Annotated in this window: 99 protein-coding genes and 13 pseudogenes (1 of these 112 only partly in view); 41 read left to right on the forward strand and 71 right to left on the reverse strand. The window is 70.3% G+C overall.

What is annotated here, in order from left to right:
• Positions 1 to 104 precede the first annotated feature (104 nt).
• Positions 105 to 410: pseudogene (locus ACZ7IB_RS09800) on the forward strand (winged helix-turn-helix domain-containing protein); the annotation flags it as partial.
• On the forward strand, positions 407 to 1,627 hold the full coding sequence (locus ACZ7IB_RS09805; protein WP_470910868.1) for a sensor histidine kinase: 1,221 nt from the start codon (positions 407 to 409) through the stop codon (positions 1,625 to 1,627). The pseudogene ACZ7IB_RS09800 and the gene ACZ7IB_RS09805, both read left to right, overlap by 4 nt.
• Here ACZ7IB_RS09805 and ACZ7IB_RS09810 read toward each other — a convergent pair.
• On the reverse strand, positions 1,561 to 3,381 hold the full coding sequence (locus ACZ7IB_RS09810; protein WP_470910870.1) for a VWA domain-containing protein: 1,821 nt from the start codon (positions 3,379 to 3,381) through the stop codon (positions 1,561 to 1,563). The genes ACZ7IB_RS09805 and ACZ7IB_RS09810 overlap by 67 nt on opposite strands.
• Before the next feature lie 511 nt (positions 3,382 to 3,892).
• Between ACZ7IB_RS09810 and ACZ7IB_RS09815 the strand changes: the two genes are divergently transcribed.
• Positions 3,893 to 4,294 (forward strand): RNA-binding S4 domain-containing protein, encoded by a 402-nt coding sequence (locus ACZ7IB_RS09815; RefSeq protein WP_470910872.1) that lies wholly within the window; start codon positions 3,893 to 3,895, stop codon positions 4,292 to 4,294.
• A 151-nt stretch (positions 4,295 to 4,445) separates the two neighbouring features.
• On the opposite strand, the gene ACZ7IB_RS09820 is transcribed toward ACZ7IB_RS09815, so the two are convergent.
• From ACZ7IB_RS09820 to ACZ7IB_RS09835, 4 genes are all read right to left on the reverse strand, one after another.
• Complete coding sequence (locus tag ACZ7IB_RS09820) at positions 4,446 to 6,404, reverse strand: FUSC family protein (RefSeq protein ID WP_470910874.1); 1,959 nt, start codon at positions 6,402 to 6,404, stop codon at positions 4,446 to 4,448.
• Between the two features lie 22 nt (positions 6,405 to 6,426).
• Entirely contained in the window at positions 6,427 to 6,678 is a 252-nt protein-coding gene (locus ACZ7IB_RS09825; RefSeq protein ID WP_470910876.1) for a DUF2630 family protein, read from the reverse strand.
• A 36-nt stretch (positions 6,679 to 6,714) separates the two neighbouring features.
• The gene (locus tag ACZ7IB_RS09830) at positions 6,715 to 7,662 is read right to left on the reverse strand and encodes an NADP-dependent oxidoreductase (RefSeq protein ID WP_470910878.1); all 948 of its coding nucleotides are present in this window, start codon (positions 7,660 to 7,662) and stop codon (positions 6,715 to 6,717) included.
• 89 nt (positions 7,663 to 7,751) lie between these two features.
• On the reverse strand, positions 7,752 to 8,648 hold the full coding sequence (locus ACZ7IB_RS09835; RefSeq protein WP_470910879.1) for a hypothetical protein: 897 nt from the start codon (positions 8,646 to 8,648) through the stop codon (positions 7,752 to 7,754).
• A 119-nt stretch (positions 8,649 to 8,767) separates the two neighbouring features.
• Here ACZ7IB_RS09835 and ACZ7IB_RS09840 point away from each other — a divergent pair, with 119 nt between their 5' ends.
• A complete protein-coding gene (locus ACZ7IB_RS09840; RefSeq protein ID WP_470910881.1) occupies positions 8,768 to 9,178 on the forward strand; it encodes a hypothetical protein in 411 nt (136 codons plus the stop codon).
• 203 nt (positions 9,179 to 9,381) lie between these two features.
• Here the strand turns inward: ACZ7IB_RS09840 and ACZ7IB_RS09845 are convergent, their stop codons facing one another.
• The 3 genes from ACZ7IB_RS09845 to ACZ7IB_RS09855 form a co-directional block, all read right to left on the reverse strand.
• A complete protein-coding gene (locus ACZ7IB_RS09845) occupies positions 9,382 to 9,804 on the reverse strand; it encodes a universal stress protein (protein WP_327274239.1) in 423 nt (140 codons plus the stop codon).
• A 119-nt stretch (positions 9,805 to 9,923) separates the two neighbouring features.
• Positions 9,924 to 10,577 (reverse strand): FMN reductase, encoded by a 654-nt coding sequence (locus ACZ7IB_RS09850; RefSeq protein WP_470911184.1) that lies wholly within the window; start codon positions 10,575 to 10,577, stop codon positions 9,924 to 9,926.
• A gap of 23 nt (positions 10,578 to 10,600) precedes the next feature.
• A complete protein-coding gene (locus ACZ7IB_RS09855) occupies positions 10,601 to 11,689 on the reverse strand; it encodes an LLM class flavin-dependent oxidoreductase (protein ID WP_470910884.1) in 1,089 nt (362 codons plus the stop codon).
• 157 nt (positions 11,690 to 11,846) lie between these two features.
• On the opposite strand from ACZ7IB_RS09855, the gene ACZ7IB_RS09860 reads away from it, so the two are divergent.
• The 4 genes from ACZ7IB_RS09860 to ACZ7IB_RS09875 all read left to right on the forward strand — a co-directional run bounded on the left by ACZ7IB_RS09860 (position 11,847) and on the right by ACZ7IB_RS09875 (position 15,280).
• The gene (locus ACZ7IB_RS09860; RefSeq protein ID WP_256260242.1) at positions 11,847 to 11,987 is read left to right on the forward strand and encodes a DUF6126 family protein; all 141 of its coding nucleotides are present in this window, start codon (positions 11,847 to 11,849) and stop codon (positions 11,985 to 11,987) included.
• Positions 11,988 to 12,006: 19 nt separating this feature from the next.
• Entirely contained in the window at positions 12,007 to 13,560 is a 1,554-nt protein-coding gene (locus ACZ7IB_RS09865) for a hypothetical protein (protein ID WP_470910886.1), read from the forward strand.
• A 114-nt stretch (positions 13,561 to 13,674) separates the two neighbouring features.
• Positions 13,675 to 14,085: a VOC family protein gene (locus ACZ7IB_RS09870; RefSeq protein WP_470910889.1), complete on the forward strand. Its 411-nt coding sequence runs from the start codon at positions 13,675 to 13,677 to the stop codon at positions 14,083 to 14,085.
• Positions 14,086 to 14,140: 55 nt separating this feature from the next.
• Positions 14,141 to 15,280, forward strand: coding sequence for a Fic family protein (locus tag ACZ7IB_RS09875; RefSeq protein WP_470910891.1), 1,140 nt, complete (start codon positions 14,141 to 14,143; stop codon positions 15,278 to 15,280).
• A gap of 71 nt (positions 15,281 to 15,351) precedes the next feature.
• Here ACZ7IB_RS09875 and ACZ7IB_RS09880 read toward each other — a convergent pair whose 3' ends face one another.
• On the reverse strand, positions 15,352 to 16,779 hold the full coding sequence (locus ACZ7IB_RS09880; RefSeq protein WP_470910893.1) for an FtsW/RodA/SpoVE family cell cycle protein: 1,428 nt from the start codon (positions 16,777 to 16,779) through the stop codon (positions 15,352 to 15,354).
• A gap of 205 nt (positions 16,780 to 16,984) precedes the next feature.
• On the opposite strand from ACZ7IB_RS09880, the gene ACZ7IB_RS09885 reads away from it, so the two are divergent.
• From ACZ7IB_RS09885 to ACZ7IB_RS09895, 3 genes are all read left to right on the forward strand, one after another.
• Entirely contained in the window at positions 16,985 to 17,170 is a 186-nt protein-coding gene (locus tag ACZ7IB_RS09885; protein ID WP_405686425.1) for a hypothetical protein, read from the forward strand.
• Between the two features lie 72 nt (positions 17,171 to 17,242).
• The gene (locus tag ACZ7IB_RS09890) at positions 17,243 to 17,977 is read left to right on the forward strand and encodes a DUF6461 domain-containing protein (RefSeq protein ID WP_470910897.1); all 735 of its coding nucleotides are present in this window, start codon (positions 17,243 to 17,245) and stop codon (positions 17,975 to 17,977) included.
• A 386-nt stretch (positions 17,978 to 18,363) separates the two neighbouring features.
• On the forward strand, positions 18,364 to 18,774 hold the full coding sequence (locus ACZ7IB_RS09895) for a VOC family protein (RefSeq protein ID WP_470910900.1): 411 nt from the start codon (positions 18,364 to 18,366) through the stop codon (positions 18,772 to 18,774).
• 51 nt (positions 18,775 to 18,825) lie between these two features.
• Here ACZ7IB_RS09895 and ACZ7IB_RS09900 read toward each other — a convergent pair whose 3' ends face one another.
• Together ACZ7IB_RS09900 and ACZ7IB_RS09905 are read right to left on the reverse strand one after the other, a co-directional pair.
• Positions 18,826 to 19,035 carry a DUF397 domain-containing protein gene (locus ACZ7IB_RS09900; protein ID WP_470910902.1) on the reverse strand — a complete coding sequence of 70 codons (210 nt, stop codon included), beginning with the start codon at positions 19,033 to 19,035 and terminating at the stop codon, positions 18,826 to 18,828.
• A 15-nt stretch (positions 19,036 to 19,050) separates the two neighbouring features.
• Entirely contained in the window at positions 19,051 to 19,914 is an 864-nt protein-coding gene (locus tag ACZ7IB_RS09905) for a helix-turn-helix domain-containing protein (RefSeq protein WP_470910904.1), read from the reverse strand.
• Between the two features lie 551 nt (positions 19,915 to 20,465).
• Here ACZ7IB_RS09905 and ACZ7IB_RS09910 point away from each other — a divergent pair.
• Positions 20,466 to 20,852, forward strand: a complete 387-nt coding sequence (locus ACZ7IB_RS09910) for an ATP-binding protein (protein WP_470910908.1) — start codon at positions 20,466 to 20,468, stop codon at positions 20,850 to 20,852.
• A gap of 177 nt (positions 20,853 to 21,029) precedes the next feature.
• The gene (gene trpS / locus ACZ7IB_RS09915; protein WP_470910910.1) at positions 21,030 to 22,082 is read left to right on the forward strand and encodes a tryptophan--tRNA ligase; all 1,053 of its coding nucleotides are present in this window, start codon (positions 21,030 to 21,032) and stop codon (positions 22,080 to 22,082) included.
• Between the two features lie 10 nt (positions 22,083 to 22,092).
• Here trpS and ACZ7IB_RS09920 read toward each other — a convergent pair.
• The 5 genes and pseudogenes from ACZ7IB_RS09920 to ACZ7IB_RS09940 form a co-directional block, all read right to left on the reverse strand.
• A pseudogene (locus ACZ7IB_RS09920) lies at positions 22,093 to 22,223 on the reverse strand (DNA polymerase III); the annotation flags it as partial.
• Between the two features lie 97 nt (positions 22,224 to 22,320).
• On the reverse strand, positions 22,321 to 24,318 hold the full coding sequence (locus ACZ7IB_RS09925) for an NAD-binding protein (RefSeq protein WP_470910912.1): 1,998 nt from the start codon (positions 24,316 to 24,318) through the stop codon (positions 22,321 to 22,323).
• Between the two features lie 30 nt (positions 24,319 to 24,348).
• A complete protein-coding gene (locus tag ACZ7IB_RS09930) occupies positions 24,349 to 29,319 on the reverse strand; it encodes a DNA repair ATPase (protein WP_470910914.1) in 4,971 nt (1,656 codons plus the stop codon).
• Positions 29,320 to 29,479: 160 nt separating this feature from the next.
• A complete protein-coding gene (locus tag ACZ7IB_RS09935) occupies positions 29,480 to 31,594 on the reverse strand; it encodes a flotillin family protein (RefSeq protein WP_470910917.1) in 2,115 nt (704 codons plus the stop codon).
• A gap of 114 nt (positions 31,595 to 31,708) precedes the next feature.
• Positions 31,709 to 32,380 (reverse strand): hypothetical protein, encoded by a 672-nt coding sequence (locus ACZ7IB_RS09940; RefSeq protein WP_470910918.1) that lies wholly within the window; start codon positions 32,378 to 32,380, stop codon positions 31,709 to 31,711.
• A 260-nt stretch (positions 32,381 to 32,640) separates the two neighbouring features.
• On the opposite strand from ACZ7IB_RS09940, the gene ACZ7IB_RS09945 reads away from it, so the two are divergent.
• A complete protein-coding gene (locus ACZ7IB_RS09945) occupies positions 32,641 to 33,711 on the forward strand; it encodes a PucR family transcriptional regulator (protein ID WP_470910920.1) in 1,071 nt (356 codons plus the stop codon).
• A gap of 84 nt (positions 33,712 to 33,795) precedes the next feature.
• Here the strand turns inward: ACZ7IB_RS09945 and ACZ7IB_RS09950 are convergent, their stop codons facing one another.
• Positions 33,796 to 34,185 carry an SAV_915 family protein gene (locus ACZ7IB_RS09950; protein WP_470910921.1) on the reverse strand — a complete coding sequence of 130 codons (390 nt, stop codon included), beginning with the start codon at positions 34,183 to 34,185 and terminating at the stop codon, positions 33,796 to 33,798.
• Positions 34,186 to 34,472: 287 nt separating this feature from the next.
• Positions 34,473 to 34,928 (reverse strand): tellurite resistance TerB family protein, encoded by a 456-nt coding sequence (locus tag ACZ7IB_RS09955; protein ID WP_383959408.1) that lies wholly within the window; start codon positions 34,926 to 34,928, stop codon positions 34,473 to 34,475.
• A 163-nt stretch (positions 34,929 to 35,091) separates the two neighbouring features.
• On the opposite strand from ACZ7IB_RS09955, the gene ACZ7IB_RS09960 reads away from it, so the two are divergent.
• From ACZ7IB_RS09960 to ACZ7IB_RS09970, 3 genes are all read left to right on the forward strand, one after another.
• Positions 35,092 to 35,589 (forward strand): BlaI/MecI/CopY family transcriptional regulator, encoded by a 498-nt coding sequence (locus ACZ7IB_RS09960; protein WP_470910922.1) that lies wholly within the window; start codon positions 35,092 to 35,094, stop codon positions 35,587 to 35,589.
• 7 nt (positions 35,590 to 35,596) lie between these two features.
• The gene (locus ACZ7IB_RS09965; protein ID WP_470910925.1) at positions 35,597 to 36,553 is read left to right on the forward strand and encodes a M56 family metallopeptidase; all 957 of its coding nucleotides are present in this window, start codon (positions 35,597 to 35,599) and stop codon (positions 36,551 to 36,553) included.
• Between the two features lie 147 nt (positions 36,554 to 36,700).
• Entirely contained in the window at positions 36,701 to 37,255 is a 555-nt protein-coding gene (locus ACZ7IB_RS09970; RefSeq protein ID WP_470910927.1) for a MarR family winged helix-turn-helix transcriptional regulator, read from the forward strand.
• 50 nt (positions 37,256 to 37,305) lie between these two features.
• Here ACZ7IB_RS09970 and ACZ7IB_RS09975 read toward each other — a convergent pair whose 3' ends face one another.
• Entirely contained in the window at positions 37,306 to 38,553 is a 1,248-nt protein-coding gene (locus ACZ7IB_RS09975; protein ID WP_470910928.1) for a cation:proton antiporter, read from the reverse strand.
• Between the two features lie 2 nt (positions 38,554 to 38,555).
• Positions 38,556 to 39,026: a cation:proton antiporter regulatory subunit gene (locus ACZ7IB_RS09980; protein WP_114245401.1), complete on the reverse strand. Its 471-nt coding sequence runs from the start codon at positions 39,024 to 39,026 to the stop codon at positions 38,556 to 38,558.
• A gap of 194 nt (positions 39,027 to 39,220) precedes the next feature.
• On the opposite strand from ACZ7IB_RS09980, the gene ACZ7IB_RS09985 reads away from it, so the two are divergent.
• Positions 39,221 to 39,616 carry a nitroreductase/quinone reductase family protein gene (locus tag ACZ7IB_RS09985; protein WP_470910932.1) on the forward strand — a complete coding sequence of 132 codons (396 nt, stop codon included), beginning with the start codon at positions 39,221 to 39,223 and terminating at the stop codon, positions 39,614 to 39,616.
• Between the two features lie 78 nt (positions 39,617 to 39,694).
• Here ACZ7IB_RS09985 and ACZ7IB_RS09990 read toward each other — a convergent pair whose 3' ends face one another.
• The 3 genes from ACZ7IB_RS09990 to ACZ7IB_RS10000 form a co-directional block, all read right to left on the reverse strand.
• Positions 39,695 to 41,140, reverse strand: coding sequence for a flotillin family protein (locus ACZ7IB_RS09990; RefSeq protein WP_470910935.1), 1,446 nt, complete (start codon positions 41,138 to 41,140; stop codon positions 39,695 to 39,697).
• A gap of 71 nt (positions 41,141 to 41,211) precedes the next feature.
• Entirely contained in the window at positions 41,212 to 41,721 is a 510-nt protein-coding gene (locus tag ACZ7IB_RS09995; protein WP_470910936.1) for a hypothetical protein, read from the reverse strand.
• Positions 41,722 to 41,827: 106 nt separating this feature from the next.
• The gene (locus ACZ7IB_RS10000) at positions 41,828 to 42,313 is read right to left on the reverse strand and encodes a peroxiredoxin family protein (protein ID WP_470910937.1); all 486 of its coding nucleotides are present in this window, start codon (positions 42,311 to 42,313) and stop codon (positions 41,828 to 41,830) included.
• A gap of 97 nt (positions 42,314 to 42,410) precedes the next feature.
• Between ACZ7IB_RS10000 and ACZ7IB_RS10005 the strand changes: the two genes are divergently transcribed.
• Positions 42,411 to 43,253 (forward strand): alpha/beta hydrolase, encoded by an 843-nt coding sequence (locus ACZ7IB_RS10005; protein ID WP_470910938.1) that lies wholly within the window; start codon positions 42,411 to 42,413, stop codon positions 43,251 to 43,253.
• Here the strand turns inward: ACZ7IB_RS10005 and ACZ7IB_RS10010 are convergent.
• Positions 43,159 to 43,590, reverse strand: a pseudogene (locus ACZ7IB_RS10010) (GNAT family N-acetyltransferase); the annotation flags it as partial. The gene ACZ7IB_RS10005 and the pseudogene ACZ7IB_RS10010 overlap by 95 nt on opposite strands.
• Positions 43,591 to 43,676: 86 nt before the next feature.
• On the opposite strand from ACZ7IB_RS10010, the gene ACZ7IB_RS10015 reads away from it, so the two are divergent.
• Positions 43,677 to 43,949: a DUF1876 domain-containing protein gene (locus tag ACZ7IB_RS10015; protein ID WP_470910940.1), complete on the forward strand. Its 273-nt coding sequence runs from the start codon at positions 43,677 to 43,679 to the stop codon at positions 43,947 to 43,949.
• Positions 43,950 to 43,987: 38 nt separating this feature from the next.
• On the opposite strand, the pseudogene ACZ7IB_RS10020 reads toward ACZ7IB_RS10015, so the two are convergent.
• Positions 43,988 to 44,188: pseudogene (locus ACZ7IB_RS10020) on the reverse strand (TetR/AcrR family transcriptional regulator C-terminal domain-containing protein); the annotation flags it as partial.
• A gap of 475 nt (positions 44,189 to 44,663) precedes the next feature.
• On the opposite strand from ACZ7IB_RS10020, the gene ACZ7IB_RS10025 reads away from it, so the two are divergent.
• The gene (locus ACZ7IB_RS10025) at positions 44,664 to 46,370 is read left to right on the forward strand and encodes a SpoIIE family protein phosphatase (RefSeq protein WP_470910942.1); all 1,707 of its coding nucleotides are present in this window, start codon (positions 44,664 to 44,666) and stop codon (positions 46,368 to 46,370) included.
• Positions 46,371 to 46,399: 29 nt separating this feature from the next.
• Here the strand turns inward: ACZ7IB_RS10025 and ACZ7IB_RS10030 are convergent, their stop codons facing one another.
• The 5 genes and pseudogenes from ACZ7IB_RS10030 to ACZ7IB_RS10050 all read right to left on the reverse strand — a co-directional run bounded on the left by ACZ7IB_RS10030 (position 46,400) and on the right by ACZ7IB_RS10050 (position 49,356).
• Complete coding sequence (locus ACZ7IB_RS10030; RefSeq protein ID WP_470910945.1) at positions 46,400 to 47,248, reverse strand: GNAT family N-acetyltransferase; 849 nt, start codon at positions 47,246 to 47,248, stop codon at positions 46,400 to 46,402.
• A gap of 115 nt (positions 47,249 to 47,363) precedes the next feature.
• Positions 47,364 to 47,969 (reverse strand): hypothetical protein, encoded by a 606-nt coding sequence (locus tag ACZ7IB_RS10035; protein ID WP_470910946.1) that lies wholly within the window; start codon positions 47,967 to 47,969, stop codon positions 47,364 to 47,366.
• A pseudogene (locus tag ACZ7IB_RS10040) lies at positions 47,966 to 48,475 on the reverse strand (DUF6545 domain-containing protein); the annotation flags it as partial. The gene ACZ7IB_RS10035 and the pseudogene ACZ7IB_RS10040, both read right to left, overlap by 4 nt.
• A gap of 29 nt (positions 48,476 to 48,504) precedes the next feature.
• Positions 48,505 to 48,891, reverse strand: a pseudogene (locus tag ACZ7IB_RS10045) (toxin); the annotation flags it as partial.
• Positions 48,892 to 48,897: 6 nt separating this feature from the next.
• Entirely contained in the window at positions 48,898 to 49,356 is a 459-nt protein-coding gene (locus ACZ7IB_RS10050; RefSeq protein ID WP_470910948.1) for a hypothetical protein, read from the reverse strand.
• A gap of 593 nt (positions 49,357 to 49,949) precedes the next feature.
• On the opposite strand from ACZ7IB_RS10050, the gene ACZ7IB_RS10055 reads away from it, so the two are divergent.
• The 3 genes from ACZ7IB_RS10055 (at position 49,950) to ACZ7IB_RS10065 (ending at position 52,645) form a co-directional block, all read left to right on the forward strand.
• Entirely contained in the window at positions 49,950 to 50,297 is a 348-nt protein-coding gene (locus tag ACZ7IB_RS10055) for a MerR family transcriptional regulator (RefSeq protein ID WP_470910951.1), read from the forward strand.
• 361 nt (positions 50,298 to 50,658) lie between these two features.
• Complete coding sequence (locus tag ACZ7IB_RS10060; RefSeq protein ID WP_073727988.1) at positions 50,659 to 50,862, forward strand: cold-shock protein; 204 nt, start codon at positions 50,659 to 50,661, stop codon at positions 50,860 to 50,862.
• Positions 50,863 to 51,082: 220 nt separating this feature from the next.
• Positions 51,083 to 52,645, forward strand: a complete 1,563-nt coding sequence (locus tag ACZ7IB_RS10065) for a DEAD/DEAH box helicase (RefSeq protein WP_470910953.1) — start codon at positions 51,083 to 51,085, stop codon at positions 52,643 to 52,645.
• Positions 52,646 to 52,718: 73 nt separating this feature from the next.
• On the opposite strand, the gene ACZ7IB_RS10070 is transcribed toward ACZ7IB_RS10065, so the two are convergent.
• The 5 genes from ACZ7IB_RS10070 to crcB (ACZ7IB_RS10090) all read right to left on the reverse strand — a co-directional run bounded on the left by ACZ7IB_RS10070 (position 52,719) and on the right by crcB (ACZ7IB_RS10090) (position 57,092).
• Positions 52,719 to 54,617, reverse strand: a complete 1,899-nt coding sequence (locus ACZ7IB_RS10070; RefSeq protein WP_470910955.1) for a LamG-like jellyroll fold domain-containing protein — start codon at positions 54,615 to 54,617, stop codon at positions 52,719 to 52,721.
• A gap of 190 nt (positions 54,618 to 54,807) precedes the next feature.
• Positions 54,808 to 55,572, reverse strand: a complete 765-nt coding sequence (locus ACZ7IB_RS10075; protein ID WP_470910957.1) for an SDR family oxidoreductase — start codon at positions 55,570 to 55,572, stop codon at positions 54,808 to 54,810.
• A 385-nt stretch (positions 55,573 to 55,957) separates the two neighbouring features.
• A complete protein-coding gene (gene crcB, locus ACZ7IB_RS10080; protein ID WP_470910959.1) occupies positions 55,958 to 56,332 on the reverse strand; it encodes a fluoride efflux transporter CrcB in 375 nt (124 codons plus the stop codon).
• Positions 56,329 to 56,685 carry a DUF190 domain-containing protein gene (locus ACZ7IB_RS10085; RefSeq protein ID WP_470910962.1) on the reverse strand — a complete coding sequence of 119 codons (357 nt, stop codon included), beginning with the start codon at positions 56,683 to 56,685 and terminating at the stop codon, positions 56,329 to 56,331. Before ACZ7IB_RS10085 ends, crcB (ACZ7IB_RS10080) begins: the two co-directional genes overlap by 4 nt.
• The gene (crcB, locus tag ACZ7IB_RS10090) at positions 56,682 to 57,092 is read right to left on the reverse strand and encodes a fluoride efflux transporter CrcB (RefSeq protein WP_470910963.1); all 411 of its coding nucleotides are present in this window, start codon (positions 57,090 to 57,092) and stop codon (positions 56,682 to 56,684) included. Before crcB (ACZ7IB_RS10090) ends, ACZ7IB_RS10085 begins: the two co-directional genes overlap by 4 nt.
• A 413-nt stretch (positions 57,093 to 57,505) precedes the next feature.
• Here crcB (ACZ7IB_RS10090) and ACZ7IB_RS10095 point away from each other — a divergent pair, with 413 nt between their 5' ends.
• Both ACZ7IB_RS10095 and ACZ7IB_RS10100 read left to right on the forward strand, forming a co-directional pair.
• Positions 57,506 to 58,249: a polyprenol monophosphomannose synthase gene (locus tag ACZ7IB_RS10095; RefSeq protein WP_470910966.1), complete on the forward strand. Its 744-nt coding sequence runs from the start codon at positions 57,506 to 57,508 to the stop codon at positions 58,247 to 58,249.
• Positions 58,250 to 58,339: 90 nt separating this feature from the next.
• Entirely contained in the window at positions 58,340 to 59,863 is a 1,524-nt protein-coding gene (locus ACZ7IB_RS10100; protein ID WP_470910969.1) for an alpha/beta hydrolase, read from the forward strand.
• Between the two features lie 140 nt (positions 59,864 to 60,003).
• Here the strand turns inward: ACZ7IB_RS10100 and ACZ7IB_RS10105 are convergent.
• Positions 60,004 to 60,630, reverse strand: a pseudogene (locus ACZ7IB_RS10105) (phosphoribosyltransferase); the annotation flags it as partial.
• 119 nt (positions 60,631 to 60,749) lie between these two features.
• Between ACZ7IB_RS10105 and ACZ7IB_RS10110 the strand changes: the two are divergent.
• On the forward strand, positions 60,750 to 61,571 hold the full coding sequence (locus ACZ7IB_RS10110; RefSeq protein WP_470910972.1) for an HAD-IIA family hydrolase: 822 nt from the start codon (positions 60,750 to 60,752) through the stop codon (positions 61,569 to 61,571).
• Here ACZ7IB_RS10110 and ACZ7IB_RS10115 read toward each other — a convergent pair.
• The 5 genes and pseudogenes from ACZ7IB_RS10115 to ACZ7IB_RS10135 form a co-directional block, all read right to left on the reverse strand.
• Positions 61,459 to 62,034 (reverse strand): hypothetical protein, encoded by a 576-nt coding sequence (locus ACZ7IB_RS10115; protein ID WP_470910975.1) that lies wholly within the window; start codon positions 62,032 to 62,034, stop codon positions 61,459 to 61,461. The two genes, ACZ7IB_RS10110 and ACZ7IB_RS10115, sit on opposite strands and share 113 nt — an antisense overlap.
• A gap of 70 nt (positions 62,035 to 62,104) precedes the next feature.
• A complete protein-coding gene (locus ACZ7IB_RS10120) occupies positions 62,105 to 62,902 on the reverse strand; it encodes a VOC family protein (protein ID WP_470910977.1) in 798 nt (265 codons plus the stop codon).
• A gap of 377 nt (positions 62,903 to 63,279) precedes the next feature.
• Positions 63,280 to 63,453: pseudogene (locus ACZ7IB_RS10125) on the reverse strand (MMPL family transporter); the annotation flags it as partial.
• Positions 63,454 to 63,488: 35 nt separating this feature from the next.
• On the reverse strand, positions 63,489 to 64,028 hold the full coding sequence (locus tag ACZ7IB_RS10130; RefSeq protein ID WP_470910979.1) for a CAP domain-containing protein: 540 nt from the start codon (positions 64,026 to 64,028) through the stop codon (positions 63,489 to 63,491).
• 431 nt (positions 64,029 to 64,459) lie between these two features.
• Entirely contained in the window at positions 64,460 to 65,083 is a 624-nt protein-coding gene (locus tag ACZ7IB_RS10135) for a CAP domain-containing protein (protein WP_470910983.1), read from the reverse strand.
• A gap of 626 nt (positions 65,084 to 65,709) precedes the next feature.
• Between ACZ7IB_RS10135 and ACZ7IB_RS10140 the strand changes: the two genes are divergently transcribed.
• A complete protein-coding gene (locus ACZ7IB_RS10140) occupies positions 65,710 to 65,859 on the forward strand; it encodes a hypothetical protein (RefSeq protein ID WP_470910985.1) in 150 nt (49 codons plus the stop codon).
• Positions 65,860 to 65,880: 21 nt separating this feature from the next.
• Here ACZ7IB_RS10140 and ACZ7IB_RS10145 read toward each other — a convergent pair whose 3' ends face one another.
• The 7 genes from ACZ7IB_RS10145 to ACZ7IB_RS10175 form a co-directional block, all read right to left on the reverse strand.
• The gene (locus ACZ7IB_RS10145; protein WP_470910987.1) at positions 65,881 to 66,690 is read right to left on the reverse strand and encodes an enoyl-CoA hydratase/isomerase family protein; all 810 of its coding nucleotides are present in this window, start codon (positions 66,688 to 66,690) and stop codon (positions 65,881 to 65,883) included.
• Positions 66,687 to 67,817, reverse strand: a complete 1,131-nt coding sequence (locus ACZ7IB_RS10150) for a cytochrome P450 (RefSeq protein WP_470911186.1) — start codon at positions 67,815 to 67,817, stop codon at positions 66,687 to 66,689. Before ACZ7IB_RS10150 ends, ACZ7IB_RS10145 begins: the two co-directional genes overlap by 4 nt.
• Positions 67,818 to 68,146: 329 nt before the next feature.
• The gene (locus ACZ7IB_RS10155; RefSeq protein WP_470910990.1) at positions 68,147 to 69,535 is read right to left on the reverse strand and encodes a cytochrome P450; all 1,389 of its coding nucleotides are present in this window, start codon (positions 69,533 to 69,535) and stop codon (positions 68,147 to 68,149) included.
• A gap of 94 nt (positions 69,536 to 69,629) precedes the next feature.
• A complete protein-coding gene (locus ACZ7IB_RS10160) occupies positions 69,630 to 70,220 on the reverse strand; it encodes a GTP-binding protein (RefSeq protein ID WP_470910992.1) in 591 nt (196 codons plus the stop codon).
• Complete coding sequence (locus tag ACZ7IB_RS10165; protein ID WP_470910993.1) at positions 70,195 to 70,569, reverse strand: DUF742 domain-containing protein; 375 nt, start codon at positions 70,567 to 70,569, stop codon at positions 70,195 to 70,197. The genes ACZ7IB_RS10160 and ACZ7IB_RS10165 overlap by 26 nt, the downstream gene beginning before the upstream one ends.
• Positions 70,566 to 70,973, reverse strand: a complete 408-nt coding sequence (locus ACZ7IB_RS10170) for a roadblock/LC7 domain-containing protein (protein ID WP_401996448.1) — start codon at positions 70,971 to 70,973, stop codon at positions 70,566 to 70,568. Before ACZ7IB_RS10170 ends, ACZ7IB_RS10165 begins: the two co-directional genes overlap by 4 nt.
• Positions 70,970 to 72,202: an ATP-binding protein gene (locus ACZ7IB_RS10175; protein ID WP_470910997.1), complete on the reverse strand. Its 1,233-nt coding sequence runs from the start codon at positions 72,200 to 72,202 to the stop codon at positions 70,970 to 70,972. Before ACZ7IB_RS10175 ends, ACZ7IB_RS10170 begins: the two co-directional genes overlap by 4 nt.
• 679 nt (positions 72,203 to 72,881) lie before the next feature.
• On the opposite strand from ACZ7IB_RS10175, the gene ACZ7IB_RS10180 reads away from it, so the two are divergent.
• The 6 genes from ACZ7IB_RS10180 (at position 72,882) to ACZ7IB_RS10205 (ending at position 77,815) form a co-directional block, all read left to right on the forward strand.
• Positions 72,882 to 73,196 (forward strand): hypothetical protein, encoded by a 315-nt coding sequence (locus ACZ7IB_RS10180; protein WP_470910999.1) that lies wholly within the window; start codon positions 72,882 to 72,884, stop codon positions 73,194 to 73,196.
• A 483-nt stretch (positions 73,197 to 73,679) separates the two neighbouring features.
• On the forward strand, positions 73,680 to 73,886 hold the full coding sequence (locus ACZ7IB_RS10185; RefSeq protein WP_266360070.1) for a hypothetical protein: 207 nt from the start codon (positions 73,680 to 73,682) through the stop codon (positions 73,884 to 73,886).
• 223 nt (positions 73,887 to 74,109) lie between these two features.
• Entirely contained in the window at positions 74,110 to 74,979 is an 870-nt protein-coding gene (locus ACZ7IB_RS10190; RefSeq protein WP_470911002.1) for a JmjC domain-containing protein, read from the forward strand.
• 35 nt (positions 74,980 to 75,014) lie between these two features.
• Positions 75,015 to 75,893 (forward strand): JmjC domain-containing protein, encoded by an 879-nt coding sequence (locus ACZ7IB_RS10195; protein ID WP_470911004.1) that lies wholly within the window; start codon positions 75,015 to 75,017, stop codon positions 75,891 to 75,893.
• A 236-nt stretch (positions 75,894 to 76,129) separates the two neighbouring features.
• On the forward strand, positions 76,130 to 77,191 hold the full coding sequence (locus ACZ7IB_RS10200) for a helix-turn-helix transcriptional regulator (RefSeq protein ID WP_470911006.1): 1,062 nt from the start codon (positions 76,130 to 76,132) through the stop codon (positions 77,189 to 77,191).
• Positions 77,192 to 77,353: 162 nt separating this feature from the next.
• Positions 77,354 to 77,815, forward strand: a complete 462-nt coding sequence (locus ACZ7IB_RS10205) for a hypothetical protein (RefSeq protein ID WP_470911008.1) — start codon at positions 77,354 to 77,356, stop codon at positions 77,813 to 77,815.
• Positions 77,816 to 77,852: 37 nt separating this feature from the next.
• Here ACZ7IB_RS10205 and ACZ7IB_RS10210 read toward each other — a convergent pair whose 3' ends face one another.
• The 3 genes from ACZ7IB_RS10210 to ACZ7IB_RS10220 form a co-directional block, all read right to left on the reverse strand.
• Complete coding sequence (locus ACZ7IB_RS10210; RefSeq protein ID WP_470911011.1) at positions 77,853 to 78,083, reverse strand: hypothetical protein; 231 nt, start codon at positions 78,081 to 78,083, stop codon at positions 77,853 to 77,855.
• A 203-nt stretch (positions 78,084 to 78,286) separates the two neighbouring features.
• Entirely contained in the window at positions 78,287 to 78,514 is a 228-nt protein-coding gene (locus ACZ7IB_RS10215) for a response regulator transcription factor (protein WP_470911014.1), read from the reverse strand.
• A 258-nt stretch (positions 78,515 to 78,772) separates the two neighbouring features.
• A complete protein-coding gene (locus tag ACZ7IB_RS10220; RefSeq protein WP_470911017.1) occupies positions 78,773 to 79,018 on the reverse strand; it encodes a hypothetical protein in 246 nt (81 codons plus the stop codon).
• Between the two features lie 253 nt (positions 79,019 to 79,271).
• On the opposite strand from ACZ7IB_RS10220, the gene ACZ7IB_RS10225 reads away from it, so the two are divergent.
• Entirely contained in the window at positions 79,272 to 80,726 is a 1,455-nt protein-coding gene (locus tag ACZ7IB_RS10225; protein ID WP_470911021.1) for an eCIS core domain-containing protein, read from the forward strand.
• Between the two features lie 628 nt (positions 80,727 to 81,354).
• Here ACZ7IB_RS10225 and ACZ7IB_RS10230 read toward each other — a convergent pair.
• The 4 genes and pseudogenes from ACZ7IB_RS10230 to ACZ7IB_RS10245 all read right to left on the reverse strand — a co-directional run.
• Positions 81,355 to 84,306, reverse strand: a complete 2,952-nt coding sequence (locus tag ACZ7IB_RS10230) for a S1 family peptidase (protein WP_470911024.1) — start codon at positions 84,304 to 84,306, stop codon at positions 81,355 to 81,357.
• 10 nt (positions 84,307 to 84,316) lie between these two features.
• Positions 84,317 to 84,628, reverse strand: coding sequence for a trypco2 family protein (locus ACZ7IB_RS10235; RefSeq protein ID WP_470911187.1), 312 nt, complete (start codon positions 84,626 to 84,628; stop codon positions 84,317 to 84,319).
• A 150-nt stretch (positions 84,629 to 84,778) separates the two neighbouring features.
• On the reverse strand, positions 84,779 to 85,177 hold the full coding sequence (locus tag ACZ7IB_RS10240; RefSeq protein ID WP_470911027.1) for a nuclear transport factor 2 family protein: 399 nt from the start codon (positions 85,175 to 85,177) through the stop codon (positions 84,779 to 84,781).
• Between the two features lie 126 nt (positions 85,178 to 85,303).
• Positions 85,304 to 85,567, reverse strand: a pseudogene (locus ACZ7IB_RS10245) (SDR family oxidoreductase); the annotation flags it as partial.
• 395 nt (positions 85,568 to 85,962) lie between these two features.
• Here ACZ7IB_RS10245 and ACZ7IB_RS10250 point away from each other — a divergent pair.
• The 3 genes and pseudogenes from ACZ7IB_RS10250 to ACZ7IB_RS10260 all read left to right on the forward strand — a co-directional run bounded on the left by ACZ7IB_RS10250 (position 85,963) and on the right by ACZ7IB_RS10260 (position 89,651).
• A pseudogene (locus tag ACZ7IB_RS10250) lies at positions 85,963 to 86,700 on the forward strand (transposase).
• A 112-nt stretch (positions 86,701 to 86,812) separates the two neighbouring features.
• Entirely contained in the window at positions 86,813 to 88,084 is a 1,272-nt protein-coding gene (locus ACZ7IB_RS10255) for an LAETG motif-containing sortase-dependent surface protein (RefSeq protein ID WP_470911030.1), read from the forward strand.
• A 967-nt stretch (positions 88,085 to 89,051) separates the two neighbouring features.
• The gene (locus ACZ7IB_RS10260; protein ID WP_470911033.1) at positions 89,052 to 89,651 is read left to right on the forward strand and encodes a hypothetical protein; all 600 of its coding nucleotides are present in this window, start codon (positions 89,052 to 89,054) and stop codon (positions 89,649 to 89,651) included.
• Positions 89,652 to 89,738: 87 nt separating this feature from the next.
• On the opposite strand, the pseudogene ACZ7IB_RS10265 reads toward ACZ7IB_RS10260, so the two are convergent.
• Positions 89,739 to 90,089 (reverse strand): annotated as a pseudogene (locus tag ACZ7IB_RS10265) (IS1380 family transposase); the annotation flags it as partial.
• Positions 90,090 to 90,236: 147 nt separating this feature from the next.
• On the opposite strand from ACZ7IB_RS10265, the gene ACZ7IB_RS10270 reads away from it, so the two are divergent.
• Positions 90,237 to 91,019: a polysaccharide deacetylase family protein gene (locus ACZ7IB_RS10270; RefSeq protein ID WP_470911036.1), complete on the forward strand. Its 783-nt coding sequence runs from the start codon at positions 90,237 to 90,239 to the stop codon at positions 91,017 to 91,019.
• A gap of 264 nt (positions 91,020 to 91,283) precedes the next feature.
• Positions 91,284 to 91,454, forward strand: a pseudogene (locus ACZ7IB_RS10275) (peptide deformylase); the annotation flags it as partial.
• A gap of 96 nt (positions 91,455 to 91,550) precedes the next feature.
• Here ACZ7IB_RS10275 and ACZ7IB_RS10280 read toward each other — a convergent pair.
• The 12 genes from ACZ7IB_RS10280 to ACZ7IB_RS10335 all read right to left on the reverse strand — a co-directional run bounded on the left by ACZ7IB_RS10280 (position 91,551) and on the right by ACZ7IB_RS10335 (position 106,949).
• Entirely contained in the window at positions 91,551 to 92,222 is a 672-nt protein-coding gene (locus ACZ7IB_RS10280) for a response regulator transcription factor (RefSeq protein WP_470911038.1), read from the reverse strand.
• Positions 92,223 to 92,224: 2 nt separating this feature from the next.
• Positions 92,225 to 93,442: a sensor histidine kinase gene (locus ACZ7IB_RS10285; protein WP_470911042.1), complete on the reverse strand. Its 1,218-nt coding sequence runs from the start codon at positions 93,440 to 93,442 to the stop codon at positions 92,225 to 92,227.
• Positions 93,443 to 93,694: 252 nt separating this feature from the next.
• On the reverse strand, positions 93,695 to 95,119 hold the full coding sequence (locus ACZ7IB_RS10290; protein WP_470911044.1) for an NAD(P)-binding protein: 1,425 nt from the start codon (positions 95,117 to 95,119) through the stop codon (positions 93,695 to 93,697).
• Positions 95,120 to 95,505: 386 nt separating this feature from the next.
• Positions 95,506 to 96,348, reverse strand: a complete 843-nt coding sequence (locus ACZ7IB_RS10295) for a DUF3159 domain-containing protein (protein ID WP_470911046.1) — start codon at positions 96,346 to 96,348, stop codon at positions 95,506 to 95,508.
• A 484-nt stretch (positions 96,349 to 96,832) separates the two neighbouring features.
• A complete protein-coding gene (locus ACZ7IB_RS10300) occupies positions 96,833 to 97,129 on the reverse strand; it encodes a hypothetical protein (protein WP_470911047.1) in 297 nt (98 codons plus the stop codon).
• Positions 97,130 to 97,486: 357 nt separating this feature from the next.
• Positions 97,487 to 97,858, reverse strand: a complete 372-nt coding sequence (locus ACZ7IB_RS10305) for a DUF6193 family natural product biosynthesis protein (RefSeq protein WP_470911050.1) — start codon at positions 97,856 to 97,858, stop codon at positions 97,487 to 97,489.
• Between the two features lie 8 nt (positions 97,859 to 97,866).
• Positions 97,867 to 102,654: an RHS repeat-associated core domain-containing protein gene (locus ACZ7IB_RS10310; RefSeq protein WP_470911053.1), complete on the reverse strand. Its 4,788-nt coding sequence runs from the start codon at positions 102,652 to 102,654 to the stop codon at positions 97,867 to 97,869.
• 417 nt (positions 102,655 to 103,071) lie between these two features.
• The gene (locus ACZ7IB_RS10315; protein WP_470911055.1) at positions 103,072 to 103,419 is read right to left on the reverse strand and encodes a transcriptional regulator; all 348 of its coding nucleotides are present in this window, start codon (positions 103,417 to 103,419) and stop codon (positions 103,072 to 103,074) included.
• 544 nt (positions 103,420 to 103,963) lie between these two features.
• Positions 103,964 to 104,383 (reverse strand): VOC family protein, encoded by a 420-nt coding sequence (locus ACZ7IB_RS10320; RefSeq protein ID WP_470911057.1) that lies wholly within the window; start codon positions 104,381 to 104,383, stop codon positions 103,964 to 103,966.
• Positions 104,380 to 104,901: a cupin domain-containing protein gene (locus ACZ7IB_RS10325; protein WP_189276857.1), complete on the reverse strand. Its 522-nt coding sequence runs from the start codon at positions 104,899 to 104,901 to the stop codon at positions 104,380 to 104,382. Before ACZ7IB_RS10325 ends, ACZ7IB_RS10320 begins: the two co-directional genes overlap by 4 nt.
• Positions 104,902 to 104,978: 77 nt before the next feature.
• Positions 104,979 to 106,220 carry an MFS transporter gene (locus ACZ7IB_RS10330; protein ID WP_470911060.1) on the reverse strand — a complete coding sequence of 414 codons (1,242 nt, stop codon included), beginning with the start codon at positions 106,218 to 106,220 and terminating at the stop codon, positions 104,979 to 104,981.
• Positions 106,221 to 106,355: 135 nt separating this feature from the next.
• Positions 106,356 to 106,949, reverse strand: coding sequence for a malonic semialdehyde reductase (locus ACZ7IB_RS10335; RefSeq protein ID WP_393693622.1), 594 nt, complete (start codon positions 106,947 to 106,949; stop codon positions 106,356 to 106,358).
• Between the two features lie 115 nt (positions 106,950 to 107,064).
• On the opposite strand from ACZ7IB_RS10335, the gene ACZ7IB_RS10340 reads away from it, so the two are divergent.
• Complete coding sequence (locus tag ACZ7IB_RS10340) at positions 107,065 to 107,571, forward strand: MarR family winged helix-turn-helix transcriptional regulator (RefSeq protein WP_470911064.1); 507 nt, start codon at positions 107,065 to 107,067, stop codon at positions 107,569 to 107,571.
• 500 nt (positions 107,572 to 108,071) lie between these two features.
• Here ACZ7IB_RS10340 and ACZ7IB_RS10345 read toward each other — a convergent pair whose 3' ends face one another.
• From ACZ7IB_RS10345 to ACZ7IB_RS10355, 3 genes and pseudogenes are all read right to left on the reverse strand, one after another.
• The gene (locus tag ACZ7IB_RS10345) at positions 108,072 to 109,310 is read right to left on the reverse strand and encodes an FAD-dependent monooxygenase (protein WP_470911066.1); all 1,239 of its coding nucleotides are present in this window, start codon (positions 109,308 to 109,310) and stop codon (positions 108,072 to 108,074) included.
• Positions 109,311 to 109,369: 59 nt separating this feature from the next.
• Positions 109,370 to 112,360, reverse strand: a complete 2,991-nt coding sequence (locus ACZ7IB_RS10350) for a BTAD domain-containing putative transcriptional regulator (protein ID WP_470911068.1) — start codon at positions 112,358 to 112,360, stop codon at positions 109,370 to 109,372.
• Between the two features lie 13 nt (positions 112,361 to 112,373).
• Positions 112,374 to 112,763, reverse strand: a pseudogene (locus ACZ7IB_RS10355) (hypothetical protein); its annotated part runs 13 nt beyond the window's last position; the annotation flags it as partial.

Below are 112,763 nucleotides of genomic sequence, written 5' to 3' on the forward strand. Positions count from 1 at the left end.
TTTCGGGGGAGAAAGGGGTCAGGTTTCTCGATCTCGGCGCAGGCGACTGTTGGGAAAATCTGTTAGGTTTCCCGGGGTGGGTGTGGGGGGGGGGGGCGCTGCGGCGGCGCACCCCCCGCCCCGTACCGCCGCAGCTGGAGCGGCACGGCATCCGGCTCGACACCGTACGGCGCACCGCTTCCCGGGAGGGGCGGGAGCTGGACCTCTCGCCGAAGGAGTTCTCGGTGCTGCAACTGCTGCTGGAGGCCGACGGCGGGACCGTCAGCGCCGAGGAGCTGCTGGAGCGGGCCTGGGACGCCAACGCCGATCCGTTCACCGGCGCCGTCCGCGTCTGCATGAGCAAACTGCGCGGGAAGCTCGGGGACCCGGCCCTGATCCGTACGGTGCAGGGTGTGGGGTACGCCCTGTGAAGCGTCTGTCGCGCGTTCCGCACGTCCAGCACTCCACGATCCGGACGAGGATCGCGCTCGTGTACGGCGGGGTGTTCCTGGTGCTCGGGACGGCGCTGCTCGTCACCGTCAACCTCGCCGTCGGCGCGGGTACGGACTCCCAGGCGCGTGACATCGCCCGCACGGCCGTGGTCGTCCAGCCCGGATACGCGGTGAACGGCCCTCTCATCACCCGGCGCAGCCTCGGGCCGCCCACCGTCTACGACCTCACCGACCACGTCAGCGACGCGGCCGGTCATCAGCTGCTCGTGTGGTCCGCGGCCTCGCTGCTCGTCATGACGGCCTGCGCGGTCGGCGTGGGGTGGTGGACCGCGGGGCGGGTCCTGCGCCCCGTCCACGCCATGACCGCGAAGGCGCGCCGGCTCTCCGAGCACACCCTGCACGAACGGATCGCGTCCAGCGGCCCCGACGACGAACTGAAGGAGCTCGGCGACACGCTCGACGCGCTGCTGGCCCGGCTGGAGAAGGCGTTCGACAGCCAGCGGCGTTTCATCGCCAACGCCTCGCACGAGCTGCGGACACCGCTCGCCACCCAGCGGACCGCGATCCAGATCGGCCTCGACGATCCGTCCCAGGAGGATCTCGTACGGACCCGGCAGACGCTCCTGGACAACAACCGGCGCAGCGAGCGGCTCATCGAGGGGCTGCTGGTCCTGGCGCGCAGCGAGCGCGGGCTCGCCGCGGGCGAGCGGGAAGCGGTGGACCTTGCCCAGGTGGTGGCGGAGGAGGTGGCCCGGCACCCGGGAGTGAAGGTCGATGCCGGGCCCTGTGCGGTACGGGGGAACCGGCTGCTGCTCGCCCAGCTGGTGGCGAATCTGCTGGCCAACGCCGTCACGTACAACGTGCCCGACGGGACGGTGGAGGTGTCCCTGGTGACGGCGGGCGACGGGGTGCTGCTGGAGGTGCGCAACACCGGGCCGGTGGTGGACGCGGCGGACATCCCCGGGCTGTTCGAGCCGTTCCGGCGGGGCGAGGGCAAGGACCGGATGGGGCGCGGGTCGGGGCTCGGTCTCTCGATCGTTCGTTCTATCGCTGTGGCGCACGGCGGTACGGTCACGGCGGTGCCGGGCCCCGAGGGCGGGCTCGCCGTGACCGTACGCCTGCCGGTGGATCAGTTCTCGGCCGCAGCTTCGCGGGCCGTGATCCAGGCGGGGAGGGCGGCGAGGACCTCGCGGTAGAACGTGGTGTCCGCGACCTCGCGGGGGGCGGGGCCCGCGTGGAAGAACCCGGCGTTCGGGATGTCCAGCTTCCGCAGGAAGTCGAAGCCCTTCGCGTCCTCGTCGCCGAACGCGACGAACTGGAAGAACAGCGGCAGCCGTGCCGCCTCGGCCAGCGCCTGCTTGGCGGGCTGCTTGGCGTCCGGAGGGCCGTCCGTCTGGAAGATCACCAGGGCGGGGCCGGTGGCCTCCGACTTCTCGTAGTGCGCGACGACCTCTTCGACGGCGCGGTGGTAGTTCGTACGGCCGAGGCGGCCCAGGCCCGCGTTCAGCTCGTCGATCCGGCCCTCGTGCGAGGTGAGGTCGACCGTGCCGGTGCCGTCGATGTCGGTCGAGAAGAAGACGACGGGGACGGTGGCGTTCTCGTCCAGGTGGGCGGCGAGGGCCAGGGTGCGGTCGCCCAGGTGCTGGGCGCTGCCGTCCTTGTAGAACGGCCGCATGGAGCCGGAGCGGTCGAGGACCAGGTAGACGGTGGCGCGCAGCCCGGTCAGCCCGTGCGCCTCCAGCCCGGCCTGGGCGGCCTTGTACGAGTCGACGAGCCCGGGCGCGTGGGACTTGACCTGGGCGAGGGGGAGGGCGGGCTCGGCAGCCGGGGTTGCTTCGGGGGCCGTGTCGGCCGGGGTTTCGGCCTTCGGCTCGACCTCGGCGGGGGCTTCGACCTCGGCCTCGACTGCAGTGGACGTGGTCTCCGGCTCGACCTCGGCGGGGGCCTCGGCGGCGACGGGCTCGGGCTCCGGCTCGACCTTGGTGGCGGGTGCGGCCACCGGCTCCGGCTCGGCCTCGGCGGCGACGGGCTCCAGCTCGGCGGGGGCTTCGGCCTCGACGGCAGTGGACGCGGCCTCCGGCTCGACCTCGGTGGGGGCCTCGGCCCCGGCGGCGACGGGCTCGGGCTCCGGCTCGACCTTGGCGGGGGGTGCGGCCACCGGCTCCGGCTCGGCCTCGACCTCAACGGGCTCCGGCTCGGCCTCGGCGGCGACGGGCTCCGGCTCGGTCTCGACCTCAACCGGCTCCGGCTCGGTCTCGGCGGCGACGGGCTCCGGCTCGGTCTCGGCGGTGGGTGCAACCTCCGGCTCGGTGGGGGCCTCGACCTCAACGGGCTCCAGCTCGGCGGCGGGTGCGGCCACCGGCTCCGGCTCGGCCTCGGCGGTGACCGGTTCAGGCTCGGTCTCGGCGGTGGGTGCAACCTCCGGCTCGGTGGGGGCCTCGGGCTGCGGCTCGGCGGGAGCCTCTGCCTCGGCGGCAGTAGGCGCGGCCTCCGGCTCGACCTCGGCAGCGGGTGCAGCCTCCGGCTCCGGCTCCGCAGCCACCGGCTCGACCTCGACCTCGTCGGGCTTCGCAGCCACCGGCTCCGCAGACTCGGCCTCCGGCTCCGGCTCCGCCGGCTTCGGTTTCGGCTTCGGGGCCGAGCCCTGTGCCGGGACCGTGGCGATGGACGCCTTGTCGAAGGCCGCCGCCACCAGGTCCGATGCCAGACCGCTGTCGCCGGTGGCAGACCGGTGAGAGGTGGGGGCCGGTACCGAGGCCTTGGTGGCCGAGGCGGTTTCGCGCACCGAGGCGGTCTCCGCAGCCGACTCGTCCACCGTTACCGTGACCGGCTCCGACTCCGCGGGTGCGGTGCGTTCGGTCTGGGGCGGGACCGTGGCCGTCGGCGCCGGCGCGTCCTGCTCCGCGCGGTCGCGGCCGAACACCTTGCGCAGCAAGCTCCGAATGCCCATGGGCGAGGCCTTTCGCGTGAGTTGGGTGCGATAAATGTCCGACCTGCGGGATTCATCCCTGGCCAGGGCGGATACGTAAGGTTAGCGGCCGGATCCGGCCGTTCGGCGGTGCGGCCCGCCCGTGGGACAACTGAGCCGCAACCGATCCCTGACCGAGTCCTGTGCGCATGCCGTGCGGGCCTGATGTGCGTCGTTCAAATGTGCCTATCCGGTCCCGAGTTGCCTTGTCAGCGTGTGCGGCCGGTGCGTCTGACAAATAGCCAGACGCACCGTTGTCTGTTTTATCCGCATGCGTTATCAAGAAGGGCCCTCACATGGGAAAACGATCCCGCAGAAGACGTCTTGCGGCCTGTGCCGTGGCGGCGGGCGCGATGTTTTCCGGAAATGCGGAGCGTGCAAACGTGAGGTGTACAGCTACAACATGGCCGAGGTGATCAGCGACTTCGGCTGATCCGCATGACCTGACCCGCATGACCTGACCTGACGCGCGTGCCGCACTAGAGTCGGTTGCATGGTTTCCGGTGAGGCGCCGCAGGCGGAGGGAAGCGTTCGGGTCGACGTCTGGATCTGGTCGGTCCGGCTGACGAAGACCCGCTCGCAGGCCGCTGCCGCCTGCCGCGCGGGACATGTGAAGGTCGCCGGCGAGCGCGCCAAGCCCGCCCAGGTGTTGCACGTCGGCGACGAGGTACGGCTCCGGCACGCGGGCCGGGACCGGATCGTCGTCGTGTCGAAGATCGTGAAGAAGCGGGTCGGCCCTCCGGTGGCGGCGGATTGCTTCATCGACAACAGCCCGCCCCCGCCGCCGCGCGAGGTGGCGATCCAGGTTCCGGTGCGGGACCGGGGCGCGGGGCGGCCGACGAAGCGGGACCGGCGGGAGATGGAGCGGTTGCGGGGGGCCGGGCCCACGGGGTGACGTGGTGACCGGGGCCGTCCGGTGGCCGTTCTGTCCTCGAGCGCCGGACGGGCTGATAAGGATTGCCCTCAACCGCCGGACGGGCTTGATGGTGCGCCCCGGACGGGCCCGACTTGATCGTGCACCCCGGACGGGCCTGCGGAGAGCGCGGCTACGGCTGAGGTGAGGCGATCGCCCTCGCCGCAGCCACCTCCTGGCGCAGCGGAGCCAGCACCCCCTCCTCGTCGCCCGGCAGTTCGGCGCGTACGCCGACCAGGGTCTCGCTCGCACGTATCCCGTCCGCCAGTTCCCGTAGTTGCCGCTGGATCTCGGCCACCTCCGCGGCGGGCGGTTCCGGTGCTCCGTGGTTGACGCGGACCCGGGCCGCCGTCGTCGCGTCCACGATGCGTTCGACCGCGACGACCAGCGGCCACCACGCGGCGGCGCGGGTGCCGACCGGGGGCGGTTCTGTCAGGGCGCGCTGGAATTCGGAACGTATGACGGACAGATCGCGGTAGATACGGCGCCGGGCCCGCACCCGTTCCGCGCGGTCACCGGAGCCGCCCGGCTCGAACGCGTCCGCCACATAGCCGGCGATGTCCGTCACCGCGTCCGCGAGCCGGTGGCCGACCCGGACGTGCCAGCTCTCCGGCCACAGCAGATAGCCCGCCACCAGCACGATGGCGCAGCCGATCAGGCTGTCCAGGAAGCGCGGCCAGACCAACTGGACGCCCTGGTGGTTCAGCAGGTCGGACAGGAGCAGGATGACCGGGGTGATGGCCGCGGTCTGGAACGCGTACCCCTTCGCCGTGAGCGCCGGGATCAGGGCGGCGAGCACCACCATCACCGGCACGTCCCACCAGCCGATGGGCACCTCGGCGAGCACCGGTGCGGCGATCACGAGACCGGCTGTCGTGCCCACCGAGCGCAGGACGGCCCGCGAGAACACCGACCCGAAGTCCGGCTTCAGGACGAACGTGACGGTCAGCGCGACCCAGTAGGAGCGCTCCACCTGGACCAGCGAGGTCAGCGCCTGGGCCAGGCCGATACAGAGGGCGAGGCGCAGCCCGTACCGCCACGAGGGCCCGGACAGCAGCACATCGCGCGTCGTCCGCCGGATCCGTACTCCGAGCGCGGCGGGGCGTCCGAGCCGGTCGTCCACGTTGTACGGATCGGGGTCGGCCTTGTGCACGACGGCCGCCGCGTGCCGCAGCGCGCTGTCCAACGCCCGGGTGGCGGGTGAGTCCGGGGAGGGCAGGCCGGGTCTGGCGCCTCCGGTGCGGCCCTCCTCGACGGCAGCGGCCAGTTCACGTACCGCCGCCGGGATCTCGTCCGGGAGCGGGCGCCGCCGGACATGTACCGCGGGCGCCGCCTCGACGAGCGGGATGACGACATTGAGCTGGGCGAGCAGCCGCACCCCGGCGTTGCTGCGGCCGTGGTAGCGGGCCCGGCGGGCCAGGATCAGGTCGTACGAGGTGTTGAGGGACTGGGTGACGGCCTGCCGCTGCTCCTCGTACGCATCGGTGCCTGCGGCGGCGAGCATGTCGGCGACCGCGAGGTAGGTGCCCGCGACCGCGACCCGTTCCGGCAGTTTCCGGCGCAGCGGCCACGCCAGCAGCGACATGGTGAGGACGAACAGACCGCCGACCGTCAGCAGCAGCGGCGCCACCCACCAGGGGTTCGGCATCGGGAGCCCGGCGCCGACCACCGCGTTGAGCAGGAGCAGCAGCCCGGACACGGAGGCGACGGCGCCGATCGTCGACATCATTCCGGAGACCAGAGCGACGAGGGTCAGCGCGGCGACGGCCGCCCAGCCGGTCCCGAACACCAGCGTGCCGAGCATGATGCCGAGCGCGCCGAAGAGCTGCGGTACGGCGATGTTGAGGATACGCATCCGGTACGCGTCGGCGGTGTCGCCGACGACGCCGGAGAGCGCACCCATGGAGACGAGTGCGCCGTACGCGGACCGGTCCAGCGCGAAGCCGACGGCGAGCGGTGCGGCCAGGGCGACGGAGGCGCGGACGACCGCGGCCCAGGGGATGGGGGTGGATGACTGGGGGCGAAGTCCGCTCAGAAGCCAGGGCGGTGGTGCGGCGCGCCTGCGTCCGGATTCCGTCTCCGTGTCGGTCAACGCGTCCCCCTGTGTCGTGCGTTCAGCCCCAGTAGCCCTCGACCTCGTCGGCCGGCCGGACCTCCGCCCCGGACGGGTCCTCGCCGAACTCACTGAGGGCGCGGCGCCGGCGCGACAGGTCCCAGCACTGGCCGAGCCGGACCTCCACCGTACGCAGGCGGGACTTCTCTTCCTCGGTGAGGCCCATGTTCTGGGTGGAGCGGTTGCGCAGGTCCCGTTCCTCGGAGATGAGTCCGCCGATGTTGTCGATGATGTCGCGTTCCTGGTCGTCCATGGCGCCTCCTTCGGGTCCCGTGCGCGGGGCGTGGAATCAGAGCACGATGACCGTCTTGCCGCGTGCGCCGCCCGTCCGGTTCCGGTCGAGGGCCTGCGGGGCCTTCTCCAGCGGGAGTTCGATGTCGATGGGCACGCGCAGTACGCCCTCGGCGGCTCCCTCGGCCAGGACGTCGAGCAGGACCGGGGTGGGTTCGAGCCGGAAGTCGATGCCGGTCACGTCCGCGGGGAGGGCGGCTTCGGCGGCGACGCCCCGCGTGGTGAGGGCGATCCCGCCGCCGCGTACCAGCGCGGCACGGGCGGCGAAGGCGTCCGGGGTGGTGGAGACCAGGTCGACGAGTGCGTCGACGCCGTCCGGGCAGGTCTCCCGTACCGCCGCTTCGAGGGGGCGGTCCGTGGTGTCGATCGTGACGGTGGCGCCCAGGGCCGCCATCCGCTTGCGTTCGTCGCCGCGCACGGCCGCCAGCACACGTACGTCGCGGGCCGACGCGAGCTGGGTCAGATAACTGCCGACGCCCCCCGCCGCCCCGATGACCAGCAGGCTCTCGTGGCCGCGGAGCACGGCGATCTCCAGGATCTCGGCGGCCGTCATCCCGGCGGACGGCAGCGCCGCCGCGGTCCGGAGGGGGAGGCCGTCCGGGACGAGGGTGATGGCGGAGTCCTGCGGTACGGACACGTAGTCGCAGTAGGTACCGGCTCCGGACGCGGGCCCGGCCACCCGGCCGAAGACCTGGTCGCCGACCCGGAAACGGTTCCCGCCGCTGCCGATCATGTCCACCCGGCCGGCGAAGTCCACGCCGACGACCAGTGGGAACACACGCGGGGCGAGTCCGTCGTCCAGGGAGCCCTGTGCGGCCTGCCAGTCGCACGGGTTGAGTGCGGCGTACTCGATCCTGACCCGTACCTCACCGGCTTTCGGCTCGGGCTTGGGCATCTCGACCAGTGCGGGGTCGGCCCGGAATGCGCTGACGGCTATGGCTCGCATGTGGAAGACCTCTCAGTCGTCCCCGATCCGACAGTCACGAGAACCACTCTTCCCCGGCCCGCCCGCCGCCGCACGTCGAACCAGGTCCGCTACGGACGCTGCCCGCCGGCGTGCACCTTGCGCGCCGCCCACAGCCGTCCGAGCACCGCGCACAGCGCCACCGCCAGCCCCGTGGCGAACACGATCCACACGGTCGTGCGCAGCGAGCTCGTCAGCGCGTCGTACACCGCCGCCACACTGCCCGTCTCGCCGTCCGGCACCTCGGACAGCACCCGGTCGCGGGCGACCGCGATCACCGCGCGCAGCACGAGTGCCCCCAGCGCGAAACCGGACCCGGCCACCGCCGTGGCCGAGAGCGCGGCGAGCGCGGAGCGCCCGCGCCCCGGTCCGCCGCGCACCCAGGCCACGACCACGGTCAGGACGGCGAACACGACCGTGCCCACGGCGGGCCAGATGCTGCCGGCCCGCAGCCACCGGAAGGTCTGGCGCAGCTGGTCGGCCCGGTCGGCGGAGACGATCGTGATGTCGGTGTGCTGGACCGGGATCTGGTCGGCGAACGGCACCCCGTTCGCTTCCAGGTTCTGTTTGACCTGCTCGGTCACGGGCGCCAGATCGATGGTCACGGCCTCGCCGGTGTTGCCGTTCAGCGCGGCGGTGACGGCCTTGTGGGCGGTGCGGTTGGCGGCGTTCCACACGGCCTGAAAGGCGTCGGTGGTGGTGAAGGACATCACCGCCTCGTGCAGGAAGTCCCGCACGGTGCTCTGGAGCGGCCCGGCGTCGATCTGCGTCATCGTCGCGTCGGTGATGAGGTTGCCGACAGTGCTCCGCACCTCGGGGTCGGAGGCGAGCGGGGCCACCGCGGCGACGTAACGGTCCGTGTTGTCGATCTCCAGATCCACCCAGGCGGAGAATGCGCTCAGCGGGACGAGCACGGCGAGCAGCACCAGCACCACCACCGCCCAAGCCGCCGAGAGATACGTCCGCACCTCTCCAGGGAATCCCGTACGGGAGCGGCGCGCCCCGGGTCCTACGCCATCCGAGTTGCCGGGCGGCGCAGCCGGGTGTGCTCTGGAGGGAAAAGGGGCGACGGAAGGAGTTCTCCGCCATGGCGACTCATGCAGCGATGCCGACCCGTGGACGGGCCGGGGCCGGGTCAAGTGAACGTCGGCACAGCGCGCGCGCCTGGGCCATACCCGTCACGCTGGGCGCGGCGTACGGCCTCTACGCCTCGTTCATCCTCCGCAACAACGGCGCGAGCGGCGGCCGGCAGTTCTGGTACGGCCTGATCGGTGCGGTGGTGCTCGCCGTTCTCTGTTTCGGGCTGGGCCGGATCCAGCACACCATGATCCCCCTGGCGCGGGCGGTGGTGTACGGCGCGCTGACAGCCGCGGCGATCGGCCTGCTGGTCGGGCTGACCGATTCGAGCGTGCTGCGGTCCTCGGCGCTGGGACTTGCGGTCGGCCTCGGGATGTTCATCACGACCTTCTACATCTTCTACACGCGAGAGAAGACGTGAGCGCGTCTTCCGCCGCATCCTTGACCTTCTCCGTGGGGGAAGCCCCGGCATCATCGGTGCCGCGGCTTCCCCTTCGGCATGAGCAGGTACGGGGCGAGAGGGGGCACGGGGTGGAGCGCGAGGTGGCACGGGTGGGGCCGCGCCGACATGAGGACGGGCCCGCACAGGGCGCGGGCCCGTCCTCATCTGCCACGCGGTTGCGGTCAGTCGCGTACGACCGTCACCGGGCACGGCGCGTGCTGGGTGACATGGAGGCTGACCGAGCCGAGCAGGGTCGCCTTGAAGCCGCTGTAGCCCCGAGCCCCGACGACCAGCAGATTCGCGCCCTTGGCTCGTTCCAGCAGGGACTGGGCCGGGTTGCCGATCACCACGACCTTGCTGACCGCGGCCGCGCCCTCGGCGCCCAGGGCCTCCTCCAGTGCCTCGGTGAGGGATACGGTCGCCACCGCCTGCGGGTCGAAGTCCTCCGGCATGCCCGGCATCATGGACGCCCAGCTGGTCGCGGGGTACTCCCAGCTGTTGACGGCCTCCACCGTGTCACCGGTCAGTTCCGCCTGGCGTACGGCCCAGTGCAGTGCCTTGATCGACGACTCGGAGCCGTCAACGCCCACCACGATCCTGCCCATCTCTGCCTCCAGCTCGGTTCGGCTCAGTGCGCAGAGGCGTCGTGCGAGAAGATCTCGCACGACGCATCTTTCGGTCCAACTCTAATCAAACCGGACAGGGCTTCGAATGGCGGGTCCCCTCAGTCCAGCCGGAGGTCGGCGAGTTGCTGCTCGAACGGCACGACCTCGCCGTCGAGCCCGAGCGCCCTCGACGCCCCGGAGGCCGCCCGGCCACCCGTGATCATGGTCGCGAGCTCGCCGCCCGCACGCCGGATGCGGGACGGCAGGCCGTCGGTGTACTCGTCGCCGGACGAGCCCCAGTCCTCCGATGCCGCGTACACGGAGGTCGGTACGACGGTGGCCCGCAGGTAGGCGAAGAGCGGACGCATCGCGTGTTCCAGGACGAGGGAGTGGCGCGCGGTGCCCCCCGTCGCCGCGATGACGACGGGCTTGCCGGTCAGCGCCGTGTTGTCGATCAGGTCGAAGAACGACTTGAACAGTCCGCTGTACGAGGCGGTGAAGACGGGCGAGACGGCGATCAGGCCGTCCGCCTCCGTCACCTCCTTGATCGCCTCGTCCAGCGTGCTGGGCGGGAACCCGGTGACCAGGTGGTTGGCGATGTCGACGGCCAGGTCGCGCAGGTCGATCATCCGGACCTCGACCGTGCGGTCCTGCTCGGCCATCAGACGCTCGCGGGCGGCGCCGGCCAGCCGCTCGGCCAGCAGCCGGGTCGACGAGGGGCTGCTGAGCCCGGCCGACACGGCGACGATCCTCAGGGGTTCGGTGGCGAACACGGTGGACACGGTGGACACGGTGGTCAGGCCTCCTTCGTGGCCGTGCGGGCGGCGACGGCCGGGTGTACGGGGGCGGAGTCCGGGACTCCGGCCGGCCGCAGGTTGGCGAACTCCTTGCGCAGCACCGGGACGACCGCCTCGCCGAGGATGTCGAGCTGCTCCAGGACCGTCTTCAGCGGCAGCCCCGCGTGGTCCATCAGGAACAGCTGGCGCTGGTAGTCGCCGACGGCATCCCGGAAGGACAGGGTCCGCTCGATGACCTCCTGCGGGGAGCCGACGGTCAGCGGGGTCTGCTGGGAGAAGTCCTCCAGGGAAGGGCCGTGTCCGTAGACCGGTGCGTTGTCGAAGTACGGGCGGAACTCCCGTACCGCGTCCTGCGAGTTCTTCCGCATGAACACCTGGCCGCCGAGACCGACGATGGCCTGCTCGGCGGTGCCGTGCCCGTAGTGCGCGTACCGCTGCCGGTAGAGGTCCACCATCTTCTTGGTGTGCTCGATGGGCCAGAAGATGTTGTTGTGGAAGAAGCCGTCCCCGTAGTACGCGGCCTGCTCCGCGATCTCCGGGGAGCGGATGGATCCGTGCCAGACGAACGGCGGGACGCCGTCCAGCGGGCGCGGGGTCGCGGTGAAGGACTGCAGCGGCGTACGGAACTTGCCCTCCCAGTCGACGACGTCCTCGCGCCACAGCTTGTGCAGCAGGGCGTAGTTCTCGATGGCGAGCGGGATGCCCTGGCGGATGTCCTTGCCGAACCAGGGGTAGACCGGTCCGGTGTTGCCGCGGCCCATCATCAGGTCGACGCGGCCGTCCGCGAGGTGCTGGAGCGTCGCGTAGTCCTCGGCGATCTTCACCGGGTCGTTGGTGGTGATCAGCGTCGTGGACGTGGACAGGATGATGTGGTCGGTGCGGGCGGCGATGTAGCCGAGCGTGGTCGTCGGCGAGGACGGGACGAACGGCGGGTTGTGGTGCTCGCCGGTCGCGAAGACGTCCAGCCCGACCTCCTCCGCCTTCTGGGCGATGGCGATGGTGGCCTTGATCCGCTCGTGCTCGCTCGGTGTCCTGCCGGTCGTCGGGTCGGTAGTGACGTCTCCGACGGTGAAGATCCCGAACTCCATGGCGCCCGCCTCCAGGTTTGTTGAACTTTGAACTATGTGGGCACACCCTACAACGGAGCACCCCCCTGACCTATTCCGCGGGGTCTTCGGGCCGGTGCGTACCCTGGACGGGACGCGCGGACCGGCCACGGGCCGCACTTTTGACGGAGGCAGGGCAGTGAGCGGGAGCGGCGGCGAGAGCGAGCGCTGGAAGGAGCGCGGCGTGGCCCTGCGCGTCTTCGTCTACGTCTTCGCCACGCATCTCTTCGCGGGCTTCATCTGGATCCTGTTCTACGTGGGCGAGCACGCCAAGAAGTGAAGTGAGCGGGGTGGGGGACATGGACGGCACCACACGGGCGCGCCTGGACGCGGCGCTTGCGGCGGACGGCATCTGGAGCGCTCTCTTTGTGCTGGCCGAGGAGGCGCCGGCCGATCTGCCCGGCGCCGTCGAGGCCCGATACGGCCAGGCGTCGAAGGATGAGCGGCGTCACCTCTCGTGGCTGCTCGGGGCCCTCGGCGAACCGGCTGTCCCGGTGCTCCTGCGCCTGCTGGGCGGGAGCGGCGACGACGGCGCGGTGGAGCTGCTGGGCACGGCGGTGCAGCGGCGACTGAAGCTTCCGGCGGCCGAGCTGCACCGCCTAGCCGAGGAGCTCGGCGCGAGGGAACCCCTCGTGGACGCCATGGGCCTGTCCGACGCTCCCGACTTCGCGCCGTTCCTCGGAGACCTGCTGGACCACAAGGCCTTGCGCGGGCGCGCGGCCCTGGCACTGGGGCGGCTCGGAGCCGGGGAGTGGACGGTGCCGATCGCGCAACGCCTCCCCGGCCTGACAGGACTGGAGTACGGCGCCTTCGTCGTGGCCCTGGAACTGCTGGACGACCCCGCCGCGATACCCCACCTCCTGCGGGAGCTGGCGGAGAAGCGGACCTCGGCGGGCGATGTGCACCACGCCCTGGTCGCCCTGACGGGCCAGAGCCCGCTGCTGCCCCTGACTCCTCCGGACGGCGAGTACGGCGAGCTCGTGAACCGCGCCTGGTCGGAGCGCCGACTCGACCACCACTACCCGCCGTCGATCGGCCCGGTCACACTCGACTCCCCGCGCCACGCACGCTTCACTGTCGAGGACGGCCGGGGCAGGATCCGGATCGACTACGACCCGCCCGCGCCCGGCTCGTCCTGGCCCCGCTGGGGCAAGTCCCTCCGTATCGACGGGGAGCGGGTCTATCACGTCGGCTCGGACTGCGGCACCTGCGAGACGACGATGTCCCTCCTCGGCTGGCCGCCCCGGGCGGCCCGGGAGGGCGCGGACCGCCTGCGCACCGCGCTGGCCGACCTCGACGACCTGGGCTCCGGCGCCCTCGACGCCGCTGCTCCCCTCATCGAGGAGCTCCCGACCGGCCACTACCGCGCCCACCTGGCCGACCTCGCCCTGGAGCGGGTGACCGACCCGGAGGCGTCGTGGTGGGCCCGGCGCCACGAGCTGCGCGTGGACGCCGAGCCGTACACCGAGGACCCCCTCGACGACTGGCCGGGCACCGACCACTTCCAGCTGCGCGACCGCATCCCCGGCGAGACCCCGACGTACGGCGTACTGCTCCCGTCCCAGCCGCTGGACGCGCTCGACGCGGACACGGTGGCCCGGTACACCTCGGCGATCACGGCAGGCCACCGCCCCGCCGCCCTGGCCCTCGCCTGGGTCGAGGACATCTACGTCGAGGCCGAGTATTCCGAGCGCTTCCTGGTGGCCGCCGTCCTCGACGGCCACCACAGACTGGCCGCGTACGCGGCGGCCGGCGTACCCGCCAGGGTCCTGCTCCTGTCGCGGGCGGAGGACAACTGGGGCGCGGAGACGGGCTGGAGCAAGGCGTTCGACGAGGTGCTGGGGCAGGCGTAGGACGGGCGGCGGAGAGCCGTGCGACCCGGGGCCGATGTGCACGACCGCACCGGCCGCCTACGCTGCGGGCCGGGGCGCGCACAGGGCGTGCCGCTGTCGGACAGGAGTCCCGCCATGCCGTTCACCGGTCAGACTCATGTCCGCATCGCCCGCCCGTCCCGGGACCTCGCCGCGGCCGAGAGATTCTGGGCAGACGGCCTCGGGCTGGACGTCCTGTTCCGCGCCGACGCGGGCCGGGAGCCCGGCACGCACGACCTGCTCATGGTGGGCCACCCGGACGCGTCCTGGCACCTCGAACTCGTCCACGGTGGCGACCATCCCACCGACCCCCGCCCCACCGACGAGGACCTGCTCGTCCTCTACTTCGACGGCCCGGTGCCGGAGGAGGTGGTGGACCGCCTGGAGGAGCACGGCGGCAAGCGGGTCGCGTCGCCGAATCCATACTGGAACGAGTGGGGCGTCACCGTCGAGGACCCGGACGGATACCGCCTCGTCCTCTGTCGGCGCGGGTGGTCCAACTCCTGACGGGGCCGCGAGGGCGCACCGAGCGAGAATGCTAGTTGCTGGGTATCACTGCATCATGCTGTACGAGATGCCGCGCCTGGATTCTGCCGACCTTCAAGTCCTGGAGCGGATCAACGACCTGCGCGAACAGCTGCGTCACGCGGTGCGACAGGCTCCGATGAAGTGGACCCTTGAGCTGAGCAAGGCCCTGACGGCCGGCGCCATCGCGGCGTCGAACACGATCGAGGGCTACGAGGTCGATGCCGTGGACGTCGCCGACCTGATGGACGGCGAGCGCGAGGTCGAGGCCAGTGACGAGAACAAGGCGGAGACGCTGGCCTACCAACAGGCCATGACGTACATCCAGTCGCTGCACGACGTGAGCGATTTCCGCTACAGCAAGGAACTCCTCAACGGCCTGCACTGGATGCTCCAGGGGCATCACCACCCCCGCAGGCTCGCCGGGCAGTGGCGCAGGACCTCGATCCGCATCACCGCACCGGGCGACGAGCTCGCCACCGATTACGAAGGCCCTGACCAGGAGCGGGTTCCCGGGCTCATGAGCGAGCTCGTGGACTGGCTCAACGAAGGCGACCTGGACAGTCATGTCCTGCTCCGTGCCGCCATGGCCCACCTGAACCTGGTGAAGATCCATCCCTGGTCCGACGGCAACGGCCGCATGTCCCGCTCACTTCAGACGCTTCTGATCGCACGGGGCGGCGTTCTCGCTCCCGAGTTCTCCTCGATCGAGGAATGGCTGGGGATGCCGGGCAACACCGGGGACTACTACAAGGTGCTGCGCGAGGTCGGCGGACCGGTCTGGTCGCCGCACCGGGACACGTCGCCCTGGATCAAGTTCAATCTCCTCGCCTACCACCAGCAGACCCAGCGTGTGCAGCGGCGCGTCGACCGGTCCAACGACTGCTGGATGCAGCTGATGGAAGAGGCCGGTACCTACGGGGTCGCTGAGCGCCAGGTCACGGCTCTGCACGAGGTGGCGATGGCCGGACGGGTGCGCCGCTCCCGCTACGAGAAGGCCGAAGCGATCAACACCCAGCAGGCGACCCGCGATCTCCAGGCACTGACCAAGGCCCAGCTGCTTACAGCCGTGGGCCGGACGAAGGGCCGCCATTACATTGCAGGGCCGCGGTTCCCGGAGCGGGTGCTGGCCACCGCCCGGCGACACCACACCATCAGTAACCCGTACGCCACGTAGCGGCACCATTCAGCGCCATCGCGCGAACCGGCGTCACGGCGCAGCCACCGCGATCCGGCGCAGGTGCTTGTTCACGGGCGCACCACCTGCGTCATCTCGAGGTCGGGGTCGAGGTCGGGGGCGGGCGAGGGGCGGCGTGCGGTGTCGCTGATGCGGATCAGGATGCCGACGAGGGCCCAGTTGGCGATGACGGAGGATCCGCCGTACGCCAGGAACGGCATCGTCATACCGGTCAGCGGGATCAGGCCCGTCACACCCCCGGCGACGACGAAGACCTGCAGCGCGAACGCGCCCGACAGGCCGATGGCGAGCAGCTTGCCGAACGGGTCGCGGGCCGCGAGGGCGGTACGTATGCCGCGCTCCACGATCAGGCCGTAGATCAGCAGGATCGCCATGACGCCCGTCAGGCCCAGTTCCTCGCCGAAGGTGGCGAGGATGAAGTCGGAGTTGGAGGCGAACCGGATGAGGTCGGAGCGGCCCTGGCCGAGGCCGGTGCCGAGGGTGCCGCCGGAGCCGAACGCCCACAGCGCCTGCATCGACTGCTCGGAGTGACCGGCCACGCCCTGGCGGCTGAGCATGTATTCGCGCATGGGGTCGAGCCAGGCCTGGACACGTTGCTGGACGTGCGGCTCGAAGGAGGCGACGCCGACGGCGCCGGCCGCGGACATCAGCAGACCGAAGACGATCCAGCTGGTCCGCTCCGTGGCGGCGTACAGCATGATGACGAACAGTCCGAAGAACAGCAGCGACGTGCCGAGGTCCGTCTCGAAGACCAGGATCAGGATCGAGAGGAACCAGATGACCAGGATCGGGCCGAGGTCACGGCCGCGCGGTAGGTACAGGCCCATGAAGCGGCGGCTGGCCAGGGCCAGCGCGTCGCGCTTGACCATCAGATAGCCGGAGAAGAAGACCGCGAGCACGATCTTCGCGAACTCACCGGGCTGAATACTGAAGCTGCCGACGTGGATCCAGATCTTGGCGCCGTATATGTCGGCGCCAAGGCCCGGGACCAGCGGAAGCAGCAGCAGAAACAGCGCACCCACCATGGAGATGTAGGTGTAGCGCTGCAGGACACGGTGGTCCTTGAGGAATATCAGCACCAGGATGAACAGCGCGATGCCCATCGCCGTGTACATCAGCTGCCGTGGCGTGGCTGTTCCCGCCTGCTTGATCGACTGCAGCAGTTCGGACTGGTCCAGCCGCCAGATGACGACCAGGCCGAGCCCATTCAGCAGCGTGGCCAGCGGCAGCAGCAGCGGGTCCGCGTACGGCGCGGACTTCCGTACGACGAGATGGGCGACACCGGCCAGCAGGCCCAGGCCCAGGCCGTAGCTCAGCAGGCCGGACGGCACTTGGTTGTTGATGGCCAGGCCCACGTTGGCGTAGGCGAACACCGGGATGACGACGGCGAACACCAGCAGCGCGAGCTCGGTGTTGCGCCGGTTGGGCGCGCCGATCGTCGACGTGCGGTGCGTCGACGATCTCGTAGGACTGCTCATCGTGTGAAGGGCCTCTCACGGCTTGCCTACTGCTGACTGCTGACCGCACAGCGAGACGACCTTCTGCTCTTCCTTCGAGAGACCGGGGTTGGGAGTGGGTGCGGTAGCGGTCCTGGACGCGGACGGCGACATCGAAGCCGGCGGAGTCGGCACTGCTGTGGCCTTGGATGCCGTTCTAGACGTGCAGAAAGCATGTGTGGTTCCTGTGGCCGTTGTACCGCTGGTGGCCAGCAGCTCCGGGACAGGTCGGCCACGCCCGTCGATGTACCGCTCGGCCGGTGGGCCACCGGGCCTGGACGCCAACGAGGCCGCCGGCGGCAAGTACGGTGCGTTCGTGACGAACGAGCGCGTCCTCGACACCGAGAAGTACAGCGTCGACATCGTCGCCTGACGCACATCGCAGCACCACCACGGCCCAGGAGGGTCCTCGGGCCCCAACCCGTAGCAGCCGGAGGAGATACCCGTGCAAGACTCCACGACCAGGCCGTGGGCATGGGCCAGAGATCCGCACGCCGTGATGTGGTGCGTGACCTTCGCCCGCGGCATCACACCGGAAGACGTACTCGCCCGGTACGGGGCTGACGCACGAACCGCCCAGTTCCTCACCCGACAGCAAGCCGCCCATCTGTACGACAGCAGCCTGCCGGAGGGATCAGTTCTGCGTGCCGGGGCGCTGGGCGACTGGTCGTTCTGCTTTGAGGACTGCGGGGTCATGGGCATGATGCCAGGCCCCCTGTCCGCGCTGTCCTACGGCACGGAGACCTTCAGTGTCCTGCTGGGCGGGGATGGCATGAACGGCTTCGCTCACTGGCGTGACGGACAGTGCACCGAGCGGTTCGAGCCCGGCTTCACCCACACCAAACCGAATCATCCGCACCCCTGGTGGGATGCGGTGCAGGAACGACTGGACGCATCGACCGAGGAGTACCCCGGCCTTGTTCCCGTGCTGGGAGCCGTAGCCCACCACACCAGGGCCGTACTCGACACCGGCACCCTCAACGGCCCCCTGCTCACCCTGCGGCTCGAAGACAGCAGCCGAACCCCCGACCCGCCACGCCGCCCTTACCCTGGAGCCCGTCGGCCGCTCGGGCGCGCGTTGGGCCCCGTCCTGCCTCGGACACCTCCGCCGCCTGCCATGCGGCGCGTCCTTAACGCCCCCACCACCCAGCACACGTACGGCACCGAGATCGAGGAGTAGAGAAGACTGGTCCCTGTGCCGTTGGCTCGGGCCGTACTCGCGCCCGGACGCGGCGATCGCGGTGGGTCGCCGCCCTGCCGTGCCGGCCCTGGCCCGGGGCGAGGACATCCGGGCCGAGGCCGAGTGTCCCGAGCGCTTCCGGGCCGCCGAGGTCCTGGGCGGCCACCACGGGGGCGCCGCCCACGCGGCGGCGTACCCGCGAGGCTCGTGCTCCTGGCCTGTTCGGAAGCGGCCGCCACGGTGCCCCGGAGGGGGCGTAGGTCTTCGGCCGCAGGAGAACGGCCGCAGGAACCAGGAAGCTGTGCCGATGTGGGAGAGGGGGCCGGCGGCCTACGCTGCGGACCCGGTGCGCAGACGGGCGTGCCGTTGTCGGAGAGGAGAGCCTTGTGCCGATCACCGGCCAGAGCCATGTTCGTCTTGCCCGGCCGTCCCGTGATCTTGCCGCGGCCGAGCGGTTCTGGGTGGGGGGACTCGGGCTGACGGTCCTGTTCCGCGCCGAGGCGGGCCGGGAACCCTGGGCGCACGATCTGCTCATGGTGGGGCATCCGGACGCGTCCTGGCACCTCGAACTCGTCCACGGCGGTGGCCACCCCGTCGAACCCCGTCCCACCGACGAGGACCTGCTCGTCCTCTATCTCGACGAGTCCGTGCCACAAGAACTGGTGGACCGGCTGCGGGACCACGGAGGCAGGCGCGCGCGGTCGCCGAACCCGTACTGGAACGAATGGGGCGTCACCGTCGAGGACCCGGACGGCTACCGGCTCGTCCTCTGCACGCGCGACTGGTCCAACTCCTGACCGTCACACCCTGCCTTCACGTACGCACGTGTTCTGCCTATGCGTTGAGCGTCAGGCGTCGGTGGCGAGGGTGCCCGCCTTCACTTCGGCCAGGAACGCCGACCAGGCGCGGTTGCCGAAGACGAGCAGGGGTCCCTGAGCGTTCTTGCTGTCTCGTACAGGCATGACGTCCGGCACGCCGTCGCCCACCTCAAGACACTGTCCGTTGCCGCTGCTGTGGCTGCTCTTCCGCCACGTGAGCTGCGTGCGTTTGTGCTGCACTCTCAACACCTGCTCTCAGTCACTCGCTTCTGCCACTCTAGCCAGCAGACCGGCACTGTCGTTCGGCCCGAGGGCCACCGCCTGAAGGTGTTCGAACATCGACTTGTAGCGTCGCATTTCCGCTTCGGACTCCAGAAATAGATCTCCGGCGGGTGTGTCCACGTAGATCAGTTCCGGGTCTGCGGGATCAGGGAAATCCATGTGGACGAAGTTGCCCGTCATGCCCGCGTGAGCGCCTTTTTCGAACGGGATCACCTGGATGGTGACGTTGGGCTCTTCCGTCAGCTGGAGCAGGTGCCTGGCCTGTGTCCGCATCACTTCGCGTCCGCCCACGAGGCGTCGCACCGCGGCTTCGTCCACGATGGCCCAGAGCTGAAGCGGGTCTTTCTTGGTGAGCAATGCCTGCCGCTCCACGCGAGCTTGGACGCGCTGTTCCACCTCCTTCCTGCTGGCGGTCGGCAACACGCCTCTGACCACCGCACGGGCGTAGGACTCCGTCTGGGCAAGTCCTGGGATGAAGAGGGACTCGTAGTTGCGGATGGTGCGGGCTTCGCTCTCGAAGCCGATGTAGGCGGTGTACTCCTCGGGCAACTCCGAGTGGTACGGACGTAGCCAGCCCTGGTCGTTGGAACCGTTCTGGACCGCCAGGAGATCGGCACGCTGCGCCTCGTTCGCCGCGTAGAGATCCAGAAGAGCGATCAGAGTCCGCTTCTGCGGCCGGGCGCGTGCCTTCTCGACGCGGTAGAGGGTCGCCTCGTTGATGCCCGTCGCCTTGGCCACGTCTTCGCGTGTCAGGTCTGCTGCGGCTCGGAGCCGGCGTAGTTCGGCGGCCAGACGGCGGAGCCTCACGGTGGGCGGTCGTTGTCGCTTCTCCGGCACGCTGCGTCCCTTCGCTGCCTGGGTGGTACCCGCGAGTGTGGATGGTCACTGCGTGACGCCTCAAATCACCTCGAACGCATGGCAGTAGTACGCAATCCTTGCATTCTCCGTGTGGGCAAGAGCATGCTGAACGCGCAGTCACCCTCTGTGGACTTTCGATCGCAGCAGGGTGCTGTGGCGGCTTGTGCTGTCTCAGCAAGGACCCCCGCGACCGTGGCACCGGTCCGGGGGCATGGCCAACGCTTACGAAGGAGCGTCAACGTGTTGAACCTTATCGGCCGCTTGCTCGAACCACTCCGGTGTCTCTTAAGTCGGCTCCCAGGCAGCGAGCGGCGGGGTGGCGGCCTCGTACGCCCATGCTTCCCCGTCCACCCGAGGCGTGAACTGAGCGTTCAGCAAGTTGAATTCGCCCGCTGGGAGCGTGCTGAGAATCGGTTTTGGCGGGAGCGGCGGCGGGTGTGGTGGCTGGCTCAGCAGGGGATCGAGGCGGGGCCGAGCCCGGTTCTCGGTGTGGTGGTGGGCCGGTGAGCGGGACGGCGGATCGTGCCGTCGTGCTGCGTTGGAGCCGGCATCCGCGTTGTGTTTCGCTGGCCAGGGCAGAACTGCGTACCGCGCTTGCGGGCTGGGGGCTCTCGGAGTGGGAGGAGCCCGCGGTGCTCGTGCTGTCCGAGCTGCTGACCAACGCCGGGCAGCACGCCCGGGTCTCGCCGGGGCGGGAGATCGAGACCCGGTTCCGGTCGCTGGGCGACGGGGTGCGGATCGAGGTGCACGATGCCTCGGACGTACCACCGCAGGTGCGCGAGCCGGAGCCCGGTGCGTGTGGCGGGCGGGGGCTGGTGCTGGTGGGTGCGCTGGCGGACCGGTGGGGGTACGGGGCGCGGCGCGGACCCGGAAAGGTCGTGTGGGCGGAGTTCGGTTCCGTTAGGCTCGGCTCATGACCTTCGTACCGCGCCGAAACTGGTGGCGCTCCTCCTAGGAGCGGCCGCCTTCCCTCTGCACGGAATCAGGGCCGTTCGATATGGACGGCCCTTTTCTCTGCCCTCGTACGGGTACGGATGCCGGTGATCACGGCGGGCCGTCCTCCACGCAACCAGCATCGCGAGGAGAGAAACCCCATGAGCACCGTCACCGTCACCACACCGCCCGAGCAGCGCGCCGCCGAGCTGGAGGCGCGGATCCGGCAGGCTCCGGACCGGTTCCGGGTGATGACCGGGGACCGGCCCACCGGACCGTTGCACCTCGGGCACTACTTCGGCACCCTCCACAACCGCGTCCGGCTCCAGGAGCTCGGGGTGGACGTCTTCGTGATCATCGCCGACTACCAGGTGCTCACCGACCGGGACGTCGCCGACCGGCTCACCGAGCACATGGAGGCGATGCTGCTGGACTATCTGGCCGTCGGGATCGACCCGGCACGCTCGACGGTCTTCAACCACAGTGCCGTGCCCGCGCTCAATCAGCTGATGCTGCCGTTCCTGAGCCTGGTCTCCGTCGCCGAGCTGAACCGCAACCCCACCGTCAAGGACGAGATCGAGCACTCCCGGCAGTCGGCCGTCAGCGGGCTGATGTTCACGTACCCCGTGCACCAGGCCGCCGACATCCTGTTCTGCAAGGGGAACCTGGTGCCGGTCGGGCAGGACCAGCTGCCGCACCTCGAAGTGACGCGGACCGTCGCCCGCCGCTTCAACGAGCGGTACGGGGTGGTCTTCCCGGAGCCGGACGCGCTGCTCTCCGCCGCGCCGCTCCTGCTCGGTACCGACGGCACCAAGATGAGCAAGAGCCGGGGGAACTCCATCGCGCTGGGCGCCGACGCGGACGAGACCGCCCGGCTGATCAGGGGCGCGAAGACGGATGCCGAGCGGCACATCACGTACGAACCGGAAGCGCGGCCCGGGGTGTCCTCGCTCGTGTTGCTGGCGGCGCTCTGTCTGGACCGCGATCCGCACGCCGTGGCCGAGGAGATCAGCGGTGGGGGTGCGGCCGCCCTCAAACGGACGGTGACCGATGCCGTCAACGGCCGGATGGCGCCGATCCGAGCCCGGCGCGCCGAGTACGCGCAGGACATGGCGTACGTGCGGTCGGTGCTCCGGGCCGGGAACGAGCGCGCCAATGCGATCGCCGAGGCGACGCTGGACGAGGTGCGGGGGGTGATGGGCGGCGTGCTGTAGCGGCGAGCGGTCAGGTGGTGGCTCCCGGCCAGGCGCCCCGTGCCGCCACCTTCAGGATCAGTGCCGCGATGTTCCAGGCGTCGTCCGCGCCGCTGTGGTGGCGGCCCTCCAGGGGAGGCCCGCCACCTTCAGGGCCTGGGCCCGCCGGGCCCGGATGGCCCCCATCCGGGCCCGGCGGGTAGGGAACGGGGACGCGGGCCGGCACCCGGATCTCGCGGGCCACACGGCCACCCGTGGCTCAGCGGTACGTCAACGAGCCGCGCCTGCGCAGCAGGTCGGCCAGGCCCCGCCGCGTCGCCGCGATCACCACGCGGTCCTCGGGGCGCAGTACGTACCCGGGGTGCAGGTCCCAGACCAGGCCCGACGGGCGGTCCGGGGCGGCGGGGGCGGGTGTGGCCAGGTGCGGGCGGCGGTGCTCCGGCGGGGTGGCGTCCAGGGCGAGGACCCGCCAGGCGCCCGCCCGGAACGCCTGCTCCACCGTGCGGCCCTCCAGCTGCGGGTGCCCCGCGACCTCGACCGCCGCGAACAGCATCACCTTGCGCTCGACCGGGATCGCGCCCAGGATCTGGCGGCCCATCATGGCGACCGCGAAGGACGGAGCGGCCAGGTGGGAGACGGACCGGGAACGGGTCAGGGCCTGCGGGTGGGCGGTGCGCAGGGTGCGGTAGACGGCCGTGGCGAACTCGTCGTCGAACAGACGCAGGGCGACACGCAGGTCCGGCTTGACCGAGCGGGCGTACAGCGCGGCCTCCAGGTTGGTGGTGTCGACGCTGGTCAGGGCGAGAAGTGCGCGGGAGCGCTGGATCTTCGCCGCCTCCAGCACCCCCTCCTGCGTGACGTCACCGAGGACCACCGGTACGTGCAGCCGCCGGGCCACGGGGATTCCGCGCGCGTCCGGGTCGTCCTCCACGCACACCACGGGAATGCCGAGCTCACGCAGCCGGACGAGGACCCGCGTACCGATCTTGCCGAGGCCGAGCAGCACCACATGGCCGGACAGGCCCCGTGGCGGCCGGCGCAGGGACGAGGCCGTACGGAGCGACCCGAAGGCCTCCAGCACGCCTGCCACGAGCAGCGGCAGCAGCATCAACCCGGCCACGCCCGAGAGGAGTTGGATCACCTGACGGGCCAGGGGGTCGCCGATTGCCGGGTCGCCCATCGCGAACAGGTCCAGCAGCGTCAGATACGCGGCGTGCAGCGGATCGTCGCCGGTGGTGAGCGTGGAGGCGACGGCGAGGCCCAGCACGGCCAGGCCGACACCCAGCGCCGACCAGCGCAGCCGCCGTGAGAAGAACTGGCTGAGCGGCGCGCCCCTGCCGCCCATCCGGGGCGGCGGACCGGCCGGTCCCGCCTGGCTGACCGCCTCCAGGACGACCGTGCCACGCCCCGTCGCGGCGGCCACCTGCCGTGCGTCGGGCAGGAGTTGAGGCCCCTCCTCGCCGCTGCTGTCGGAGCCCTCGGCGCCCGCCGGGTCATGGGTGGTGGAGGAGAGCAGCGCGAGGGTGCACAGGCCGGGGTCGGCGATCCGGCCGTCCTCGGGCGGGGTGCGTTCGGCGGCGCGCAGCAGCAGGCCCTCTGCCTGGATGACCTTGCTGGAGCCGGTGACGGCGGTCGCGGCGAGGGCGGGCGCGGCGGTGTCGGCGTCGGAGAGGACGGTGGTCGATGCGTCCAGCGCCCTCGGGTCCAGGCCGGGTGCGCTAACGGCGGCGGCCTGGTCGAGCAGGGTCTCCAGATACTGGCCCAGCTTGCGGTTGTAGAGCCGGATGACCAGCCGGACACGGGGGTTGAGACGGCGGGCGGTCAGCGCGGCGCGGATATTGCGCTCGTCGTCGTCGTAGACCAGGGCCAGTGCGGCGGCCGATTCGACGCCCGCCTCCTCGAAGACCTCGTCGGACGGCTCCGGCGCCTCCAGGATGCGTACCGCCTCGACCCCGGCGTTGGTGTCGCCGTTCCCGGGAGCACCTGCGGACCCGTTCCCGCCGTTCCCGCCGTTACGGTTCATCGCCTGCGACATCCGGCCGAACAGTGCCGCCGCCCGGCCCCGCCCGGTCAGCGGCAGCTCCGGCCGGCGTGCGTCGCGCCCCGGCGGCAGAACGAGGGTGACCCGCTCCCCGTACACATAGCGCAGCTCCACGGCGAGCCGCTGGGCGAGGGCGTCGTCACCGCAGACGACCATGTGCCCGCCGAGCGGGGAGCGTTGGGGCTGCTGGGGAAGTGTAGACACGGGACCCAGCATGCCTTGCTCCTCTCCGTCGCACCTGCCCGGTCAGTGATCTTCCTGCGGAACGGCGTATGACGGCGCCGCGTGCCGGGCCTGCGGGCCTGCGAGCAGATGGCGCGGGTCCGCGACCCGGATGATCGCCGACTCGACCGCCGCGATCCGGTCCGCGAGCAGCCCCAGTGCGGCGACCGCTCTGGCGACGGGGTCGCCGTCCGGGGCGCCGAGCGCCTGGGTACGGACGTAGGAGGCGGTGATCGCGGACCAGCGCGCGGACTGCTCGGCGGTGAGGCGGCCGCGCAGCGCGGCGAGTTTCAGCAGGTTGGACTCCGCGCCCGTGGTCAGCGTCTGGGCCTCGCCCGCGTAGTGGTCGTCGATGACGGCGAGGAGTTCCGCCTCGTTCATCACCGGCACGATCCGCTCGGCGATCTTGTTCATGTTGCGGTACGAGCCCTGCAGCCGGAACGGCGGCTCGGTGCGCGTCGCGTCCGTCTGCGCGGCCGAGGCGATGTACGCGGCGTTCACGGCCAGGACCGTGTCCCGGGCGGTCAGCAGATGACGCAGTACCGCGACGATCCGGTCCACCTCGGCAGGCGTGTACGGGTGGTCGAGCCGGTCGCGGGTTGCCTGGTCCGTGCCGGAGGCGAGTCGGACGAACAGGGCGAGATCTTCGCCAGAACGCCCGGCGAGCGGGGCCAGCACCGGGTTGGCGGTCAGCGCGTTCTCGACGAAGCTCAGCGCGAAGACGTCCTCGCGGCCGCTCAGCACCTCGCCGAGATTCCACACGTCGGCCCGGTTGGCGAGCATGTCGGGGATACGGAACCGCGCCCCCGACTCGGTGTACGGATTGCCCGCCATGCACACCGCGAACCGCTTGCCCCGCAGGTCGTAGCTGCGCGGCTCGCCGTCCCGTACGCCCTCGACACGGCGGGTGGCGTCGCAGAGCGGAATGAATTTCTGGAGCAGTTCGGGCGAGGTGTGCTGAATGTCGTCGAGGTAGAGGAGCGTGTTGTTGCCCGTCTCCAGAGCGAAGTTGATCTTCTCGATCTCCTGGCGGGCGGTCGCGGTGCGCGCCTGCGCCGGGTCGAGGGAGGTCACGTCGTGGCCGAGGTTCGGCCCGCTGATCCTGACGAGGACCAGGCCGAGCCGGTCGGCGACGTACTCCATGAGCGTCGTCTTGCCGTAGCCGGGCGGTGACACGAGCAGCAGCAGGCCCTGCGAGTCGGTGCGCCGGTCGGCGTCGGCGGTGCCGAGCTGCTTGGCGAGGCTGTCGCCGATCAACGGCAGATACACCTCGTCCAGGAGCCGGTTGCGGACGAACGCCGACATGACGCGCGGCCGGTGGTCGTCCAGCCGCAGCCGGGCACGCTCGGCGGCCACGAGTTCGGTGCGCAGGCGCTGGTAGGCGCGGAACCCGGGGACCGTGGTGGTGCGGAACCCGTCGGTGCGGGCGAGGAGTTCATCGAGGCGGACGGTCAGCCGGCCGCGGTCGATGCGCGGGTGGGTGCCGAGCAGGCCCTCCACGGTCGCGGTGAGCGGCGCCTCGCACTCGTAGCGGGCGAGCACCGGCTCCGGGCAGAGTTCCACGGCGACGGCCTCCGCCAGATCGCCCGCGTCGATCTCCGTGCCGCTCGCGGCGGCGTACGAGGCGAGCCAGCCCTCGACCAGCTGGCGCCGGGCGGAGAAGTCGTCGTGGAGTGCGGCGAGGTCCTCGTCGTACGCCGAAGTGCCCGTCGTGCGACGGAACTTGTCCAGGAACGTGCGGGCGGTGGCGCTCGTGACGAATCCGGCCGGGCCGCTCGTCAGCTCCTCGAAGAGGTACGCGGCGACGGCCCGGGGGGTGTCGCCCCGGATGACGTCCGCCCACTCCTCCTGAAGACCGGCGATGGCGGGGGCGAGGCCGAACGTCTCACGGGCGCGGGCCAGCGAGAGGGCCCGCCGGGCCCAGGAGGTGCGCCGGGCCTCGTCCGTCCCGTGCGCCCAGAACAGCTGCGCCGCCGCTCGTACGGCGGGCGGGCAGCGCAGCAGTCCGGCCCCGGCGTGCAGCCTCAGCAGGGTGGTGAGGATGGCGGTGGCGTCCTCGTCGTGGACACCGCGCTGGTAGCCCTCGTCGTACGCGGACGCCGCCGACTCCCGTACGAGTGACGCCAGTTCGGCAGTGTTCAGGGAGCCGAGGGTGTCGGCGCCCTGCTCGTCCAGGAGCCGGGCGGCCAGATGCTCGGCGCGGTAGACGTGCGGGGACTCCGAGGGCAGCGTCTGGTCCCAGTACGGGCGGGTCGCCTCGAAGGCCGGGTCGGTGACCGGCGCCCGGTAGTCCGTCCCGGTGAGGGCGAACGCGAGCCGGTCCCCGTGCGGGACGAGCGTCAGGTCGAAGGGCTGGGTGTTCACGGCGAACCGGTGCCGGCCGAGACGGATCGTCGCGCCGCCGTCCGCGTACAGCTCACTGCGGTCGCGCAGGGCCCGCCCGGCCTCCTGGCGGGCGGCCAGCAGCTGCCCGTCCAGCTCCTCGGCGCGCACCGGGTCGCCGAGTTCCCGCAGCTCGTCCGCGGTGCGGCGGACCTTGGCGACCATCGGGTCGGAGGCGAAGTAGGTGTGGACGGCGTCCAGGTCGGACAGGGCGGCCAGCCGTCGGGACACCGTATCGAGGACCCGGGCCGCCGAATCCGCCAGCCGCTCCGCCCGCCGGGCGCGGGCGTCCTGCAACGTCTGCTTACGGGCCGAGAACGCCTCGTACACTTCCGTCCGCCGCCCGGCCAGCTCGGCGAGGAAGTCGTCGAACTCCGCGAACCGCGACTCCAGGTTCTCCAGCTGGAGCAGCAGCCTGGCCAGTTGCTCGTCACAGGCGTCCGGGGTGTCCGCGGCGGCCAGCGCCCCCGTGACGGCCTGCCCGAGCAGTGCGAACTCGGCGGCGAACTCCGCGCGGCCCTCGTGGTCCAGGAGCTCGCGACGGCGCGCGTCGAGGGTGGCGCGGGCCCGGTTCACCCCGCCGAGGACCTCCGCGATCCGCTCCAGGATCGACGTACGGACCGTCGCGTCACCGATGTCGAGCCCGGCGACGACATCCGTGACGGTGCTCAGGCCGTCCGTCATCTCCGTCAGCCGGTCGCCGAGCGCCGAGGCGTCCACGACGGTGGTGAGCGCGGACGCCTCGGCGGTCAGGCGCGCGATGTCCTCGTGGTAGCCGGCGAACGCGTCGTCCCGGCCGAGGAACGCGACGGCGCGCCGATCGGCCGAGTCGATGTCGGCGGCCGTGTCGGCACTCAGCGCGGCGATCCGCTCGGTGTCCGCGTACCGCATCTCGGCGAGCGTCGCCAAATGGCCCTGCACACGACGGAGTTCGGTGAGCTGGGTGACCCAGGCGGCGGCCGAGCGCGGGGCCTCGCCACGGATGCGGCGGACGAGTGCGGTGAGCCGGTCGGCCGTCTCGGTGAGCGCCTCGGCGGCCTGCCGGGTCAGTTCCTGCACCGTGTCGAACTCGGTGAGGACCTGCTGGGCGGTGGCCCGAAGCTCAGCCAACGGCGCGGCCAGTTCACCGAGTTCGGAGTCGGTCAGCCAGTGGTAACGGTCGGTGGCACGGGTGCAGTCCGCGACCAGCTGCGCGTATACGGCGGCGGTCGGTGTCGTCTCGGCGGCGCTGTGCGCGAGCGCGAGGCAGTCGGAGATGCCGCGCACCAGGTCGGCGTTGCCGATCCGGGCGAGCGGACCGGCCCCGGCGGGCCGGGAGGCGGCGTAGGTGTCGGAGACGTACGGGGTCTGCCAGCGCTGCAGCGGGTGGACCCGGGCCGGTTCGTCGCCCGTGGCGGTACCCCGCAGGAGGACGAGCGTGCCGTCGTCGAGCAGGGCGTGGCCGCGTCCCTGGAGGGGAGTGGCGACCTCCTGCCGGATCAGGTTGTAGGGCAGGAGCAGGCTGCGGCCGTCGTCGGGGGAGCGGAAGACGTACAGGACGTCCTCGCCGTTCGGCGAGCGGACCGCGCCCTCGAAGACCGGGTCGGTGAGCGGCTCGGCGATGTCGAAGGTCTTGGCGGTGCCGGTGGTGAGGTAGTAGCCGCCGGGGAAGATGATCCCCTGGTCCTCCGGGAGCCGGTGGCAGGCGGGCCCGATGAGGTCCAGACGCAGGACCGTGCCGAGGAGCGTGTTGAAGACCAGATACCGCCAGGACTCCTCGTTGTACGGGCGGACGCGGAGCAGGACCAGCGGGCCGATCGAGGCATGCTCGACATCCGCGTCGGCGAGTGACTGGAGGGGTTCGGTGACCGGCTCCTCGTAGATCCCGTCGGGGGTGTCGGTGTCGTTGACCGTCTTGACGGTGAGGGTGCCGCCGAGTGTGTCGACGAAGAGGACGGCGTCCGTGCCGACGGCGTCGCTGTCCTTGCCCACGGCGATGTGCGGGTGCCGGCCGAGGACGTGGGCCTCGCGGCCCGCGACGGTCCAGGTGAAGTCGTGCGACGGCGGGAAGACGTGATCGCGGTCGCCGCGCGCGTCGAGGAACGCGCCGGGCGAACCGTCCGGGGCGAGCGCCCAGCGCAGCACACGGATGCCGTCGGCACTCTCGCCGGTACGGAAGACGGCGAGCAGCCTGCCATCCACGCGGCGCAGCCGCAGGAGGCGGGCGTCGCGGTAGTAACGGTGCAGGGCGGTGAATTCGCGTACGAAGGCTTCGTCTTCGAGCAGACCCCCTTCGCCGTGGAGCGCCTCCGCCAACTCGGGTCCGTACAGGGCGAGCACGTCGCCGACCTCGGCTAGTTCCGCTGCCCCCGGGCCCCGTTCGAACCCGAAGAGCAGCCGGCCGCCGACGGCCACCAGGTCGCGGGGTACGGATGGCTGCTCGGTACGGATCTGCTCGGTGCCGGTGAGCCGGAGCCCGGTCGACCCGAACTCTTCTGTGCGCCGCGCGTTGAGCGCCTCGGCGCGGCTCGCGAGATCGGCGGCCCGGGCGGTCAGCCTGCGGCGCAGCACGTCGTACGTCCCCGCGTCCACGGGGCCGCCGGTGGGCGGTGCGGTCGTGGTGTCGGTTTCCATACGTACGTCTCTCCCTACGAGCTACGAGCTACGAGGTGTGCGGTTCGGCTGCGTCCCGCTGACGGGCCGTGTCCTCGATCTCCCCCATAGCCTTAAGGGCATGGGGGGACCCCCTCGACGGGCTTGATCCGTCCTGCCCGTCCGGCGATCGAGGTCCGCTCTATGCGACCGGCGACCCATTCCGTGAAGCGGGTACGTCGGACGCCCCCGTCACCGCCGAAACCGGCACATCCGCGAGACCCAACTCCTGTGCCGCGGTCAGCAGTTGCTGCACCTGTCCCGGCGCAACCCCCGCCCCCGGCGCCCGCATCATCCGCATCAGCAGCGCCGACACCGTCAGGTTCTGCACGTCCCCCGTCGACACCGACCCCAGCACCCGCGTCAGATCGTCCGTGAACGACGACGTGCCGTTCAGCCACGGCCCCGCAAGCGCCTTCGCCGTGTCCGAGTTCTCGACGAACCCGTCGAAGCTCTTGCCCATCGAGATGGACGAGACGAGCCGGTCGAAGAAGACCGACTCCCCGCCGACGATGTCGATGTCGGCGTTCTCCAGACCCGTCGCCAGTACCGTCGCCTGCGCCTCGGCGACCTGCCGCTGCACATCGAGCCCGGCCAGCCGGATCTCCTTCTCCGCGGCGAGCCGCAGCCGGTACTCCTCGTGCCCGCGCGACGCGTCGTCCAGCGCCGCCATCGCGGCCGCCTTCTCGGTGAGCCCCGCCGCCTCGGCCTTCAGCTTCTCGCCGATCATCGCCGCGTCGGCCGTCGCCTGGGCCTGCGTACCCTCCGCCGCCGCGAGCGCCTTGAGCCTGGCCCCCTCCGCCTCGGCCCTGAGACGGGCGGACGCGGCCTCGGCCTCGGCGAGACCGGCCTTCTCGATGACGTCGGCCTCCGCTTCACGTACCTGAATCTCGGCGAGTCCGGGCGCCGCGGACTCTGCCTGGATGCCCTCGGCCAGCCGCAGCTTCGCCTGGGCGTCCAGGTCCGCGGTCTTCAGCCGGGCCTCGGCGAGCGTCAGCTGCTCGGCGGCCAGGTGGGTGGCCGCGGCCTCCGCGGCCTCCGCGGCCTTGATGTCCTTGACCAGCTTCTCCTGGGCCTCCGCCTCGGCGGCGATGATGACCGACCTCCGGGTGCGCTCCGATTCCTCGACGGCCCGCAGGGTCTTGATGGACTCCTCCTGCTCGGCGACCGTACGGTCCACGGCGATCCGCTCCCGGATCACATCGGCGACCTCGCGGCGCTCGGCCTCGACCTCCTTCGTCGCGGCGATCCGGTTGAGTTCGGTCTGCCGCTCGCGGCCGATGACCTCGATCAGCCGGTCCTTCTCGATGCGCTCGTTCTCCACGGCGATGACACGCTCACGGTTCTTCTGCGCGACGGCGATCTCCCGGGCCTGGTTCTCGCGCTGGATGCCGAGCTGCTCCTCGGTACGGATGAACGCGGTCTGGGCGCCGAGCCGTTCCTCCTCCTGGACCCGGGCGGTCGCGGCCTCCTCCCGGGCCCGCAGCGTCTCGACCTCGCGGCGCTGCTTGATCTCGGCCTCGGCCTGCCGGCGCTCCAGCTCCAGAATGGTCTCGCGGGCGTCGACGTTCTGCCGGGTGATCTCCTTCTGCTCGGTGCGCTGGTACTCGTTGGTGCGTACGTGCTCGATCGCCGTCAGCTCGGTGATCTTGCGGATGCCCTGTGCGTCGAGGATGTTGGCGCCGTCGAGCTGCGTCATGGGCGTCTGCTCAAGGAAGTCGATCGCGGCGTCGTCGAGGTGATAGCCGTTCAGGTCCGTACCGATGACCCGGATGATCCGGTCCCGGAACTCCTCGCGCTTGGTGTACAGATCGACGAAGTCCAGCTGCTTGCCCACGGTCTTGAGCGCCTCGGCGAACTTCGCGGCGAAGAAGTCCTGGATCGCGACCTTGTCGCTGGCCCGCTCCGTACCGATGGACTGGGCGACCTTGATGACGTCCTCGACGGTCTTGTTGACACGTACGAAGAAGTTGATGTGGATGTCGGCGCGGATGTTGTCCTGGCAGATCAGGCCCTCGCGCCCGGTGCGCCGGATCTCGATGGTCTTCACCGAGATGTCCATGTACTCGGCCTTGTGCAGCACCGGCAGGACGACGGCCCCGGTGAAGGTGACATCGACCTTCTTGGTCTTGGAGATGATCAGGGCCTTGCCCTGTTCCACCTTGCGGAAGAGCCGGCTGATGACGAGAAGCAGGGCGACGGCGATGAGCAGGACAACGGCTACGAGCACACCGAAGCCCAGGGTGATGGCATCCATGACAGTCCTTGGCGGCTGGTGAGGAAGGTGGAGAGGTCAGAGGTTTCCGCCCCGGTTGCCGGGCGGCAGGGCGGCCGGGTGGTTTCGGCGATGCGGCTGCGACGGGCGGGAGGGTCAGCCGGAGCGACGCGGAGTCCGGCGCGCATCCGGGCGCGGGTTCGTGCGCGGCTTCGGTGGTCCCGGGTCCAGCGCCTTGTCGTACGGCGAGACCCAGAAGAACTCGCCCTCGTCGTCGTACGCGTACAGAAGCCCCGCACTGCCCGAGGTGAGAACCGCGTCATCCGCCGGGCCGAGCAGCCTGACCTGGACGGTCGCGGTGGAACCGTCGGCCGCCGCGACCTCGGCCTGACCGAAGTCGGAGCTGACGGAACCGGTACGGATCGTGCAGACCCGGCCGAGGAAGTCCTGTCGCGACGGAGGGGGCTCGTCCGGGAAACGCCGGCGCACCAGGCGCACCAGCACCCGCATCACGGCCCAGGCGATCAGCAGCGCCCCGGCGAACACGGCACAGGCGAGCCACGCGCGGGTGATGCCGGTGGCACCGCTGCGGTGCAGCAGGACCGTACCGGTCAGGCTCGTGAACCAGCCGACGACGACCATCACGGACATCGAGACGGTGACCGGCACCCCGCCGATCCCGGCCATGTCGGTGTCGAGGTCTCCGTCGAAGGAGTGGTGGTCGGCCGCACCGGCCAGCACGAGGAGCCAGAAGAAGACGACGACACCCAGCGCGGCGCCGAACAGGACGGCTGGAAAGGCGGTCGCCGCACTCAGGAACTCCTGCATCGGTCCGCCCCCTGTTCCTTGCGGGCGGTCCGGTGGTGACCCCGGTGCTGCGGTACCGCACAGAGCGGTGCCGCAGCAGCCGGGTCTTCCCCCGTATCCCCCGTGTTCCCCCGGTTGGTGCTGATCGATCGTGTCACTCGGGGCCATGTATCGCACTGCCGGAGTCCGGCAATCTTTGTACGTCCTTGATGCCGGGCACCGGCACTGGCCGGTATGCGTTGGGTGAGTGTCAACGTCGCGTCAGGACTTGAGGAGTGTGCGTGCCGGAGCCGGAGATTTCCGACGAGTATCTGGGGGACTACGCCCGCATTCTGGCCGATGTCGCCGCCACCGGCCGTCGGCTGACCCGGGACGAGCTGGACACCCGCCGGCTCCTGGGCCGGGAGGCGGCCGAGGCCGGATTCCAGCTGCGCGCCCTGGTCGGCCTCCATCTCGCGGCGACCCGCACCGCCTGGCCGCAGGCCGCCTCTGCCGATGACGCGTCCGCCGACTCCGTACTGGCCGCGGTCGAACAGGCCGTCGACGCCTTCGCCGCGGGCTTCGAGCGGGCCCAGCGGCTCACCGTTCGGCGCGAGGAGGCGGCGCGCCGCGAGTTCATCGACGATCTGCTGTACGGGCGCAGCGATCTGGGCCGGCTCGCCGAGCGGGCCACCCGGTTCGGGCTGCGCCTCTCGCGCGCCCACGCGGTCGCGGTGGCGACGGGCCCGGAGGCGTACACGGAGACCGACTCCGTGCCGCGCACGGTCGAGGCGGCGCTGCTCACGCGCTTCAGCGGCCGGAAGATCCTGATCACGACGAAGGACGGGCGGCTGGTCTGTATCGCCCCCGGCAGCCAGCCCGATGTCCTGCGGTATTTCGCCAAGCAGTCGCACGCGGCGACGGACGGCGGCCGGGTCGCCGTCGGCCGCGCGCACCCGGGCCCCGGAGGCGTCGTCCAGTCGTACGACGAGGCGCTCGACGCGCTCGGTCTCGCGGAACGGATGGATCTGGACGATCCGGTGCTGTACGCCGCCGACCTGCTGGTCTACCCGGTGCTGACCCGGGACCGGCAGGCGATGGCAGATCTGGTGCGCAGTCAGCTGGGCCCCCTTCAGCAGGCGCGCGGCGGCGCCGAACCCCTTCTGAAGACGCTCACCGTCTACTTCGACGCGGGCTGTGTGTCCGCCGAGACGGCCCGTCGGCTGTCACTGAGCGTGCGGGCGCTCACGTACCGGCTGGAGCGGATCCATCAGCTGACCGGTTCCGATCCGTCCGACCCGGTGCACCGCTACACCCTGCAGACGGCGGTCATCGGCGCCCGGCTGCTGGACTGGCCGGCCAAGGAGGTGTGACCCGCGTGACCCGGCCCGCACCGACGCCCCACCTGCGGGGTCCGTGACCTCATTCGCGGGGGCCGTGGCCCTTCCGCCTCTTCCTCAACGCCCGCACCGGGTGCCGGCGGTGGTCTCGGACCTCGGATACGGGCTGCGTCGACGGGCCCCGGCCGCAGCGGCGCCGGCCCGTCCGGGGGCCTGCGCGGTCAGTTGGGGATCGATGGTGAGGGCGGTGACACCGAGTGGCATGCCGAGCGCGCGCAGGGCCGGTTCGGAGAGCCTGATCCAGGGCTGACCGTCGCCCAGGGTGGTGGCGAGCCGGTGCGCGGAGGTGAAACCGACGGCTGTGCGGTCGCCCAGCGGCGTACAGAAGAACCGTGCCGTCCATCCGGTGGGGCAACCGGCCGGTCCCGGCCGGACGGGGACGAAAAGCGGTCCGGCCGGGCCGGGTTCAAGAGGTTCGGGGTCGTCCGTTCCGCTGCGGTCGGACATGGTGTGCCTCCTCGACGGGCCCGGGTGCATGGGTGCTGCACCCATCACGTTATGCCCGTACGCGAGGGGAGACGGTACGGCCCTGACGCGCACTTGACGCGAGAGCTCGCACCCGTGACGCGACGCTGATGCGTGCTGCGGGGTCTCGGAAGGGGGTGGCCGGAGGTGTGCATCGGGGGAGTAGCACACCTCCGGCCTGCCGGGCGCGGACCGGTGGTCAGTCGGTCCGTCGTTCCGGCGGTATGGGGTGGGACCGGGCGGAGCCGGTCCTTCGAGCAGGGGGAGGCTCAGAGGTCGAACTCGTGCGGCGGGAGGTCGAGCGCGAAGCACGCCTCCCGGACGACGGCCTGCTCCGTCTTGTCGAAGTCGCCGTCGGCGCCGCCGATGACGATGCCGATCTGGATGACGGCACGCGCCTCGGCAGGCTTCTTCTTCGCCTTGCCGATCTCCTGGAGCACGCTGACCTTGCCGAAGGCGAAGTCGGCGGTGAGCTTGTTCACGTAGTCGTTGAAGCGGCGCTGCAGATCGTCCGCCGGGAAGTTCTGCAGAACTTCGTTGGAGGCGATCAGCGAGGCGACACGCTGGCGCTCGGACGGGTCGATGGAACCGTCGGCCGCCGCGACCAGGGCGCACATGGCCATGCTCGCGTCACGGAACGCGCCGCTCTTCAGGTCGTTCTTCTTCGCTTCCAGCTGCGACTGCATCGACGAAGCGGATTCCTTGATCCGATCCCACAGTGCCATGACGTCTCCATACGTTGCGTTGCGTTGTGTTGCCGGAATGAATTCCAACTCTACAGACGTGTAGAAGTTAGCAGGACGGGCGCCCGCTGTGTCCCGGAAGCGTCGGTAAGTAGGATGCTGCGACGCCGCGGCTGACGCGGTATCGCAGAAGGGCGGACCCCAGATGGACTCGGCCAGGCCCGGCCACCACCCGGACAACGAGCCGCCCCACGAGGAAGTGCCCGACGCCGTGAGCCCCGATCCCGTACGTCCCGACAGCCGGCGGCTCCGCAGGCGCGGGCAGGGCGAACTGGAGGCCCAGGTCCTCGCCGTACTGCACTCGGCGAACGGCCCCGCGACGGCCGGCTGGGTGCAGGAACATCTCGACGGCGACCTCGCGTACACCACCGTCATCACGATCCTCTCCCGCCTCTACGCGAAGAACGCCGTGACCAGGTCCCGCGAGGGCCGCTCCTACACCTGGACATCCGCCTCCGACGAGGCCGGTCTCGCGGCTCTGCGGATGCGCCGCGTACTTGACGGCGAGCGGGACCGGGACGCCGTGCTCGCCCACTTCATCTCGGCCCTGTCCCCCGGTGACGAGGAACGGCTGCGCGCGCTCCTGGCCCGCGCGGCTGCCCCGGACGACCCGGATGACCCCCTCGGCACGGAAGGCCGATAGCGGTCCGATGGGTGTCTTCGTCTATCTGCCGCTCGTGCTGCCGCTGACCGCACTGCCGATCGCGCGCCTCGCCGAACAGCATCTGCACCCCCGCAGCGCGACCAGGCTGCTCGCCGTCGTCGGCACGCTGCTCGCTCTGTGCAGCACGCTGTGTCTGGGCCTGCTGGTGGTGGTCGGTACGGCCCAGCTCCCGGGCAATCCACTGCCGGACAGCTGGTCGGACCCCCAGGTGCGGGACGCGGTGCCGTACGAGGTGAACGCGGGCATCGTCGCGATCGGCGTGCTGGCGGCGCTGATCGGGGCGTGCGGGTGGACGGTGTACCGCCATGTGCGGCTGCGTATCCGTGCCGGCCGCGCCCTGTCCGCCGCGCCTTCCGTCACCTCGGACGATGTCGCCGTGCTCCCGGACCCGGAGCCGTACGCCTATGCGCTGCCCGGCAACCCGGGCCGGGTCGTCGTCTCGACCGCGATGACCCGGTGTCTGGACGCCCGTGAGCGCCGGGCCCTGATCGCCCATGAGCGGGCCCATCTGGCCGCCCGGCACCACCGCTATCTGCTGGCCGCCCAACTCGCGGCGCGCGCCAACCCGTTCCTGCTGCCGTTGCGCACGGCGGTGGCGTTCAGCACCGAACGATGGGCGGACGAGGAGGCCGCACGTGCGGTCGGCGACCGGCGTGTGGTGGCGGTCGCGGTCGGCAAGGCGGCGCTGTTCTCGCACCGGGCCCCGGACGCCTCGGTCGGCTTCGCCGCCTTCGCGAGCTCCGCTTCGGTGGCGGGCCCCATACCGCGCCGGGTGGCGGCGCTGCTCGCCCCGGTTCCGCAGGCCCGGCTGTGGCCCCCGTCGTCCGCCCATGCCGCCCTGGCGGCACTCGTCGCGACGGCGGGCACGGTGGTCTCGGCGCTTTCGTCGCTCAACGCGGCGGTGACGCTGGTGCGGATCCTGCACGCGGCGACCCCGCTATGAGCCGTACGAAGGGGACCGGCTCGCCGGCGCGCCGGCAGCCGTCCACGCCCCTATGCAAACGTTGCACAGTCCAAACGTTTCTGGGCGCCCGGCGCGCGAAGGCGCGTACCGATTCGAGTACCACCGGCCGGCGCGGTACAAAGAGGCGTGGCCGCGCACGAACAGACACGTGAGGACCGACCCCCGGACCGGGGCGGGGACGATGACGTCGACGAGGTGACGCGCGCCGTACTGACGGCTTCCAGGCTTCTCGTCGCCGTCTCCGCGCGTTCGCTTGCGGCGGTGGAGGACAGGGTGACGCTGCCCCAGTTCCGGCTCCTTGTCGTGCTGTCCACGAACAGGAACGCCAAGCTGGTGACGCTCGCCGAACGGCTCGGGGTGAACCCGTCGACCGCGATGCGCATGCTGGACCGGTTGATCGCCGCCGGTCTCGCGGAGCGGGAGGTGAACCCCGCCAACCGCCGCGAGACGGTGCTGCGGGTGACCTCCGAGGGCCGCCGGCTGGTCGAGGAGGTCACGGCGGGCCGCCGCCGGGAGATCGTCGCGATCGTCGAACGCCTCGCCCCGGAGCAGCGCAGCGCCCTGATCGACGCGCTGACCGCGTTCGCCGTGGCCGGCGGCGAACCGCCCGTGCCGGGGGACGGCCCGGACGGGTACCCGCTGGGCTGGACGTCCGACCTCCCCGCCCACCACGACGTCTGACCTCAGAGCCCGTCGGGTGGCCGCCCGATCAGAGGTCACCCGACAGGCTCTCAGTCGGCGGAGGAGACGAACTCCTCCTGCGCGGCGGGCGCCGGACGGGCCGCGGGAACTTCACCGGCCCGTGTCCCGTCCTTGCCGTCCCGGTTCCGCCACGCCTGGATCCGGGCCACAGCCGGCTGGGTCCAGCGGGCGGTGAGCGGTCCGACGATGACGAGGATGAGGACGTACGCGGTGGCGATGGGCCCGATACGGGGCTCGGTCGCCACGGCCAGGCCTGCGATGACGATGGAGAACTCGCCGCGTGCGACGAGCGTTCCGCCGGCCCGCCACCGCCCGCGCGAACCGATCCCGGCCCGCCGGGCCGCGTACCACCCGGTGCCGATCTTGGTGAGGACGGTGACGACGGCCAGCAGCGCCGCCGGAAGCAGTACCGGCGGAATCTCGGCCGGATCGGTGGAGAGTCCGAAGAACACGAAGAAGACGGCGGCGAACAGATCCCGCAGCGGCGTCAGCAGCTTGCGCGCTCCCTCGGCGACCTCGCCCGAGAGCGCGATACCGACCAGGAACGCCCCGACGGCCGCGGAGACCTGCAATTCCTGTGCCACGCCGGCCACCAGGACGGTCAGTCCGAGCACGACCAGGAGCAGCATCTCCGGATTGTCGGAGGACACGGCCCGGCTGATCAGCCGCCCGTGCCGCAGCGCCAGATAGAGCACGAACCCGACGGTGCCGAGCGCGATGAGCAGCGCGATGCTGCCCCCGGCGAAGCCCACGCCCGCGAGCATCGCGGTGAGCAGCGGCAGATAGACGGCCATCGACAGGTCCTCGATGACCAGAACACCGAGGATGACGGGCGTCTCCCGGTTCCCCAGCCGCCCCAGATCGGTGAGCACCTTCGCGATGACCCCGGACGACGAGATCCAGGTGACACCGGCCAGTGCGACGGCTCCCACGGGCCCCCATCCGAGCAGCAGCGCCGCCACCGCCCCCGGGGTCGCGTTGAGCACGAAGTCCACGGCGCCGGAGGGATATTGCGTCTTGAGACTCGTCACCAGCTCCGAGGCGCTGTACTCGAGACCGAGCAGGAGCAGCAGCAGAATGACGCCGATCTCGGCGCCGACGGCGGTGAATTCCTCACTGGCTCCGAGCGGCAGCAGCCCGCCCTCCCCGAAGGCGAGCCCCGCCAGCAGATAGAGCGGGATCGGCGAGAGCCCTATTCGCCCGGCGAACCGCCCGATGATTCCGAGTCCCAGGATGACGGAGCCGAGCTCCACCAGCAGCGCGGTCGTGTCGTGCACGGTCAGCCCTCCGCGATGATCTCGGAGAGCGCGTCGACACCCTCACGCGTACCCACGACAACGAGCGTGTCCCCGATGGCCAGCCGGAAGTCCGGCCCGGGCGACGGATGCGCGCTGTGCGTCCGCAGCACGGCCACGATCGAGGCCCCCGTCCGCGTCCGCGCCCGGGTGTCCCCGAGCAGCCGCCCGCCGTACGGAGAGCGCGTCCCGAGCGGTATGTGCTCGGTGACGAGATCGATGCCCTCGGTCCGTACCGCGTCGATCGGCGCGGAGTCGATGAGGTGCGCGAGGCCGGTGGCCTCCTGCGGTGTCAGGGGTACCGAGAGCCGGCACGAATCAGGATCGTCCTGGTCGTAGAAGCCGATGAACCGCCGCCCGTCGTGGTGGACGACGACGGAAATGTGCTGTCCCGACTCGGTCGTGTAGTCGTACTGCACACCGACTCCGGGCAGCGTGGTGCGGTGGGTTCCCATGGCTTCCTCCCGAAAGGTACGGCGGTTCATTGACGTACTTGGTGATCTCTTTAGCTGCGCATTACCTTAACCGGAGGCTCCCGCCGCCTCCGGCGAACGGGCGCGGGACGGGGCCCATGACTAAACTCACCCGGACCGGTGTGTGGCCGAGGCCACCTTCCGGGCGACCGCAGCAACCGGCGGAAGGGCCGAGAATGTCGCGCAGCCGAGAGCTCAAGTTCCGGGCGGTCACGTCGTTCCAGCGGCATGTCGTCAACCCGCTCGCCAGGCAGTCGCGGTCGCAGACCCTCCTGGAGACGAGGGGCCGCACCTCCGGCCTACCGCGCCGCACCCCGGTCGGCGGCAGCCGCGTCGGCCAGGAGTTCTGGCTGGTCTCGGAGTACGGCGAGAAGTCGCAGTACGTACGCAACATCCAGGCCGACCCCCGGGTCCGGGTCCGCATCAAGGGCCAGTGGCACACCGGCACCGCCCACCCCCTTCCCGAGGACGACGCCCGCGCCCGGCTCAAGAGGCTGCCGCGCTACAACAGCGCCGTGGTGCGGGCCCTGGGCACGAACCTGCTGACGGTGCGGGTGGATCTGGCGGACTGACGCCGGGCTCCACCGGTCCGGACGTGCGCGTGCCCGGCCGGTGCGGTGCCGGCCGGGCACGGGCGGGGTGCGGCCGGGTCAGTCGGTGATCTCGATCTTCCCGTTGGCGGATGCGGCGGGGGCGGCGTCGGGCAGATCGGCCGAAGGCGCGGCAGCCGCACCGCCCTTGAGGTTCTTCAGCAGGGACGCCAGGTCGACTCCCGTGGTGGAGCTGAGGAGTTCCATGCCCTGGGCGACGTTGTCCGCGACCGTACGCGACAGTTGGCTCGCGCCGTCCGTCGAGATCACGGTCATCTTGTCGATGGCGCTCAGCGGCTCCGACGCCTTGGCTACGACGTGCGGCAGCACCTCGACCAGCATCTGGAGCACGGCCGCGTCGCCGTACCGGGCGAAGGCGTCCGCCTTCTTCTGCATGGCCTCGGCCTCGGCCGCGCCCTTCGCCGCGATGGCCGCGGCTTCCGCCTCGCCCTCGATGCGTACGGCGTCGGCGAGGGCCGAGCGGTGCAGCTTCTCGCCCTGACCGGTCAGCCGGGAGCGCTCGGCGTCCGCCTCGGCCTCCTTGACCTGGGCGATCCGGCGGGCCTCGGCCTCCTGCTCTGCCTGGTAGCGGGCGGCGTCGGCGGGCTTGCGGACCTTGGTGTCGAGTTCGCGGTCGGTCAGTGCGGCCTGGCGCTGGGCGACCTTCTCCTGCTCCGCGAGGACTTCCTGCTGGCGGGCCGCCTCGGCGAGCGGGCCCGCCGCATTGGCCTTGGCCGCGGCGGCTTCCGTCTCGGCCTTGATCTCGGCCTGCTTGAGGTAGAAGGTCCGCTCGGCGATCGCGATCTCCTCGGCGGCCTTGAGCCGGGCCTGCTCGGAGGCGCGCTTGGCGATCGCCTCGGCGATGTCCGCCTCCTGCTTGGCACGGGCGGCCTCGGGGCGGCCGAGGTCTTCGAGGTAGGAGCCCTCGGTGGTGATGTCCTGGATCTGGAAGGCGTCCAGGATCAGGCCCTGCCCGGAGAGGCTGGCCTCGGCCTCCTCCGCGACCTGGCCGGCGAACGCGGCACGGTCGCGGATGATGTCCTCGACCGACATCCGGCCCACGATGGCGCGCAGTGCGCCGGAGAGCACCTCCTGGGTGAAGCCGACGATGCCGTCCTGCTGCTGCAGGAATCGCTGTGCCGCGGCCCGGATCGCTTCCTCGCTGCCACCGACCTTGACGATCGCGACGCCTTCGAGGTGGGACTTCACACCGCGCAGGGTGACGGCTCCGCGCACGGCCACCGGGATGTGCCGGCTGGACAGGTCCAGGGTGAACTTCTGCTGGACGAACGGGACGACGAAGACTCCGCCGCCGACGACGACCTTCTGGCCGCTGTTGTCGATGCTGGTGCGGCCGGTCACCGGGTCGGTCGACTTCTTGCCGCGGCGTCCCGTGATGATGAACGCCTCGCTGGGCCCGGCGACCTTGTAGCGGGTGATGACGACGAGGGCGAGCAGTACCAGGAGTACGACGACTCCTATGACTGCGGTCACGACTGGGCTCATAAGAGTGTCCCCCCTGCCTCCCTGCGGGGACGGCAGCTTGATTTCGGGCGGTGTATCGGCTCGGGCGGTGGTCAGCGCTCGACGGGGCGGACCGCGACCGAGGTGGTCGACAGCGCGGCCTCCACCCAGATCTCGGTGCCGCGTTCGACCGGCACCGGGCTCTTCGCCGCCAACTTCACGGTCTGCCCCGCGAGTCGCAGCAGGACCTCGCCGTAACCGTCGGCCGGGATGGCCGTGACGACCGACCCGGACGTACCGACGAGATCGTCGCCGCGCGGTGTGACGCTGCTCTGGTCCCGCATCAGGGACCGGCTGAACTTCCAGGTCAGCCAGGCCGCGACGATCCCGGCCAGCGCTCCGGCGGCGGTTGCGACGACCGTGCCGGCGCCGGTGGTGCCGAGCACGATCGCGCCGCCGAAGCCGAGCATCGAGAGGAATCCGGCGATGACGGGGAGGGACAGTAGGCCGTCGAAGAGGCCGTCCAGTACTCCTCCGAAGAGACCTTCGAGGATGCCGTCGAAGATCAGGGACAGGGCGAGCAGAACGATTCCCGCAATGCCGAGACCGAGAAACACGGTCATGTGATCACCCTCCCCGGTCTGCGAAATCCCCCGAACATTTCTGTCGAACTGGGTGGATGATCCCATACACACCCGGCAACGGATACTGCCGGGTTCCGGCAATCTTTTACGCAGTTTTGATGCCGGACAGGTGTTTGGTCAGCGTGTCCAGTGACTGGAACGTGGCTCCGAGCAGGGCGACATGCTTCCAGCGCAGTACGCCGTCCGGCCCGACGAGGAAGACCGCACGACGCACCCCGATCCCGGGCGCCGCGACGCCGTACGCCCGGGCGATCTCCCGTCCGGCGTCCGCGAGCAGCGGCATCCGCAGCCCGTGGGCGCGGGCGAACGACTCATGGCTGTCCACACCCTGTGGACTGATTCCCCAGACCTCCGCGTCGAGCTCGCCGAAGGTCTCCACGCCCGAGGAGTACGAGCAGAGCTGCTTGGTGCACACGGTCGTGTTGTCGCCCGGGTAGAACGCGAGGACCACGGCACGGCCGCGTGCGGCGGAGAGGGTGTAGTCGCGGCGCTGATACGTCTCGCCGGTCAGCGCACCGCCCGGCAGTGTGAAGTCCTGGACGGTACGGCCGAGTTGTGGTGACGATCCCATGTCGTTTCCTCCGTGCTCCGGTACTGCGGAAGTCTTCCGGTTCGTGTTCCGTACAGCATGCTCGTTACGGGTCCGGCTCCCGCATCAGGAGGCACATATGACAGAACCGTCGTCCGCCGTCCGCCCGTCCGCGGCCGTGTTCCTGCTGCACGGCGGCGCGGAGACGGGCCTGGGCCCGCCCCCGCCCGGCCCGCTGAACCTGCCCGCCGTGCGGATGCGCCCGTTCGCGCGGGCCATCGCCGCGGCGACGGGCGACGGTGCAACGGACGTTCTCGTACGCACCGCCCGCTACACCCACCGCGGCTGGAACGGCCCCCGCGAGGACCCCTTCCACGACGTCATAGCCGCCCTCGACGCCCTGCGCCGCGAGGCCGGCGAGATCCCGGTGGTCCTGGTCGGCCACTCGATGGGCGCCCGCGCCGCCCTGCGCGCCGCCGGTCATCCGCTGGTACGCGGGGTGGTCGGTCTCGCCCCGTGGTGTCTGGCCGACGATCCGGTCACCCAACTCGGCGGCCGCGATGTCGTCCTGCTGCACAGCACCCGCGACCGCATCACGAGCCCCCGGGCATCCCAGTCCTTCACCGGCCGCGCCCGCCGCGCCGGTGCCCGCACCTGTCTGGTCGCGATCCGGCGCAGCGACCACGCGATGCTCCGGCGGGCCCGGACCTGGCACGCGCTGACGACACGGATCGCCACCGGCCTGCTGGGCCTGGCCCCGCTCCCCGAGGCGGTCGCGACCGCACTCCGGCTCCCGCCGGACGCTGCGGCGACGCGTGGAACCCTCGACCTCGACCGCTGGACCTCGACCGGCCGGACTACGCCCGGACCGGGCGCAGCTCCGGGCCGTCCATCGGGAATCGGTAGACCGTCGACTCCCTCGCCCGGAAGCCCAGACGCTCGTACAGCCGGTTCGCGGCGGCGCGGTCCGGCCGGGAGGTGAGGTCGACGGTCCGCGCGCCCGCCTCCCGGGCCGGCGTCAGCGCCTCCTGTGTCAGCAGGGCCACGATCCCCTGCCCGCGCGCTTCGGTGTCGACCACGACGTCCTCGATACGGGCCCGCAGCCCGGTCGGCACGGGAAGCAGAAGCAGCGTCAGTGTTCCGACGACGCTGCCCGCGGCACGAGCGACGAGCACCGTGTTCGTCTCGCACCGCACCAGCCGGTCGACCGCCTCGTGATCCAGCGGCCGTGCGGTCGAGGACAGTTGGGGCAACAGCCGGGCGAAGGCGGCCACGATCTCCCCAGTCGCTTCACGGACGATCTCTACGTCGACGCTCACGACGCGGAGCCTATAGCGGGCGGTGGGGGAGGTGTCGTGGTGCAGGGGCGGGGGAACGGGCGCACCCTGGTAGGGAGGTGATCGTCATGGTGCACACAACTGTCGGGTGGCATGTGGACCTGGAATTCGAGGAGGACACCCACCGCACCCGTGCGGCCGCCCTGGTGCGGCTTCCGGACGGGAACGAGGTGCGGGCTCATGGATATGCGAGCCGTCACCCCTCCGACAAGGATCAGCCGAGGGTCGGCGAGGAGATCGCGGGAGCCAGAGCACTCAATGAGCTGGCGATGAAGATGCTGACGAAGGCGCACGACGAGATCGACGAGGCGTCCGGCCGGACATCGCACCCGCTCGCCTGAGGCCCCCGCCTGCGAGCCGCCGCCCCCGGGGCGTAGTGGCCCAGGAACATGTCGACGCCGCTCGTGATCAGACGGTCCGTGGTGGCGTCGTCGAGGGCTGTTCCGTACGAGCTGAAGACCATGTGAGGGAAGACCAGTAGCGCGTACAGCTGAATGATCGCCGTTTCGAGGTCGGGGATGTTCCGCCGGCCCCGTTCCGCGAGGCTGCGCAGGGCGTCGGCCACGGCCGGGTGGTGACCCGCGGCGCCGTGGTGCTGTCATGCCCCGGCGAGTTCCGGGAAGCGGTGGAGTTCGGCGGCTACGAGGTTGCGCAGGGCGATGACGTCGGCGTTGCCGCGTACGGCGGACACCCGGGCGCGGCCGTGTCGGCGGGCTGCTGCCCGGTCTCGCGGTGGCCGCGTGCGGGCTCGGAGCGGTCTTCGTCACGGCCACGGCCACCGCGCTGGGGATGGTCGCGCGCGGGGAGTGAGCGGGTTCGCGGACGCTTCACGGTGTGCGCGGCGGCGGCAGCGGCGTGCGCGGTCGTCCGGGCTGCTGGTGCCCCGCGGGAAGCCGGAGGGGGCCGGAGGGCCGCACGTGCACCGAGGGGGAAGCCCGGGCCCGTCCGGCGAATGAGGACGTGACGGGGCCCGGCTGCGGATGCGCGGCGGGGGCGGGCGGTCGACGATTGAATGCCGGGCAGCGGGACGTCCGTGTCCGTCCCAGGAGGTTGACGTGCAGGCCGATGCGTACGCCGACAGCGCGGTGCCGTTCGACCCCACGACCCTGGCGGCTCTGGTCGACGGCACCATGGCAGGGGTGGGCGTGCTCGACACGGGGCTGCGGTATCTGTACGTCAACCCGGCCCTCGAACGGCTCAACGGCATTCCGGCCGCCGAACACCTCGGACGCACCGTCTCCGAGGTCCTCCCGGGAGTCGACGTGGGCGAGGACATGATGCGAGCCGTGCTCGCCGACGGGAAGCCCCGCGAGATCACGTCCAGCGGAGTCACCGCCGCCGCGGCGGGCTCGGTCCGGCGGTACTGGCACGGGGCGTACCACCGGCTGGAGGTCGGCGGGCGGATCGTGGGCGTGGCCGGGATCGTGCTGGAGGTCATGGCCTCGGACAATGGACGGCGCGAGCTGCAACAGGCCCGGAGGCATCTGACCATGATCGACACCGCGGCCGCCCGGATCGGCACCACGCTCGACATGGACACGACCTGCGCGGAACTCGTCGACCTCGTCGTGCCGGGGCTGGCGGACCTCGCCACGGTCGAGGTGTTCCCGCCCGACGTCGCCGCCCCGGTGCGCCCCGCGCCCGCCGGTGTGCTGCGGCTGCGCAGAGCGGCGCTGACGGCGGTGGCCGGGCTGCGCGCCGAGTTGCCGGGGTTCGGACTGACCGGTGAGTACGTCGACTACCAGGAGGGCGCGGCCGTCCAGCGTTGTCTGGCGGCCAACCAGCCGGTCGTGGAGAACCACACGACCGACGAAGAGCTCGCCCGCTCCGCCCCCGCCCCCGAACGGGTCGCGGCCTACCGTGCCCTGGGGATGCATTCGGCGGTCATCGTGCCCCTCGCCGTACGCGGCCGTCCGCTCGGCGTCCTCGGCCTGATCCGGGCGGGGGACTCACCGGTCTTCACGGACGAGGACGTGGTGGTCGCCCGGGAACTCGCCGGCCGGGCCGCCGTCGATCTCGACCACGCCCGCCGGTATGCCCACGAGCACACCATCGCCCTGGAGCTGCAGCGCTCCCTGCTGTCCGAGCCGCGCCCGCCGCACCCGCACATCGAGATCGCCACCCGCTATCTGCCGGCCGACCGGAGCGTGATGGTCGGCGGCGACTGGTTCGACGTCATCCCGCTGCGGGACGGGCGGCATCTGAAGGCGATGGGCGATGTGATGGGCCACGGGGTGGAGGCGGCGGTCGCCATGAGCCACTACCGCTCGCTGCTGCGGATGCTCGCCGACGACGATCTGCCGCCGCACCGCATCCTGGAACAGCTGGACCGGATGGTCGAACGGTCCGGGCTGGACCGGGCGGCGACCTGTCTGCTGGCCGTCGTCGACCGGCTCGGCGGGGCGTGCGACGTGGCGAGCGCCGGGCATCTGCCGCCGGTGCTCATCGACCCGGGGAAGGCGGGAACCAGGGTGTGCGACGAGGTACCGGTGGGCCCGCCGCTGGGCACCGGCTTCGGCGGGTACCGGACGACGCCGGTGGAGTTCGGGCCGGGCACGGTGCTGTTCATGTACACCGACGGTCTGGTGGAGCGGCGCGGCGAGGACATAGACATCTCAGTCGGCCGCCTCAGGGAACTGACCCTGCCCGCGGGCGGGAGCCTGGAGGACCTGCTGGACGACGTCCTCGAACGGTTCGGACCGGGTGCGGAGGACGACATAGCGGTACTGGCCTCGCGCACCCGCCCCCGCGCCACCTCCTGATCCCGGCAGCCGCCGGAAGGGACGACAGGTCAGCCCAGCTCCAGGCTGGTGATGCCGAACAGTCCGGCGTGGTCGACGTCCGGTGTCGGGCCCGTGTACATCCGGGCGGTCTCGAACGACGGGGTGAGGCCCAGCTGTTCCGCGAGGTGCACGGCGGCCGGGTTGATGTCGGGTACGTCGATCGCCACCGGGGTGCCGGGGTCGGTGGCGACGAGCGCGCCGACCAGGGCGCCCGCCACCTCGGCCGACTCCGCGTACACGGGGCCGATGCGGGACGACGTGCGGCAGGGGCGCATCACGGCGAGGCCCCGCAGCTCCCCGTCGCGGACGGCGGCGAGCGAGGTGCGTGCGGGCCCGGCGATCCACGCTGCGAGGAAGCTGTCGCGGTCGGCGGGGAAGAAGCGGCGGTCGTAGGAGGCCAGTTGGCCGAAGGGGAGGGTGCGGGCGTCGACGAGAGCGGTGCCGGGCGGGGCGGTCGGGGCAGCGGGGGGCAGGCCCTCGTAACGCATGTTCGTCCATACGGAACGGAAGCCGGATTTACGGTAGTTGGGCTGCTGTTCCACCACGCCGTCCAGCCCGACGTTGCGCCCGTCCAGCCGTGCCATGCCGGCCCGCCACAGCTGGATGCCGTAGCCCCGGCCGCGCAGCTCGGGACGGGTGAGGTAGAAGCCGAGGAACCCGAAGCCGGAGCCGTAGCGGACCACGGAGACGCAGGAGACCGGTTCGCCGTCGAGCCGGCCGATCAGGAAGCCGCGCGGGTCGGCGGCGAAGAAGGCGTGGCGGTCGGTCAGGCCGGGATTCCAGCCCTCCGCGTGGGCCCATTCGGTCAGCATCGTGAGGTCGTCGGCGCTTGCGGTGGTGATCTCGAAGTTCGGCACGGGGCACCTGTACCCCGCGGGCGATCGGTTCAACTGTGGTTCTTCCGTCACCACCGGGGGTGAGGGTTCCGTTCTCAGGCGCCGGACGGGGCCCTGCCCGGCGGACCGGCGCGGGTCAGACGAACAGGAACGCGCCCGCCGTCGTGGCCCCCAGCGACGCCCCGGCGACGGTCTGCGCCACCGAGTGGTACCCGAGCGCGACACGTGACCAGCACACGGCGGCCGTCATCGCGTACGCGAGCAGCCACCACGGCGAGTGGACCGGGGCGAGCAGTGCGACGACGGCCGAGGCGACCGCGGCGTCCACCGAGATCTTCCAGACCGTGTTGACGGCCAGGAGGATCACGGTCATCGCCCAGAGGGCGAGCATCGCCACGAGGATGCCGGTGGGGGCGTGGCCGAGGACCATCACCACCGAACCGGCGCCTACGGAACCGAGGATGACGAAGAAGATCGGGGCCCGCTTGGTGCGGTCGACGACATGACGGTCGCCCCAGGTGCCGCGCCCGCGCTCCCATTCGATGTACCCGGCAGGAACGATCCCGGCACACAGGGCACCGAGGAACCCCCAGAGCAGACCGGTCCAGTGACCGGCGGCGGCCAGGCCGATGCCGAGCATGCCGACCAGCAGGACGTTGCGTGGCTGGAAGACATCGGTGACGCTCCGCGCGACGCCGGTGCTCGGCGATGCGGGGGCGTCGGTGGTGTCGGTGGGGGTCATGCTGTCTCCTTCAGGGAGGGTGTGCGGGCCGGCTCGGTGGCGTCGCCGGATGCTGTGGACGTGGCGTGGTCCAGTACCCGTTCCGCCCGGTCCTCCGTGACCGTCCGGTACGCGGAGGCCACCCGGACCAGCCATGTCACCTCGCCGTCCTGGTCGGTGGCGTGCTGGGACTCGACCGTCGCGGCGGTCGAGGCGGGCACTCCGGTGCTCCTGGCCCGCAGTGCCGCCTTGATCCAGTACGCGTCGGCGAGTGGTCCGGCCTTCTCCCGGTCCGGGGTGCCGTCCGCGGCGGCGGCCCTGGCGGCCTGCAGCAGGGTGTCGGGGACGTAGTGGCGCAGCTTCTCGACGGCGTCCGCGATATCGGCGGCCCAGCGGTCGACGCGCAGGTCCGCGGGGGTGTCGAAGCGGGTCAGCCCGCGGGCCGGCGAGGCCGGGGGGTCGAAGGGCTGGTCGGGGAAGGCCGTCATCAACTCGTACCAGAGGCCACCGAGCGGAGCGCGTCGGCGATCGTGGCGGCCACCGGTGGGGGAACGGCGGCGGGCGGTTGCGGCGGGGGTTCGGCTCCGAGGACCCGGGTGATCAGCGAGGTGTCGAAGACCGGCAGCAGCCGCCTGAGCTGCTCCGGGTCGAGGGAGGTGCCGTGGTCGAACCACTCGTGCCACAGTTCGTGCAGGATGACGTGCTGGGTCTGGTATGCGGTCGGGCGGCGCCGGTAGAGCACAAAGCTGGTCCCGCCGGTCTTCAGCCGTAGACCGCAGGCGGCGTTGACGCGGGCCAGCCGGTCGGGCATCTCGTGCAGCAGGATGGTGCGGCCACGGGCCGCCTCCATGTTCGCCACCAGTGCGTCGATGGAGAAAGGGGCGGGAATGGGCAGGTCGGCCAGCCCGGCCTCGCACTCCTTCCGTAGTTCGCGCAGGGACATGGAGACCTACTTCTCCGGCTCGCCGTGGGCGCCGTCGCCGCCGGCGCTCCGCCGGTCCCTGGCGTCCTCCAGCAGGGAGAGCGCGAACTGCAGCAGTTCCGGCGGGAGACCGTCCTCGTCGAGGCCGCGCCCGGCCAGTCCGCTTATCTCCCCTGTACGCCGCTTCGCGAGAAACTGCAGACCGGCGACGACATCATCGACGACCTCGGACTCCTCCTTGAAGAACCGCCAGTCCACGCCGAAGCCCAGACCGAGCGCCTTGAGGATGTCCTCGGACGGCTGGGTGACCTTTCCGGCAAGGATGTTGGAGAAGTAGCTGTGCGAGAGGGACCCGCCGCGCTCCTTGACCAGGTCGGCGAAGACCCGCCCCGAGATCTTCCGGCCGGGGAACGTCTTCTCGACCATGTACTCGACCTTCTGCTGCAACGTCCGCAGCTCCGGCGTGCGTTCCTCGCCGCTGTCCATCGGGCCCCCACGTATCCGCCCCGTCCGACCGGTGCCGCACGGTCTTCGATTTCGGTCAACGGGCTCGTACTGTAACGACCCCTGACATGGCGTCCTCGGTGTGGGAGGCGGTTCGGGACGCTGCACGGGAGCGGGCTTGCGCAAACACTCTGCGTCACTGTTAACTCGAAAAAACACGGGTAGGGGACCACGAGGGGAGTCCCCTGCCCGTGAAGTCGTTCGCGGACAAAAGGGGCATGGTCCGCATATGGGTGTAGCCCTTCACGACGGGGGATGCGCGAAGGGCTACACCTGCATTATGACTGCTGGTCAGGTCGTCATCAACTGACCGGCCGGTCAGTGGGTGTTGGGGGTGCGGGGCCTGCGGCGCCGCACCTGCGTCGTGCCGGACCTGCGTCGTACCGGATCAACCGGACGATGCGGGGCGCGCCGGCGGGGTGCGTCTGCGGGGAGTCGACCGGTTGCACGGTTCGGGGCAGCTAATTTCCCCGCCCGGACCAGGGAAATCTGTCGCGGCTATGATAGAAGCGATGGCTCGCACAATGAGATTTTCTCTTTCGGTCAACGAAGTCAGCGATACGCGGCAGGTGCAAATGCCCACAGGAACCCCTCCGCACGCCACCGACCGGCTCGATGACGACGACTACCCCGCCTACACCATGGGCCGCGCCGCGGAGATGATCGGCGCAACGCCCGCTTTTCTCCGGGCGATCGGTGAGGCCCGTCTGATCACCCCTCTGCGGTCCGGGGGCGGCCACCGTCGCTACTCCCGCTACCAGCTGCGAATCGCGGCCAGGGCCCGTGAACTCGTCGACGGCGGCACGCCGATCGAGGCGGCCTGCCGCATCGTGATCCTGGAGGACCAGCTCGAAGAGGCCCTGCGGCTCAACGCTGAACTGCGCCGGCCCGCGACCGAATCCGGCGGGGCGGCGGGCGCCTGAGGAGGCGGATCCGGGCGTGCGCCCCGGCTTCCGTGGTGCCGGGGACAGGTGGATGTGGCGCCGGGGACGGGTGAATATCTATTGCCGTCGGCACAGAATTCTATGCAATGCGCGACAAGGGTTTATGGCGTATCCGCTGGAGTGTAATTACTCGCCGCGCCCGGACGCTTCCGTCGTGCTACTGTGGAAGCAGTTGCAGTTGTGGTTCCCAAAGACTCCAAGTGCTCTCTTCGACTTAATGTGTCGATGAGCGTGCTTTTGTATTTTCCGGCGCTTTGTTCCGGATGGGGTAATCATCGCGGCGACGCGGGATCCGCACAGTGCGAATCCCCGGGCACTGCCCCCAGAAGGAGATAAAAACATGGCTACTGGCACCGTCAAGTGGTTCAACGCGGAAAAGGGCTTTGGCTTCATCGAGCAGGACGGCGGCGGCGCTGACGTCTTCGCCCACTACTCGAACATCGCCTCCAGCGGTTTCCGTGAGCTGCAGGAAGGCCAGAAGGTGAACTTCGACGTCACGCAGGGCCAGAAGGGCCCGCAGGCGGAGAACATCACCCCCGCCTGATCCCGCTGCTCCGGCGCTGACGCGCTGTGACGCATTTGCGCAGCTGGGGCCCGCACCTTCGGGTGCGGGCCCCAGCTCGTTGTTTTTCCCGCGTCCGGTACGGCTCATTCTTCGCAGCCGGGCTCGGTACACGTATGTCAACGGCCCGTTCTTGCGATTCCTGCGCCGCTCGTCGCCCAGTGAATTCCTCGATACGCGCCATATCGAGGAAGGGTTCTGTATGAACCGCGATCGCACAGCTCGCTCGAACGACCGATACTCCCGCACCCGCTCCGGTGGCTCCACCGCTTCCGGCGGCGGGTTCCGTTCGCAGTCCCCGGGCCGCCAGGGCGGACAGGGCGGCGGCCGTTACGGCGCGCCCGACCGGCGCTCCGGCGGCTTTGGCCGCAGGCCCGCGGCGAAGCAGGGCGAGTTCGCGCTGCCGAAGACCATTACCCCGGCGCTGCCCGCCGCGGAGGCCTTCGCGGACCTGGACATGCCCGCGCCCCTGCTGGCGGCGCTCGCCGCCGAGGGCGTCACCACGCCGTTCCCGATCCAGGGGGCCACCCTGCCGAACTCCCTCGCGGGGCGCGATGTGCTGGGCCGCGGCCGGACGGGTTCCGGCAAGACGCTCGCCTTCGGCCTGGCCCTGCTGGCCCGTACCGCGGGTAACCGGGCCGACGCCCGACGCCCGCTGGCCCTCGTTCTCGTCCCCACCCGGGAGCTGGCCCAGCAGGTCACCGACGCGCTCACCCCGTACGCCCGCTCGCTCAAGCTGCGCATGGCCACCGTCGTCGGCGGCATGTCGATCGGCCGGCAGGCCAGTGCACTGCGCGGCGGGGCCGAGGTCGTCGTCGCCACGCCCGGCCGGCTCAAGGACCTCATCGAGCGTGGCGACTGCCGGCTGGACCGGGTCGCCATCACCGTCCTCGACGAGGCCGACCAGATGGCCGACATGGGCTTCATGCCGCAGGTCACCGAACTGCTCGACCAGGTGCTGCCGGAGGGCCAGCGGATGCTGTTCTCGGCGACCCTGGACCGCAATGTCGACCTGCTGGTCCGCCGCTATCTGCACGACCCGGTGGTCCACTCGGTCGACCCGGCGGCCGGCGCCGTGACGACGATGGAGCACCATGTGCTCTACGTGCAGGGTGCCGACAAGTACGCCACCACGACCGAGATCGCGGCCCGCGACGGCCGGGTGATCATGTTCCTGGACACCAAGCACGCCGTGGACAAGCTCACCGACCATCTGCTCAACAGCGGGGTGCGGGCCGCCGCGCTGCACGGCGGCAAGTCCCAGCCGCAGCGCACCCGCACCCTGGCCCGGTTCAAGACCGGGCACGTCACGGTGCTGGTCGCCACGAACGTCGCGGCGCGCGGCATCCACATCGACAACCTCGACCTGGTCGTCAACGTCGACCCGCCGAGCGACCACAAGGACTACCTGCACCGCGGCGGACGCACCGCCCGCGCCGGTGAGTCCGGCAGCGTCGTCACGCTGGTGCTGCCGGGCCAGCGCCGTGAGATGACCCGTCTGATGGCCGACGCCGGGATCATCCCGAAGATCGCCCAGGTCCGCTCCGGCGAGGCCGAGCTGAGCCGGATCACCGGCGCGCAGACGCCCTCGGGGGTGCCCGTCACCATCACCGCACCGCTGACCGAGCAGCCCAGGAGCGGTGGCGCGTCGTCCCGGGGCCGGCGCAGCCGTCCCGTCCGGTCCGGGCAGTCGCGCCGCTCGGACCTGCCCACGCCTCAGGCGCGCGCCGCCGCCAAGCAGCGCCGTACCAACCGGGCGGCGTGACCCCGGGGGCTGCGGCCCTCAGAGCCTGTCGGGTGACCTCTGACCGGGCGGACGAAGGTCACCCGACAGGCTCTCAGGCGATCATGAAGTCCCGCACGGGCAGGGCGCGTTCGACGATCCTGATGTCGCCGAGCCAGCCGTGCATCAACTGGTCGAGCCTGCCTCCGTACTCGTAGGCGCCCAGCAGCCAGGGCAGGCCCAGGGTGGCGAGACCGGTGGTGCGGGTGGCGGGGTTGCGGGCGACTATGCAGCCGTCGACGTACATCGTCGTGTGCTTCCCGTCGTTGACGACCGCGACATGCCACCACCGCTCGCGCAGCAGCTCATGGCTCCAGTTGGTGACGGCCCCCGGCTGGTCCAGCGGCGCCGCCGCCCACTGGAGCCCGGGGCCGTCCGACACGGAGAGGGTGGCGACGGGCTCCTCCGGGTCGCCGGAGGTCTTGCCGGCCGCCCCGAGCGTGCCGCGGCGGCTGAGCACGGCGCCCCAGGCGTTGCGTCCGGCGTCCCAGTCGGCGGGGAGGCGGAGGAAGGCCTCGATGGTGTAACCGGACCTGAACGTCTTGGTGTTGAGCGGTGCGTTGTTCTCCGTACGCAGATACGCGCCCCGCAGCGGCGGCTTCGAGCCGTCGAAGTAGAGGCTGCCGTGACCGGGCTGGTCGGGGTGGTGGGCGGTGGACCAGCGCAGCGCGTCGGGCGCACTGCCGGGGACGGCTTCGCGCACCAGGTCGTTGCGGTGCCCGGACAGGTCGGGGACGCGCAGGCCGGCGTCGGCGGCAGAACCGTCCTGGTGCGAAGGGGAGTCGAAGCGCCAGTAGGCGACGGTGCCCGGTATCAGCAGCTGCTTCGCCGGGCGGGGGCCGCGCACGGGCACGGGCGCGAAGCCCGAGAAGCGCTTCTCGAAGTCGATGGGGACGGCGAAGCAGTCCTGCGGACCGGTCAGTTCGATCTCGCCGCGTTCCAGGTCGTTGAGCCTCTCGCCCGCGCGGCCGAGGATCCACGGGGAGATCGTCTCCACGTCGATGGTGTTCCTGGCCAGGTCGAAGCGGTAGAGGCGGATCATGGCGCTGCCGCCGTAGTAGCGGTTCTGGTAGTTGGTGATGTGCAGATGGACATCGTTGCCCGCGGTGTTCTTACGGGTGGTGCGCCCGGCGGGCCAGTAGTGGCCGTTGAGGGTGAGGAAGATCTGGTCGTGCCCGGCTATCAGCTCGTCCCACAGATGCTTTCCGTGGTCGGAGAGTTCGGCCTCGTCGCCGTCCGCGTCCGCGTACACCAGCTCGTGGGTGGTGAGGATGACCGGCGTGTCCGGGTGCTGGGCGATGACGTCCTTCGCCCAGGCGAGCCCCGCCGCCGACGGCCGCCAGTCGAGCGCCAGCACCAGCCATTCGCGGCCGGCGGCGCGGAACAGGTGGTACGTGTTGTAGCCGTCCGGGGTCGCTCCGCCGAACGTCGGCAGGCGCCGCATCCGCTGCGGGCCGAAGGTGTCCAGGTACGGCGTGCGGCCGCGCTGGTCGTCGGTGGACGACTTGATGTCGTGGTTGCCCGCGACGACGCTGTAGCCGACCCGCCGCCGGTCGAGCAGCCCGAACGCCTCTCCGATCGCCGCGAATTCGCCTGCCTGGCCGTTCTCGGTGAGGTCGCCCAGATGGGACAGGAAGACGATGTTCTCGTCGCGCCCGTGATCGAGTACGTAACGCAACGACGCCTCGATGGGCGCCTTGTCGATGCTCGCCCCGTCGAAGAGGTACTGGGTGTCCGGCATGACGACGAGCGTGAACCTCGGGTTCTCGGGGTCGGGCCGCCAACCGGCCGTGACGGCACCGGTGTTCTGCTGGGGAAGAGCCGCGGCGGGCGTGGCGGACGCGAGCCCCGTGGCTGCGGTGGCGGCACCGGTGAGCGCGGTTGCCCACAGGAACGTACGACGGCTCGCGCCGGGCAGAAGCGGTCCGTCGGGCTGGTGGAGGGGGCTGCACATGGATGTCTCCGCGGGGACGAACGTCGGGGTGATCGTCTGCAAGCTAGCCGCGGGGTGGGGGAGGAACCGGTCCGTAAGGGCGACAGCCGGGCGAAGACTCCATGAATTGCACAGCGCCGGGCGCGCGGGACGGTGGGGGCGGCCGATGGCCGGCCCCCCGGTCCACGGCCCCGACCCGTCGCGCCCCGGCCTATCGTCCGCCCGCGACCCGTAGCACCGCCCCGGTCACATACGACGCCTCGCCCGACAGCAGCCACGCGATGGCGGACGCGATCTCCGGGGCGGCTCCCGGGCGGCCGAGCGGGATGCCGGCCGCGGCCGCGGCCGCGCGGTCGGGGTCGCCCGCGGTGGCGTGCATCTCGGTGTCGATCATGCCCGGGGCGACGGCGTTGACCCGGATTCCGTCGGGCCCCAGTTCCTTGGACAGCCCGGTCGTCAGGGCGTCCGTCGCCGCCTTCGTGGCGGCGTAGTGGACGAAGTCCCCGGGGCTGCCGAGGGTGGCAGCGGCCGAGGAGACATTGACGATCGCGCCGGACCCACTGGCCGTCATGTCCTTCGCGGCCCGGCGGCAGCACAGCAGACAGCCGAGGAGATTCACGTCCAGGACCCGGCGCAGCGTCTCGGTGGAGGTGTCCACGAGACGGCCGAGAGGGCCTGTCACTCCCGCGTTGTTGACCAGTCCGGTGACGGGACCGAGCTGCGCGGCAGCCGTGTCGAAGAGCCGTTCCACATCGGCCTCCACGGCGGTGTCCACCCGTACCGTGACACAGCGCGCCCCTGCGGCCCGCACAGCCGCCGCGGTCCGCTCGGCGGCCTCGGCGTTGCTCACGAAGCCCAGGGCGAGGTCATGCCCGTCGGATGCCAGACGGACACAGGTTGCTGCACCGATCCCGCGACTGCCGCCGGTGACGACGGTGACGGGGCGCGACGACGGAGTGGTGCTGCTGACTGCCACTGGAGAAACCTCGCGCTCTCTGGTCGTGCCGGTCACGTCGTTCTCGGATTGTACGGAGAACACCTCCCAGACTTCGCCGCCGTCCTTTGGATCAAGGCCCCCGGTCGGGTGACGCCCGGGCCCCCTCGAGCATCCCGGGCGCCTGCTGTTGGAGTGGCGCCGGGCTGGCCGTTGGCGTGGTGTGCGGTCCGGGACGGGCCGGGTGCCTAGGGTCGGCGGCTGACGGACCGCTGTCGGCGTGGAACGGGTTGAATCGCCCGGCGTCGGTGACGGCTCCTCCTCAACGGCGTTCCCCTGCCGTCGCCTCGCATTGCGGTGGCAGGGGACGCCGACCGTCTCTACGACGATCTGCGCCGGAACGGCTGCCTCGCGACCTCGGCCGTACCTACGACCACAGCGCCTCGGCGGCCGAGACACCGGCGAACACCGCGCCCAGCCCCGCCACCACGCTCGCCACCACATTGGCCGCCGCGTAGAACTTCGCCCCGTCCTCGGCCAGCCGCAGCGTCTCGTAACTGAAGGTCGAGTACGTGGTGAGCGCCCCGCACAGCCCCGTACCGAGCAGCAGTTGCAGGTGGGAGGAGGCGGCGCCTGCCGCGACCGCGCCGGTCAGCAGGCCCAGGATCAGCGATCCGGCCACGTTCACCGCGAAGGTGCCCCACGGGAAGACGGTGTCGTGCCGGGACTGCACCGCCCGGTCGGTCAGATACCGCAGGGGTGCCCCGACCGCCGCACCGGCGATCACCAGCAGCCAGTTCACCGGTTCCGTTCCCGGCCGTCGCCGTAGTGGACGACCTCGCAGCTGTCCAGGACGACCGGACCGCCGTCCGCGACCAGCTCTTCGATGAGCGGCAGGAACGCACGGATCCGCTCCTCCGCGTCCACGATCACGACCGCCACCGGCAGGTCCTCGCTCAGTGAGAGCAGCCGCTGGGTGTGGATCATCGACGAGGCGCCGAACCCCTCGATCCCGCGGAACACACTCGCGCCCGACAGCCCCGCCTTGTGCGCCCGGTGCACGATCTCCGTGTACACCGGCCTGTGGTGCCACCCGTCGGACTCGCCGACGAAGACCGTCAGGCGCAGTGCCCGTTCCGTGTTCGGCGTCGTCATGACTGCCTCCACGCCAGCACGCGGCGGGTTGCCCACACCGCACTCCACACCGCCGCGAGGGCCGCGCACAGTGTCAGTCCCAGATACGCCAGGCCGGTACGGGCCCGGCCGCCGTCGACGAGGCGCTCGATGTCCACCGCGTATGTGGAGAACGTGGTGAACCCGCCCAGCACCCCCGTACCGAAGAACGGCCGCACGAGCCGGTGCGCCGCCCACACCTCGCTGATCACCACCATGAACACGCCGATCACCGCGCAGCCGACGACATTCACGATCAGCGTCGTCCAGGGGAAGCCGCCGGGGGCGGTGGGCCAGATCAGCGTGGCCCCGTAGCGGGCGGACGCTCCGAGTGCACCGCCGAGCGCGACCACCGCGACGACGGAACCTTGGGGATTCCGGGCTCCCATGCGCACGTGTCTCCTGCCTGCTACACGCACCAGGCTATCGCCGCTGCCCCGAAGGAGCGTGTCGGGCCCGCCACCCGCCACTCAGATCTGGTAGGCCCGCGTCCGGGCCCTCGGGTCCCGGACCATGCGTCGCGGACGCGTTCCCGCCGCGCCGTCACTGCACTGACGGATGCCGGAGAGAAAGTGTGACGAGCGGCGCCAGAATCCGGCGCCACCTTCAGTTCTCGTGGTGAATTCGAGGTGCTTTGTTCGGCGGGCGCAGAGCAGAATGAAGCATTCCGCCTTCCGTCGGGTCAGGACGCCCGGATGCTAGGCTCGCGCGATCCTGCGCGGGGAACGAACCGGGGAACGAACCGGAGAACATCCGGGGATGACGCAGGGGGATGAAAGAACACCTCAAGGGGGCACGAGGAATGTCCGTGGAGAAGACCTCGCCGAAGATTGTGGTGGTCGTGCCGACCTACAACGAGCGGACGAACCTGCCTGTCCTCGTGAATCTCCTGATGGATCTGGGCCTGCCCGACCTGCATATTCTCGTGGTGGACGACAATTCGCCGGACGGTACGGGCGAGGTCGCGGACAAACTCTCGGCCGACACCGCCAAAACGGTCGGCGTGCTGCACCGCAAGGAGAAGGACGGGCTGGGACGCGCCTACGTGGCGGGTATGACCCGCGCACTCGCCGAGGGCGCGGACGTGGTGGTCCAGATGGACGCCGACCTCTCCCACCCGGCGTCGAGACTCCCGGTCATGATCGAGACACTGCTCGCCGGGGACGCCGCCGTGGTGATCGGCTCCCGTTATGTGGCGGGCGGCTCGCTCGCCACGGAGTGGCCCTGGCACCGCAAGGCACTCTCCGCATGGGCGAATTTCTATGTGAACGCGATCCTGCGGTTGCGGGTGAAGGACGCCACCGCCGGCTTCAAGGCCTGGCGGGCATCGACGCTGAAGGCGATCGATGTTTCCTCGGTCCGCAGCAACGGCTATTCGTTCCAGGTGGAGATGAACTACCGCACGGTCAAACGCCATTTGAGGATCGTCGAGGTGCCGATCCGGTTCGAGGAGCGGGTCGAGGGCGAATCGAAGCTCGGCCTGAGCGTGCAGATCGAGTCCGCCCTCGCACCCTGGAAGCTGCTGTTCGGCAGGGACACCCACTGATTTCGGGCGGGGAGTTGGGGGGCTAACCCCACCCTGTGCCGTCATGCCTCCCGGATGGGCCGGGAGCCTCGGCTCAACAAGGCTTGCAGCATGACGACTTACCGCAGATCCGCCGCGTTCATCGCCCTGTCCGTCACCGCTGCCGCCACCGCTCTGACCGGGGTCGTGACCCCGCCGGCCCACGCCGACGGGACCGCCGCTCCCGCCACCGCCTCCGTCCCCGCGCTCGACTGGCAGCCGTGTGCCGAGGACGACGGCCCCGCCGCACAGGAGTGCGCCGAGCTGGTCGTACCGCTCGACTACCGGAGACCGGACGGCCCGCAGCTCGGCCTCGCGGTGACCCGGGTGCGCAGCGACCGCCCCTCGGCCCGTCGCGGGACGCTGCTGGTGATCCCCGGTGGCCCCGGCTCGTCAGGGGTGCAGCGGGTGACACAGAAGGGGGAGCAGCTGCAGCGGGAGACGGCGGGGCAGTACGACATCGTCAGCCTCGACCCGCGCGGCACCGGCGGAAGCACGAAGGCGAGCTGCGGGCTCGACCCGGAGGACCGGGAGCTGGTGAATCTGCGGTCCTGGCCTGCCGCCGACGGTTCGATCACCGAGAACGTGGAGCGGTCGCGGCGGATCGCAGAAGCGTGTGCCCGCAACGGGGGAGCGCTGCTGCGGAGCTTGACCACGGCCAACGAGGTACGGGACATCGACCGCTTCCGGCAGGCGCTGGGCGAGAAGAAACTGTCGGCCTGGGGGTCCTCGTACGGCACCTATGTGGGCGCCGTGTACGCCCAGAAGTACCCGCAGCACACGGACCGCCTGGTGCTGGACAGCAGCGGCGACCCCGACCCGTCCCGCGTCGAGCAGGGCTGGCTGGCGAACATGGCGGTGGGAGCGGACGACCGCTTCCCCGATTTCGCACGATGGGCCGCGGATCCGGCCCGGGAGGCGGAGGGGCTACGGCTGGCCGAACGCGCCGAGGACGTACGGCCGTTGGTCCTGGAGCTGGCGGCGCGACTGGACCGTGAGCCGAAGGAGTCCACCACGGCGGGCGTCCCGCTGACCGGCAACCGGCTGCGGCAGGCGATCCAGCTCGCCCTGTACAGGGACAGTGCCTTCGCCCGGTTGGCCGGGCTCGTTCAGGAGGCCCGGGACGCGTCGGTGAAGCCCGTCCTGCCCGCCGAACTGGCCGGGCCGATGCCGGACCAGGACGCGGCGGTCACGATCGGCGTGATCTGCAACGACGTGCGCTGGCCGGGCAGCATCCCGTCGTACCGGCGCGCCGTCGCCGCCGACCGCGTGAAGCACCCGCTCACCGCCGGAATGCCGGTGAACATCACACCGTGCGCCTTCTGGAAGAACGCCCCCGTGGAGCGGCCGACCAGGATCACGGACGAGGGGCCGTCCAACATCCTGATGATCCAGAGCCTCCGCGACCCGGCGACCCCGTACTCCGGCGCCCTGAAGATGCGCGAGGCCCTCGGCGACCGGGCCCGCCTGGTCGCGGTCGACCACGGTGGGCATGGCCTCTACCTGGGCAACGGCAATGCCTGCGGCGACCGCGCGGTCACCACGTTCCTGACGACGGGGACGCGGCCGGAGCAGGACACGTACTGCGCGGACTGAATGGACTGCGCGGGGCGGCGCCCGGTGCGGGGCGGCTCCGCGCAGTCGCGGACGTCCTTCGCTCCGCCTGCTTCACAGACGGGGGCGGCCCGGCCGGCGGCCGCTCAGTCGCTGCCGGGCGGCACCTGTCCGGTGTACCGGGCCTGTGCCAGCAGGGAGACGACCTCTTCGTCGGAGGTCTGCGAAAAGTCCCGGTACCACTCGCCGACGGCGAAGAACAGGCGCGGCGTGGACAGACACACCACCTCGTCCGCACACCGTCGCAGCCGGGCGACCGCGTCCGGTGGCGCCACAGGCACCGCCGCCAGCAGACGTGCCGGGTTCTGCGCCCGTACCACCCGGCAGGCGGCCTCGGCCGTGGCGCCGGTCGCGACGCCGTCGTCCACGACGATGACGGTCCGGCCTTCGAGCGGCGTCCGCGGCCTGCCCGCGCGGTAGGTCTGCCCCCGGCGTACGAGCTCCGCCGCCTCGACCCGCTCGACCGCCGCGAGATCCTGCTTCCCGGCCCAGAGGTGGCTGACGACGTCCTCGTTGATGACCCGCACCCCGCCCTCGCCGATGGCGCCGAACGCCACTTCCTCGTGGTGCGGCACGCCGAGTTTGCGGACCACGATCACATCGAGCTGGGCACCGAGCATCTGCGCCACCTGGAAGGCCACCGGAACTCCGCCGCGGGGCAGGCCCAGCACGACGGGGTTCTCCCGCTCCAGGTGCCGGAGCGCCTCGGCCAGCTGCTGTCCCGCATCCTCGCGATCGGCGAACAGCACGGTTGTCCACCCCCAACCAGGGGAGAGCGAGGGACCACGCGGGTACGCACCCCACCTGGTTCCCTACTTAGAAACAACTCCATGTGCGGCGGCCGCGCAACTCGGGCAGGGTCGGTTGCATGGGACGAATCGGAGCGGTCCTGATCGACATCGACGGTGTGCTCACGGTGTCCTGGAAGGCGCTGCCCGGCACCGTGGCGGCCATGGAGCGGCTGCGCGAGGCGGGTCTCCCGTTGGCGCTGGTCACCAACACCACCTCCCGCACCCGCGCCTCGATCGCCGAGAAACTGGTGGGCGAGGGTTTCCCCGTCTCCGCCGACGACATTCTCACCGCTCCCGCCGTCACCGCCGCTCACCTGCGGGAACACTATCCCGGAGCCCGCTGCCTGCTGATCAACACCGGCGACGTCCGGGCCGATCTGACGGGCGTGACACTCGTCGACGAGGACGCGGACGAGGAGGAGTCCGGTTCGGCTCATGGCGGGGCGCCGGATGTCGTCGTCCTCGGCGGGGCCGGGGACGCCTTCACCTACACGGCGCTCAACCGCGCCTTCCGCCATGTGCAGCGCGGTGCCCGGCTCGTCGCCATGCACCGGAACATGTACTGGCGCACGGCCGCCGGGCTCGACCTCGACACGGGGGCCTTCCTCCTGGGGCTGGAGCGAGCCGCCCGCGTCGAGGCGGAGATCACCGGCAAACCCGCCGGGTCGTTCTTCGCCACGGCCCTGGCACACCTCGGCGCCGGCGCGCCGCACGCACTGATGGTCGGCGACGACATCGAGTCGGATGTCCTGGCGGCCCAGCGCGCCGGGCTCACCGGCGTACTCGTCAGGACCGGCAAATACCTCCCCGAGACACACCGGGCGGCCGACGGCACCCCTGACCAGGTGATTGACTCCTTCGCCGATCTCCCCGCTCTGCTGGAGCGGCTGGGGGCGTGAGGAAGCCGGGGCAACCGCCCCTCACGCGTCCCGCAGCCGGAACATCGCCGCCCCCGCCGGCAGCGCCGCTCCCGCCCAGGCCGCAAGAACGCCGAGGCCCGGCCAGGGGGGCGATCGGCAGGGCGTCGAGGTTCTGGGTGGCCTGGACCGCCAGGCCCGCCGACGAGGGGGCGAGCTCCTGCAGGCGCTCCCGCCAGGTCTCGTCGGCGGCCATCAGCGCCACCACGGGAAAGGCGTACAGCAGGCCGAGCACGGCCGTGATCGCCCCGGCCGTGTCCCGTACGACTGTCGCCGTCCCCAGGGAGAGCAGGGCGATCAGGGCGAGGTAGAGCACCGAGCCCGCGGCGGCACGCAGGGTCGGGGGCTCGGTGAGGGAGAGTGCGGCCGTGCCGAAGCCGTTGCCGGGGAGGAGGAGACGGCCGGCCAGCAGTGAGCCGAGGACCGCGAGTGTGCCCGCCGCCACGGCGGCCCCGCCCGGTGACCACCGTCGCCTTCGCGGCGAGAACCCGGGCACGGACGAGTGGTCCCGGAGGTCAGGACACCGGGGACGTCTTGGGCACCTCGCCCTCGGTCGTGTCGACGTCGATCACGGAGAACGCCGCGCCCTGCGGGTCCGTCAGCGCGGCGAAGCGGCCGAAGGGCATGGTCATCGGGCCGAACCGCAGGATCGCGCCGCGCTCGGTCGCCTTCGCCACGGCCGCGTCGCAGTCCGCGACGGTGAAGTACACATTCATGTGGGGCGGCACCTCGGGCGGGAATTCGTCGCCCATCTTCATCCGCCCCATGACCGTCTTGTCACCGAGGTTGAACATCCTGAAGTCGACGGCGTCGTCCTCCATCTTCACCATGCTGTACGGGAAGACGGCGGAGAAGAAGGCGTCCGACTTCTCGGGCTCCCGGGTGAAGACCTCGGCCCAGCAGAACGCACCGGGCACGCCCTGGGCCTCGAAGCCCTCATGGCTGCCCGCCTGCCACACGCCGAAGACGACACCGCTGGGGTCACGGGCCAGCAGCATCGTGCCGAACTCGCCCACCTCCATGGGGTCCATCAGCGCCTCGCCGCCGTTCTCGCGGATCTTCGCGGCGGTGACGGCGGCGTCCGGTGAGGCGAGATACAGACACCAGGCCGACTGTCCCTCCTGGCCGGGCATCGGGGGCACGACGGCGGCGACCGCCTTGCCGTCGGCGTACGCCTGCGTGTAGTCGCCGAACTCGGACGAGGACTCGCCGAACGTCCAGCCCAGCACATCACCGTAGAAGCTCTTCGCTCCGTCGAGGTCGGGGAACATCGCGTCGGCCCAGCACGGCGTGCCCTCCGGGTGTACAGCCATGACGTCGACTCCTTCGTGCTCGGTGGGGTTGTCCGGCTTTTCACGCTAGCCAGCCGACCGCCTGCCCGCGCGCTGGAACCGGGGCCGCCGACCCTGGTGGCGTACACCGTACGCACGAGTGCGCATGCCGGTCGGGGCCATGACCGTGACGTCAGCGGTCCAGGAGCGGACCCGCGGTGGTGGCGCGGGCCCGCGCCACCGCCTCCCGGCCGTCCGCCGACGACCTCCATGTCGTCGTGGGAGTCGATCAGCAGCCGCAAGATCCCGGCCGGCAGCGCCTGGTCATCGGCCGGCAATACCCGGATGGTCACCGCGCAATCGCCCTCGACATCTACCTGCGGCACGACCTTCCCCAGCCACCGGGGCAGCCACCACGCCCGGTCGCCGAGGAGGGCGAGCAGCGCGGGCAGCAGGGTCATCGCGACCAGGCCGGCGATCACGACGGTGCTCGCCGCGGCGAGGCCCATCTTGGTGAGGACGGGAATGCCGACCACGGACAGGCCCGCCAGGGCGATGACGACGGTGAGGCCGGCGAAGACGACGGCGGAACCCTGCGACTGAGAGGGGTGTCTGCTGAGCGGGGCGCCTACTGGGCGGATTGCCTGTCGGGCTGTCCGAAGTCCTGGGTCCAGTAGTTGCCGGGCTGCGCGAGGCCCACGCCGATCTCCTTGAACGAGCAGTCGAGGATGTTGCGCTTGTGGCCGGGGCTGCTCATCCAGCCCGCCATGACGCTCTCGGGGGTGGTGTAGCCGTAGGCGACGTTCTCGCCGTACGCGCTCCGGTCGTATCCGGCGTGCGTGATCCGGTCGCCCGGGGCCGAGCCGTCGGAGCCGGTGTGGGACATGTTCCGGTGGGAAGCCATGTCCGCGCTGTGCTTCCGGGCGGCCTTCATGAGTTTCGCGTTCAACGTCAGCGGCGAGCAACCGACCGCGCTGCGCGCGCTGTTGACGAGCTTCAGCAGGCGGGCGGCTTCCTTCGCACGAGCGCCGAAGACGGCCGAGGCGGCGGCGGAGGGCACACCCGCGGCTTCTGCGGTTTCCGTGACGCCCAGGGTTCCCACGACTCCCAAGGTGACGACAGCAATGGCCATCCGTCGGCGGGACCTCTTCGCGTGGTGCTTCCTCATGTGTGTGACCTCACTCGATACTCGATGTTCGCGTGGGAACGGCTTCAAGAGGGTGCTGCGGGAAGCGTCTGACTCGTGAACGACCTGCACGTAGCCCGGCCTCCGGTGTCCTAGCCGCCTCCGGCGGTCCGCACCTGGTCCACACTGCGACGAGCAATCCCGCATCGTTCCCTGTTGTCAGTGACGGGTGTCAGACATTTCCCTATAAGTGAAGACTTTTGATCGCTTGGTGCATTGCAGACTCGCAGGAGTGAGGTCGAGAATTTCGTCGACGATTCCCTCAAGTGGCTTGGCTTGGCGGACAGCAGCAGGGAAGGGGCAGCCCAGGGCGGTATCGCTGACCGTCCGTGGGACCGGAATCCGGACACGACTGGGCCCACTTCACCGCGTTCGCGGTGAAGTGGGCTGATTATCGGACCGTTTCCGAAGTCCTATCGGGCCGTTCCGAAGTCCTGCGTCCAGTAGCTGCCGGGCTGCGCGAGGCCCACGCCGATCTCCTTGAACGAGCAGTCGAGGATGTTGCGCTTGTGGCCGGGACTGTCCATCCAGCCCGCCATGACGCTCTCGGGGGTGGTGTAGCCGTAGGCGACGTTCTCGCCGTACGCACTCCACTGGTAACCGGCGCGCGTGATCCGGTCGCCCGGGGCCGAGCCGTCGGAGCCGGTGTGGGACATGTTCCGGTGGGAAGCCATGTCCGTGCTGTGGTCCTGGGCGGCCTTCGTCAGCTTCGCGTTCATGGTCAGCGGCGAGCAACCGGCCTTGGAGCGCTCGCTGTTGACGAGCGTCAATATGCGGGCGGCGGCACCGGACGCCGGAGCGGCGGGCTTCGGTGCGCTTGTGGATGCGGCGGGCTTCGGTGCGCTCGCGGGTGTGGCGGGCTTCGGTGCGCCCCAATGTGCGGTGCGGTGTGCGGCGTGGGTCCGCCACGCCTCCGCAGCCGGCTTCTCGTGGGGGTCGAAGCAGGCCATGGCGGCAGAGGGCACAGCCACGGCTCCCACGGCGACGACAGCGACGGTGATCTTCCGGTAGGACGTCTTCCTGCGGTGCTTCCTCATGCGTGTGACCTCGCTCGATAGTCGCGGAGCAGCTCCGCGCGCTCCCGCGCCCTGGCTCGCAGGCGCCTTGCGGTCGTCATTCTTGGAACGGCGTTCGGGGCGGGGCAACAAGCGGAAGTACTACCTCCGTCCGTAGTTCCGGACGGCGCTTGAAACGGGCGCACGAGCGTGCCGACGACGGCCGGCACGCTTCGGGATGCGCTGTCGCCCCGTCAGAAGCCCTCTCTCGCCCGTCGAACGGGCGAGAACGACGAGCGGGCCGCATGCTGGCCTAGCTCGCACGTGCATATCTGCGCCAAGGCGGACAAACGGCACCATGTCGTCGAGGTGGCATCTACTAAGCAGTGCCCTGAGCCACGAAAAGCTCTGTGTTCGATGTCACCGGCAGGCTGTGCAACCATCCGCCCCGGTCCACTCCCGCGGTCATGAATGACGGCGCGTGACCGTGGCGGGCGGTGGTGTCGATGGAGGTACGGGGCGGCCGGCCCGGGGGGCCGGGGGTGCGTGGCCGCCGGTTGAGGACGGCCCCGGCCGGTGGCTGTGGCGAGCGACTTCGCCGTGCTGTGCGCCCTGGTCGCCCGGCGTGCGGGAGTCGCACTCGTACCGTTCCTGACCAGTGCGCATGAGTGAGTCCTGGACCCACTGCTGCGTTCTGGCGCATCCTTCTGGATGCGCTGGGTTCCCGCTTTCTCGTCCCGTTCGCCCTGTACCACGCGGGAACGGACCGGCACCCCGGCATCCGGCACGTCCTCGACCGTCTTGCCGCCGCCCGGTAGCGCCGGTTGCTCGCCTCGGGCCTAGCGCCTCGCTCCGGTCCCCCCGGCGTCGCGGGTCCGGCGGGTCGCGGCCGCGACGGTGGCCATCAGCTCCGCGTCCAGGACGGACGGATCGGCCAGGCGCGTCGGGGCGGCGTACGAGTTGAGCAGTGCCTTCGTGACGCGCAGGGCGGCCTCGGGGCGGCGCACGATGGGCTTGGTCCACGCGGTGACCGCCTCGTCGAGCGCGTCCGCGGGCACGATGCGCTGGAGGACCGACAGTTCGTACGCCTCGGCGGCGTCGAAGGCGCGGCCGGTCAGGATGAGTTCGCGCGCACGGGCGGCGCCCACCTCATGGATCAGTCGGGGCAGCACGCCGCCCCAGGCGGTGGGCAGCCCGAGCGCCAGCTCCGGCAGCCGGAAACCGGCGGTGTCGGCGCCGACGCGCAGATCGCAGGCGAGGGCCAGCGCCAGTCCCGCGCCGATCGCCTTGCCCTGGATCCTGGCGATGGTGACCGCCTGGCTGGTGGAGATCGCCTCGCAGACGCGGCGGGCCTTGTCGCCCGCGATCCGGATGCCCCGCCCGGTGGGGTCCTGGTCGAGCCAGTCGGCGAACTCGTTCCGGTCCCCGCCCAGGCAGAAGTCGTCCCCGGCACCGCTGAGCACCAGCACCCGGACGTCGGGGTCCGGTACGGCCAGGACCGTCAGCAGATCGTCCAGCATCGCCTCGGTGACCGCGTTGCCGGTGTCGGGGCGGTTCAGCTCCACGCGCAGGACGGGGCCCTCGCGCACGGTGCGTACCGTGCTCGGCCGCCGGTACGGGGACAGGTAGTCGGGGAGCGAGAGCTTCAAATCGCCACGCCCAGCGAGGTCACACGCCTGAAGACCAGACGGGACGCGTAATTGGGCCCCGTGACGGCGCGCAGGGTGGGGAAACGTTTCAGGAGCTGGGTCAGGAGCGTGCGTGCCTCAAGGCGGGCGAGGGCCGCGCCCAGGCAGTAGTGCACACCGCCCCCGAAGGTGAGGTGGGTGCCGGTGCGCTCGATGTCGAAGGAATCCGGGTCCTCGTTGCGTCGGGGGTCGTGGTTGGCGGCCCCGTACATGACGTGGACCATGCTGTCCTTCGCGATCGGCACGCCCGCCAGGACCGTGTCGTCGGCGGCGATCCGGGTGTTGATGTGGATGGGCGGGTCGTACCGGAGGGCCTCGTCGACGGCGGCGTCGATGTATCCGGGGTGCTCCGCGAGCCATGCCCACCGGCCGGGCTCCCTCAGCAGCAGCCCCACCATGGTCGACAGCAGCGTCGCGGTGGTCTCCAGAGAGGCGATGGTGACGAACATGGTGAGACGGTAGAGGATCTCGTCCGCCGCCTCACGGTCGGGTTCCATGGCGTCCCAGGTGTGTATCCAGCCGGTCAGGACATCGTTGCCGGGGTTCGCGCGGCGCTGTTTCACCAGGTCGGTGAAGTACGCGCGCAGATGAACGGTCGCCTCGGCGGACACGGCGAGCTCGCTCCTGGTGGGCAGCAGCTCCTGGGCGTGCACCTGGTTGTGGGTGATCTCCAGGATGTGGGAGTAGTCCTCGGGCGGGATCCCCAGCCAGGAGCCGATGGTGCTGATCGGGAGCTGCTCGCTGACCGTACTGACGAAGTCGGTCTCGCCCCAGCGCAGTTTGTCGGCCAGCTCGTCGAGAAGCCGGGTGACGTGCTCCTCGACCTGCGGGGTCAGCCGTTGGATGGTGGAGCGGTCGAAGAGGTTGCCGAGGCTCCGCCGCTGGCAGGTGTGCTCCGGCGCGTTGAGGCGCGAGAGCGTCTTGGTCATCTCCTGCGTGGCGACCGCGTCCCAGCGCTCGGTATCCGCCTGGCGTTCCTGCCAGGCGAAGTCCGGTGCCAGCCAGTTGCGGCCGCGCAGTACCTCGCTGCATGTGTCGAAGCCGGTGACGAAGTACGCGTTCCAGGGAGCGCGTACGACATCACCCATGGATCTCAGCTCGCCCAGGAGGGCGTAGGGATCAGCCTGCCCCTCCGGCGATTTGAGGCGCCGTAGGAGGGAAATGAGGGCACGGCGGTCGACGGTGGCAGGCCTGTCTGTGCCACATATTGCGCTCACGCAGAGTTCCTTGTCCTGGGCTCATGGTTACGGCCAGAACCTACCCCTCCGCATGTATGTGCCATGCGTGGTTCTTTGTTGCCCGTGTCACAGGCGAATGCCTTGTTGGCCCCTTGCCATATCTCGAACGATCCCCATGCCGGCCTGCATGACGAGCAGTTATGCGGACAAGTCGTCAGAACCCATGGGCCGGCCCTCCGTCACACGCGGAAGACGTCCAGGAAGGAACTCCACCAGCCCTTCGTCTTCTTCTGTGGCTCCATGTGGTCGTAGCGCACGGCGGGAGCCTCCTCGGAGGCGGCGATCCGGGACGAAACGGGCGACTGTGCGGCCGTCGCCGTATGGCGCGCGGCACTCGGGCTGAACCGGACCGGCAGGGACACCAGCGCCCGGTGGAACGGACCCGGCCGCCATTCGACCGCCGAGGCCGGCACGGCGAGGGTGAGGTCCGGCACCGTGTTGAGGATCTTCTCGATCGCGGTGAGGGCGATGAGCTGTGCGGGGGACTTCGCCGGGCAGACGTGGGGGCCCGCCCCCCAGGCCAGATGGGCGCCCTTGCTCAGGGTCTGGCGGGCATCGGTGAGCGCGGGGTCGCTGTTCGCGGCGGCGAAACTGATCAGTACGGGGGTGTTCGCCTTCAGCGTCACTCCGCCGAGGTCGACGTCCTGGACCGGGTAGTGCGTCGCGTAGTTGGCGATCGGCGGGTTGTTCCACAGCACGTCGTCGAGGGCGTCCTCGACCAGCATCCCCGTCCCTCGCCGCTGCGGACCCCCGGTGTCGTCGGACAGCATGAGGAGCAGTGCGTTGGCGATGAGATTGCGTTCCGGCTCGATGCCCGCGCCCATCAGCATGACGAGCTGGTCCTTGAGCTCCTCGTCCCGCAGGCCCGCCGGGTGCTGGATGAGCCAGGACGTGATGTCCTCGCCGGGCTGACGCCGCTTGAGGGCGACGAGCTCCATCAGGCACTCCGTCAGCTCGGCGTTGGCCCGCAGTACGTCCTCGCCGTCGAAGATCGCGGACATGCCACGGGTCAGCCGGTCGCCGATGTCACCGGGGCAGCCGAAGAGCTGGTTGAACAGCAGCAGCGGCAGAAGCTTGGCGTAGTCGCCCAGCAGGTCGGCGCTGCCGCGTTCGATGAACTGGTCGATGAGGTAGTCGGCGATGCGCTCGACATCCCGGCTGAGCCGGGTGGTGTTGAGGCGGCCGAGGCTCTCGGTGACCGCCTTGCGCAGGCGAAGATGCTCGGTGCCGTCCGTGAACAGGCAGTTGGGCCGGTACGCCATCATGGGCAGCACCGGACTGTCGAGCGGTACGCGGCCCTCCCGCAGCGCCGCCCACCGCCGTGAGTCACGGGCGAAGAAGGAGGGATTCTGCAGGACCCGGAGCGCGGCCTCGTGCTGCACGACCAGGGTGGCCTCCACCCCGGGAGCCAGCTCGATCGGAGCGGCGAGCCCGTGCGCCCGGAACTCGTCGTACACACGCTGCGGATCGGACGCGAACTCCGGCCCGTAGAGCGACGTCTGCCGCTCACCGTGCATCGGGCACCCGGTGGGGGCGCTGTACGGGGTGGCTCCCGGCTGAGAGTCCATGTGTGATTCCTCGGTGTGATCGCGGGCCTCACAGGGCCCGGACGGTGGACGGAAAACGGGGCTCGGGCCCCCGTGCCGACGTACGGAGCAGAGGTCAGGCCACCCGCACGAGAAGGTGCTGGACCAGATTGATCAGGGCCTGTGCGGACGACTTCTCGTCCCGGGCGTCGCAGTAGACGACCGGGGTGTCCGGAAGCAGATCGAGAGCCTCGCGCAACTCCTCCTCGGCATGCCGGGAGTACGGGTCGAAGCTGTTGACCGCGACCGCGTACTCCAGCCCGTACGTCTCGACGAGATCGATCACCGGGAAGGTGTCGGCGAGACGGGCCGGGTCGACGAGGAGCAGCGCGCCGAGCGAGCCCCGCGCCATGTCCTCCCACAGCTCGACGAAGCGCTGCTGACCCGGCGTACCGAACAGGTACAGCACCAGTTCGTCGCTGAGCGTCAGACGGCCGAAGTCCAGCGCGACCGTGGTCGTCACCTTGTCGGGCGCGCCCCGCAGATCGTCGATGTGGGCACTGGCCTGCGTCATCCTCTCCTCGGTGCGCAGCGGAGTGATCTCGGAGAGGGTGCCGATGAGCGTCGTCTTGCCCACGGCGAAGTGTCCGACGACGAGGATCTTCGCCGCACGCTGTACCGCGTCCGGCACATAGATGTTCTCAGCCGAACCGGACGTGGAGTCCATGCAACACCTCTTCGAGGATCTTCCTGTCAACGAGCTGAGCCGGCGGTGGCGCCTTGCGCCGCATCAGATGACCCTGATCCGCTAAGTCGTTCAGCAGCAGCCGTGCCACTCCGACGGGCAGCTGCAGATGGCCCGCGACCTCGGCCACCGACAGATAGCCGCCGGAGCACAGCTCCCAGATCGCCCGGACCTCGGGGCTCGGGTTCGGGGGCTGCTGCCGGTCGGGTGCGATGGTGACCAGAGTGACGAGGGAGAGGCCCTCCGCATCGGGCAGGCCGCGCCCGCCGGTGATGACGTAGGACCGGACGAACCCGCTGCTGACCGCCTGCTCTTCGCCCGGGGTCGTCATGCGCCGCTGCTTCCGGCGTTCTGGCGCGGAGGTGTGGTCATCGCCTTCCCCAGCGCGGCGACCTGCTGCTGCATACGGAAGGACATGGCCTCCATGTCCACGTCGGCCGCGGCGGCGGCCGCCAGATAGGCGCCGGTACCGGCAGCGATCAGGAAGATCCAGCCGTGCTCGTACTCGAGGAGTGTCTGGTGCCAGCGGCCGGGGGTCTGGGCGCCGATGAAGGGGGCGACGGCCCGGCTCAGCGACTGCATGGAACTCATCGCCGCCGCCACGGTCTCCGCGTCGTCCCGGCCGATCTCACTGGAGTTGGCCAGCAGCAGACCGTCGGCGGAGACGAGGATCGCGTGCCGCGCGCCGGGTACCTGGAGCACATCGTTGAGCACCCAGGACAGATCGGGGTTCACTGGAACTCGGGTCCTTCCATCGTCGTCGTGTCACGCCCGGTCCGTGTTCCGCGCTGGAACGCGCCCAGGCGGGAAGCGGTCTCCTCGTTGCTGCGCACCGGCCCGGGTTCGGCCGACGGCACCACTGACACCGGGCTCTTGCGACGACGCTTGGGCAGGCCACCGGCGGTGGTGAAGGACCCCGTCGGCTGCGGGGCGGGGGCCGGATGTGCGGCCGGAGGGAACAGGGGAGTCGGAGGCGGCGTGGGTGCCTGGCGGCGGGGGAGCGCCGACACATCCGCGTTGTGGCCACCGGGGGCCGCAAGGGGCGCCGGGGGTGCTGGTGCATCGCCGGTGAGAAGCTCGTCGGGCAGGAGAACCACCGCGCGTACGCCTCCATAGGGGGATACGGAGTCCACCGAGACCTGGAACCCGTAGCGGGCGGCCAGCACGCCGGAGACGGCGAACCCGAACTGTGGGGGAATGCCCAGGCTGGAGACGCTGATCGCGGCCCGGGGCGCGAGGAGAGCCGCCGCGCGGTCCTTCTCCTCCTGGCCCATGCCGAGACCGGCGTCGTCGACGATGAGGCAGACGCCCTTCGGGACGGCCTGGATGTTGATCTCCACCGGAGCGCCGGGCGCGGAGTAGTTGGTGGCGTTGGCCAGCAGCTCGGCGAGGACCACCGCCACCGGTTCCACGGCCTTGCTGACGACGGAGAAGTTGACCTGTCCGTTGACCCGGACCCGGTCGAACTGCCGGATACGGCCCTGGGCGCTGCGGGCCACGTCGAAGACGGAGGCGACCGTCTCCCTGCGTCCGAGCCAGCCGCCGCACAGCACCGCGATGCCCTGCGCACGGCGCCCGAACTGGCTGTTGGCGTGGTCGATGGCCATCAGGTCGGCGAGCATGTTGGGGTCGTCGCCGTACTTCTTCTGGGCGTTCTCGATGACCACCTGCTGCTCGTCCGCGAGCCCCTGAAGGGTGCGCACGGCCGCCTTGAGGACGGCCTTGGTCTCCTCCTCGGCGTCCTTGCGGACCTCGGCCAGCTCGACGGACTGACGGTGCAGCAGGCCGCTGTGGGTGACGTGGAGTTCATCCCGCTGCCGTTGCAGCGTGTCGCGTTCCCCCCGGAGGTCGGCGTTCTGTCTGCGCAGTCCGATGTTGGTCTTGCGAGCCCGCAGGACGGCACCCACAGCGACCAGTGCTACGACAACCAGTGCCCAGAAGAGAGGGCCCTGTGCAAATGTCATGAGACTCACTTCAAGTGCCATGGCTATGGAAACGGCTTGACGCTCCCTCATGCGCGGTACAGCCCGGACTCGTTGAGTCACGGATCGCGCCGCGCAGGGAAGGCCCCTCCGAAAGTGGGGCCGAGGAATTCATCCCTCCCGGAATGCCCCCATATGCCATCAGCCCACTGGAAGTAAGATGATCTTAGCATCGGCCTCTCGGGTAAATGTCAAGACCAACACGCCAGTTGCACTCTTGACGCGGAATGTTCACATCAGGGGCTGAGTCGCCGCCCCCGCCACCCCGGCCACCACCCTGGCCTCCGGCGACGAGATGTGACGGATATTCAGGTCGGTATAGGGACCTTACGGAACTCAGGGGACTGCGGCAGCTTGTTCACGGAGTCCTCGAAGTGCGCGTACGGGCGGCGACCGGGGCCGCTCGCCCGGCGTGAGCAGCACGAGCCTTCTGCTGTGACGGGGAGCGATCGGTACGAGAACGAGATCTTCCGGAATCGGCGGCCGTGAGACCTGCGGCGGGACCGATGCCCCCGAGCCGGCCGCCCTGGCGTCTCCCTCGGTCAAGTCCGCCGGCCCCTCCACGGTCGACCTGGACCTGGTCGGGGCGGCCCACTGTGCGGCTGGATATTGCAGAGATCTGCCACTGCGGACATTACGGCCGTGAGCGAGGGCTGAGGACATGAGCAATTCTCCTCCGGTCCCGCATCCGGCCGTGATCCCGGTGTTCGCAGGAGTCAACGCACTCGATGTGACCGGACCGGCCGAGATCTTCGCGCCGGCCGGCCGGATGCTGCCCGACGGCCGGGCGCTGTACGACGTACGGGTGGTCGGGGAGCGCCGCGGTGACGTGGCGACCTTCTCGGGCGTACGGGTCTGCGTCGACGGGACGTCTGCCGGTGAGCGCGAGAGGCCGGACACCGTACTGGTGCCCCCGGACGAGGACGAGGCCGTCTACGTCTCCGGCGACACCGTCCATATTCCCGAACTCGACTAAATCGGCCGACGATTCACGATCGGCACCGCCCTGCTGCACCCCGGCGCCGGGCACCCCCCTGTCCTTCACCGACCACATCACCGCCGCCGACCGCCCGGCCACCACCGGCTGAGCAGGGTGCTGAACGGATTTCAGGCGGCACCCAGGAAGCCGGGTCCGTTCCGTCGGACTGCAGGGAGGAGTACCTGCCGACGCCCAGCAGCTCTGCCATGGCGACTGGTCGCCGACGGGTCGTGGAGGGCCTCGGCGGACCACAGGGGAGGGCGGACGGGGTCGAGCCGACGGGGGCTCCTGACGAGGGGCCCGGCAGCGGTGTCACGGCGCGCCCGCCCCTCCCGGGACCTCGGGTCACGTGCATGCGGGAGCGGGCTCTCGTCACTGTCGGCGAAGGCGGGCGGAAACCAGGATTGAGACCAGCCAAGGGGAAACGCCCCGGGCAGAACCCCGGTCCTCACAGGGCCGGCCGATGTCACAGGAGATCTCATGAACCTCTCGCAGAACACCGCGCAGCCGACCGACGCCCAGCCCAAGGCCGGCCTGACCCTGTCCCGCAAGGCTGCCCTCGGCGTCGCCGCGGCCGCGGTCATCGGCGGCTCGATGTTCGCCCCGAGCGCCTTCGCCGCGTCGGACTCCGCGCCCAGCCACTCCGTCGAGGCGGGCTGCGGGGACTGCTACCCGGACGTCATCTGATCCCGGCAGTCGTCCGACTCCGGAAGTCGTCCGACGCCGGCAGTCACCCGGCCCCGGCAGCCGGCCGGCCCCGGCAGTGACCTGACCCGGCGGCCATCCGGCCCCGGAGCCGTCCGACTCCCGGAGTCCCCTTCGGATCCGACCCCGACAGCGCCCTGACGGGGCCCGCCTGCCACCCGGCCGGCGGGCCCCGCAGCCGGAGCGTGAGCAAGGAGAGTGAGCCGTGAACTGGCTCGAACGCTGTGTTTCCGACGCGGAACGGTTCCTCCGTACGCAGTGGCGCCAAGGACCCGTCGTGCTGCGGCCGGACGATCCGCCCACCGAAATCCTCACCCCCGCCGACCTCGACGACCTCATCGACTCGGGCGCCCTGAGAGTGCCCTACGCCGGACTGTTCACGACGGCGGGCGCCGTGCCGGAGGCGGCCTTCTGCCCGCCACGCGTGGTGGCCGGGCGGTATATCGAAGGCTGGCTCGACCCGGAGCGCGTACGGACGCTGATCCGGGAGGAGCGGGCCACCCTGCAACTGCGCTACGTCAACCACTGGTACCCGCCGGTCCGGCAGCTCACCGCCGGTCTCTCCGAGCAACTCGGGCGGCTGGCCGAGGCGTTCTGCTTCTATTCGCAGCCCGGACGCTTCGGCGCCGTACACCGCGACGACGGCGACATCCTCGTGCTCCAGCTCAGCGGCGCCAAGCACTGGCAGGTGTTCGGCGGCCCCACCGACGCGGGCTGGCAGCCCGTACGGGAGGACGACCCGGGCCCGGTCCTGCTCGACACCGTCGTACGGCCCGGCGAGGTCCTGTACGTCCCGAACGGCTACGCCCACACCGCGCAGGCCACCGAGGACGGCCCCTCGCTCCACCTCACGATCGCGCTGCGTGAGGCCGGCGCCGGGCATCTGCGCGCGGAGCTGCAGTCCCTGCTCGCCTCCGGCCTCGCCCTGCCCGCCCGCCCCCTCGAAGACGCGGATCTGACCGGGACGGCCGCCGCCCTCCTCGACCACTTCCGCGACAGGCTCGACAGCGCGAGCGCCGAGTCCCTCGTGCGCAGCGCCCGCCTGCACGCGTACAGCAGCCGCCCCACGGCCTGACCGGCCGGAGCACCCGACGGAGAGTGAGACCAACGATGGACTGGCTGAAGCGATGTGTCCGCGACGAGCAGGAGTTCTTCGCCATGCACTGGCGCCGCGCTCCGGCCGTGCTGCGCCCCGACGACCCCCCGGTGGACCTCCTGGACACCGCCGAACTGGACGGCCTGCTCGATGCCGGGCTGCTCAAGGTGCCCTACATCGGGCTCGTTCACGAAGACAGTCATGTACCCGTTGAACGGTTCTGCACGCCCCGGGTGGTGCTCGGCGAGGTGGTCGAGGACTACGCGGACGCGGAACTCGTGCGCCGGCTGGTCGACGAGGAGCGGGCCACCGTACTGCTGCGGTACGTGGACCAGTGGCACCAGGGCGTACGGGCGCTCACCACGGGCCTCGCCGAGCAACTCGGCCGCCAGGTCGAGGCGTTCTGCTTCCGCACCCCCGCGGGCACCCAGGGCCGGCCCCTCCACCGCGACGACGCCGACGTCCTCGCGATCCAGATCAGCGGGGAGAAGCGCTGGCGCGTCCACGCCGGACCGGCCGACGGGAACTGGGAACCGGCCAGGGAGGACGGCGACGCGGGCGAGGTGCTGCTGGAGACCGTGCTGCGACCCGGCGAAGTCCTGTACGTACCGAGGGGGTTCGCGCACCATGCGGACGCCGTGGGCGACACTTCGTCCGTCCACCTCTCGCTGACCGTACGCGAGGCGGGCACCGCGAACCTGTATGCCCTGCTGCAGGCGCTCCTCGCGGACGGAGCCGCGATCCCCGGCCGGCCGCTCGACGACGCGGCGCTCACCGATGCCGCCGAGGCCCTGATCGGCCACACCCGCCGCACCCTGGCGACTCTGACCCCCGAGGCGCTGGTGGCCCACGCGCGCGCCGCGATGCGCGCGACGATGCCGGCCGCCGCGTGACGCGTCCGACCGGTGCCGGTCCCTGAACCGCCGCGCGGCCCCGCAGCCCGCCAATCAAGGACCGCAACGCATGGCTCGCAGCTTGCAGCTCGCAGCCCCCGAAGCCCTTGCGCTCGGGGGCTTTGCGCAGTCCTGACGCGACAAGATCTTTTCTGCCTGTCCCTTCTGCCTATCCTTGCCCGGGGCATCCGATGCGCCGGTCGGCACCACCCGTCATACGGCGACGAGGGGGGTACGTGGAAGGGCAGGAGCAGGTACGCACCGGGCCGTTCGAGGCGGCCCGGGGGCTGGGCGAGAACGACCTCGCCGTGTACGGCTGGGTCCTCGAACACCGTAAGGGCGACCCGGAGGCCGTGGCCGAAGCCACCGGGATCGGCCATGAGGAGGCCACCCTGAGTCTGGAACGGCTGCGGCGGGCCCGGCTGTTGCACGCGCAGAACGCTACCGGGGGCCCCCGGGAGCTGTTCGCGGTCGCGCCCGAGACCGCGCTGGCGCAGTTGGCCGCACCCGTCGAGGCGAAGATACGCGAGCAGCAGGACGGGCTCGCCGGTATGCGCCAGGACCTCGGTCCGTTCGTGGCGTGCTATCACCAGCGGCATTCCCGCAGCGAGTCGCTGGAGCTGCTGGAGAACGTGCAGGACGTCCGCAACACCCTCAACCAGGCTTCGAACCGCTGCCGCACAGAGGTGCTGACCAGCCAGCCCGGCGGCGGGGCGCGGGATCCCGAGGCGATGCGGGAGGCGCTGGTGCGGGACCAGTTGATGCTGGAGCGCGGCATCCAGCTGCGTACGCTCTACCACCACACGGCCCGTTTCAACGGTCCCAGCCAGGCCTACGTGGCCGCCGCGTCGGCGCTGGGCGGCAAGTACCGCACCGCGCACGAGCTGTTCGGCCGGCTCATCGTCTTCGACCGCGAACTCGCCTTCATCCCCGTACAGGACGACAGCTGGGGCGCCGTCGTCATACGGGAGCCGTCCACGGTCAGGTACCTCTGCGAGATATTCGAGCAGACCTGGGACCGGGCCACCCCGTTCGCCGATGCCGTCAGTCAGGGCCTGGAAGAGGTCTCCCGGGAGATCCACGAGACGATCGTCCGGCTGCTCGCCGCCGGTCTGAAGGACGAGGCCATCGCGCGCAGGCTCGGTATGTCGCTGCGTACCGCCCGTCGGCACATCGCCGACATCATGGAGGAGCTGGACGCCACGAGCCGCTTCCAGGCCGGCGCCCACGCCGCGGCCCGGGGGCTCCTGGTGAACACCGCTCCCGAAGCGCAATCGCCTGACGGCCCGGTCGCCTGACGGCCTTCGGCCGACGAAGACCGTATCCGGCGGTGTCCGGCCCGTGCTCCCGGTAGCGAACTCACGCGACTGGCCCGGGGCCGTCCGGTGGCGGATGCTGTCAGCAGAGCCCGCGCGGGACGCTTCCCGCGCGGCGCTTCGGCGGCGAGCACGAGGAGGGACATGGACGGCCGGCCCCTGGCACCTCCGGCACCCCGGGCGGAGAGTGAAGGTGCGCTCCATCTGCGGGAGTTGCTGCTGTTCCTCTCGGTACACCTGGACCGGGCGCCCGGCGTGATGTGGCCCGAGTACGAGCATCCGGCCCTCGGCAGCCCGGAACGGCCGGAAGCACTCGACGGCCTGGCCACCGAATTAGGCCTGCGTACCGGCCTGGTCGCGAGCAGCCGGAAAAGCCGCACATGCGAGGGGATGCGGAACCCTGCCGCACATCTGGTGATCCATCAGACCGAGGGCGTGGGGTTGTGGCGACTGCGCGGCGACCGGGCCGATGGCGGCGCGGGGTCCTTCCGGCACCGGCTGCGGTCGGGCGAAGTCCTCTACATTCCGGCACGCTGGTCCTGGACGGTGGAACTGACGCCGGGAGCACAGTACGTGGTCACCGATCTGACGCCGCCCGGCAGTTAGGCCCTGTCGGCCCCTTGGGCGCCGGGTGCCCGTGGGATCAGCCGCCCCATGAGGTGTCGCACGTGTGCACCAGTCCCTGGTCCGGCAGTTCCCCGTCCGCGACGTTCCATCCAGTGGCCGGGTCGCTCGTGGTCCCCTCGACGGAGACGGGCACCGACGAGAGTGCGATGCCGCCGCAGTCGATGTCGGCGGCGTACGCGGGGGAGCCCGGCTGGAGGACCAACAGGGCAGCGGTGGCGGTGAGGAGCAGGGCAAGGCGCTTCGGCATGATTCCCCCCGGGGACATGGTGGGGCCCGCCCTTTTTGGCGGGCCCGCTCCGGTTCGTGCGGTGTGTGACAACACTGGCCCAGGCCCGTCGCGTATGGACGGGAGCGAGCCCCTCACCAACGTGCGTGACCGCTAAGTGAAGGGGGCTCAAATAGTCCCAGGCCGACGGAAGTCCGGCGAAGTTCCGGGCCGGGCGTGCTCGCTCAGGCCAGGTAGCCCCGCTGAATGGCCAGTACCACGAGCTGGGTGCGGTTGGTCGTGCCCGTCTTGTCGCGGAGCCGGCGCAGATGGGTGTCGACCGTGTGCGGGCTGATGCCCAGCCGGCGGCCGATTCCCCAGTAGGTCTCGCCTCCGGCGAGCAGCGTCAGGACCTGGCGCTCGCGGGGGGTCAGTGTGGGCTCGCAGACAACGGTGTTCAGGGCGTCCGGCATGGCGGGCTCCTCCTCGTCGACGGGTGACCGGCGGGCGACCTGTCGGGCTGGTCCCGTCCGGGCATTCACCACACTGGGCCACCTGCTGACCCGCCCGCGAGGGACCGGACGCCTCATCAACCTGCCTGACAGCAAAGCGAGGTGGTGACAAAGAGGACGAAGCGCTCTGCGTCGGTGCGGGTGCGGGCGCAGGGCCGACGCCGGGCCGACACGGGGCGTCGCGGGCGGGCCCACCCGTGACGCCCCGCGTCGGAAAGGTCAGGACCTGACCGGAGTGATCTGGGAGGTGCTCTCGGCGACGGCCGGCAGGCGCTGAGCGCCCTGCGTGACGCGGCTCGCCGACGCACCCCAGCCAGGCGCCGCCCGTATGCGCTCACCCAGGCCCGCCTCGCCGGACTGCTCCTCGACGCCGGGCACCTCGACGAGGCATGCGCGCACGTCCACCTCGCCCTCGACCGCTACCCACAACCCCACTCCGCCCGCGCCGATTCGGTCGTCCTGCACCTCACCGACCGGCTGTGCGTCTTCCCCCGTCAGCGGCAGGCGGAGTCGGCGCTGCAGCGGGCGCGCTGGCTGAAGCGGGCCCGGAGCGCGCTGGTAGTACCCACGCCCCGGGCAGCTTCCGCCGATACCCGCCAGGCGGACGCGCTGCCCATACGAGCCACCGCATCGTGCCCGTACACCCCTTACCCGCGACCGCTGCACCAGGTATGTAGGGAGAGCACAGCGAAACTGCCAGCCCTACGAGCGGAAGTCCATGCACGCGCAAGAGCCGACAAAGAACGAAAAGCAGCCGCAACGCCCCGCCAAGAGCGCGGCCGCGCGGCCGGGGGAGGCCCCGAGCAGTCGGGTGCCCGATGCGCTTCTCGAGCTGCAGCGCACCGTTGGCAACGCGGCCGTCGTCCGTATGCTCCAGCAGGACCGGCACCGGCACGGCGCGGGCTGCGGCCACCAACAGCCCACGGCGGAGCCGGTGCAGCGCTCCGCCGTGCACGACGTGCTGCGCGCTCCGGGCAAGCCGCTGGACGAACCGCTGCGCCAGGAAATGGAATCCCGCCTCGGCGCCGACTTCTCCGACGTCCGCCTGCACACCGACTCCGCGGCCCGCGACTCCGCCGCCGAGGTGGGTGCCCGTGCCTACACCTCCGGCAGCCATGTCGTCATCGGCGACGGCGGCGGCGACAAGCACACCCTCGCCCATGAGCTGACGCACGTCATCCAGCAGCGCCAGGGTCCGGTGGCCGGTACGGACAACGGGTCGGGACTGAGCGTCTCCGACCCCGGCGACCGCTTCGAGCGCGAGGCCGAGGCCAACGCGGTCCGGGTGATGAGGCGGACGCCCGAGCAGAGCGCCCAGCGCGACCAGGGCCCCCAAGGTGCCCCCGTACAGCGGGAAGCCGACGCCATGGCCCGGGGCACGGCGCGCGGCACCGACGCGACGGTCCTCCAGCGCTTTTCCCAGGTCACCACCGTGGAGTTGGGGCCCGCACGGGTTTCGGAGAACCGCCTCTACCTCATGACCGTCACTCCCGGGGCGGACACCACCGTTATCTGGGTTGCGGAGGACGCCCCAGCGCCCCGGTACTGCACGCCGACCGGGCAGAGCGGGGACATCGGGGGGCGCACGTACGCGGAGTACGAGCCGTCGACGACCTTCCTCGCGGACTGTGCCCACACCGCCGAGGAGATCATGCACCAGCAGCGGCTGGCCCTGGGACAGGACGCCAGCGAATTCGCCTTGGGCGGAAGCCAGTTCGGCTTGGGCGAAAGGGAAAACGCGGAGGGCGCCCTGGCCTACGCGCATGCCAGGCCCGGCGGCCCGCACGCGAACGGCGAGGAGCAGCCGGACCCCGGCCAGGCGTTCGCCATCGTGGAGACCGCGTGGGACGAGGACTACGAGCTGCCCACCAACACCAGCGGGTGGCCCTACCACGTGGCGGCCGTGGTCGCCGTGGACGGTGATGACCGCATCACCGTGGAGCAGGCCGCGGACGGCACCGACGCAAAGGCCCGCCAGGGGCACGAGGGCATCGTCGACATGTATACGGCGGGCACGGACCCGACCAACGGGCAGGCGCTGCCGCACAGCTTCCACGGGCGAAACACCGGCGGTCCGGTGCAGCACTTCTCGGTCGGCGCGATCACTGTCATCCTTCAGCCGATCAACGTGGGCGGTCTCAGAAGGGAGACCGGCCGCCGGAAGCTCATGTGACCCGACCCGACCCGACCCGACCCGACCCGACCGCCCTGCCCCTGAACGCCTGCCCGTAGAACCCGAAGCCGGCCCGTAGCCGCCCCGCAGGGGCGCGGCTACGGCCTTGTCGAGTCCGGCCGGCAGTGCGGCCCGTTCGTGGTCGTGCATCGGGCCGACGGTGTAGTCCTCGCTGCGGCGGACGGGGAGGGGCAGGGGCTGCTGCAGCGTGCGCCCCACGCTGAGGGGGGCGCACGGCGGGGCCGTGTCAGATGTCCAGGAGACGGTTCGGCCGAACCGTTTCCGATCAGCCACATGCCTTATGTGCCTTCATCATTGGAGCGCCGTCTGACCTGCGCAACCGCCTCTCTGACCCTGGATAACAATCGCCGTACGCGTGATCGCCCACTTCGAGGCGCTGCTCGGCGCAGGCGTCGATCCGGTGGCCCTGACGCGGTCCGCTGCCGGGCCGGCCGGCCCGGCATGGGGCAGGGCTGGAGCTGCCCGACGGCCGCGCGGCGCGGCTCCGGCCGGACAGCGCCGCACTGCCGGGCGCGCCCGCGCACCTCTCGGGGGCCTTCTGGTGCGGTCCGGACAACAGACAAGCCCCGGGCCACCGGCCCGGGGCTTCGGTGCGCAACCTGCAGCGTCAGACCTCGCCGCGCAACCGCTCCGCCTCCTCGGTGAGCCAGGCCGGACGGACCATCTCGACATTGCGTCCGACGCCGTCGGCGGCCCGGGCCAGCGCGTCGGCGGCCGCCCGCGGGTCGCGCACCGTCCGGGCGTGGGCCGCCTCGGCGAGCGCCTGTGCCGCCGCGGCTTCCGCCGCCCCGGCGAGCTGCAGCGAGGTGGCCGCCCGCTCGGCTGTCTCGGCCGCCTGCCCGTACCGGCCGTCGGTCCAGTACGCCCACGCCATGTTGTAGAGGCAGACTCCCTCGGTGCGCGGATTCTCCATCGCTGAGGCCGCTCCGAGCGCCGCCTCCAGCGATGTCAGAGCTTCCGCGACCCGCCCCAGCGCGAGCATGGCCACGCCCTTGGCGTTGAACGCGTAGTCCGTTGCTTCCTGGATACCCGCGTCCCGGTAGGCACGCACGGCCCTGTCGCCCGCTGCGATGGTCTCCTCCCAGCGGCCCATGGCCAGCAGAGCCGTGAAGCGGGCGTTCCATGAACGGGCCTCGGTGAACAGGTCCCCCGACGTACGCGCGAGTTCGCTCAGCCGGTCGGCACCGGCAAGGGCCGCCGCCCCGTCGCCCAGAGTGCTGTGGGCGAGGCTGAGATCCAGGACGGCATGCACCTCGGCTTCGGCGTCGCCGTTCTCATGTGCCAGGTCACCGGCCCGCGCGAGCGGTCCCATGGCGGCATCGAGGCGGCCCAGCTGACGGTAGGCGTCGCCCAGGCCGAACATGGCGTTCTGCAGCGCACGGCGGTCGTCGAGGCGCTCGGCCATGTCGGCCGCCTCGGCGAACAGGTCCGCCGCGTCTGCCAACGGGCCCGCGCTCAACCGGGCGTGCCCGAAGCCGATGAGATGGGCGAGGCGTGCCCGGTCGTCGGTCAACTGTCCCTCCACGGTCAGATGCATCGAGATCGCCGCAAGCACCGAGCCCTGCCAGACCATCCATTCGCCGATCGCGCCGAGGACCAGTGCGGCGCCGTTCATGTCCCCGGCGCGCACACGGTGGTCGAATTCACGCCGGTACGGCTGTATGTCGTCCAGGGTGCGCCAGTTCGCTCGGGGCGGTTCGATACGCGCGTACCAGTCGGCCGCCCGCCGTTCCACAGAGCGCCGTGCCAGCGCGCCGTCCCGTGGCATGGCGCCGTACGCGAGGTCGGCATCCATCGGGTGCAGCGCGAAGGTGCGGCCGGCCCGGTCCACCGACAGCATGCGCATCCGTAGCAGGCGGGACAGGACCGGCGCGACGGCGAGCCCGGGATCGAGGCCGGCCACGATCCACTCGATCGCCTCCCGTGGCACGGGCGTGCGCAGCACCGCGAGGACGTTCAGCACGGTGCGGCCGTCGGGGCCTAGCTGCTGGTAACGGTCCTGGGCGAGGCCGGCGACCACGTCGCCCCGCAGGGCGAAGTCCTCCAGTACGTCCTGCAGCGTCGGCAGAGTCAGCATGTCGTCGGCCATGGCGCCCACCAACAGCTCCAGTGCGCGCGGAACCCCGTGGACGTGGACCGACGCCTGCAGCAGCTGATCGTCGGACAGCTGCGCCACGCCGAGGCTGCCGTCCTGGTCGAGTTCGCGCAGCAGAGCCACGGACTCGGTGGGCGGCAGCCCGTCGGACAGCTCGACCTCCGCGGCGAAACGGCGCAACTCGGGCCCGAGCCGCAACGGTATCTGCGAGGTGACCAGCAGCCGTGGCGTGGATCTGGCCCGGAAAAGGCAGTCGAGGAAGACCGTGAGTTCCTCGTCGTGGAGCAGGCCGTCGTCGTCGAGCAGGTCCTCCAGGTTGTCCATCAGGATGATGAAGAGCCGGTCGCCCATCGCGGCGAACAGCTCGCCGAGCTTGTCCTGCACGGGGCGGTTCGTGGCCCAGATGTCCAGCAGACGGTTCTCGCGGTCGGAGCCGAGCACGCGGGCGCAGTCGAAGTAGAGGCGTTCCAGGGAGATCCCCGACGTACGGGTGCTCAGATTGACCAGCCCCGACGGAACCGGAGCCCGGGCGTGGCCCGGCCACTCACCCTGCTCCAGCATCTCCATGACCTTGGCCGCGACCGCGCTCTTGCCCATGCCCCGTCGGCCGGTGACGGTCACCATGCGAATGGCCGGATCGGAGAGGTGACGGCCGATCATCTCGCGTTCTTCAGCACGGTCCTTGAACAGCTCGAGCCCATGCGTGACCGGCAGCCCGATGACCTTTGAACCTGCCTGCGGAGGCGCGGAATCGGCAAGGGCCGGCCCGGGGCACACGTCGGGCAGCGCCTGGGGGTCGGCGATCGCCAACAGCCCGGCCAGCTCTCCCCGGCGCGGCTCGCCGACCCGGCTCAGGGTGTGGTCGATGCGTGCCGCTGTCAGCCGGCCCAGCCCTTCCCGTCGGTGGTGCTCGGCGACCACCCCGACTATGTGGGACCCGGCCCATACGGCGGAGCCCGACATCCCCGACCATGGCGACACCTTGGGGTCGGGGTCGGCAGCCGCCACCGGAACGGTGATCTCGAGGGTGCCGGTCCTCAGGTTGGACAGCGCAGCCACGGTCCCGTCCGCCTGGTGCAGTTCCCGGAACTGCCTACCATCGGCGCTGCGGCGGCGCTTCCACAGCGGGAATCCCGCCGCATGCACATCGATGACGGCATGACGGTCGTCGCCGATACGCCCGAACGTTGCGGGCACGACGGGGGCGGCAGTCGGCGGAGGCGCGAAGGTCAGTACAGCCACATCCGTGTCACTGTCCGACCAGGCCACCTCCGCGGCCGCGACCCACTGCCCCGGCCGGTCGGCATCGAATCGCACCTGCACGCCCGCGGCCTCGGAGACCACATGGAACGCGGTCAGCACCGCCGTGTCGCTGACCCGGTAGCCCGACCCGCGCCGCCCGCCACCGACGGTGGTGGTGACGATGACCTCCGCGATGCGGTGCGGGTCCAGTCCTCCGCTCACGGCCGCCCTGTCAGTCCTCACCGAGCAGCTCGTCCCCGGAGATCAACGCCATCTGGTCCGGCGCGTCCGCCAGCACCGGCTGCAAGGTCAACGTGAGCTTCTGAGTGACCGTGGCCGCCCGCTTCGTCGTCGCACTGGCATCGAAAACCCAGAACCTCACCTTCACCCCCGGCTCGTGGGTCCGCTCCACCCCCACGGTCAGCTCCAGCTCCACCCGCTCAGCCTTGAACCGCAGGTCGGCGTCCTCACCGGCCGACATCGCCCGGCTCAGCTCCTGGCGCAGCTGCGCGATCATGTCCGCCAACTCCACCGCGTCATTCACAAGCAGGGCCCCCAACCGGCTCTTGTGTCCAACTACCCACTGACCAGGGCCACATCATCACGCATCAGCCCCCCGGCCCGTCCACCCCGGCAGCCCCCGGCGCCGGGGGCGCGGCCGTGAGACCTGTGCCCCGACGGACTGCACGACGAATCAGGGCCGGTCGTACCAGGAGAATGCCGTGATCCGCCAGCCGTCCGAGGTACGGACGAACTGGATGGTCTTGGTCCCGACACCCTCGAACGGCTCACCGTCCAAGACCCCGGACTTGCGGTATTCGCTGAACCGCGACGCGATATCGCCCGCGACCTCGGTCCGCTCGGAGGTCTCCCACTCGGAGAACTCCACCAGTCGACCGTCGGACAGCAGCCGCTGGCGAGGCTCGATGAACTCGTCCACGGTGTAGACCGTGAACTCCGGGGCGGTCGTGACGATCACGCCGCTCGGAAGAACCAGCCGCCGGATCCGGGCCACGTCGGCAGCCTTGCCGCCCCTGTTGTCAAAGGCGCCGAAGAACTCGGCCATCACTGAGTCGATCTCGGTCTTGGACATGGACACGACGCTAGCAGCGAAGGGGCGAGGGCGCAGTCGCCGAGATCACCCGGCCGACCGGGGGCGGACACGGGCACAGTCAGAGCTGCAACGAGGCCCGGTGATGTCACCTCTGCCCACGAACTGTCAGGCTGACGACCCACTGTCGATGACCAGGTCGGTGCCGACCACCGCGCCGGCCGTGGGCGAGGCGAGGTAGAGCACCGCGGCCGCCACCTCTTCGGCCTCCGCGACCCGGCCGAGCGGGTTCTCCGACTTCACCCGCTCGGCACGGTCGGCCTCGGTCTCGCCGGGCCGTAGCGACATGGGAGCGGCGGAGGCTCCCGGGCTGACCGCGTTGATGCGAATGCCCTGGTGGATGTGGTCGAGAGCGGCGGCGCGGGTCAGCGCGCAACCACGACGACGACGGTGGCTGGGGCAACCACGACGACGGCGGTGGCCGGGGCAACCACGACGACGGTGGTTGGGGCGACGACTGACACCAGACGGCGTGACAGCGTGTACGTGGCCTCGATCGTTCATGAGTCCCCATCGGTTCGTTGATGGGGACTCATGAACGATCGAGGCCAGAGCCCAACGGCTCTATCGCAGGAGCCATATCTGGCTGGCCTGTCCGCTGTCCCACCGTGATCTGTTCACCCGCGACGGTTGCGTCCAGGGAAGTGGTGTACATGTTTCCACCTAAATCAGGGGTTTGATCCCGTAGTTGAGTGAGAAGCCTGAACGTAAGACGGCCACCGGCTGATCCTTCGAGAACGACCAAGCTCTTGAAGGAGAACAGCACGATGACCGCACTGGACAGTCTGCCGTTTGCCGCCCTGTTGGAGGAGAACCTCGCCTCGGCTAGTCCCGACCTGCTGTGACAGATGGTGAAGACCTTCGCCGACGCCATGATGTCCGCCGACGTCGACGCCGCCTGCGGCGCGTCCTACGGCACGCCGAGTGAAGAACGCGTCAACCAACGCAACGGCTAACGCCCACGCGAGTGGGGCACCCGAGCCGGCACCGTCGAACTCGCCATCCCCAAGCTGAGGCGGGGCAGTTACTTCCCGCACTGGCTCCTCGAACGCCGCCGCCGGGCCGAACAGGCCCTCATCTCGGTGGTCGCCACCGCCTACCTGCTCGGCGTCTCCAGCCGCCGGGTTGAGGAGCTCGCCGAGTCCCTCGGAGCCACTCAGCTGTCGAAGTCCCAGGTCTCGGCGATGGCCAAGCACCTCGACGAACAGGTCGCAGCCTTCCGCAACCGGCTGCTGGACGCCGGACCCTGCTCGTTCGTCCGGGTCGACGCCCTGACTCAGAAGGTCCGCGAGAGCGGCCGGATCATCAACGTCCACGCGCTGATCGCGGTCGGCGTCAACGCCGACGGGCACCGCGAGATCCTGGGGCGGCGCCGGAGAGGCGTAGAACGACGCGTCCAGGGTCATGTGGCATTCCTCACAGCGAAAGCACAGGTAGTGAAAGCAACTGCGCCCTTTCGTCTTTTCTGTCTGTCCCGGTGTTGTGGTGTTGGCCGGAACAGGTGAAGAACTCGTGACGGTCGACCGTTGCCCCGGCCATACGATCACCTCAAGTCGCATCTGCGCGTCCCATTCCGCTGCGACCCCTTCTTCTCTTTTCGGACCCCGAAGGGCTCTTGTGAAGATTCGCCGGATTCTTGCCACAGCTGTTGCCGCCGCAGTGACCACGCCTGCCCTCCTGCTGTCGGTTACCCCCGCGTTCGCCGACGACAAGCCGGCAGCGCAGACGCAGGAGAAGCCATCCATCGCGGAGCTGGAAAAGGCCGCCGCCGCAGCGAAGGCGGCGTACGACGACGCCGTAGCGGCCGAGAGTGCCGCCCGCGCGGCTCTGAAAGCGCTCCTGTCCGACACCGCTCCCCTGGCCGTGGCAGCCAAGGCCGCCGAGGCCGCGGCGGCCGACGCCGCCACCGTGAAGACCGAAGCCGACCAGGCGGTCGTCGACGCCAAGGCGGCGGTCGACGCCCTCCCGGAGACGGCCACCGAGGAGGAGAAGACCGCCGCGGCGACGACTCTCACCAAGGCAGAAGCCGCCGCCGCAGCCGCCGGTGCGGCCAAGGTTGCCGCCGATGCCAAGGCCGTGGAAGCCTTTGACGCGCGTGACGACGAGCGGGTCGCCGCAGCCCGGACGCTGGACCAGGCGCAGAAGGCCACCAAGGCGGCGCTCGCTGACAAGACCGCCGCCGACGAGGCGCTGGCCAAGGCGAAGGAGGAGGGTGAGGACGGCGAGGACTGCGTCCCCGAGGCCAAGCTCACCACGGTCGTCACGGGTCTGCCGTCCACAGTCGTCGCCGGCACGAAGGTCAACTTCAATCTCCGGGTGACCAACGGCACCGACAAGACGATGGACGAGGTACTTCCGTTCGCCTACGTCCACGCGACCGACCGGAGCGGGCTCAACGACATCGACGACCTGGTGCACCTGCAGTGGTCGTCCGCCTCGTCCTCGACGTGGAAGACCGTCGACAACGAGCACTACATGGACGCCATCAGCCCGCTGAAGGCGGGCGCCCACGCCGACGTCAAGATGCGCCTCACGATCGACGCCTCGGCCCCCGCGGGCAACGGCATCACCTTCGTCGCCGGTGACTACTTCAACGACAACGGCACCTGCGGCGGGAACCCGGACCTCGAGGGCTACGAGTTCCTGATCGCCGCCGCGGGAAGCAAGCCCGGCAAGGTCGACGACGCCAAGCCCAGCACGACCAAGCCGAACACCTCGGACCTCAAGCCGCAGAGTGGCGCGTCGGCCAGTCCCGTGAGCGGCAGCCTCGCCGCCACGGGCTCGTCCTCCGCGACGTCGCAGCTCGCCCTCGCGAGCGGCGCGGCCCTGGCGATCGGCGCGGGCGCGGTGTTCGTCGCACGCCGTCGCAAGGCCGGCTCCCACGTCTGACGCATGAGGCGGGGTGTGGACCAAGCACCCCGGCCCACGCGCTGACCGCCCAGCAGGCCCGGCACCGAACGGTGTCGGGCCCGCTGCGGTGACACGGTCGACCCAGCGGCGTAGCCACCTAGACCAACCCTTCGGCCGCCCTGTCGCGGTGAGTGGCGGCTGAAGCCTCAATCTGGCGCGGTGCGAGGACACTTATGGCACGCGGACCATAAGAGGTCTAGACAACGAAGAAGCCCTGGGCCGCTGGCCTGGGGCTTTTTCATGGAGCGGCTGACGAGAATCGAACTCGCGCTCTGAGCTTGGGAATCACCGGCGCTTGTGCGGTTGAAGTACCTCTGGCCTGCACGTTCGGCCTGGCGGTACGGGGCCGAAGCGGTCTCTGGGTGCCGTGCTCGACTGCTGTTGTCCGCTTCGAAGGGCACGGATGGGGCACGGCGATCTGTCGCGAACCGCATTCTTGTCGAGTGGTCGGCCATCCGTGAGGCCATCAGTCCTCGTGCGGAGCCTCAAGCTCCTGAAGCCGTTCCCCGATGTCGTCCGCCCGCGTCTGTGCCCACCGGATGGCGGCGCCGCGACGGGCGACTGTCCGAGCAGGGCACGAAGCGCCCGACCAGAGCGGGGACCGCCGCGGTTCGCTCGGTTGGGTCACGGGGATCTGGCCCATGGCGATGGGAGCGCAAGCACAGCGCAATGCCGAGCATCAAGGCGCCTCCTGTCTGCTTGTTTCCATTCTGCTAAGTTTGCTCGCATTCCACTTGACGACCGACTTGGTTGCCGAAAACGCTGTTGAAGCGAGTAGGTAACCTCCTGAATCTCGCAGCATTTCTCTACGCTTGCCGCTTTTCGTCGGTGACGTGGGAGGATTCTTCTGCTGTTCTCCCGGAAGAAATTGAACGGGAACTGACTGATCGTTTTCGTGGTAGAGTTTCAATGAATTCACAGGACGCCACGAAAAAAGGGGAATGGCGTGAATACCGAGAAGGTTACGGCTCGACGTCTTACGGCCGAAGAGGTTTCGGAGTTGGGTCTCCAGGACGGAATCTTCGTCTCGGCAGGGATGGATGGCCTTCCTCTCGACTGCTATGCCCCGGCTTTCCTTACGGGGCCGGGTAAGAATTTTGAGGGAGGGTCCTTTACCGCGAAGACAATCTTCGGTGAGGAAATCCACGTTCTCCCGGACAATGCCGAAGAGTGCGGGATCTGGGTTGCCGACAAGACAGGGGAAGAGATCGAGGTTCTTCAGAGTGCTGGCGTCCTCCTGAATCTCGCCCTCTTCGTGCCCAACGGGAACAAGGAATCTCTGGAGTCGCTCTACTCCGCCGCCCGGGACGCCTTCGGCGCGGGGATCGTTCAGCGCTGGAGCGAGGAAGTCGTCGCGGTGCCGGATGTCAAGGTCGACCTGTTCGAGGAGCCGGCCCGGGGGCGGAAGAACACGAGCAGCCAGAACCGTGACCGCCGCGCCTTGGACATCTACCCGACCCGAGTGCGATTCCTGGAGCCCAGCGATGGCTGGAGGTTCATTGTCGAACCACACAAGGAGGTCGTCGATGACACACCGACGATCTGACCTGATGGCAGGTTAGCCTCGATCTTTCGCGGGAGCCCGTCAGCTTGCTGACGGGCTCTCCTTCGTTTGCTGGGGCGTGTGGGCAGGCTGCTGGCCGTCGGCGTCGGTGAAGCCCAACTGGGCTCCGAGGTACGGCCGTTCCTCTCGGATGATCAGCCGCATGCCCTTCGGCAGGCCGGCCGGGCAGGCAGTCTCCGTCGAGCTTGGCGACCCAGGCGCCGCGCGGATCTCGCCGACGGGTTCGACAGCGGGCTCCCAGTCGGAGGGCGGCACTGTCAGCATGGACTGGTGAACCTGCTTGGTGATGGTCGTGCCGACCGAGCGGGGCAGCCATCGGCCCTGTTTCGCGAGCCATTCGACGAATGCGTGGGTGCCTCCGCCGGAATCCGTGCGGACAGGCGTCTGCCGCCCTCGCCGACACCTTTTCGAGGCCGTTGCGCCCCCTCATCTGTCGCGGAGCTCCTGCGTTTGTCGCCGGTCCCCTGCGGATTCGTCTGCGATCGGTAACAGAGGGATCTTGTACGGGCGTTCGTATGTCTTCATGAGGGCACGGCATCGGCGGAGACAGCAAAGGGGCGGGCGGACATGGCAAGGCACAAGGGAAAGGGATGGCACGGCCGGCTTCTCGCTGCGGCGCTCGGGGTGACAGCGATGGCCGCTGCCACCTCGGTGTGGACCGCGCAGGCCGACCCCGCCGGAGGGCGGCAGCCGCAAGCGCGCGTCTCAGCGCCGGACGCCCGGCCTCAGGACCGGACCGTGGCCAAGGTGGCGGCGGACATCGCGCACGCCTCGGACCGCGGCGCCCGGGGCGTCAACATCACCATCGATGACGGACCGGACCCGGTCTGGACGCCGCAGGTGCTGCAACTGCTGAAGGACAACGGTGTGAAGGCTACGTTCTGCATGGTGGGCACGCAGGCCCAGGCACACCCGGACCTGGTCAAGGCGGTCGTGGCAGGCGGGCACCGGCTGTGCAACCACACCGTCTCGCACGACACCACCATGGACACCCGGTCCGAGGCATACCAGTCCCAGCAGATCCTGGATGCCGAACGCATGATCACCAAGGCGTCCGGAGGCGTCCGGCCGCAGTATTACCGGGCCCCGGGCGGTGCTTTCACCCCGTACAGTCGGCAGCTCGCCGCATCCCGGGGGATGCGGCCGTTGGGCTGGAACGTCGACTCCAAAGACTTCGAGCGTCCCGGTGTGGGCACCATGGTCGCCACCGTCAAGAGAGAGATCTCCAACGGGCCGACCGTCCTCTTCCACGACGCGGGAGGGGATCGCTCCCAGACCTTGGCCGCTCTGCGCGAGATCCTGCCCTGGCTGAAGCAGCAGGGGTACTCCTTCGGCTTCCCCGTGCGGTGAGTGAGGCTCGCCCGCACTGACATCAAGACCCGTCCCCCGGCACCGCACTGGCCCGGTGGGGGCCGCCGCCAGGAATGAGGGCACATCAGGTGGGACAACATCGCTGCAGCTCGTGGGCGCTGTTGCCTCCGGAGAGCGCCAAGCTGGTGCAGTTGCCTGCTGGCGTGACACTCAGCCTCCGCTTTCCGGCGCCGTGCGGAGCGCCTCGGCATCGACCGCGCCGCCGCCGTTGTCCAGCCGCCCGGTGACGGCCCCGCCATCATCCTGCTCAATCCACGGATCACCACCCGCTCTGACCAGACGGATCAACGGCACGAGGGCTGCCTGAGCTTCTTCGACGTCCGAGGTCTCGTACCCCGCCCACTGAAGATGGCAGTGGAGACCACGGCCCTGGCCGGTGAGATCGTGACCACCGTGTACGAATGCGGCCTCGCCCGACTCGTCCACCACGAGATCGACCACCTCGACGGGCTCTCGGGTCTTCAGCGAATCGTTGAGCAACTTGGCGACCCTGCTGCGCAGGGCAGGCGATCACGGGCCGTCGGGGCGGGCCATTCCGGTCTGGTAGGCGATGACCACGAGTTGGGCGCGGTCTCGGGCGCCGAGTTTGGTCATGGCGCGGTTGGTGTGGGTCTTGGCGGTGAGGGGTGTGACGTAGAGCCGTTCGGCGATGTCGTCGTTGGACAGGCCGGCTGCGACCAGGGTGACGACCTCGTGTTCTCGCGGGGTGAGGGGGGCCAGTTGTGGCGGCGTTTTCGGGCCGGGTGGGGCGGGTTGGGACAGGAAGCGGTTGATCAGGGATCGGGTCGCGGCGGGTGAGAGCAGGGAGTCCCCTGCGGCGACCACCCTGATGGCGTCCAGGAGTTCGTCGGGGTTGATGCCTTTGCCGAGGAAGCCGCTGGCTCCGGCGCGTAGTGCCTCGGCGACGTATTCGTCGTTCTCGAAGGTGGTCAGTACCAGGATCTTGACGCCTGCGAGGTTCTCGTCCTCGGTGATGAGCCTGGTGGCGGCGAGGCCGTCGAGGTCGGGCATCCGGATGTCCATGAGGATCAGGTCGGCGCGGTGGCTGCGGGCCAGTTCGACGGCCTCGCGTCCCGTTGCGGCTTCGGCGACCACCTTCATGTCGGCGGCCGAGTCGATGAGTATGCGGAAGGTGCCGCGCAGCAGGGCCTGGTCGTCGGCGAGGAGGACACGGATGGTCATGGTCAGCCCTTTCGGCCGGCGCGGAGCGGCAGTTCGGCGTGGATACGGAAACCTCCGGCGGGGCGTGGCCCGGCGGTGAGGGTGCCGCCTGCGGCTTTGGCCCGCTCGCGCATCCCGATCATTCCGTGTCCGGTGCCGGTGCTCTGGGTTTCGTCGGTGGTTGTGGTGGCGGGGGTGTTGCCGCTGCTGTTTCCCGGGGTGCTGGGGCCGTCGTCTTCGACGGCGATCCGCAGGGCGTCGGTGCGGTAGTCCAGGTGGACCCGTGCCGATACGAGGCCGGCGTGCTTGCGGGTGTTGGTCAGGGCTTCCTGGATGATCCGGTAGGCCGTCAGATCGGTGATCGGCGGCAGCTCGCCCGGTTGCCCGGTGCGTTCGGGTGTGACGTCGAGACCGGAGTGGCGGAAGGAGTCCAGCAGAGCATCGAGATCGGCGAGGCCGGGTGCGGGTTCGCAGGGCGCGGCCGGGTCGTCGCTGTAGCGGAGCAGTCCTACGGTGGCACGTAGCTCGTCCAGTGCCGCCCGGCTGGTGTCCCGGATGCGTTCGAGGGCTTGGTAGGCGTGGTCGGGCTCGGTGCGCATCAGGTGGTGGGCGACGCCTGCCTGGGCGTTGACCAGGGTGAGGTGGTGGGCGACGACGTCGTGGAGCTCTCGGGCGATGCGGAGGCGTTCTTCGGTGACGCGGCGCCGGGCCTCTTCCTCCCTGGTGTGCTCGGCCTGTTCGGCTCGCTCCAGGGCGGAGTCGAGCAGTTGGCGGCGGCTGCGGACAGCGTCGCTGCTGGCCATCGCCAGGCCCAACCCGGCGATCAGGGCCAGGTGTTGCCAGAGGTTCTCCAGGCCCGGGCGGCAGATCAGCGAGGCAACGACGAGCACTGCCGTCGCGCACGCGCCGACCCGCCGGGCAGTACGCCGGTCGGTGCGCATCGCCACCGAGTAGAGCGCGACCGCGGTGCAGATGGGCGACGGCCCGAGGAGGGAGAAGAACAGGAACTGGACGACGCTCACGGCCAGGGTCGCCGCCAGCACCTGGAACGGCCAGCGGCTGCGGGCGAGCAGCGGCACGCAGGCGACCGCCAGGCCACCAATGGTCCAGGACACCGGGGTCCGGTGGACGTAAGAGCCTGCTACCGCCACCGGGGTGGACAAAACGAAGCAGCTGACCGCGACGGCCAGGTCGCCCATCCACGGCTGGACCAGCAGCGACTTCCTGAGCCGGTCGAACATCTGCACTCCTTTACCGTACACAGCCGGCCCGGACCGGCTGATGACGCCGATGCAGCCCTGCGGTGCTCGCGGGCCTATTGCCATCCGCTCGCCCCGCACCCAGGACATCCACACGAGGCACGCCTCCTTCCTCGCCGGCCGAGGTCCGGCCTCGACCAGAGATCACACCTGGTCGAGGCCGGACCGTACGGGCCGCCCCTCGCCTGCGTCAGATCTTCAATTTCGGCGCGCAGGCCCGCCCGGTGACGGTTGTCAGTTCGCTGTCACTGCCACGGCCTGGTCCTCGTGTGCCAGCAGTTGCTGCAGCTGCGTCCTCTCGGCGCGCAGGCCCTCGAAGAGCGCGGTCCGTAGTTCGTCGGGGAGCGAGCCGATCGAGTATTTCGTCAGACGCGATGCGTCGCACCATTCGAGGAGCCCACGCTCCGCAGACCACCGCAGGAGCAGGTCATCGAGGTGCGCACTGCTGCGGAGCCAGTCCAGGGCGGTGTTTGGGTGAGGTGCGGCGACGCATATCCGGTTCTTCTGGGTGTCGTCCTCGTATGCTGCCTCGACGTGGGCGGCGAAGGCGGCGCTGAACACTTGCTGGCACGGGACGAGTGCCTGCAACGTGATGCGGGAGCCACTGAACACCGGCATCACCGGCCGCGCCTCGAGGCCGTCCGCGGTGCAGTCGATGTAGAGGGTTCCAGGGCGGGCGGGCACGGTCGCCCCGTCGAGTTCCACCGCGTCGGCGCCGATGCGCCGGACCCTGCCGCTGCGGACGATGTCGGAGATCCGCCGGAGCTGTTCGAGTTCGGTCCGGCTGACGGTCGCGCAGCGATACGCCGTCGGCGTGACGTCGGAAGACAGCCTCAGCAGGAGACCGCCGGCTTCCAGCCGCTGGAAGAGCTCCTCGACCGTGTGGGATTCGAGCACCGCTCGGATGCGAGCGCTGAACGACTCGGCATCGCTCGCGGCGTTCTCCGGTCCGGGCTGGATCTGAGCACGGTCGAGCAGCCACGAGTCGCGCGGCGTGATCCAGGTGATGCCGGACGGGTCAACGCCATGCTGCAGAAGCCAGAGGCACGCGTCGATGCCCGTCTTTCCCGCTCCCACCACGGTGTAGTGCGACGCCTGCTGATCCAGGGCCGGAAGCTGGTTGGGAGTGATCAGCCGGACTCCGGAATCCACCTCATACTTCGGCGTGCACATCGCAGGAACCGTGACGTTCATGTAGGTGGCGTCCACGGTCCGCCGACGCACCCGTATGTCGAACTCGCCACCGGTGACGACGGAGTGACACCGCTGGACATCCGGTCGCGCCGGATCCGCGCCATCGTAATGGGACATGGGGAAGTACGAGACGCGACCGCTGGGAAAGAGGGTTTTGCGCATCACCTGGTCGAAATAGGTGAGGATCTCATCGGACGACGCCAGCTCGTGAAGCCCCGCATTCCAGCCGTCCTGGTCCACTTCATCTGTTCCCAGTTCACGAGAATTGACGCCGTAGAACGACGAAGGCTGATGCAGCCGCACGAACGGGTAAGCGACCGTCCAGTGGCCACCGGGTCGGCCGTAGCGATCGACGATGGCCACGGTCGCGTCCGTCTCGGCCAACAGAGTGTCGGCGAAGGCCATGCCCATGGCTCCAGCACCGACGATCAGGTAGTCAACCTCTATTGTTTCCCGCTCTGACACCGTATTCCTTCTCTCTTATATTGGTGCAAACTCGCAATTGCGCCTCGCAGCTCGGAGACGAAGAGGTGCGGAACCTCAAGGGCGGGGAAGTGTCCGCCATGTGCCAGGACATTCCAGTACCGCAGGTTCTCGAAGCGCGCCTCGACCCAGGCGCAGGGCGCTCGGAACGGCTTTTTCGGGAACACCGACACCGCTGACGGGACAGTCACCGGAGTCCAGTCCCGGGGTGGCAGGCTCTCCCAGTACAACCGCGCCGACGACGCGCCACACGCGCCGAACCAATAGATCGCGGCATTGTCCAGCAGCCGCTGACGAGACACCGCGTTCTCGGGATGCCCGTCACAGTCGGTCCAGCCCTGGAACGTCTCCACGATCCAGGCGACGATCTACTCCACTGCGGGAGTTGGCGCATCCAGCGCACGGTGAACGGGCCGGTGAGCGCCCGCCGGAACCAGGTGATCTCCGGCGGGCCCATCATGATGAACTTCCCCGGCGCAGGCGGTGGCGTCGGCGAATCGTGCGCCGCGTCGGCGTCGATCCCCACCGGGCAGCGGTTCGCGCCGAACCGCAGGGTCGGCCACAACCGTCATGCGGTCGTGCCTGCCGCAGCGGTGCCCTCCAAGGCCACGCTGGTAGACGCGCCAACCCAGCAGTGCGCTCAGCGCGATGACAATCGGCCCGAGGACATCGACCGAGCCGAGGGCGACGGCCTGGCCGGACAGGAACAGCGGGAGCTGGATCGACAGCATCACGAGATTCCCGGCGAGGAGGACCAAGTTGCCTTTGGTGAAGGCTCGACGGCGCACCCTGCACCGGCGCCAGCCAGTCCCCTCCTTCGTCATCAGCCCCACCACCACACCCATCGGCGGCCATCCCAGTAACAGCATCACGGCCGACACCACGGCCATCACGGCGTGCAGCATCAGACTCGGCAGGAAGAAGCTGGCGGCCTGCCCGGTCCCTGCGGCCAGAGCACCCGCGACGCACACAAGGCCGAGGGCCCCGAGGGCGCCCCACACAGGCTCTCTGCGCGCCACTCGGTAGACGCAGACCGCGGCCCCGGCCGCGAGGGCAAGCGTCAGCGCGACGGCAATCCGGTGAGTGAGCGCGAAGCTCAGGGTGAATCCGAAAACGGGCACAACGTCGATCACTGCGTGGCGTAGCCGATGGCGCACGGCGGATCGGATGGCGTCCTCACCACCGGCTTCGCGGTGTACTGCAGGGTCCACAACTGCTCCAGGCTCCTTGACAGTTAGCTGCTCGCTTCGCCGCTTGCGGCACTGACTACCGTGCCGTCTCGCCCCGAGGCTGTCGTCGTGCGCCTGTAGACTCCTGACCTACCGCGAGCGCAGTATGAGGGTGCAGCACCTACCACAAGCGCAGACGCCGGCCACATGCCACCTGCACTCGGCAATCGCGCCGTCAGTCGGATACATGCGCCGCTTCGGAAAGCATCTGCACACAGCATCGCGCGAGCACCAGGCGCTGGGGCCGCTTGTGCTGACGGGCCGACACATGTCCGACTGCTCATCAGCCTTGTTGATCGCGTTCCTCAACGCTTCACGGTCTGCCTTCAACCGGCGCCGTGGGAGCGTCGTCGAGACCGGCGTTCATGAGCGGTGCGTTGCCTCTGTGGCAGCGCCGAGGTCGGCAGTGCGTGCGTTGCGGTAGGTGGTTCGATCGTGCTGTGCCTGGCGGGACCACGGTTCAGCGTCAGACGGACGCGGCGATCGCGGTGCTTCCCACCCACATAGCACGGACGGGGCACGAGCAGGAGGTCAAGTGCCATGGTGGCGACCATGCCGAGCAACCCTTCGCAGAGATTTCCGCGACTACGGCATCCCGTACGTTTTCCAGGAGGGGGACATAGGGGCGAGCATCAGGAAGTGGGGTGCAGAAGGTGACGTTCGAAGTGAGCAGTCCCTCGTCGGTATCGGCGAAGGAGAGGGAGACGTACGCCTTCACCTGGGTATCGCCGAACTCCTTCTGCGCTTCCGGCGGGGAGGTCATAGCCGGTCATTCTCCTCCCGTTGATCTTCGTCTCTTCTGCGAGCCGCCCGGGGTGGAGGCCAGGAACCTCCGGACGAAGGCCGGTGAGCGCACGCCCACCGGCGGCCGTGATGGACCATCTGCGTTGAACCACTTCACGGAACAGGGGTGGGATCTCCCGAACGCCTCAGCCCGTGGTGTCTGTTTTCTGCAGGAGTTGCCTCATCCAAGGATTGCTCGCGTGCCTGCCCTCGCCGAAAGCGGCGGTCCCATTTCCCTGCCGTCCCGGAATTTCTCGACGCATATCACTCCGTCCGCAGCTGAAATTGCCTGGGGAGCTCGAAGGGCGTTGCTGCCGGGAGGTGAATCCCTCCGTGGTCACAGGTCGTCAGCCGTTCCGTCGATGGCAGGGCCGCATCCATCGGGAAGGTTTGCGACGATCAGATTGATCGCCTCCTCCACCGTCTCGGGCTCGCCGAGGACGGTGCCGTCGGACTGACGGATCACCATGAATCCGCCGCCACCGCGGCGGAACAGGGCGCCCACGTCCTGGGTCCACGGGGAGCGGATGCACCGGCTGAGGTATAGGGCGCCGTGGCTGACAATCGGGAACAGTTCCCGCAGCCGAGGGTTCGCATACGCTGCCCGGGGCATAGTCGGGTTGATCAATTCGTCGCCGGAGTCAAGGACGGCTTTCCATTTCGCCGCGACGATTTCTGCGGCTCGCGTACGGGCCTCGTCACCTGTCATGTGATGGTTCATCCCTTTCTGGGCTTAGGGGGTTGTATCTCGGGAATGTCTGGCTTCGGGACTTTGATTTCCTCATTACCTGAGTACCACCGTATTTTTTCCCAGGGACGTCCGAGTGGATCGGGCTCGTTGAACATCGCATCGGACTCGTACATGCGCACATTGCGCGCGACGACGCTCATCTCCCAAGCCGTCCCCAAACCTGGACCCGGATAGTTCCCGGGCGCGGTGCTGAACGGTTGTCCGTTCCGGACGGCGGTCTGGAAGGCGTCCACGATGGTCTCCGGGGTGTTCCAGTTACCGTACTCACCCCTGCTGTTCGGCATCCCGTCGAGGGTGATGGACAAAGTGGTGTCACGGTCGCCCACAGCGGCCATGACGTTCGTCATCCACACAGGCCCGGACGCCTCGACCTGAGCGTAGTCGTCCCCGTTGTAGGTGTGGGCTCCTGGATCGCCGTTGGCGCGGAGATGCGCGGCCAGCGAGTTCGAGGCGTTGTCGGGCTCCTGGTTCACCCCCAACACCACACTGTGCCGGTGCTCCCCAGCCAGGTGGGGACAGCCTGCCAGCCCCAGTGGGTCGATCCACCGCATGGGGTTGTCGACGTAGGCGACCGCGTTCGGGGCCGGGGCCAGGCCGAGAGGGTCGGGGGAGAGGTAGCGGCCGGACTCGGGGTCGTAGTGGCGGTGGCGGTTGTAATGGAGGCCCGATTCGGGGTCGAAGTACTGGCCCGGGAAGCGCAGCGGGGTGTAGGCGTCGGCGCCCCGGTTCCATGAGGTGGTGCCCCACAGGGTGGCGCGGGTGTGCCACGCCACCTCGCCGTGCTCGTCGACGAGTTCACGGGGTGTACCGACGAGATCGGTGATGATCGCGAAGAAGCGGCGGTCGACCTCCGATTGGTCCACGAGCCGTCGTTCCACTTGGCTCACCGGCTTCACGCCGTCGTGGTCCCAGGTGAGGGCGACGGAGTCCGGGGAGCCCGCTATGGAGGTGGTCTGTTCGCACAGGGTGTCGCCGTCCCAGGTGAAGGTCACCTCCTCGGCAACCGTCGCTCCGTCCCCCGACAGGCGCTGTTTGGCGGTGCGGCGCCCCAGGGCGTCGTAGAGATAGCGCCAGCGCGTGCCGTCCGGTGTGGTGACCGAGACCAGGCGGTCCTCGGCGTCCCAGCCGTAGCGCCAGGTGTCGGGCTTGCGGGAGAGGCGGGCCTTCTGCCGCAGGACCACTCGGCCTTGGGCGTCGTGTTCGTAGCGGCAGCGGCCTGCTCGGGTGATGCGGGTGCCGGTGTACTCGCGCGGTCCGGTGGCGTCGTCCGTACCGGGCCAGGAGGCACTGGTCTGGTTCCCGGCCTCGTCGTACGCGTACCGCTCCGACCAGTTCTCCGCGGTGACACCGGTGACCCGGCCGTCACCGGAGACCTCCAGCCGCTTGTGGCCGCCGGTCAGCTCCTCGACCGAGGTGAGGTGGCCGTCGGCACGGTACGCGTACGAGCGACGCTGGAGAATCCGGTCGCCCGGGGTGCGGACATGCTGGTCCACCAGGCGGCCCACCGGGTCGTATGCGAGCTCGACGGTCAGCGCGTCTCCGATCCGGCGGGACGTCTCGCGGCCCGTCCCGTCGAAGACGAAGGTCACGTGGTGACCGGAGGCGTTCAGCTCAGCGTTGAGGCCGGCTGGGAAGGACCATGTGCTGACCGCCCCGGACGGGGTGACACGGCGGACGCGTCGCCCGGTCTCGTCGTAGGTGTTGCCCAGTTCGCGGCCGTCGCAGATCTCGCGGAGGACCCTGCCCGAGCTGTCGCGGACGTAGGACAACTCGGTGCCGGGGCCTGTCGCCGAGGCGAGGCGGCCGTGGATGTCATAGGTGAAGCGGGTGACCGTGCCGGCGGCGTCCTTGGCGGTGACACGGCCCGCCAGGTCACGTTCGTAGCGGACGGTCTGTCCGAGGCCGTTCGTACGGGAGGCGAGTTGGTCGCAGGCGTCGTGAGCGTAGCGGAGCGTGCGGCCGTCGTAGTCGGTCTCCGCGCTGGTGCGGCCGGCTGCGTCGTAGGTGTAGTCCCAAGTGAGGCCCTGCGGGTTGGTGACACGGGTCAGACGCAGCTCGGTGTCGTGGGTGAACTCCTGGCGCGCGCCGTCCGGTGTGGTGCGGGCGGAGACCAGGTCGAAGTGCTTGTACTCGAAGCGGGTTTCGCCGCCCGCCGCGTCGGTGTGGACGAGGCAGTTGCCCTCGCCGTCGTACGTCCACGACTGCTGCGAGCCGTCGGGGTCCGTCCGCCGGGCGAGTTTGCCCTCGACGGTCCATTCCAACTCGGTTGTGCGGCCCTGCGGGTCGGTGATCCTCACCGCACGCCCGAACGCGTCGCGGACGTAGCGGGTGACCGTGCCGAGCGGCCCGCGGACCGCCAGCGGCAGACCGGCCGTGTCGCAGCGCAGCCGGTCCAGCGCGCCGAGGGAGTCGTCGACACCGGTGAGCTGGCCCTCCGGACCATGGGTGAGGCGGGTCGTCGTACCGTTCGGCCGGGTGAAGAGTGTCGGGTTGCCTCGGTCGTCGTACTCCTGCCGCGATGTTGCGCCGTCGGGGCCGGTGACGGCGGCGAGCTGGTTCAGCTCGTTGTACTCGATCTCGGCGGAGCTGCCGTCGGGGTGCTCGATCCGGGTGAGGTTTCCGTGATCGTCGTAGGTGTACGTGGTGGTTCGGCCGAGCGGGTCGGTCCGGGAGAGGGGCCGGTCGTAGCGGTCGAAGGTGCGTCGGGTGACGCCGCCCAGCGGATCGGTCTCCGCGACCGCCTGGAGCCGGTCGTTGAAGTGGTGAACCTTGGTCGCGCCGAGGGAGTTCGTGTACCGGGTGACGCGGTCGCCCGTCTCCGGGTGGGTGTCGTACGCGAACGTGGAGGACAGGTAGCCGTCCGGGCCGATCGTGCGGACCACCCGGCCGGCGTCGTCGTACACGTAGCGGAACGTGGAGTCGTTGCGGTCGGTCCAGGACGTGATCCGGGCGTCCGCGTCGTACGTGAAACGCAGCGGCAGTCCCGAGGAGTTGACGACGCCGTCGAGGTTGCCCAGAGGGTCGTAGTCGTAGCGCATGACGGTGACCGGACCGTCCGGCGTACGCAGGGACATCTCGCGTATCCGGGCGTCTTCGACGGCCAGATTGATCCGGTAGCCGCCGGAGTGGGCGACCGTTGTCGGACTGCCGTCGCCGAGGCGGGCGAAGGAGATCCGGTTGAGGTTGCGGTCCTCGATCTCTCTGAGCCAGTAGGCCGGCGACGTGTTGTACGGGCCGCCACGGAATGAGCGTGTCAGGCCCGTGTACGGGTCGGTGACGAGGTAGGTGGTCTCTCCGTTGTCCTGTCCGCCGTACACCAGAGGAAGACGAGCACCCTCAAGGGGCAGGACGCCATCGTCGTCTCCGGGCAGCGGCAGTCGCGGATAGATGAGGAGTGAACCGTCCTCCCGTGACCACACCGCGCCGACGCCGAGTGGGTCGAGCTCGATCCGTTCGTCCAGCGTGGATGCCCAGCTGCGGCCGAACCACTGGCCGTAGCGGTAGTCGGAGAGATGTGTCCGGCGGAGGACGAGAGGAAGGACTCCGGGCAGGGCCACATCGGTCTGCGGCAGGGTCATCTCACCGGTGGCGACGTCCACCGGGTCGTTCTCACAGGTCTTCTTGTCCAGTGAGATGCTGTTACGGCGCGGCTCGTCCTTGGCGCCCTTCAGAGCATCCGCCTTGGTGCGAGCGGAGTCCTGACGCGCTCCAGGGCGCGGGACGGTTTCTCCGTCGCCCTTGCGCACCTTGGAAAACCCGTCCTTGATATCCAGATCAATCTTCTTCTGAGCCTCGGATATCTCCTTGACCGCCTTCGGCAGCTCCTCACCGAGGTGGTTTCCCATCGCCTTGTTGGCTTTGCCGAGGGCTTTCATCGCCTTGTCGATCACGGGGTCCAGGGCGCCGGCGATATCGTCCTTGCCTCGGGTTCGACCATGGTGCGTCCCGGCCTTGGCCAGCCTGCCCGCGGTTTTGCCGTGAACGTCGACGCTGACCAGTTTCAGGCTGGTGCCGGCTCGGTCGTGCTCCGAGTGCTCGATGTGCACGCCCTTGCCGGGTGCGGCCCCGGGGCCGTTGGCCGAAGCGAGCTGGAAGGACTCCTTGGCCCCCGCCACGCCTTCGTTGAAGCCCTCCTTGCCCGACTGGCCGACCTGGTTCATGTCGACGCCGTCCTGCAGACCGAGCATGCTGGCGCCGACCTGTATCGCCAGATCCGCGGCCATGCTCTCCAGCGCGGCGACGGCCGGTTCGGTCAGAGCGGAGACGATGTAACTGACTACCTCCTCCAAGCACTCCTTGATGACCCGGCGGATGGCCTGCTGGGCGACCGCGATCGCTGCTCCGCCGATGAGCATGGACAGCCCGCCGGTCACCGGTATCAGGGCCATGGAGATGCCCGCCTTGCCGGCCAGCACGCCCAGATGGACAAGTGCCGCGTACTTCATGGCCTCGATCGCCGTGGCTGCGTTGTCCAGGGCACCGGCGATCGTGCGAGCGCCGCCGGCCAGGTCCTGAACATGCTTGTTCTTGACCTTGCCCCAGTGGCCGCTGAGCGCATCGAGGGCTTCGCCGTGGCCGGATGACAGCAAACGTTGCACGTGCTGGTTGGCAAGGTGACCGTCGTCTTCTACGTCCTCGGCGAACTCCCGGAGGGCGTCGGCCATGTCTCGGTACGCGTCTTCATCGACGTTCGGCCAATTGACGCCGATGACGTCAAGCAGGGTGTCGGCCCAATCGGGCACAGTTACGGCCACAGCGTGAAGTCCCCCCGTACATAACTGCGTTCACTGAATGCAGATGCGAACAGGATCGCATTCCCGGGCAGCGTTACCAAGACCTTTCGGGGCCGGCGGGCGCTGACAGGCGGGCAGCCGCGGCGTGAAGGCGTTGACGTCGTGACGCCGTGGTTCTCGCCTTCGAGGTGGGGGCGTATGACAGCCCGCACCCTCCGTGAGTGACTGCGAGGACGCCCCCTGGTCCGGTGGCCCGCTGGAGGCTGCCGCCGTTCGCTGCCCGAGCCGAGGCCAAGGGTGCGCCATCCAGGTGCGGATCCGGTGCGGGGTGCCGGAAGCCGTGTGCCTGGACCGCATAGCCGCCGGTGAGCGCGAGGGGGTCAGTGCCGCCCACAGCGAGCACGTCTGCAAGCAAGCGGCGGTGCAGGTCCGTGAGATTCACGCAGCGGCCTGGATGCTGTGAGCCAGCTCGCCGAAGGCGCTCTCCCAGACCTCACGGACATCACGGCTGACCAGTGTGCGCAGTGTGGGCCACAGGCCGAAGAGAAGGTCCCGGTTGAGGTATTGGACCAGGTCGTCGTGCTGGCCCTCGGCCAGGACGATGCGGTAGTAACTCATCCGCAGCCGCGGACGGTCGAGGTCGAACGTGGTCAGCCCCGACCATGCAAGGTGGAGCGGCAGACTCACTGCGCCGTGTTCGGGGCCGGCAAGCTCGGAGAGCGCTGTGGGTAGGCGCCGGGCGAACTTCGCACGACGGAGATCGGAAAGACCGGGCCGTGATGTCATACGTCGATCTATCCAGGAAGAGCCGACAGCGAGCTGCTTGATCCGCATACAACACTCCTGCGAGCAGGAGACGGGCCCCACCGGCGCCACCCCGCCCGGGGCGAAGCTGCCAACAGAAAAGCCCCGGGCCGTTGGCCTGGAGCTTTTCCATGGAGCGGGTGACGAGAATCGAACTCGCGCTCTGAGCTTGGGAATCACTCGGTACTTGGGGGTGAGTATGGTCGCTGACCTGCGAAAACGGCCCGGAAAAGGGCCGGTCGAAGTGCTGCGCCGACTCCTTTGCCGACCGCTGTTCACCGCCTCTGCTGGCACGTTGTGGCACGGCCGACGACTCCGTGCGGCGCCTGTCCTGAGCGAGGAAACCCTGGCGCCAGGTGCCTGTGTGCCTCACGGATCAGGCACCACCCATTTCCGTGGCTCCCCGCTCCTTCGACTTGGTTCGATCCATGAGAGTGCTCCATGGCGTCAAGGATCGGCGGCATCGCGCCCGGTTCCCGCTGGCCTCGCTGTGACGTCCGCCGCCTCGATCCGGCTATGGCTCCGCTCATGAGATGTCGGACGCTTGTTGTGCCCAGGTGCGTGAGCACAGCACGAGGCGGTAGCCGTCCGGGTCGGCGATCGTCACTCCATGCTCGTCCCAGTACGGGTTGTGTGCCGGGACCCGGGTACCGCCGGCCGCCGCGAGGTGGTCGATCAGGGCTTCGTCCACCGGCTTGCCGAGGTAGACCACGAACAGGTCGTCCACCGTTGGGGTCGGCTCCAGTGGGTGGTCCGGGTCATGCGTGAGCTCGAAATGCCAGGTGCCGCCGGTAGGGCCGAGCATCAGCAGGTCGTGCTCGCCCGGCACACGCTCGGTCGTCTGCCACAGGACGGTCAGGCCCAGGCCGTCCCTGTAGAAGCGTTCCGCGGCGACGAGGTCCCGCGAGGGCCGGGCCACCCGGATCGGGGTCGTGGAGCCGATCACGCGGAACGCTCCAGCGCCGCGCGCCAGACAGCGCTGTCGACGTAGTGGTTGTCAAAACGCTCCGAGGACTCGGCGATCTCCTTCGGGTCCGCTTCGCCACGCATCACCCGGCCGAGCAGGCGCAGGTAGTCGAACCTGCCCACGCCGGGGGTGAAGACGAAGAGGACATCCGCTTCACAGCCCGGGGCAGCCGCGAAGGCGTGCGGGGTGTGGGGAGGCACCGCGAGGAAGTCGCCTTCCTCGAGGACGGTGACTTCCTCGCCCACCAGAACCTGCAGAGCTCCGCTGATCACGAAGAACAGTTCCGTTGCCCTGGTGTGGAAGTGGGCCGGTGCCCCTGTCGCGCCTTCGGCGAAGGTGGACCGGTAGCTCGTGATGCCGCCTGCCGTGCCGTCCGAGTCGGCCAGAAGAGTCATCACACTGCTCGGGTCGGCACAGGTCTCGGCATCTGCGTGGCGGGTCAGTAGCGCCGCCGGCGGAGTCTTGGACGCGGACATGGTGGGTGTCTCCTTGTTCATGATCATGATCCTCGGATTGTGGATGGCCGTCGTACAGGTCGTCTCCGGCGTTGCGCTGGAGACCGGGGCAGGGCGATTCAGTCGCCCATGGTGATCAGGGCCGCGATCGCTGGGCCGAAGGCGCCGCCGAGCTGGTAGCAGAGGTTGAACAGGCCGATCGCCGTGGGGCGCTGGGCGGTCGGCGCGGCCTGGGTGGCGAACACCGCGAGAATCGCCTGGCCCGCACTCGTCGTGAAGACGGCCAGCGTCGCGACCGGCAGGAGCAGTGGCGCCCAGGGGGTCAGTACTGCGGTGAGCGGAGCCAGGGCTCCGGCCGTGAGCAGGATCGTCAGGACCCGCGGGCGGCTCATCCGGGCCGAGGCGGCGGCCAGCACCATGGAGAGCGCCGACCCTGCGAGGAGAGCGACCGACTGGCCGGTGCCGATCGTGGAGGTCGACCAGCCGGTACGGTCCCGCAGCAGCTGCGGGACGGTGAACAGCAGCGTGAAGTACGAGGTCGCGAAGGTGCAGGCGAGCGCGGCGGAGAGAACGAACGCCCTGGTGCGCAGCAGCGATGCCGGGACGAAGCCTGTGGGGTTGGACCGGATGTGCAGGGCCAGCAGCGCGGCCATCACCAACGAGGCGGTCACAGCTGGGAGCGGGTAGCGCGGGATGAGTACCAGGGCCGTCGCCATCAGGGCCAGCAGGGCGGCGCCCCGGCCGTCGAAGGGGGAGCTCTGCTGCGGTGCGGACAGGTCGGCGTGGCGCATGACGGCCGGCAGGGCGAGGAGTGCGACCGCCCCGACGGCGAGGGACGCTCGCCAGGAGGCCGTGCTCGCGATCGCCGAGCCGAGCAGCGGCCCGACCGCGCCCAGCGTCCCGAAGCCTGCTGTGATCACGCCCATCCTGCGGACCGAGCCCGCCAGGCTCATCGCCGCTGTGACCAGGCCCGCGCCGCCCATCGCCTGGGCTGCCCGGCCCGTCATGGCCAGCGGCAGCCAAGGCGCCACGGCGACGACCGCGGTGCCGGCCACGATCAGGGCCGTGCTCAGCCGGAGTGTGCTGCCCAGCCCGCGGCGACGCTGCAGGCCCGCCATCAGCGGGGTGCCGACGGCGATGGCCCAGGCGAACGCCGTGACGAGCCAGGTCGCCGTGGCCGTACGGATGCCGAGCGAGTCGGCCATGTCGGGGAGGATCAGGACCGGGCTGTTGGCGCTCGCGGCGAGCGGCGTGGCCAGCAACGCCAGCCATGCGATGGGGACATGGCGCGATTCCCGCGCGGCAGCGGGGGCCGGTGTCTGCGCGGTGGGGCGGGGGTGGGTTCGGTCGAGCAGCGGCATGGCGGGCTCCGGAAGGTGAGGCGGTTGGCGCGGACGGTTCGCGAATGCGCCGAGGCGGTCGGGACGGTCCGAGGCTCCGACGGTCCGAGGCTCCGGTGGTCCGAGCAGCCAGGGAGGTTCGGTGGAGCAGGTCGCTCAGACCGTGGTGACGACCTCGTCGTAGGCGAGCCGCGGTGAGCGCGCGTGCCAGGCGTCCGCGCCGGGGCGGCCGATGTTCACGACCATCAGCGGCGTGTGGTCGTCGTCCAGGAACTCCTTCTGGACACCCGGGAAGTCGAACCCGGTCATCGGCCCCGCGGCCAGCCCCGCCGCGCGCACGCCGAGGATGAAGTACGCCGCCTGGAGCGTCGCGTTGAGCAGGGCGGACTCCTCGCGGACCGGGCGGTCGGCGAAGACGACGTCCTTGGCCTGCGGAAAGTGCGGGAGCAGCGCGGGGAGTTCCTCGTGGAACTCGTTGTCGGCGGCGAGGATCGCGACCAGCGGCGCGGCCGAGGTCTTCGGCCGATTGCCCTCGTCCATGTGCTGCGCGAGCCGCTCGCGGGCCTCGGCCGAGCGGACCAGGGCGATCCGTAGCGGCGACTGGTTGTAGGCGGTGGGGGCGTACTTCACCAGGTCGTAGATCGCCTGGACCTGCTCCTCGGTCACCGGCTCGCTGGTGAAGGTGTGGGCGGTACGGGCCTCACGGAAGAGGAGGTCCTGGGCGGCGGGATGGAGGGTGAGCGAGGACATCGAGCGCTCCTGTCGTTCAGTCTTGATAATCTCAACGTTGAGATAAAAGCAGCCTGACTCCTTCAACGTCAAGTCTCTTAACGTTGAGAAGGTGTCCATTGAGAGGAATGTGGCGATGAGCGATGCCGTGGACGCGATCATCGGTCAGTGGGCCAAGGAGCGCCCCGACGTGGTGGAGGATCTCTGGCCAGTGGAGCTCTTCGGGCGGATCCAGCGGCTGGCCCGGGTGGTCGACAAGTCCGCCAAGGCCACGGCCGCCGCGCACGGAGTGGAGCACGGCGAGTTCGACGTACTCACCACACTGCAGCGCTCAGGTCCGCCCTACGCCCTCACCGCCGGATCCTTCCTCAAGGCGTCCATGGTGACCTCCGGCGCGATCACCAACCGCATCGACAAGATGGAGGCCAAGGGCCTGGTCGAGCGGGTGCGCGAAGGCGGCGACCGGCGCACCATCAAGATCCGCCTCACCGGACACGGACACGAGGTCACCCGGGCCGCCTTCGCCGACCATCTGGCGAACTACGCACGGCTGCTCGCCGATGTGGACCGCGACCTGGTCGAGAAGACCGCCGAGGGCCTCCGGCAGGTGCTGGAGACCCTGGGTGACACCACCGTCAAGTGAGGACCATCCGACAGTCGTGAGCCGGAGGTGACAGGCCGTCGCACCCTCAGGCGCATGACCCATGCCGACGACGACCCCGCCCGAGCTCGCCTTCAGTCGAGGGAGCGCACTCTGCGCAGGCGGTTTCGGGCGGCCACTCCCGTGGAGGCGCGTGTCGGTGACGGTCCCGGTGTCCGGGGTGCCCAGATGTCCGGCTGTCCGACGACCAACTCGCCGCCGTGCCGGGGTGGCCGCGGCCGTGGTCGCGGGGCCTGCTTCATGGACCCGGCAGGCCACGCCATGGAACTCATCACCGTGCCCCATGGCGGCTGGGCGTCGTAGTCGCGGACATCGAGGGTCGCGCCCCGCACGGCGGGACGCGGCCCTCGGTACAACCAGCAGGCGGGAGAACTCCCGCGTCCCGCGGGTCCGCCGAGCGGCGCGTCGTGGCGCGGGAAGGACCTCGGTCGGGCCTGGTCGGATGGAGCGAGTGGCTGAGTGCGGGGACGTCGGCATGCGGGTCACGCCGACGGGTAGTCGCGCAGGGTGATGTTCTCGGCGGCCCGGCGGGCGATCTTGGCCGCCATGTTCTTGCCGGGGAGGTAGGGCATGACCTTGTAGTAGCGGTTGAGGGCCGTGGCAGCGAAGCGGCTGCTGGGGACCGTGAGGCCGGCGACACCGTCGCCCATCTTCTGGCAGCCTTCCGCGTACGCCCGCATCTCGCGCTCGTAGCGGGCGAAGGCGACCGTGTAATCACCGCGGGCGGCGGCGAGTTCGCCGGCGAGGACGTAGGCGCCGACCAGGGCGAGACCCGAGCCCATGCCGGACAGCGAGGACGGGCAGTACGCGGCGTCACCGAGCAGCGCGACCCGGCCGCGCGACCAGCGGTCCATGCGCACCTGGCTGACGGAGTCGAAGTAGAAGTCGGGCGCGTGACGCATGTCGTGCAGCAGCCGGTCGCTCTGCCAGCCGGTTCCGGCGAACTGCTCCGCCAGAAGGGTTTGTTGGCGGGTCACGTCGTGGCGGTCCAGGTCCAGGGCCGGGGAGCCGAAGTAGAACACGGCCTTGGCCTCGGTGTTGTCGCGGGCGCTGTACATCGCCACCATCCGGTTCGCGGTGCGGTAGGCGTGGCCGGTGTGGTCGAGTCCCAGGTGGTTGGCGGTGGTGAAGACGGCGCAGTACACACCGAGGTGCTTGACGAAGTCCTCCTCCGGTCCGAAGGCCAGCCGGCGGGTGGTGGAATGCAGTCCGTCGGCACCGATCACCAGGTCGAAGCGGCGGGGGGCGTGGCGCTCGAAGGTGACGGCGACACCGCTTGCGTCCTCGGTGAGCGAGGTGATGGAGTCGTCGAAGAGGTACTCGGTGTACGGGCTCGTCTCGTCGTACAGGATGCTTGCCAGGTCACCGCGGAGGATCTCGACGTCCCCGGCGAACAGGTCGGCGGGCAGCTTCGCGACGGACTTGCCCGTGGTGTTGACGTACGACATGGAGCCCATGCCCGTACGAGCGCGCTGGACGGTGTCCAGGATGCCCATGCGGCGCAGCACCGACAGGTGGGCGTGGCCGCGGAAGTCGACGGCGTAGCCGCCGTCGCGCAGCGCCGGGGCGCGTTCCATGATCGTCGCCTCGAAGCCGTGGCGGTGGAGCCAGTGGGCGAGCGCCGGGCCGGCGACGGAGGCGCCGGAGATGAGGACCGAGAGTTTTCCGGTGTGGGTGCTGGTGCTGGTGAACTGCTTCGTGGTCGTCCGCGTGTTCGTCACGGGGAAGAGCTTGTCCGGGTGCGCTCACCGGGGGCTCGCACACCGCTCACCGACCCCGCTCACCCCGCGCGCATGACCGCCTCGACGGCGGCTTCCTGCAGGCCCATCAGGCGGAGCCTGTCCGGGAGGCGGGGGCCAAGGCCGGAAACGGATGCGGCGGCCTGGCGGTAGTGGTCGCGGGCCGCGGCGTGGTCGCCGCGGGCCTCGGCGACCCGGCCGAGGCCGGCCAGGGCGCACACCCGGTTGCCCAGGCTCTTGACCCAGTGCGGGTCGATCCGTTCGAGCGCCTCGGTGAAGAGCCGTCGCGCCTCGTCCAGGTCGCCGTCGAGGAGCGCGATGTCGCCGAGCCCGCGCAGCGCCGCCCCGAGGCCGGCGGAACTACCGCCGGCGCGGGCGAGGGCGGCGGCTTCGGTGTAGTCGGCACGCGCCTGGCCCGGGTCGCGGCCGACGTGCTGGTCGCCCCGGTTGACCAGGAGGTCGGCGGAGTCCTCAAGGGCGCCCAACTCGCCGGTGAGGGCGAGGGCGCGGTCGGTCAGCGCCACCGCCTCCGCACGGTCTCCGCGTGCCCCGGCGAGACCGGCGAGGGCGTCCAGGGCCAGTGCCGAGCCCCAGCGGTCGCCGAGGGCGCCGAAGCCGTCGGCGGCGGTACGGAAGTCGTGCGCGGCGCGCTCGGTGTCGCCGTCGCTCAGCGGCCCGTACCCGGACACGTACGCGGCGGCGGCCCGCCCCCACGGGTCGGGGCACGTGCGCTGGGCCGCCACGAGCGTGAATGCCGCCCCGGGGTCGGCCTCTCCGGCGTTCCGCATCATCCAGAGCAGAAGGGCGGCCGGGTAGCGGCCGGCCCGGTCGCCGGGCCACGCGACCTCCAACGCCCGCTGCGCCGCTGCGCGGTGGCGGCGCCAGGCCGGCTGTCCGGCGGAGGTGGCGGCGGCGAGCAGTACGCACACCGCGTACTCCTCGCCCCACGCGTCCGGGGACGCGTCGGCAGCCCTTTCCCCGTACTCCTCCCCCACCGCTTCGAGCAGGGCCGCCGCGTGCGCGGCGGCCGTGGCGGACACGCCGCGGATCCACAGGGACGTCGCGGCCGAGGCGAGCAGGCGCAGGGCGGTGCCGTGGTCGTGCGCGCCGAGCGCCCGGCGGAGCGCCGCGGCGAGATTGCCGTCCTCGGCCGCCGCGCGTGGCAGCCATTCCAACTGGGAGGCCCGCAGCAGGTGTTGACCCGCGTTGCCGAGGAGGTCCAGGACGTGTGCGGCGTGCAGCCGTCCGATCCGCTTTTCCTCTCCGGACTCGTGCAGGCGCTCGGCGGCGTACGCGCGGACCGTCTCCAGCATGCGATGGCGCCCGCCGCCGACGGCCTCCAGTATCGACTTGTCGACCAGCGACTCCAGGGTGTCGCCGTCCATGCCGCACACCTCGCGCGCGGACCGCGCGGTCGCGCCGCCCGCGAAGACGGCGAAGCGGCGCGCCGCGCGCTGTTCGTCCTCCGAGAGCAGCTCCCAGCTCCAGGCGACCGCGGAACGCAGCGTACGGTGCCGCGCGTCGGCGCCGCGGCTGCCGCGGGCTGTGACGGCGAGCAGGTCGTCCAGGCGCCCGGCCAGTTCGGCGAACTCCAGGGTGCGCAGCCGTGCCGCCACGAGTTCGATCGCCAGCGGCAGTCTGTCGAGGGCGGCGCAGATCCGCTGTACGGCAACGGGGTCGGGCGCGGGCCCCCGGCGTACGGCACGGGCCCGGTCCTCGAAGAGCCGTACGGCCGCGCCCTCGTCCAGCGGGCGGACCTGCCACACGTGCTCGCCGATGACCCCGAGCGGCTCCCGGCTGGTGGCCAGGATCCGCAGCCGCGGACAGGCCGTCAGCAGCCGCGCCGCCAGGGCGGCGGCCTCGTCCACGACGTGCTCGCAGTTGTCCAGGACGATCAGCAGCGGGCGGTCCGACAGGGCCGTGATCAGGCGGTCGAGCGGTGTCTGTGGCTCGCCCGCCATCTGGAGGCCGTTCTCGCGCAGCCCGAGCGCGCTCAGCAGCACCCGTGCCGCGCCGGATCCGTCGCGCAGCGCGGCCAGTTCCACGAAGCACACGTCGTCGCCGATGGCCGCGGCCCCGCGCGCGACCTCGGCCGAGAGCCGGGTCTTGCCGACGCCACCGGGGCCGGTGAGACACACCAGGCGGGCCGTCCGCAACAGGGTGGCGACCTCGGAGGTCTCCGTGCCGCGGCCGACGAAGGAGGTGAGGGGTGACGGCGGTGCGGCAGGCGTGGGCGCGGTACCCGCGTCCATCAACTCGCGGTGCAACGCACTGAGTTCAATCGAGGGGTCGGCGCCGAGTTCGTCGGCCAGGTGGCGTCGGGTCTCCTCGTAGACCACCAGCGCCTCGGCCTGGCGGCCCTGGGCGAACAGGGCGCGGATCAGCAGGGCGGCCAGCCGTTCGCTCAGAGGATGCGCGCCGACCAGCTCGCGCAGCTCCGGCACGACGGCACGGGGCTCGCCGGAGCGCAGCTCGGCCTCGATCCGGTCCGCCACGGCGGCGAGCCGGAGCTCCTCCAGACGCGCCGCGGCCAAGCGGGCCGACTCGCTGTCGGGGAGCCCGGCCAGTGCGGTCCCCCGCCACAGGCCGAGCGCCTGCCGCAGCACCGAGGCCGCCCGTACCGTGTCGCCGTCTCGTAGGGCCGCACGCCCCTCGTCGGCCAGCCGTTCGAACCGGACGGCGTCCACGGCCAGTTCGCCGTCCCCAGCACCTCGGCCGCCTCCGGCTTCTCCGCCACCTCCAGCGTCTCTGGCGGCGCCCGCTTCGAGCAGTATCCGGTAACCGGCGCCGACCCGTTCGATCGTGGCCCCGGCGGGCAGCACCGCACGCAGCCGCGAGACCTGGGACTGCACCGCGTGCGCGGACACCGTGCCGCCCGGCTCGATCTCCTCGGCGAGGCGCTCCGCCGACACGACCGCGCCGGGGCGGACCAGGAGCAGCGCCAGCAGGGCCCGCCGTGCGGGGCCGCCCAACGGCACCTCGGTGCCGTCGTCGTGCCACGCCCGAGTCTCTCCGAGGATTCCGAACCGCATCCCGGCGATTAGATCACGCGGTGGCCAGGGGCCCGAGGTAGGTACCGCCCGAGACGTCGATGGTCTGACCGGTCACCCACCGGCCCTGCGGGCCCGCCAGGAACCCCACCACGTCGGCGGCGAGCATCGGGTTGAGCAGGCCCACCACGGCGAGTGGGGTGATCACGACGTTGTAGCCGAAGGCCCACAACAGGTTGCCGCGGATGGTGGCGAGGGTGCGGCGGGCGAGGGCTTCGATATCGTCGCGGACGAGGGTGACGTCGGCGGCGCCGATGGCGACAACGGTGCCGGTGCCTATCGCGGTGCTGAGGTCGGCCCCGGCGAGCGCCGCCGCTTCGTTGACGCCGTCCCCCGACGACCGCGACCCGTTTCCCCTCCGCGCGCAGCGCGCGGACGAGTTCCG

This window comes from Streptomyces sp. NPDC037301 (assembly GCF_055602785.1).

Bases quoted from the DNA above. Each gene is read 5' to 3' on its own strand.
- ACZ7IB_RS09810 (WP_470910870.1), bottom strand. From the start codon at position 3,381: ATGGGCATTCGGAGCTTGCTGCGCAAGGTGTTCGGCCGCGACCGCGCG.
- ACZ7IB_RS09815 (WP_470910872.1), top strand. From the start codon at position 3,893: ATGGTTTCCGGTGAGGCGCCGCAGGCGGAGGGAAGCGTTCGGGTCGAC.
- ACZ7IB_RS09825 (WP_470910876.1), bottom strand. From the start codon at position 6,678: ATGGACGACCAGGAACGCGACATCATCGACAACATCGGCGGACTCATC.
- ACZ7IB_RS09830 (WP_470910878.1), bottom strand. From the start codon at position 7,662: ATGCGAGCCATAGCCGTCAGCGCATTCCGGGCCGACCCCGCACTGGTC.
- ACZ7IB_RS09840 (WP_470910881.1), top strand. From the start codon at position 8,768: ATGGCGACTCATGCAGCGATGCCGACCCGTGGACGGGCCGGGGCCGGG.
- ACZ7IB_RS09845 (WP_327274239.1), bottom strand. From the start codon at position 9,804: ATGGGCAGGATCGTGGTGGGCGTTGACGGCTCCGAGTCGTCGATCAAG.
- ACZ7IB_RS09855 (WP_470910884.1), bottom strand. From the start codon at position 11,689: ATGGAGTTCGGGATCTTCACCGTCGGAGACGTCACTACCGACCCGACG.
- ACZ7IB_RS09865 (WP_470910886.1), top strand. From the start codon at position 12,007: ATGGACGGCACCACACGGGCGCGCCTGGACGCGGCGCTTGCGGCGGAC.
- ACZ7IB_RS09870 (WP_470910889.1), top strand. From the start codon at position 13,675: ATGCCGTTCACCGGTCAGACTCATGTCCGCATCGCCCGCCCGTCCCGG.
- ACZ7IB_RS09875 (WP_470910891.1), top strand. From the start codon at position 14,141: ATGCTGTACGAGATGCCGCGCCTGGATTCTGCCGACCTTCAAGTCCTG.
- ACZ7IB_RS09880 (WP_470910893.1), bottom strand. From the start codon at position 16,779: ATGAGCAGTCCTACGAGATCGTCGACGCACCGCACGTCGACGATCGGC.
- trpS (WP_470910910.1), top strand. From the start codon at position 21,030: ATGAGCACCGTCACCGTCACCACACCGCCCGAGCAGCGCGCCGCCGAG.
- ACZ7IB_RS09925 (WP_470910912.1), bottom strand. From the start codon at position 24,318: ATGCTGGGTCCCGTGTCTACACTTCCCCAGCAGCCCCAACGCTCCCCG.
- ACZ7IB_RS09930 (WP_470910914.1), bottom strand. From the start codon at position 29,319: ATGGAAACCGACACCACGACCGCACCGCCCACCGGCGGCCCCGTGGAC.
- ACZ7IB_RS09935 (WP_470910917.1), bottom strand. From the start codon at position 31,594: ATGGATGCCATCACCCTGGGCTTCGGTGTGCTCGTAGCCGTTGTCCTG.
- ACZ7IB_RS09940 (WP_470910918.1), bottom strand. From the start codon at position 32,380: ATGCAGGAGTTCCTGAGTGCGGCGACCGCCTTTCCAGCCGTCCTGTTC.
- ACZ7IB_RS09950 (WP_470910921.1), bottom strand. From the start codon at position 34,185: ATGTCCGACCGCAGCGGAACGGACGACCCCGAACCTCTTGAACCCGGC.
- ACZ7IB_RS09955 (WP_383959408.1), bottom strand. From the start codon at position 34,928: ATGGCACTGTGGGATCGGATCAAGGAATCCGCTTCGTCGATGCAGTCG.
- ACZ7IB_RS09960 (WP_470910922.1), top strand. From the start codon at position 35,092: ATGGACTCGGCCAGGCCCGGCCACCACCCGGACAACGAGCCGCCCCAC.
- ACZ7IB_RS09965 (WP_470910925.1), top strand. From the start codon at position 35,597: ATGGGTGTCTTCGTCTATCTGCCGCTCGTGCTGCCGCTGACCGCACTG.
- ACZ7IB_RS09980 (WP_114245401.1), bottom strand. From the start codon at position 39,026: ATGGGAACCCACCGCACCACGCTGCCCGGAGTCGGTGTGCAGTACGAC.
- ACZ7IB_RS09985 (WP_470910932.1), top strand. From the start codon at position 39,221: ATGTCGCGCAGCCGAGAGCTCAAGTTCCGGGCGGTCACGTCGTTCCAG.
- ACZ7IB_RS09990 (WP_470910935.1), bottom strand. From the start codon at position 41,140: ATGAGCCCAGTCGTGACCGCAGTCATAGGAGTCGTCGTACTCCTGGTA.
- ACZ7IB_RS09995 (WP_470910936.1), bottom strand. From the start codon at position 41,721: ATGACCGTGTTTCTCGGTCTCGGCATTGCGGGAATCGTTCTGCTCGCC.
- ACZ7IB_RS10000 (WP_470910937.1), bottom strand. From the start codon at position 42,313: ATGGGATCGTCACCACAACTCGGCCGTACCGTCCAGGACTTCACACTG.
- ACZ7IB_RS10005 (WP_470910938.1), top strand. From the start codon at position 42,411: ATGACAGAACCGTCGTCCGCCGTCCGCCCGTCCGCGGCCGTGTTCCTG.
- ACZ7IB_RS10015 (WP_470910940.1), top strand. From the start codon at position 43,677: ATGGTGCACACAACTGTCGGGTGGCATGTGGACCTGGAATTCGAGGAG.
- ACZ7IB_RS10035 (WP_470910946.1), bottom strand. From the start codon at position 47,969: ATGACCCCCACCGACACCACCGACGCCCCCGCATCGCCGAGCACCGGC.
- ACZ7IB_RS10050 (WP_470910948.1), bottom strand. From the start codon at position 49,356: ATGGACAGCGGCGAGGAACGCACGCCGGAGCTGCGGACGTTGCAGCAG.
- ACZ7IB_RS10055 (WP_470910951.1), top strand. From the start codon at position 49,950: ATGCCCACAGGAACCCCTCCGCACGCCACCGACCGGCTCGATGACGAC.
- ACZ7IB_RS10060 (WP_073727988.1), top strand. From the start codon at position 50,659: ATGGCTACTGGCACCGTCAAGTGGTTCAACGCGGAAAAGGGCTTTGGC.
- ACZ7IB_RS10065 (WP_470910953.1), top strand. From the start codon at position 51,083: ATGAACCGCGATCGCACAGCTCGCTCGAACGACCGATACTCCCGCACC.
- ACZ7IB_RS10070 (WP_470910955.1), bottom strand. From the start codon at position 54,617: ATGTGCAGCCCCCTCCACCAGCCCGACGGACCGCTTCTGCCCGGCGCG.
- ACZ7IB_RS10085 (WP_470910962.1), bottom strand. From the start codon at position 56,685: ATGACGACGCCGAACACGGAACGGGCACTGCGCCTGACGGTCTTCGTC.
- crcB (WP_470910963.1), bottom strand. From the start codon at position 57,092: ATGGGAGCCCGGAATCCCCAAGGTTCCGTCGTCGCGGTGGTCGCGCTC.
- ACZ7IB_RS10095 (WP_470910966.1), top strand. From the start codon at position 57,506: ATGTCCGTGGAGAAGACCTCGCCGAAGATTGTGGTGGTCGTGCCGACC.
- ACZ7IB_RS10100 (WP_470910969.1), top strand. From the start codon at position 58,340: ATGACGACTTACCGCAGATCCGCCGCGTTCATCGCCCTGTCCGTCACC.
- ACZ7IB_RS10110 (WP_470910972.1), top strand. From the start codon at position 60,750: ATGGGACGAATCGGAGCGGTCCTGATCGACATCGACGGTGTGCTCACG.
- ACZ7IB_RS10120 (WP_470910977.1), bottom strand. From the start codon at position 62,902: ATGGCTGTACACCCGGAGGGCACGCCGTGCTGGGCCGACGCGATGTTC.
- ACZ7IB_RS10130 (WP_470910979.1), bottom strand. From the start codon at position 64,028: ATGAGGAAGCACCACGCGAAGAGGTCCCGCCGACGGATGGCCATTGCT.
- ACZ7IB_RS10135 (WP_470910983.1), bottom strand. From the start codon at position 65,083: ATGAGGAAGCACCGCAGGAAGACGTCCTACCGGAAGATCACCGTCGCT.
- ACZ7IB_RS10150 (WP_470911186.1), bottom strand. From the start codon at position 67,817: ATGGGTGATGTCGTACGCGCTCCCTGGAACGCGTACTTCGTCACCGGC.
- ACZ7IB_RS10155 (WP_470910990.1), bottom strand. From the start codon at position 69,535: ATGGACTCTCAGCCGGGAGCCACCCCGTACAGCGCCCCCACCGGGTGC.
- ACZ7IB_RS10160 (WP_470910992.1), bottom strand. From the start codon at position 70,220: ATGGACTCCACGTCCGGTTCGGCTGAGAACATCTATGTGCCGGACGCG.
- ACZ7IB_RS10165 (WP_470910993.1), bottom strand. From the start codon at position 70,569: ATGACGACCCCGGGCGAAGAGCAGGCGGTCAGCAGCGGGTTCGTCCGG.
- ACZ7IB_RS10175 (WP_470910997.1), bottom strand. From the start codon at position 72,202: ATGACATTTGCACAGGGCCCTCTCTTCTGGGCACTGGTTGTCGTAGCA.
- ACZ7IB_RS10180 (WP_470910999.1), top strand. From the start codon at position 72,882: ATGAGCAATTCTCCTCCGGTCCCGCATCCGGCCGTGATCCCGGTGTTC.
- ACZ7IB_RS10185 (WP_266360070.1), top strand. From the start codon at position 73,680: ATGAACCTCTCGCAGAACACCGCGCAGCCGACCGACGCCCAGCCCAAG.
- ACZ7IB_RS10195 (WP_470911004.1), top strand. From the start codon at position 75,015: ATGGACTGGCTGAAGCGATGTGTCCGCGACGAGCAGGAGTTCTTCGCC.
- ACZ7IB_RS10205 (WP_470911008.1), top strand. From the start codon at position 77,354: ATGGACGGCCGGCCCCTGGCACCTCCGGCACCCCGGGCGGAGAGTGAA.
- ACZ7IB_RS10210 (WP_470911011.1), bottom strand. From the start codon at position 78,083: ATGCCGAAGCGCCTTGCCCTGCTCCTCACCGCCACCGCTGCCCTGTTG.
- ACZ7IB_RS10215 (WP_470911014.1), bottom strand. From the start codon at position 78,514: ATGCCGGACGCCCTGAACACCGTTGTCTGCGAGCCCACACTGACCCCC.
- ACZ7IB_RS10225 (WP_470911021.1), top strand. From the start codon at position 79,272: ATGCACGCGCAAGAGCCGACAAAGAACGAAAAGCAGCCGCAACGCCCC.
- ACZ7IB_RS10240 (WP_470911027.1), bottom strand. From the start codon at position 85,177: ATGTCCAAGACCGAGATCGACTCAGTGATGGCCGAGTTCTTCGGCGCC.
- ACZ7IB_RS10270 (WP_470911036.1), top strand. From the start codon at position 90,237: ATGGCAAGGCACAAGGGAAAGGGATGGCACGGCCGGCTTCTCGCTGCG.
- ACZ7IB_RS10280 (WP_470911038.1), bottom strand. From the start codon at position 92,222: ATGACCATCCGTGTCCTCCTCGCCGACGACCAGGCCCTGCTGCGCGGC.
- ACZ7IB_RS10285 (WP_470911042.1), bottom strand. From the start codon at position 93,442: ATGTTCGACCGGCTCAGGAAGTCGCTGCTGGTCCAGCCGTGGATGGGC.
- ACZ7IB_RS10300 (WP_470911047.1), bottom strand. From the start codon at position 97,129: ATGACCTCCCCGCCGGAAGCGCAGAAGGAGTTCGGCGATACCCAGGTG.
- ACZ7IB_RS10305 (WP_470911050.1), bottom strand. From the start codon at position 97,858: ATGACAGGTGACGAGGCCCGTACGCGAGCCGCAGAAATCGTCGCGGCG.
- ACZ7IB_RS10315 (WP_470911055.1), bottom strand. From the start codon at position 103,419: ATGACATCACGGCCCGGTCTTTCCGATCTCCGTCGTGCGAAGTTCGCC.
- ACZ7IB_RS10325 (WP_189276857.1), bottom strand. From the start codon at position 104,901: ATGAACAAGGAGACACCCACCATGTCCGCGTCCAAGACTCCGCCGGCG.
- ACZ7IB_RS10330 (WP_470911060.1), bottom strand. From the start codon at position 106,220: ATGCCGCTGCTCGACCGAACCCACCCCCGCCCCACCGCGCAGACACCG.
- ACZ7IB_RS10335 (WP_393693622.1), bottom strand. From the start codon at position 106,949: ATGTCCTCGCTCACCCTCCATCCCGCCGCCCAGGACCTCCTCTTCCGT.
- ACZ7IB_RS10340 (WP_470911064.1), top strand. From the start codon at position 107,065: ATGAGCGATGCCGTGGACGCGATCATCGGTCAGTGGGCCAAGGAGCGC.
- ACZ7IB_RS10350 (WP_470911068.1), bottom strand. From the start codon at position 112,360: ATGCGGTTCGGAATCCTCGGAGAGACTCGGGCGTGGCACGACGACGGC.